Below are 85,286 nucleotides of genomic sequence, written 5' to 3' on the forward strand. Positions count from 1 at the left end.
GCCGGCGGGACGGACTCGTGCCGATGGCCGTCGTCGCCACCGCCGGGAGCACCGACTTCGGGTCCATCGACCCGCTGCCCGAGATCGCCGGGCTGTGCGCCCAGTACGGGGTGTGGATGCACGTGGACGCCGCCTACGGGTGCGGACTGCTCGTCTCCGGCCGGCGCCGCGACCGCCTCACCGGTATCGAACGCGCCGACTCCGTCACCGTCGACTATCACAAGTCCTTCTTCCAGCCGGTGAGTTCGTCCGCCCTGCTGGTACGGGACACCACCGTGCTACGGCACGCCACCTATCACGCCGAGTACCTCAACCCCCGCCGCATGGCCGAGGAGCGCATCCCCAACCAGGTCGACAAGTCCCTCCAGACCACCCGCCGTTTCGACGCGCTCAAACTGTGGATGACGCTGCGGGTCATGGGTGCCGACGGGATCGGTGAACTCTTCGACAGCGTCTGCGACCTCGCCCAGGAGGGATGGCGGCTCCTCGACGGCGATCCGCGGTTCGACGTCGTCGTCGAGCCCTCCCTGTCCACCCTCGTCTTCCGTTACGACCCGGCCGCCGCGGGCGGTCCCGCCGCCACCGATCCCGCCGAGATCGACCGCGCCAACCTGCACGCCCGCAAGGCCCTGTTCGCCTCCGGTGACGCCGTCGTCGCGGGCACCAAGGTCGGCGGCCGTCACTACCTCAAGTTCACCCTCCTCAACCCCGGGACGACGGTGTCCGACATCGCCGCCGTCCTCGATCTGATCGCCGGCCACGCCGAGCACTACCTGGGAGAGTCCCTTGACCGTGCTTCCTGAGTCCGCGAGCGCGGACGCCGCCCACGACGTCGTCGGCATCGGCCTCGGCCCCTTCAACCTCGGCCTCGCCTGCCTCACCGAGCCGATCGCCGGACTCGACTGCGTCTTCCTGGAGTCCAGGCCCGGCTTCGAGTGGCACTCGGGCATGTTCCTCGACGGCGCCCACCTCCAGACACCGTTCATGTCGGACCTCGTCACCATGGCCGACCCGACCTCGCCGTACTCCTTCCTCAACTACCTGAAGGAGAAGGGGCGGCTGTACTCCTTCTACATCCGCGAGAACTTCTACCCGCTGCGCATCGAGTACGACGACTACTGCCGCTGGGCCGCCGGCCGGCTCGGCAGCGTCCGCTTCGACACCACGGTCACCGAGGTGACGTACGACGAGGACACCGAGCTGTATCTCGTGCGCACCGCCCGGGACGACGTCCACCGCGCGCGTCATCTCGTCCTCGGCACCGGGACCGTCCCCCACGTACCCGCCGTCTGCCGGGACCTCGGCAACGATGTCGTGCACACCTCGCGGTACGCGCACCGCAAGGCCGAGCTCCAGGCCGCCGGTTCGATCACGATCGTCGGCAGCGGGCAGAGTGCCGCCGAGGTCTACCGCGAACTGCTCGACGGCATCGGCACCCACGGCTACCAGCTCAACTGGGTCACCCGCTCACCGCGGTTCTATCCGCTGGAGTACACCAAGCTGACCCTGGAGATGACCTCCCCCGACTACATCGACTACTTCCACGCCCTGCCCGAGGACACCCGGCACCGCCTGGAGAAGGCGCAGAAGGGGCTCTTCAAGGGCATCAACGCGGACCTGATCAACGACATCTTCGACCTGCTCTACCAGAAGGGCGTCGAGAGCGGCGGCCGGCCCGTCCCGACCCGGCTGCTCACCAACTCCACGCTCACCGGGGCCCGGCACGAGGACGACGGTTCGTACGTGCTCGGCTTCCACCAGGACGAGCAGGGCAAGGACTTCGAGATCCGCAGCGAGGCCGTCGTCCTCGCGACCGGCTACCACTACGAGCCCCCGGCCTTCCTGGAACCCGTCAGGGACCGGCTGCGCTTCGACGGTCACGGCAGCTTCGACATCGCCCGCAACTACTCCGTCGACGTCACCGGGCGCGGCGTCTTCCTCCAGAACGGCGGCGTCCACACCCACAGCGTCACCAGCCCCGACCTGGGCATGGGCCCGTACCGCAACGCGTACATCATCCGCGAGCTGCTCGGCAGCGAGTACTACCCGGTCGAGAAGACCATCGCCTTCCAGGAGTTCGCCGTATGAGCCACACGCCCTCCACCGGGGTGACCCCGGACGGCTTCGCCTTCCGGCCCCTCCACCCGCTCAGGGACGCCGCGTTGCTGCATCGCTGGGTCACGCATCCCAAGGCGGCCTTCTGGATGATGCGGGACGCGCGGCCCCAGGACGTCGAGCACGCCTATCTGGAGATCACCGAGGACGAACACCATCACGCGCTGCTGGGGCTGCTCGGCGACGATCCCGTGTTCCTCGTGGAGCACTACGACCCCGCCCACCGGGAGCTGGCCGGTCTCTACGATCCCGAGCCCGGTGACATCGGGATGCACTTCCTCGTCGCGCCCACCGACACGCCCGTGCACGGGTTCACCCTCGCCGTCATCACGGCCGTGGTCGCCCACCTCTTCGAGGATCCGGCCGTCCGGCGGATCGTCGTCGAGCCCGACGTGCGCAACACCGCCGTGCACGCCCTCAACGCGGCCGTCGGGTTCGTGCCCGAACGGGAGATCGAGAAACCGGAGAAGAGGGCCCTGCTGAGCTTCTGCACCCGGGAGGCGTTCGAAGCGGCCGTCGCGAAGGCGGTGGCCACCGCATGACCGCGCTCACCGACAGCGTCGCCCACCTCTCCCCCGAACACTGGGAGACCGCCAACCGGCTGCTGATCCGCAAGGCGCTCGCCGAGTTCGCCCACGAGCGCCTCCTCACCCCCGAGCGGCAGCAGGACGGCGGCTACACCGTCCGCAGCGACGACGGCCTCACCCGCTACCGCTTCACCGCCGTCCGCCGCGCGCTGGACCACTGGCAGGTGGACGCCCCGTCCCTCACCCGGACCCGTGAAGGTGCCGAACTCCCGCTCGCGGCGCTCGACTTCTTCATCGAGCTGCGGCAGAGCCTCGGCCTGAGCGACGCGATCCTGCCCGTCTATCTGGAGGAGATCTCCTCCACCCTCTCCAGCACCTGCTACAAACTCACCAAACCGCCGCTCCAGGCGGCCGAGTTGGCCACCCGCGGCTTCCAGGACATCGAGTCCGGGATGACCGAGGGCCACCCCTGCTTCGTCGCCAACAACGGGCGGCTCGGCTTCGGCGTCCGCGAGTACCTGGCGTACGCGCCCGAGACCGGCCGCCCCGTCCGGCTGATCTGGCTGGCCGCGCACCGCTCCCGCGCCGCGTTCACCGCCGGCGCCGGGATCGAGTACGAGAGCTTCGTGCGGGACGAGTTGGGGCAGGCGATGGTCGAGCGGTTCGACGCCGTGCTGCGCGGGCGCGGGCTCGACCCGGCCGACTACCTCCTCATACCCGTCCACCCCTGGCAGTGGTGGAACAAGCTCACCGTCACCTTCGCCGCCGAGGTCGCCCGGCAGCATCTGGTCTGCCTCGGCGAGGGCGACGACGCCTATCTGGCCCAGCAGTCCATCCGTACCTTCTTCAACTCCTCCGATCCCGCGAAGCACTATGTGAAGACGGCCCTGTCCGTCCTCAACATGGGCTTCATGCGCGGACTTTCGGCCGCCTACATGACGGCGACCCCGGCCATCAACGACTGGCTCGCCCAGCTCATCGCGGGCGACCCGGTGCTCAGGTCGACCGGCCTGTCGGTCATCCGGGAGCGTGCCGCCGTCGGCTACCGGTATCTGGAGTACGAGCGGGCCACCGATCCCCACTCCCCGTACCGCAAGATGCTCGCCGCGCTGTGGCGGGAGAGCCCGGTGCCGTCCCTGGCGGACGGCGAGTCCCTCGCCACCATGGCGTCGCTGCTGCACACCGACCACGAGGGCGCGTCGTTCGCGGGGGCGCTGATCGAGCGGTCCGGGCTGCCGCCCGCCGAGTGGCTGCGGCGCTATCTGCGGGCGTACTACACCCCGCTGCTGCACAGCTTCTACGCCTACGACCTGGTGTTCATGCCGCACGGCGAGAACGTGGTCCTGGTCCTCGGCGAGGACGGCGCCGTGCGGCGCGCGATCTACAAGGACATCGCCGAGGAGATCGCGGTGCTGGACCCGGACGCGGCGCTGCCCGACGAGGTCGCCCGCCTCCGGGTCGACGTGCCGGAGGACCGGAAGCTGCTGTCGATCTTCACGGACGTCTTCGACTGCTTCTTCCGCTTCCTCTCCGCCCTCCTCGCCGCCGAAGGGATCCTCGGCGAGGACGACTTCTGGCGGACGGTCGCCGAGGTCACCCGCGCATACCAGGAGTCGGTGCCCGAACTCGCCGACCGGTTCCGGCAGTACGACCTCTTCGCCCCCGAGTTCGCGCTGTCCTGCCTCAACCGGCTCCAGCTGCGCGACAACCGGCAGATGGTGGACCTGGCCGACCCGGCCGGCGCGCTCCAGCTGGCCGGGACGCTCCGCAACCCGCTCGCCGGGTTCTGACGCGGCCTGGCGGGCCCCGAGCACGGCGCGCTGCGGGTGCCGCGGGTGCCGTGGCCCAGGTCAGTCAGTGGTCCACGGCACCTGCGGCGACCGGTAGAACCCGATACCCAGCGCCTCCCAGCGCGGTCCCTGCGCCGCGAGCCGCACCTTGTAGGCGTCCCAGTCGTGCGTGGCCGCCGGGGACCAGCCGAGCTCGGCCGCGCCGGGCAGCCGGGGGAAGGCCAGGTGGTCGATGTCGGCGCCGGTCACCACGGTCTCCGTCCACAGCGGCGCCTCCACGCCCCGGACGGACGACTCCGGCAGCCCCGGGAGATAGGCGCCCGGGTCCCAGTCGTAGGAGCGCCGCACCTCCACGAGCCCCGCCCAGTCGAGGCCGATCGGGGTGCCGGCGGTGTACTTCATGTCGAGGTACACCCGGTCGGCGGGCGACAGGACGATCCCGGTGCCGTGCTGTGCGGCGGCGACGACCTGCGCCTTCTCCTCGGCCGAGGTGGTGTCCAGGCCCCAGTACTGGGCGAGCGCGCCCTTCGCGGGGTGCGCGCCGGTGAGCTGGTGCCAGCCGATGACCGTCTTGCCGTACGCGGCGACGACCGGCTGCACGCGGTCCATGAAGACGGTGTAGTCGGCGTGGCTGGTGGAGTGCGCCTCGTCGCCGCCGATGTGCAGATAGCGGCCCGGGGTGAGCGCGGCCAGTTCGCGGATCACGTCGTCGACGAAGTCGTACGTCACGTCCTTGTCCACGCACAGCGAGCTGAAGCCGACCTCGGTGCCGGTGTAGAGCGGGGGCGCGGTGCCGTCGCAGTTCAGCTCGGGGTACGAGGCGAGGGCCGCGTTCGTGTGGCCCGGCATGTCGACCTCCGGGACGACCTCCAGGTGGCGGGAGGCGGCGTAGCGGACGATCTCGCGGTAGTCGGCCTTGGTGTAGTGGCCGCCGGGGCCGCCGCCGACCTGGGTCGAGCCGCCGTGGGACGCCAGCCGGGGCCAGGAGTCGATCGCGATGCGCCAGCCCTGGTCGTCGCTCAGGTGGAGGTGCAGGACGTTGAGCTTGTAGAGGGCGAGTTCGTCGATGTAGCGCTTGACCTGGGCGACGGTGAAGAAGTGCCGGGACACGTCGAGCATCGCGCCGCGGTAGGCGTAGCGCGGGCGGTCCACGATGGTGCCGCCCGCGACCGGCCAGGGGCCGGGCTGCACGGTGTCCTTCTCGACGGCGGGCGGGAGCAGCTGGCGCAGGGTCTGCACGCCGTGGAAGAGACCGGCCGGTTCCCGGGCGGTGATGACGACCCCGCCGCGCCCGCTGTGCAGACGGTAGCCCTCGGCGCCGTACGGGCCGGGCGCCAGCCGGAGCTGGATGCCGCCGGTGCCGTGCGTGGTCAGCGGGAGGGGGTGGCCGGTGGAGGGGCGCAGCAGGTCCGCCAGGTACGTGCCGACGCTCCGGGCCCTGGACGGGGCGACGATGCGGGTGTCGCGGGTGATGCGGTACGGCGTTCCGCCCGGGGTGACCGAGGCCGGGGCCGGGATCACCCGGCCCAGCGGGGTGACGGTGCGGGCCGGTGCGGACGTCGCCGAGGACGTGTGGGCGGTCGCGGTGGTGAGGGTTCCGGCGGCCGCGACGAGCAGCAGCGCGCCGAGCATCCGGGGCGTACGGGGCGTCGTACCGCGTTGCCGTCCCACAGGAGCTCCCTTCGATACGGCCGGTCGATGCGGCCGAGGCCGTGGCGGACGGGACCGCCGGAAGCCCATTGTGGTCCAGACCTTTCCGGGAGGGAAGCGGCCGGCCCGGCGTGCCGGGCCGGCCGGAGCACCCACCGGCGGCGGGAACGGGCTACTTGGCCCGGCGCGCCACCGTGAAGTGGTCGATCCGGTCCCCGGTCTCCGCGATGCCCTGCACCGTGAGCGTCGCGTAGCGCCCCCTGGGCGCCGGGGTCACGTCCACCCGCAGGAACGAGTAGTTGAGGTACCGCACCCGTGACCAGGCCACGGTCTCGTTCACCTTGCCGTCCTTGGTGTTGACGAAGGACGCGACGGAGTCGACCTCGTTCGGGTGGCCCTCGTAGGAGTCGGGCGCGCTGAACGCGTAGAGGCTGCGGCCCGCCGCGCCCGCCGTGACGTAGACCACGCCCTCGGTCTCGGGGTAGGCGGTCCCGCCGATCGGGAGTTTCCTGGCGACCGTGTCGCCCTTGATGACGTCGGTGCGCTCGTACTGGTGGTTGTGGCCGTTGATGACCAGGTCCACCGTGTACTTCTCGAACAGCGGCACCCACTCCTGGCGCACCCCGCCCTCCGAGGCGTGGGCGGTGGAGGTGCAGTAGGCGCAGTGGTGGAAGAACACGACGATGAAGTCGATGTCCTTGGCGGCCCGGAACTTCTTCAACTGGCCCTCGAACCACGTCGTCTGGGTGCCGCCGGAGATGCCGAGGTTGGCCGGGATCTCGAAGGAGACGTCGTTGGGGTCGAGGGAGATGATCGCGGTGTTGCCGTGGACGAAGGAGTACACGCCCGGCAGGTGCCGCCGGTCGGGTCCGTTGTCGGGGAGGGTGAAGCGGGCCTCCTCGCCGCCGTAGCCGTTGGGCGAGTACCAGGCCTCCATGTCGTGGTTGCCGTAACTGACCATCCACGGGACCTGCTTGGCGACCGACTCGGTCTGGTACAGGAACTGGTCCCAGGTACGGGAGTCGAAGCCGGTGTCGGTGGCCTTCCCCTGTCCGGCCGGGTCGCCGTAGGCGATGTCGCCGGCGTGGAGGTGGAAGGCGGGGTTCTGGCCGAGGATCAGGCTGTCGTTGGCCAGCGCGTGGTAGCTGACGCCCTGGTCGCCGAAGGCCGTGAAGGTGAACGGCTCCTTGCCGGCGGGGGCGGTGGTGAAGGTGCCCAGGGTGCCCAGGAGATGGGCCTGGGCGGGGTCGAAGCCGGCGTGGCCGACGCCGTAGTAGTACGTGCGGCCGGGGCGCAGGCCGGCCAGCTTCGCGTGCAGGTAGTACTGCGTGTGGTCGCCGCTGGCGCCGACCCCGGCGGGGGTGTAGAGGGTGCGGACCTCGGCGGGGATCCTGCGGGAGAGGTCCCAGGGATGGGCGCCGATGCGGACGAACGGCTTCTCGACGGCGACCGGGACCTGCCAGGAGACGGTCATCTCGGTGCGCGCGTCGTTGCCGTAGGCGAGGTGGCGGCCGAACGGGGCGACGAGGGCGCCGTCCACCTTCTCCACCGCGGGGGCGGCCGACGGTGTCGGGACCGCGGCCTGTGCCGTCCCGCCGGTGACGAACGCGCCGCCCGTGACGGCGCCGAGGGTGACGGCGCCGCCGCGGATCATCGTGCGCCGCGAGAATCTGGCGCGCAGGTACTCGTGCTGCTCGGCCATGCTCATCCGCTCGGCCAGCTTCTCGGGTACTCCCATACGTGGAATGTCCATGGGGTGTGAACTTCGTCCCTTCGGGCGACCGGGCGCAAGACACAGGATGGACAGCTCGGAAACAGCGGTCCATGAGAGATTCAACAGCCGCCTGCCCGAAATCGGGCAGGTTTCTTGCGAAACTGCGCCGCGTGTCCCAGGATCTACGGGTGCACGACGAACTGGTCGATCATCTGACGAGGTCCACGCCCCTGGGGCGCGGCGAGGCGCTGCGCGTGATCCAGGACGTGCTGGCCTATTTCGGCGACACGACCGAGGTCTACGTCCGCCGCCGCCACCGCGAACTCCAGGCGCAGGGCCTGGTGAACGCGGAGATCTTCGAGCAGATCGCGGCGGATCTGGGACACCGGGCGGTGGCACCGCCCGACCTCACGCTCCGGCAGCTGCGCCGGATCGTGTACGGCTGAGGCCGCGGGACGCGGCATACGGAACGGACGCGCGACCGGCACCACGAGTGCGGACGCGGCAGGAGACAGGCGCGGCCAGAGACCGGCGCGCCGGACAGCAACGCAGGGACCGGGAACCACCGGGGTCCCCAGGGGTTAGGGATACGGACACATGTGCGGAATCGTCGGATACATCGGGAAGCGTGACGTCGCTCCTCTGCTCCTCGAGGGCCTGCAACGCCTGGAGTACCGGGGCTACGACTCGGCCGGCATCGTCGTCACCTCGCCGCGCACCGGCGCGCTGAAGACGGTCAAGGCCAAGGGCCGGGTACGCGACCTGGAGGCCAAGGTCCCGGCGCGCTTCAAGGGCACCACCGGCATCGCCCACACCCGCTGGGCCACCCACGGCGCCCCGTCCGACGCCAACGCCCACCCGCACCTGGACGGCGCGGGCAAGGTCGCCGTCGTCCACAACGGCATCATCGACAACGCCTCCGACCTGCGCCGCAAACTCGAGGCGGACGGCGTCGAGTTCCTCTCCGAGACCGACACCGAGGTCGTCGTCCACCTCATCGCCCGCTCGGAGGCGGCGAAGCTGGAGGACAAGGTCCGCGAGGCGCTGCGTCTCGTCGAGGGCACCTACGGCATCGCCGTGCTGCACGCCGACTTCCCGGACCGGATCGTCGTGGCCCGCAACGGCTCGCCGGTCGTCCTCGGCATCGGCGAGAAGGAGATGTTCGTCGCCTCGGACATCGCCGCGCTGGTCGCCCACACCCGCCAGATCGTCACCCTGGACGACGGCGAGATGGCCACCCTGAAGGCCGACGACTTCCGCACGTACACCACCGAGGGCACCCGCACGACGGCCGAGCCGACCACCGTGGAGTGGGAGGCCGCCTCGTACGACATGGGCGGCCACGAGCACTACATGCACAAGGAGATCCACGAGCAGGCCGACGCCGTGGACCGCGTGCTGCGCGGCCGGATCGACGACCGCTTCTCCACCGTGCACCTCGGCGGCCTCAACCTGGACCCCCGTGAGGCGCGCCGGATCCGCCGGGTGAAGATCATCGGCTGCGGCACCGCGTACCACGCCGGCCTGATGGGCGCCCATCTGATCGAGGAGCTGGCCCGCATCCCCGCGGACGTCGAGCCGGCCTCCGAGTTCCGTTACCGCAACGCCGTCGTCGACCCCGACACCCTCTACATCGCCGTCTCCCAGTCCGGTGAGACGTACGACGTGCTGGCCGCCGTGCAGGAGCTGAAGCGCAAGGGCGCCCGGGTGCTCGGCGTCGTCAACGTGGTCGGGTCGGCCGTCGCCCGCGAGGCGGACGGCGGCGTCTACGTGCACGCCGGGCCCGAGGTGTGCGTGGTGTCCACCAAGTGCTTCACCAACATGACCATCGCCTTCGCCCTGCTCGGCCTGCACCTCGGCCGCACCCGCGACCTGTCGGTGCGCGACGGCAAGCGGATCATCGCGGGCCTGCGCAAGCTGCCCGCGCAGATCAACGAGATCCTCGCGCAGGAGGACGAGATCGAGAAGCTGGCCGCCGAGTACGCCGAGGCCCGCTCGATGCTGTTCATCGGCCGGGTGCGCGGCTACCCGGTGGCCCTGGAGGCGTCCCTGAAGCTCAAGGAGGTCTCCTACATCCACGCCGAGGCCTACCCCGCCTCCGAGCTGAAGCACGGCCCGCTGGCCCTGATCGAGCCGACCATGCCGACGGTGGCGATCGTGCCGGACGACGACCTGCTGGAGAAGAACCGCGCCGCGCTGGAGGAGATCAAGGCCCGCAGCGGCCCGGTCCTCGCGGTCGCCCACCGGGAGCAGGAGAAGGCCGACCGGACGATCATCGTGCCGAAGAACGAGGACGAGCTGGACCCGATCCTGCTCGGCATCCCGCTCCAGCTGCTCGCCTACCACACGGCGAAGGCGCTCGGCCGTGACATCGACAAGCCGCGCAACCTCGCCAAGTCCGTGACGGTCGAGTAGGAACCCTCGTCCGTACCTGGCCTGACGTCCCGTAGGCCTGACACACGGACACGCGTACGCACGGACACGCGCGGACGTGAACGGCCCCCTGTGAGCCACCCGCACAGGGGGCCGTTCCCTGAGAGACCGGAGCCGCCTGGTCCGGCCCGCCGCTGCCTCGGCCGGTGGCCGTCACACCCCGGGTCCGGCAGCGCGTCACGCATCCGCTCGTACGCCCGCACACTCGTACGCCCGCAGGTTCATACGCTGACCGGTATATGCCCTGGGCAGGGAACCGAACACCTCTACGCGTCGGTAGAGTTGGGCACGCGGCCGCGCCGGGACGGCATCAGGGCCGGCGGCCCCGCGTACCGGGGCGGTCCGTGCCGCACCCGGGGCGCGGGCCGGTCACGGGATGACGATGACGGGCCGCCGGGCCCGCTTGGCGAGCCGTCCGGCGACGGAGCCGAAGATACGGCCCACGATGCCGTGCGTGGACCCGACGACGATCGCGTCGGCCTCGTACTCCCGCCCCACCTCTTCGAGTTCGTGGCAGATGTCGCCGCCGCGCTCCACGAGGATCCAGGGCACCTCGGCGAGATGGTCGGCGCAGGCGAGTTCGAGCCCGAGCACCTCGGTGCGGTGGTCGGGGACGTCGACGAAGACCGGCGGCTCGCAGCCCGCCCACACGGTGGTGGGCAGCCGGTTGGCGACATGGACGATGATCAGGCCGGAGCCCGAGCGGTGGGCCATGCCGACCGCGTAGGCGAGCGCGCGCTCGCTGGACGTGGAGCCGTCGAAACCGACGACCACGCCGTGCAGGAAGGCGGGATCGCAGAACTGGCGTGGCTCTTCCGCCGCCAGGGGGTCGGCCGCCTGGTGATCGGCGACGGGCCGCCTGCGGTCCGCGGGTTCGGAGAATTCGTGTCCGGCCATGGGCTTCTCGGCGTTCAGACCTCGTGGGTGGGACGACAGTGTGCGGCGGAGCTGTGTCCGGGAATCATCTTCCCAACCCCATACCCCCAAGGGTACGGCGCCAAGCCTCCTTCGCCCGGATCCCGCGCGTGGTCCACGGGAGTTCCCCGGAGCATGCACGAGGGACGCCCGTAACGCAATGGTTGCTGCCCGGTACAGGCGATTTGCACAGCGTTCACTTACCCGTACAGGGGACACCCGGTCCCCCGGTTCCGTACGGGGTCCGCGGCCCCGCCGGCCGGACGGTGCGGACACCGACCGTCACCTCCGCCCCCGCCCGGCGGCACGCACAGTGACCGGCGCCGGGTCCGGGCGTTGAACCGCGTGAACCTCCGCCGCAGGGAGTCAGCCATGCCCGGAACACCGCAGCCCTCCCCCGAGCCGCACCCCGAGCCGCACCCCGCCGAGCCCCCGTCCGCGACACCGTCCGAGCCCCCGCCCGGACACCCCGTCCGGCGCCCCGCCGGACACTCCCGCGACCGGCTCACCGACCGTGCCGCCGACCACCCCGCCGCCCGTCCCGCCGTCCGTCCCGCCAAGGACTCCGTGACGGACGTGGTCCGCTGGGCGGCGTTCAGTTGCGTCCTCGTCCCGGTCGCCCTGCTCTGGTACGGCACCTCGCTCGCCGGCACGGCCGGCACCGCCTTCGGCCTGGCCGCCGTGACCGCGGTGTGCCGCCTGCTGCTGCGCCGGTCGGAACGCCGGTCGGAACGCCGCGCGGGGCCCCGGGCGCAGGGCCGGGACGGGGCGCGAGGAGGCGGACGTCACACCGGGGGGAGTACACCGGTCGACTGACCGGTTTTTGCGCACGCGCCCGTTTGTTTTCGGCCAACTTCTGGAAACCGCGCATCCCCCGTCCGAACCACCCCCCAACACCCGTTCCACCTGCACAAAAAGGGTCTGCGGGGCCCCGCGGACCCTACGTGGATTGGCCACTACGACAAGGCGCACTTCCCTGCACGGCCCGGGAGTGCAACGCTTCGTGATCGAATGCTTCACGCCAAGTTGCCATGTCGACATTGAGTGGGGTGGCGAACTGGCCACGAAGGCACCGTGCAACACAGTAGATTCGATCTTGACTGTCTTACGGCGGGGGACTCGTGCAGGACCGAGGGGAAACGTGCAGGAGCGACACAACCGAGGAGCCGCGACCACCGAGGGGGGCTTAGCAGTATGAGCCACGACTCCGCTGCCGCGCCGGAAGCCGCGGCCCGGAAACTGTCCGGGCGACGCCGCAAGGAGATCGTCGCGGTGCTGCTGTTCAGCGGCGGCCCCATTTTCGAGAGTTCCATACCGCTGTCGGTGTTCGGGATCGACCGCCAGGACGCCGGCGTGCCCCGCTACCGACTGCTGGTGTGCGCGGGCGAGGAGGGCCCGCTGCGGACCACGGGGGGCCTGGAACTCACCGCGCCGCACGGCCTGGAGGCGATCTCGCGCGCGGGCACGGTCGTCGTGCCCGCCTGGCGTTCGATCACCTCGCCGCCGCCGGAGGAGGCGCTCGACGCGCTGCGCCGGGCGCACGAGGAGGGGGCCCGCATCGTGGGGCTGTGCACGGGCGCGTTCGTGCTGGCCGCGGCGGGCCTGCTGGACGGCCGTCCCGCGACGACCCACTGGATGTACGCGCCGACGCTGGCCAAGCGCTATCCGTCGGTACACGTGGATCCGAGGGAGCTCTTCGTCGACGACGGGGACGTGCTCACCTCCGCGGGTACGGCGGCGGGCATCGATCTCTGCCTCCACATCGTGCGGACCGACCACGGCAACGAGGCGGCCGGCGCGCTCGCCCGGCGGCTGGTCGTGCCGCCGCGCAGGACGGGAGGCCAGGAGCGCTACCTGGACCGCTCTTTACCTGAGGAGATCGGCGCCGACCCGCTCGCCGAGGTCGTCGCCTGGGCGCTGGAGCACCTGCACGAGCAGTTCGACGTCGAGACGCTGGCGGCCCGCGCGTACATGAGCCGCCGCACCTTCGACCGCCGCTTCCGCTCGCTGACGGGCAGCGCTCCCCTCCAGTGGCTGATCACCCAGCGGGTGTTGCAGGCACAGCGGCTGCTGGAGACGTCGGACTACTCGGTGGACGAGGTGGCGGGCCGCTGCGGCTTCCGTTCGCCGGTGGCCCTGCGCGGCCACTTCCGCCGTCAGCTGGGCTCGTCGCCGGCGGCGTACCGGGCCGCGTACCGGGCCCGCCGCCCCCAGGGCGACCGGCCGGGCGACGGCGACGCGCCCACGGCGCACCCGTCGGCGACGATGAGCTCGGGACCGACGGTGCAGCTGCACCCGGAGGGGCCGGTGCCGCCCCAGAGCCGCCGTACGGCCGCGGCCGCGTCGGTGGGTTCGGGCGCGGGGCTGTCCGGGGCACTGGAGGGCCGCGACCCGTATCTGCCGAGGCAGCGCAGCGGGGCGTGACAGGCACGTAGGAAGCGGGCGGGGCGCCACCCGGGCAGGCCACCGAGCCGGCCCCGGCGCCCCGCCCGCTCTCGCCGTGCCGCGGTTGCCGCCGACGAGCCGAACGGCACGGGAACGGCGCCGGTAATGACAAGGTCACGTCACGACCGGGCCCCGTCGGCCTTTCGGGCCGTAAGGTTAGGCATATGAACGATCGCATGGTGTGGATCGACTGCGAGATGACCGGCCTCTCGCTGTCCGACGACGCGCTCATCGAAGTGGCCGCCCTCGTCACCGACTCCGAACTGAACGTACTGGGCGAGGGTGTGGACATCGTCATCCGCCCGCCGGACGCGGCCCTCGGGACGATGCCGGAGGTGGTGCGCCAGATGCACACCGCGTCCGGACTCCTGGAGGAGCTCCCCGGCGGCACGACGCTGGCCGACGCGCAGGAACGGGTCCTCGCCTACATCCGCGAGCACGTCAAGGAGCCCGGCAAGGCCCCGCTGTGCGGCAACTCGGTCGGCACCGACCGCGGCTTCCTGCTGCGCGACATGCCGGAGCTGGAGAGCTATCTGCACTACCGCATCGTCGACGTCTCCAGCGTCAAGGAGCTGGCCCGCCGCTGGTACCCGCGGGCGTACTTCAACAGCCCGGAGAAGAACGGCAACCACCGCGCGCTGGCCGACATCCGCGAGTCCATCGCGGAGCTGCGCTACTACCGCGAGGCGGTCTTCGTCCCTCAGCCGGGCCCCGACTCCGACACGGCCCGCACGATCGCCGCGAAGCACGTCCTCCCCGCCCGCTGACCCCCCGGGAGCCCCCGCACCCGGCCCCTGGAAAAGCCGGGCGCGAGCACCCCTGAGAACCCTGTACACTTTTTCTCGGCCGGTCGGAGACAGCGTTCAGTCGAACCACCGGCCCATGGTGGGTGTAGCTCAGCTGGTAGAGCACCTGGTTGTGGTCCAGGATGTCGCGGGTTCGAGTCCCGTCACTCACCCTCACCGGAGGGGCCGGTGACCTGAGGAGTCCTCAGGTCACCGGCCCCTCACCTGTACGTCACGACACGGACACATTCCGTCCACGGACGGCATACGGAGCGCATTATTCCCCCCAGCATCTACGTTCCAGGGGGGAACATGCACACCACCCGTATCACCGCCACCACCGTCGCCGCGGTCACCGCCGCACTCGCCGTCACCCTCACCGGATGCAGCGGTATCACCGGCGGCGACAAGGCGGACAGCTCCAAGAGCACCGGCACACCGACCGCCGACACCATGGTCGGCGCCGGCAGCGCCACCAAGGAGTACGCCATCCCGACCGTGCCGACGGGGGCGAGGCGCGCCGAGCTGCTCCGCGCCCTCGCCGCCGCCAATCCGGACATCGTGAAGTACGAGGAAGAGGCCATCAACGCGGCACGCAGCCAGTGCCCGGCGCTCAACGGCGACGGTGCCAAGGCCGACCGGGCCGCCGCGAAGCTCTTCACCTACAAGGACGTCACGACCACCGAGGCCCAGGGGAAGCAGATCGACGCGGCCCTCAAGGACCTGGACTTCTGCGAGGCCTGACCCGGCGGCCCCGGGCCGGTCAGTGCCCGGCGGGCGGGGGGTCGGCGCGGACCAGACCCGTCTGGTAGGCGATCACCACCAGCTGGGCCCTGTCCCGGGCCTGGAGTTTGGCCATCGCCCGGTGGATGTGGCTGCGGATCGTCAGGGGGCTGACGACCAGGTGATCGGCGATCTCGTCGTTGCTCTTGCCGAGGGCCGCCAGGGACATGACCTCGCGTTCGCGGTCGGTGAGGGAGGCCAGCCGCTGCGGGGAGTCCGGGCGGCTCGGTTCCGGGGTGGCCAGGAAGCGGGCGATCAGGGAGCGGGTGGCCGTCGGGGAGAGGAGCGTCTCGCCGTCGGCGACGGTACGGATGCCGGACAGGAGGGCCTCCGCGCTGACGTCCTTGCCCAGGAAGCCGCTCGCCCCCGCGCGCAGGGCCTTCGCGACGTTCTCGTCGTCCTCGAAGGTGGTCAGGATCAGGATGCGGGTCGCGGCCAGGGCGGGGTCGGCGGCGATCAGTGACGTCGCCGTCAGGCCGTCGGTGCCCGGCATGCGGATGTCCATCACGATGACGTCGGGGCGCACGGTGCGGGCGAGGTCCACGGCCTCCTGTCCGTTCGCCGCCTCCCCCACCACCGTCATGTCCGGGTCGGTGTCGATGAGGATGCGGAAGGTGGCGCGCAGGAGGGCCTGGTCGTCGGCCAGGAGGACGCGGATCGGGGTCGTCATGGGGTGGGTGCCTCGGTCAGCCGGTCGGGTGCAGGGGGAGCGTACAGGTGACCCGGAATCCGCCTCCGGGGAGCGGGCCCGCGGTGAGGGTGCCGCCCACCGACTGGGCCCGCTCCCTCATGCCGATCAGGCCGAAGCCCCGGGCCGCCGGTGTCACCGGTGTCACCGGTGCCGATGACGGGGTGTCGTTGGTGATCGTCAAGGTCAGTGCGTGCGGGACATAGGTGAGTCTCACGTCCGCCCGGCCGGTACGCGCGTGCTTGGTGACGTTGGTCAGGGCCTCCTGGACGATCCTGAACGCCGTCAGGTCCGTGCCCGGTGAGAGCGGCCGGGGATCCCCGGCGACGGTGACCGTGACGTCCACGCCCGCGGTGGCGCAGGACGCCGTCAGGTCCGGCAGCCGGTCCAGGCCGGGGGCGGGGGCCCGGTCGTCCTCCGTCTCGGGGCCGGTGTCCTGCCGGAGTACTCCCACCGTCGCCTTCAGCTCGCGCAGCGCCGCCGCCGTCGTCTCGGAGAGCGCCGTCAGCATCTCGTACGACTGCGCCGGGTGCGAGTGGTAGAGGTGTACGGCGGTGCCCGCCTGGGCGTTGGCCAGGGCCAGGTGGTGGGCGACCACGTCGTGCAGCTCGCGGGCGATCCGCATCCGCTCCTGGACGACCCGGCGGCGGGCCTCGTCCTCGCGTGCCTGCTCCTCCTGCCGGACGCGTTCGGCGGCGTAGGCGCGGCGTACGGCGACGTTGCTGCCGAGCAGCGTGGACAGCAGGACCCAGGCCGCGGGGTTGACGATGCCCAGCATGACGGGGTGCTGGTGTCGCTGGGGGTCGAGGAACGACGTGGTCAGCACCAGGGCCGTCGTCACGGCCAGGGCGGCATTGCGTGACGTGGTGCGTTCGGCGCGCAGGCCCAGCGCGTACAGGGCCGTCAGCAGCGGACCCATGATCATCGGGCTGAGCAGGTAGCCGGCCGTCCCCTCGGCCATGGTCAGGACGGCTACGAGCGCCAGCACCCGTAGGGGGTACCGGCGGCGCAGGGGCAGCGCCAGGCAGGCGGTGGCGGACAGGACGAGGACGGGCCACAGGGGCAGCGGCTTCGCGCTGATCAGCGCGGTCAGCCAGGATCCGGTCGCGGTGACCGCGAACAGGAGCAGCAGGCCCGCAGCCTCGGTCGCGCGGGGGTGCCTGGCCGCCCTGGTCTGCCAGCTCGTCCTCATGTCTCGGTCTCTCCGTGGCGGGATACGGACAACATAGTGGCCGGGGCCGGGCACCGGGGCCGGGCACCGGGGCCGGGCACCGGGGCCGGGCACCGGGGCCGGGCACCGGGGCCGGGCACCGGGGCCGGGCACCGGGGAGGGACGCCCTCGGCCGGAGACACCTTCGGCGTCCTGGCGTCCCTCCCCGGTGCCCCGGTGATCCGGTGCCCCGGTGATCCGGTGATCCGGTGATCCGGTGACCGGCGGTACCCCGGCGCCCGGCGGCGCTCAGGTGCGTACCGTCTCCCGTTGTTCCGCGCCCGCGCCCGCCGGCGCCCCGCGCTCGGTGGTCAGGGCCGCGCCCTCGATGTCCACGCGGGGCAGCAGCCGGTCGAGCCACCGCGGCAGCCACCACGCCTTGTCGCCGAGCAGGGCGAGGACCGCCGGGACGATGGCCATCCGGACGAGGAACGCGTCGAACAGCACCGCCACCGCGAGGCCGAAGCCGATCGTCTTGATCATCGATTCGTCGGAGGTGATGAAGCCGGCGAACACCGCGCTCATGATGACCGCCGCCGCGACCACGACCCGGGCGTTGTGCCGGAAGCCGGAGACCACGGCCTGCGCCGGGCGTTCCCCGTGGACGTACGCCTCCCGCATCCGGGCGACCAGGAAGACCTCGTAGTCCATGGCCAGGCCGAAGACGATGCCGACGAGGAAGATCGGCATGAGGCTCATGATCGGGCCGGTCTGCTCCACCCCCAGCAGGCTCGCGCCCCAGCCCCACTGGAAGATCGCGACGACCGCGCCCAGCGCGGCCAGCACCGACAGCAGGTAGCCGAAGGCCGCCTTCAGCGGGACCAGGACCGACCGGAAGACCAGCATCAGCAGGACCAGGGCCAGGCCGACGATCACCGTCAGGTACGGGAACAGGGCGTTCTGGAGCGCGGTGGCGACGTCGATGTTCATCGCGGTGGTGCCGGTCACCTCGAACGTGGCGCCGGTCGTCCTCTCCAGGGCGGCGCGTTCCGCGCGGATGCTCTGGACGAGGTCCTTGGTGTGCTCGTCGTTCGGGCCGGTGCTCGGCACCGCCGAGAGCAGGGCCGTGTCGCCCGCCGGGTCGAAGCGGGCGGCGGAGACGGACACCACGCCGTGCGTCTCCTTGATCCGCCCGGTGATCGCGGTGACGGCCGCCTGCGGGTCGCCGGCCTTGCTCGCGTCCACGACGACGGTCAGCGGCCCGTTGAACCCGGCGCCGAAGCCCTCGGCGAGGGCGTCGTAGGCGCGGCGTTCCGTGGTCGACGTGGACTTGGCCTCGTCGCCCGGCATGCCCAGCTCCAGGCTCGCGGCGGGCAGCGCGAGGGCGCCCAGTCCGGCGACGCACAGCAGGAGGACGGGCAGGGGGTGGCGGACCACGAAACCCGCCCAGCGGGAGCCGCCGTTGGCCTTGGCGGCCTGCTTGCGCAGTGCCTTGGGCCGGTTCCTGCGGACCCCGCGGGCCAGTACGGCGTCGGGCCACAGGCCGAGCAGCGCCGGTACGAGGGTGAGGGCGACCAGCACGCCCACGGCGACCGCCGCCGCCGCGCACAGGCCCATCTTCGTCAGCATCGGCACGCCGACGACCGAGAGGCCGGCCAGCGCGATGATCACCGTGAGTCCGGCGAAGACGACCGCGGAGCCCGCCGTGCCGACGGCCAGGCCGGCCGCCTCGCGCGCCTCCCGGCCCTGCGCGCGCTCCTCGCGGTAGCGGGAGACCACGAACAGGGCGTAGTCGATGCCGACCGCGAGGCCCAGCATGGAGGCCAGCGTGCCGGTCGTCAGCGACAGGTCGAACGTGCTGCCCAGGGCGAGGATCCCGGCCATGGAGAGGCCGACGCCGACGAGGGCGGTGAGCAGCGGCAGACCGGCCGCCGCGAGGGAGCCGAAGGTGATCAGCAGGACGATCGCGGCGACGGCGACGCCGATCCCCTCGGCGGGGCCGCCCGCCTCCGGCTGGCTCGACACGGCGGTGCCGCCCGCCTCGACGGTGACCCCCGCGTCCCGGGCGCCGTCGATGGCGTGGGTGAGGGCGGTCTTGCTCGCGTCGCTCAGGTCGCCGCTCGCCACGGTGTAGGTGACCGTGGCGTACGCCGTGGAGGCGTCCTTGCTGACGGCGCCTGCCTTGAAGGGGCTGACGACGCCGGCGACCTGGGCGCCCTTGCCCGCCTCGGTGACGAAGTCGTCGATGACCGTTCGCGTGTGCGACGCGGTCACCTTCTGTCCGTGGGGGGCGATGAACACGACGCGGGCGGTGGCGCCGTCGGCGTCGGCGCCGGGGAAGCGCTCGCCGATCAGGTCGAAGGCCTTCTGCGCCTCGATGCCCGGCATGAAGGACGTGCCGCTGTCGTCGGCGGCGGGTGCCCTGACGGCGCCGATACCCACGGCGACAAGGGCTGCGGTCCACAGCAGCAGGACGAGCCAGCGGCCGCGGAAGGCGCCCCGGCCGAGTCGGGAGAGGAAGGTGGCCACGGCAGTCGCATCTCCAGAGTCAGGTCCGGATCGGGTCCGGATTCGATGGCTCTACCTTCGTCCGGGGACCCCTGCCAGGTCGTCATGCGTGGGCCGCGTTTGTGCGCTGGTGCGAACCATGCATCGCGCGCGGGATGTCGTACAGGCGTAGGAGACGCGCCTACTGCGCCGGGAGGAGATCCCGCCTCACGACGACGCCCGTGCCACCAGCTGGGTCGGCAGGACCGCGTGGCGGCGTTCCAGGCTGCGGGAGGTGGCCGGGCGGCTGTCGGCGATGTCGGCGAGGAGGAGGTCGAACATCGCGCGGCCCATCTCCTCTATGGGCTGCCGGACGCTGCTGAGGGGCGGGTCCATGTGGTGGGCGATGGCCGAGTCGTCGTAGCCGACGAGGGCGACGTCGTCCGGGATGCGGCGGCCCGCCTCGCGCAGGACCTGGCGGGCGCCGGCCGCCGTCACGTCGGAGCCCGCGAAGACGGCGTCGAGGCCCGGCCGGCGGGCCAGCAGCCGGGTCATGGCGCGGCGGCCGCCCTCCTCGGTGAAGTCACCCGGTTCGACGAGGAGTTCGTCGGCCTCGATCCCGGCGTCCCGGAGGGCGGCGCGGTAGCCGTCGGCGCGCCGCTGGGCACCGTAGACGTCGAGGCGGCCGGTGATGTGGGCGATGGTCCGGTGGCCCTTGGAGAGGAGGTGCTCGACGGCCTGCCTGCCGCCGCCGAAGTTGTCCGAGTCGACGGAGGTCAGCGACTCCGCGGCCGACCGGGGGCCGCTGATCACCGCCGGGATCTCCAGCTGGGCCAGCAGGTCGGGCAGCGGGTCGTCGGCGTGCACGGAGACCAGCAGGACCCCGTCGACGCGGTGCGCGGCGAGGTACTGGGCCAGGCGGCGGCGCTCCCGGTCGCTGCCCGCGAAGATCAGCAGCAGCTGCATCTCCGTGTGGGTGATCGCGGAGCCGACGCCGCGCAGCATGTCCGAGAAGTACGGCTCCGCGAAGAACCTGGTCTCCGGCTCGGGCACCACCATCGCGATCGCGTTGGTGCGGTTGGCGGCGAGCGCGCGGGCGGCCGTGTTCGGGACGTAACCGAGTTCCGCGACCGCCGCCTGGACGGCGGCGCGGGTCGCCTCGCTCACCCGGGGTGAACCGTTGATCACCCGGGAGACCGTGCCCCGGCCGACGCCGGCGCGCGCCGCCACCTCTTCGAGGGTGGGGCGACGGCTGCTCCGGCCCCGTGCTCCGTGGCCTGCCATGGGCTCCGCCTCCCGTCGACCTTGCACTGGTCAGGAATCTAACAGCCTGGTCGCGGGGCCGGACGCAGACGGTCGGCCGCGGGTACGGCCGGCCGGGTGCACGGCATCGCGACGGGCGCCGTTAGCTAACAGCCGGATAACTGAACGCACTTATGAGCGCAGACTCCCTTGACACCCTCGCGGGAACCGACGACTCTTCAACTCATCACCTGTGGGAGCGCTCCCACGGTACCTGACACATACACGTCCCGCACGTTCCCCGCCCGAGCCGCAGCGAGAAACAACGGGCCCAACAGTGCAGTTGGCCGGGGGGTCGGCACGTCAGGCAAATGGAGGAGCAATGCGCACGAGTACCCGGCTGGTGGCCTTCGCGGCCGTCGCCGCGCTGACGACGGGCCTGCTGGCCGGCTGTTCCAGCGACTCGAAAGACAGTTCGTCGAGCTCGAGCGGTGGTGACACCAAGGGGAAGACGACCCTGACGATAGGCACCTTCGGTGTGTTCGGCTACAAGCAGTCGGGTCTGTACGACGAGTACATGAAGCTGCACCCGAACATCAGCATCAAGGAGAACGTCACCACCCGGACCGACGTCTACTGGCCCAAGGTCCTCACCCGCCTCCAGGCCGGTTCCGGCGCCGACGACATCCAGGCCATCGAGGTCGGCAACATCACCGAGGCCGTCCAGACCCAGGCCGACAAGTTCGTCGACCTCGGCAAGGAGGTCGACAAGTCGCAGTGGCTGGACTGGAAGACCGCCCAGGCCACCACCAAGGACGGCAAGACCATCGGTCTCGGCACCGACATCGGCCCGATGGCGGTCTGCTACCGCAAGGACCTGTTCAAGAAGGCCGGCCTGGAGACGGACCGCACCAAGCTCGCCGCGCAGTGGAAGGGCGACTGGTCGAAGTACGTCGACCTCGGCAAGGAGTACATGAAGAAGGCGCCCAAGGGCACCAAGTTCGTGGACTCGGCCTCCTCCGTGTACCAGGCCGCCCTCAACGGCGCCAGTGAGCGGTACTACGACAAGGACGGCAACGTCATCTGGGACAAGTCCTCCGGCGTCAAGTCCGCGTGGAACGTCGCGATGAGCGTGGCCACCAGCACCATGTCGGCCAAGCTCAAGCAGTTCGACAAGCCGTGGGACCAGGGCTTCGCCAACGCCAGCTTCGCCACCGTGGCCTGCCCGGCGTGGATGATCGGCTACATCGAGCAGAAGTCCGGTGACTCGGGCAAGGGCCAGTGGGACGTGGCCCAGGCGCCGACCGCGAGCAACTGGGGCGGCTCCTTCATCGGTGTGCCGTCCGCCGGCAAGCACACCAAGGAGGCGATCGCCCTGGCGAAGTGGCTGACCGCTCCCGAGCAGCAGGCCAAGGTCTTCGCCAAGCAGGCCAGCTTCCCGTCGACCCCGGCTGCCTACGCCAGTCTGAAGCCCGCCGCGGACACCACGGCGTACTTCTCCGACGCGCCGATCACGCAGATCTTCTCCGACGCGGCCAAGACGATCCCCACGCAGTACTTCGGGATCAAGGACCAGCCGATCATGACCGCGCTGACCGACGTCGGCATCCTCCAGGTCGAGCAGAAGGGCAAGTCCCCTTCCGCGGGCTGGAACGCGGCCAAGGCTGAGATCAAGGACGTGCTCGGCCAGTGAGCAGCTCCAAAGAGGCCCTCGCGCATTCCGCGCAGAGCGCCGACGCCGCGCCCGGCTCCGTGCCGGGCGCGGCCCCGGGCGCTCACGGTCGCGGTACGCCGCCACCGGATGCCCCCTCGTGGCGCAGCCGGCTGTACCGCTGGGACATGAAGGCGTCGCCGTACGCGTTCATCTCCCCGTTCTTCCTGATCTTCGGGGCGTTCTCGCTCGTCCCGCTGCTCTACACCGCCTGGTACTCGCTGCACAACGTACAGCTGTCCTCCCTGGACACCCAGACCTGGGCGGGCCTGGACAACTACCAGAAGCTGCTGTCCTCCGAGTTCTTCTGGAACGCGCTGGGCAACACCTTCACCATCGGCGTCATCTCCACGGTGCCGCAGCTGCTCGCGGCCATCGGCCTCGCGCATCTGCTCAACTACAAGCTGCGCGGCTCCACGGTCTGGCGCGTGATCATGCTGACCCCCTACGCCACCTCGGTGGCGGCGGCGACGCTGGTCTTCACGCTGCTGTACTCGTGGGACGGCGGCATGATCAACTGGCTGCTCCACTTCGTGGGCGTCGACCCGATCAACTGGCGTGAGGCGGACTGGGGTTCGCAGTTCGCGGTGTCGTCGATCGTGATCTGGCGGTGGACCGGCTACAACGCGCTGATCTATCTGGCCGCGATGCAGGCCATCCCGGTCGACCTGTACGAGTCGGCGGCGCTGGACGGCGCCAACCGCTGGCAGCAGTTCCGGCATGTGACCGTCCCGCAGCTGCGGCCGACGATCCTGTTCACCGTGGTGGTCTCCACCATCGGCGCGACCCAGCTCTTCGGCGAGCCCCTGCTGTTCGGCGGGGTGAGCGGCACCAAGGGCGGCTCCGAGCACCAGTACCAGACCCTGGGCCTCTACATGTACGACCAGGGCTGGATCATCGGCAACCTCGGCAAGGCGTCAGCGATCGCGTGGACCATGTTCCTGATCCTGCTGCTCATCGCCGGGATCAACATGCTGTTCACCCGACGGCTGAGGAAGACCCAATGACCGCAACCGAACTGACGCTCCCTCAGCCGGAGGCGAAACCCGGCGGCCGGGACACCCGCAGGCAGCGCAGGATCATGGGCGCGGGCAAGCAGATGAACGCGGGCCCGGTCACCTACGTCGTCCTGACGGTCTTCGCGCTGGTGTCGCTGGCCCCGCTGGTGTGGACGGCGATCGCGGCCTCCCGCACCGACCAGCGGCTCGCCCAGACGCCGCCCCCGCTGTGGTTCGGCGCGAACCTGTTCTCCAACCTGGAGAGCGCGTGGAACGAGGCGTCCCTCGGCACCGCGATGGTCAACAGCACCATCGTCGCGGGGTCCATCACCATCGCGACCGTGGTGTTCTCCACGCTCGCCGGCTTCGCGTTCGCCAAGCTGAAGTTCCGGTTCTCCAACGTGCTGCTGCTGCTCACCATCGGCACGATGATGATCCCGCCGCAGCTCGCGGTCGTCCCGCTGTACCTGTGGATGTCCGACCTCGGCTGGTCCAACCAGTTGCAGACGGTCATCCTGCCGACGCTGGTCACCGCCTTCGGCACGTTCTTCATGCGGCAGTACCTGCTCCAGGCGCTGCCGACGGAGCTGATCGAGGCGGCCCGGGTGGACGGCGCGAGCAGTCTGCGCGTCGTGTGGCACGTGGTCTTCCCGGCGGCCCGGCCCGCGATGGCCGTGCTCGGCCTGCTGACCTTCGTGTTCGCCTGGAACGACTTCCTGTGGCCGATCATCGCCCTCAACCAGCAGAACCCGACCGTCCAGGTCGCGCTGAACTCGCTGGGCACCGGTTACGTCCCCGACCAGTCCGTGATCATGGCGGGCGCGCTGCTCGGCACGCTTCCGCTGCTCATCGCCTTCCTGCTGTTCGGCAAGCAGATCGTGGGCGGCATCATGCAGGGCGCGGTCAAGGGCTGACGCCCCGCACCGCCACCGGGCTTCCCCCGGGGGCCGGGTCAGCGCCGCCCCGGCCCCGACAGCCCGCTTCCCCTCGTATCCCCTTCCCCTCCTCTTCGGCCCGCGGGTCCCCTCTCCTCGACCCGGGGGGCCGTACGACCTCCTATGGGAGCGCTTCCATGCCTGAGTCCGCACAGCCGGAGACCCCGGTGACCTTTCCCCCCGGCTTCCTCTGGGGCGCCGCGACCTCCGCGTACCAGATCGAGGGCGCGGTGCGGGAGGACGGCCGTACGCCCTCCATCTGGGACACCTTCAGCCACACCCCCGGCAAGACCGCCGCCGGCGAGAGCGGTGACATCGCTGTCGATCACTACCACCGTTACCGTGACGACGTGGCCCTGATGGCGGACCTGGGCCTGTCGGCGTACCGCTTCTCGGTCTCCTGGTCCCGGGTGCAGCCCACCGGCCGCGGCCCCGCCGTCCAGGTCGGCCTGGACTTCTACCGCCGGCTGGTCGACGAGCTGCTCGACCACGGCATCAAGCCCGCCGTCACCCTGTACCACTGGGACCTCCCGCAGGAGCTGGAGGACGCGGGCGGCTGGCCGGAGCGCGACACGGCGTACCGTTTCGCCGAGTACGCGCAGATCGTCGGCGAGGCGCTCGGCGACCGGGTGGAGAGCTGGATCACGCTCAACGAGCCCTGGTGCAGCGCCTTCCTCGGCTACGGCTCCGGTGTGCACGCCCCCGGCCGTACCGACCCGCTGGCCTCCCTGCGCGCCGCCCACCACCTGAACCTGGCGCACGGCCTCGGCACGACGGCGCTGCGCTCGGCGATGCCGGCCCGCAACACGGTCGCGCTCAGCCTGAACTCGTCGGTGGTGCGGCCCGTCTCGCAGAGCCCCGCCGACCTGGCGGCCGCGCAGAAGATCGACGACCTCGCCAACGGCGTCTTCCACGGCCCGATCCTGCACGGCGCGTACCCGCGGTCGCTGTTCGAGGCGACGTCGTCGATCACGGACTGGTCGTACGTCCTGGACGGCGACCTCAAGCTGATCCACCAGAAGCTGGACGCGCTGGGCCTGAACTACTACACCCCGACACTGGTCGCCTCGACCGGGACCGAGCTGTCCGGCCCGCGCGCCGACGGCCACGGCGCCAGCGACCACTCCCCCTGGCCGGGCGCGGACGACGTCGCCTTCCACCAGACGCCGGGCGAACGGACGGCGATGGGCTGGAGCATCGACCCGACCGGCCTGCACGAGCTGCTCATGCGCTACTCCCGCGAGGCTCCGGGCCTGCCGCTCTACATCACCGAGAACGGCGCGGCCTACGACGACAAGCCCGACCCGGACGGCCGCGTCCACGACCCCGAGCGCGTCGCCTACCTGCACGGCCACCTCGCGGCGGTCCGCCGCGCCATCACCGACGGCGCGGACGTGCGCGGCTACTACCTGTGGTCCCTGATGGACAACTTCGAGTGGGCCTACGGCTACGGCAAGCGCTTCGGCGCGGTGTACGTCGACTACGCCACCCTCGCCCGCACCCCGAAGTCGAGCGCCCACTGGTACAGCGAGGCCGCCCGCACCAACGCCCTGCCGGGCGTGGACTCGGTGAACTGACTCCTCGAACCACCCGGACCGGGGGAAACAGGGGGAGAGGCGCGGCACGCCGGGGGCGTGCCGCGCCTCGCTGTGTCCCGGCGCCTCATCCCTTGCCGGAGCCCAGGGTGAGGCCGTTGACGAAGTGGCGCTGGAGGGCGAAGTAGACGGCGAGGGTGGGGAGGGCGGTGAGGAGGGCTCCCGCGGCGACCAGGTTGGGGTCGGTGAAGTACTGGCCCGAGAGGTTGTTCAGGGCGGAGGTGATCGGCATGTTCGCGCCGGTCGAGATCAGGACCAGGGCCCAGAAGAAGTCGTTGTAGATCCAGATGGAGAGGAGGGTCGCCAGGGCGGCCATGGCGGGCCGGCAGAGGGGGAGGGTGATCTGCCAGTACAGGCGCCAGACGGAGGCGCCGTCGACCAGCGCGGCCTCGGTCAGCTCGTGGGGCAGGGAGCGCATGTAGTTGCTCAGCACGAACGCGCAGAACCCGGACTGGAACGCCACATGGATGAGGACCAGGCCGAGCGCGGAGTCGTAGAGCTTGCCGCTGGCGGTGATGCCGGGCAGGTCGGTGAGCAGGTACATGCGGTACAGCGGGGTGATGATGACCTGCTGCGGGAGCAGGTTGCCGGCGGTGAAGACCAGCAGCAGGGCGAGGTTGAGGCGGAAGTCGAAGCGGGCGACGTAGAACGCCACCATGGAGGAGAGGAACAGGGTCAGGAGCACCGACGGGACCGCTATCAGCAGGGTGTTGCCGAAGTAGTGGATCATGTCGGACTGCTGGAAGGCGTTCCTGAAGTTGGCCAGGCTCAGGGTGTCCGGCCAGGAGACGTAGCCCTTGGCGCTGGTCTCGGCGTAGGGGCGCAGGGCCGAGAAGACCGCCCACAGCAGCGGGGCCAGCCAGGCCAGGGCGGTGGCGGCGAGGAAGACGTGCAGCAGGACGCGGGCCGGGCGCAGCGGGGCGCGGTTGCCACGGCGCGGGCCGGCCGCCAGGGCGGGGGCGGTCATGTGCGGCGTTCCTTCCGGAAGGTGGCCACCAGGTACGGGATGATCACCACGAGCGAGATGACCAGCAGGACCACCGCGATCGCCGAGCCGTAGCCGATGCGGCTGGACTCGCCGATGATGTTGTTCGTCACCAGGATCGACAGCAGTTCGGTGCCCTGGGCGCCCTTGTTGAAGACGAAGACCAGGTCGAAGGCGCGCAGGGCCTCGATGATCGTGACGACGAGCACGACGGTGTTGGTGGGCCGCAGGGTCGGGAAGATGACGCCGCGGAAGGTCTGCCACTCGTTCGCGCCGTCCAGTGCGGCCGCCTCGCGCAGGGACGGGTCCACGCTCTTCAGCCCGGCCAGGTAGAGGATCATCATGTAGCCGGTGTGGCGCCAGGACGCGGCGACCAGGACCGCCCACAGGTTGAGCTTCGGGTCGCCGATCCAGTCGATGTAGTGGCCGGGCCTGTTGGTGCCCAGGAGGCTGTTGATCAGACCGGTGTCGGGGTTGTAGACGAGCTGCCAGACGAACCCGATGCACGCCATGGAGATCACGACGGGCAGGAAGAACGCCGTCTGGTAGACGCGGCTGAAGCGGATCCGCTTGTCGAGCTGGACGGCGAGGAACAGCCCGAACGGCGTCGGGATCAGGATGAGGACGACGAACCAGACGACGTTGTGCTGGACGGCGGGCCAGAACTGCGGGTTGTCCTCGAAGAGCTGCCGGAAGTTGTCCAGGCCGACCCACCTGATCGCGTCGAAGCCGATGCCGTCCCAGGTGGTGAAGGCGAGGGCGACGGAGGCGAGGGCGGTCACCCAGACGAGGATCACGTGCAGGACCGTCGGCACGCCCGCCATCACGGCGAGCGTGATCCGGTCGCGGCGGGTCAGCAGGCGCCGGGCGCCCCGGTGCGCGGGCCGCCCCTCGGGCGCGGGCGCGTGCCCCGGGGGCGGCTCGGCGGCCGTCCCCGGGGACTTCGTGGGAATGTCCGTGGTCATGCGGAGGCGAAGATCGTCTTCTTCTGGCGTTCGATCGAGGACAGCAGTCCGTCGACGCCCTTGGGGTTCTGGACGAACTTCTGCAACGCGGGCTGCATCACCGTGGAGGTGAAGTCGGGGCGGCTGTCGCGGTCCATGAACTGGGTGAGGCTCTTGGCGCCGCTGATCATGGCGTACGCCTTTTTTTGCAGGGCGGTGTACGAGGACGTGTCCGCCTTGCCGGAGGCGGCGACCACGCTGGAGTCGGCCTTCAGATAGATCTGTTCGGCCTGGGGAGTGCCGAGGAACTCCAGGAGTTTCACGGCTCCGGCGTGGTTCTTCGGCGCCTTGCTGAGCATGAAGCCGTCGGTGGGCGCCTCGACGGTGTCCTGGCCGTAGGCGGGGTCGATCTCCGGGAAGGCGAAGAAGTCGATGTCGTCGAGGACGGCCTTGTCGGTGAACTGCTGGGCCACGAAGGAGCCGAGGAGATACAGCCCGGCCTTCCCCGCGGCGAGCGTCTGCGCGGCGTCCTCCCAGGTGCGGCCCATCGCGCCGTCCTGGTGGTACGGCAGGAGTTCGGTCCAGTGGTCGAAGACGGCTCTGACCCTGGCGTCGGTCCAGGACGCCTTGCCGGCCATCAGCTCGACGTGGAAGTCGTAGCCGTTGAGGCGGAAGTCGAGCTGGTCGAAGGTGCCCATGGCGGGCCAGGCGTCCTTGTCGCCGAAGGCGATGGGGACCAGGCCGTCCTTCTTCATCCGCTTGCACAGGGCGATCAGCTGGTCCCAGGTGGCGGGTATCTCGTAGCCGTGCCGCTGGAAGACGCTCTTGCGGTAGAAGAGCGCCCACGGGTACGTGACCAGCGGAACGAAGTAGTACGTGCCGTCCTCGCCCACGCTGAGCTTCTTCATCGCCTCGGGGAAGTTGCCCCCGATCTTCGCCCACACGTCGTCGATGGGCGTGGCCAGCTTCTTGGCCGCGAAGAACTGCATACGGTACCCGGCGAACCAGTTGAACACGTCGTCCGGGGTGCCCTGGAGATAGGAGTTGATCTGCTCCTGGAAGGTGTTGTGGTCCTTGGTGTTGACGTGGACCGTGATGCCGGACTGCTTCCTGAACGCGGCGTACAGCTGCTCGAACGCCTTCTTCGGGACGGCGTCCGACGCGTTGGAGCCGAGGGAGACGGTCTTGGGGTCGGAGGCGCTGCCGCCGCTTCCGCAGGCACTGAGCAGGGGGACCCCGGTCCCGAGGGCGGCGGCGCCGGCCAGCCCCTGTAACAGGGTGCGGCGGCCGGGGCGGCGGGAGGTGAAGCCGGACGGTGCGAGAGACATGGCGACTCCAGGGGACTCGGCTGGCTCGGCTCGCCACATCAGAGCACGCTCCCGGGGGCACGGGAAGAGGCGTACAGCCCGCGGGCTGTACGCCTCTCGATCCGACGCCGGCCGGACGGCCGTCAGACGGCCACCGGTCGGTCACCTCGCCGGTTTTCTGTGGGGGGTGTTGTGGGGGGTCTTGTGGGGGTGCTGTGGGGGGGTGTTCGTGGGGGGATGTGGGGACTATGGGGGTTTGTGGGAGGTTGTGGGGTTTATTCGTGGGGGCTGTCGGGGCCGGGGCCTGCGGGTCCGGGGGGAACCCGCGGGTCTGGGGGAACCCGCGGGTCCGCGGCCCGGCCCCGGGGATCAGTTGAACGCGTTGAAGGCCTTGGAGAAGGCGTTCGCGTCCTGGACGATCGAGCTGCAGGTCGCGTCCGCCGTGGCCTTGGCACCGCCGGCGCACTGCTTGTCACGGGTCGCGGACCACATCGACAGCCAGCCGAGGCCCTTGGACTTGGCGAAGGTCACCAGCTGGCTGGCGTCGTCCACCTTGAAGATCTCCGTGGACTGGTCGTTGACACCGATCATCGGGGTCACCGCGACGGCCTTCCAGGCGGCGCTGTCGGTCAGCCCCAGCACGCTCTTGATCTGCGCCTGGGTGGCGGTGGCGGCCTGCTCGGCGTAGGTGCCCATGTCACCGCTGTAGGAGGCGCCGTAGTCCATCGCCATGACGTTGACGGTGCTGATCTTCACGCCGTTGGACTTGGCGTTGGACAGCAGGGTCACGCCGTCCTGGGTCAGGCCCTCGGGCATCACCGGGAGGGTGAAGGAGACGTCCAGGTTCGTGTGCGACGCCTGGAGCTTGGCGATCGCCTGGGCGCGGCGGGTGTTGGCCGCCGTGTTGGGCAGCGCGGCGCCCTCGATGTCGAAGTCGACCTTGGTGAGCTTGTACTGGTCGACGACCTTGCCGTACGCCGTCGCCAGCGCGTCCGCGGAGGAGCAGGTCAGGCCCAGCTCCTGGCCGGAGGCGCCGCCGAAGGAGACGCGCACGTCACCGCCCTTGGCGCGCAGCGCGCCGATCTGCGCGGCCACGGAGTCGCTCGCCAGGTCGGTGACGCCGCCCCACTTGGGGGTGCAGCCGCCGCCGTCGGTGACGAAGGCGAGGTTGTAGTTCTTCACGCCGGTCGCATTGGTGTTCGCGATCAGGTCGAACGCCGGGTAGAGCGAGGTGTCGACGTACGGGGCGAAGCCGGCCGAGGTGGTGGTGCCGGTGCCGGAGCTCTGGGTGGGGCTGGCGGTGGCCGTGGGGGTGGAGGTGGCCGACTTGGTCGGAGTGGGGGTCGCCGACTGGGTGGGGGTGGCCGTGGGGGTGGCGGTCTCGGTGGGACGGCCGCTGGGCTCCGGGGTGGCGGTGCTGTCGGTGGAGCACTTGACGTTGTCGATCAGGCAACCGGTCGGGTTGCTGCCGCCGTTGACGACGAAGCCGACGGTGACCGACTTGCCCGCGGCGAGACCGTCGGTCTCCCACGTGGCGTGCTTCACGGTGACGTGCTGGCCGCTGACGCTGTACTCGGCGTTCCACAGCGAGCTGATCTTGTTGCCGGAGGGGAGGTCGAACTCCAGCGTCCAGTCCTTCTCGGTGGAGCCGCTGTTGTTCGTGACGACGTACTGCGCCGTGTAACCGGTGCCCCAGTCGCTGGTCTTGGTGTACGCGGCGCCGACGCCGGCGGCGTTCGCCGTACCGGTGAGCAGCAGGGCGCCACCGCCGACGACGGCCGCGGCGACCACGCTGCCGATCACCTTGTTCCTGCCACTGATGCTGCGCCGGTGCGTGCTCATCGGGTGCCTGCCTTCGCCGTTCGCTGGGGTCCGCCGGGGGTGCGGTACGGCAGCACGCTAGCGCCCGGGAAACGGGCAAAACGCCTGTTCCAGACGGGGTTCGAAGGTCTTAGGGTGCGCTTAAGGAAGGGATCGGGATCGATTAAAGGTCGAGACCAATCCGCCCGTCCGGCGCCTGCGCACCGCCCCTCGGTGACCCCGTCCGGCGGTCTTGCGGCCGTCCAGCTGGATCCAGATCCGCACCTCGGTGCCGCCCAGCACGGAGGAGCCGATCCGTACGTCGCCGCCGGTCTGTTCGGCGAGTCTGCGCACGATGTCGAGGCCGAGTCCGGTCGAGCCGGCCTGCCCGCTGCCGCTGCCGCGGGCCATGGCCGCATCCGGGTCGGGTATGCCCTGTCCGGCGTCGGAGACCAGCACGATCACCGCGTCCTCGGCGTTGTGCACGTCGACCGCGAAGGCGGTGCCCTCGGGGGTGTGCCGGAAGACGTTGCCGAGCAGCGCGTCGAGGGAGGCGGCGAGATCGGCGCGGGCCACCGGTACCCGGACCGGCCGGTCGACCCCGGCCACCCGCCACTTGCGGCCCTCGTCCTCGGCGAGCGCCGACCAGAACTCCATGCGCTGGCGCACCACTTCGGCCACGTCGCAGCCGGCGCCCGCGCCCACGGCGGCGGTCTGCGGTTTGGCCTCGCGGGCGGTACGGATGATGGTGTCGACCTCGCCCTCCAGCTTGGCGACCGCGGCGCGGGTCTGCTCGGCGACGGGGGTGTCGCCGAGGGAGGCGGCGTTGAGCCGCAGCACGGTCAGCGGGGTGCGCAGCCGGTGGGAGAGATCGGCGGCCAGTTCCCGCTCGTTGGCGAGCAGTTGGACGACCTGGTCGGCCATCGAGTTGAACGCCTCGGCGGCCAGCCGCAGTTCCTTCGGTCCTTCTTCGGGCACCCGTGCCCCCAGCTTCCCCTCGCCCAGTTCGTGCGCGCCCTCGACGAGCCGCTGGGCGGGCTGCACCATCCGTACGCCGAGCCGGTCGGCGACGGCCACCGAGCCGAGGATCAGCGCGACACCGACACCGGCGAGCACCGCCCAGGCCGTGCCCACACCGTTGCTGACCTCGGCCTCCGGGACGTACACCTCGACGACGGCGGTGCCGCTGCTCAGCGCGACCGGCTGGAGCAGGGTGGAGCCGCCGGGCACCTCGGTGGTGGAGGCGCGGCCGAGACGCCGTACGGTCGCGATGTCCTTGGTGGCCGCGCGCCGCTTGCCGATCTCGACGGCGGCCACGGTTCCGTCGTCGCTCGCGGGGATGTGCACCGACACCCCGGCGTCCGAACCGGCCGATGCGACGACCCGGTCCAGCTGGTCGCGGTCGGTGGTGATGGACAGCGCGGGCGCGACCGCGGCGGCCTGCCGCTCCGCGTTGGAGAAGGCGCGGTCGCGGGCCATCTCCTTGACGACCAGGCCGAGCGGCACCGCGAAGGCGACCACGACCATGGTGGTGACGGCCAGGCAGACCTTGACCAGGGCCCATCTCATCGGGTCGGCTCCAGTCCGCCGGGCGGCTCCAGCTTCACACCGACACCGCGCAGGGTGTGCAGATAGCGCGGCCGGGCGGCGGTCTCGCCCAGTTTGCGGCGCAGCCAGGACAGATGGACGTCGATGGTCTGGTCGTCGCCGTAGGACTGCTGCCACACCTCGGCGAGGAGCTCGCGGCGCGCGACGACGACGCCGGGCCGTCCGGCGAGGAAGGCGAGCAGGTCGAACTCGCGGCGCGTCAGATCGAGCCGGCTGCCGTCCAGTTCGGCCTGGCGGCGCAGCGGGTCGACGGTGAGTCCGCCGACGCGTATCACGCTGGACGGCGGATCGTCCCCGGCGGCGGCGCGGGACCGGCGGAGCACGGCCGCCATGCGCGCGGACAGATGCTCGACGGAGAACGGTTTGGTGAGGTAGTCGTCCGCGCCGGCGTTGAGCAGCCGCACGATCTCCGTCTCGTCGTCGCGGGCGGTGGCGATGATGACGGGCACGTCGGTGATGCCGCGCAGCATCTTCAGCGCCTCGGAGCCGTCGAGATCGGGCAGACCGAGGTCCAGGATGACCACGTCGAAGCGGAAATGGGCGACCTCGCGCAGCGCTTCGAGCGCCGTGCCGACGCTGCGCACGGTGTGGGTGGCATCGGTGAGATGCCTGATGAGCGCCGAGCGTACGAACTGGTCGTCCTCGACGACGAGCACACTTGCCATGCGCCGCACCGTACGCCATACGGCCGACGCACAGCCGCGACCTGTGGACAACTCGGGGCATGTGCCTACGCAGTGGGCGTCGCGACCCGGCGCTGTGGCGGACTTGTGGCGGTCGTCCGCAGGACGTGTGCGAGCGGTGGTGCGGGTGAGGCAATATGGTCCGCGATGCGCAGAGGACTCGTACACGTACTCGCATGGTCGCTCGCCACGGGCGCGGCGGTCACGCTGTCGTGGTGGGGTGTGCACACGGTGATGGCGGGTACGGCCTACGACCCGCCGCGCGCCCTGCCCATCGCGGCGGCCGAGGCGAACTCGCCGGAGCCGCTGGTCTCCGCGACGGCCCGGGCCCGCCCCTCGAAGGCCGCGAAGCAAACCCCCACCGCCTCCCCCACCGTCACCCGCCGGACGGCGAGCGCCTCCTCCACCCCCACCGGCCCGGCGTCGGGCAGTCCCGCTCCGAAGCCTTCGGCGACGGCCTCGGGCCAGGTGCAGAGCTCGGACACCGCCGGCGGCCGGGTGGTCTTCGACCTCGGCACGGCCGACGCGACTCTCGTCTCGGCGTCCCCGAAGAGCGGATGGTCGATGCAGGTGTGGAAGACGGCGACGTGGATCCGGGTGGAGTTCACGTCGGGCACGGACAAGGTGTCGGTGATCTGCGCCTGGCACGACGGCCCACCCCATGTCGAGGTCGGCAACTACTAGTGCCGCGGCAGGCAATGTTTGCCCGTGAAGGAGCGGCGTCCGGTGCGTGCTCTCTGGGGGTCCCCCCTGCTCGAAGAGCTTGGGGGAGTGCCGGGCGTCGCGACGGGGCGAACGTTGCCTGCCGCGGCACCAGTACCGGTCAGCGGAACGCGGAGGGCGGCGGGGCCGGGGAGGCGACCGCCGCCTCGTCGGTGACGGGACGGGCGCCGCCGGTGAAGTCGGTGAGGGACGTGCCGTGTTCGACCCGGGCGGGGTGCGGGTCGGAGGCGGCGCGGCGGGTGAGTTCGGTGAGGGGCAGGGGCAGGTCGGAGGCGACGAGCACGGCGTTGCCGAAGCGCTTGCCGCGCAGGACGGCCGGGTCGGCGATCAGGGCGAGTTCGGTGAAACGGGCGGCGGCGGTGGCGATCTGACCGCGCAGATGGGCCAGCGGCGGCCCGTCGGTGAGGTTGGCCGCGTGGACGCCGCCCGGTTTCAGGGCGCGGCGGACCTCGTCGAGGAACTCGGTGGAGGTGAGGTGGGCGGGGGTGCGGGCCCCGCTGAACACGTCGGAGACGACGAGGTCGGCCCACCCGTCGGGCACCTTGGCGAGCCCGTCGCGCGCGTCGGCCGACCGCACCCGGATCCGGGCACCGGGATCGAGCGGCAGCTCCCGCCGCACCAGCCGTACGAGCGCGGCGTCCCGCTCGACGACCAGCTGGGTGGAGCGGGGCCGGGTGGCGGCGACGTACCGGGCGAGGGTGAGGGCCCCGCCGCCGAGATGCACGACGTGCACGGGCCGGCCGGCCGGTGCGACGAGATCGACGACGTGCCCGAACCACCGCTGGTACTCGAACTCGAGCCGGTCCGGCTCGTCGAGATCGACGTAGGACTGCGGCGCCCCGTCGACGAACAGCGTCCAGCCCCGCGCCCGGTCCCGATCGGGCACCAGCTCGGCAAGCCCCCCGTCGACCTCTTCGACCACGGCCTCGACCCCCACCTGCCGCCGCCGACCACCACCCCTGGACTTTCCCACCCCTCCATCCTCCCAGCCCCCACCCCCCTCCCGCGATCCAGCCCGCCCCCCACCGCCGTCGGCGGGGTCCGGGGGCGCGGCCCCGGGAGGTTGAGGGACGCAGCCCGCGGGGGGTCGGGGGCGCAGCCCCCGGTCGGGGTTCCAGGGGCGGAGCCCCTCGGGGGGTTCCAGGGGCGGAGCCCCTGGGGTCGGGTACGGGTAGGGGCGGCGGGGGCGAGACTCCCAGAGCCGACCCAGCGGACCGTCGGTGGTGGCCGGCCCGGCAAACCGTCAGCGATGACCGTCGGCCGCCTCGATCAGCCGCGCCGCCTCACCCAGCGCACGGCGCAGGTCGGCCGGATCCGTCGCCGGGTCCGCCGTATCGGGCGGCAGCAGCCACCCCGCCCCCCGGGACGGCACGGAGGGGACCGCGACCCGCATCCCCCGGCCGTCGGTCCCCGTACAGGTGCTGCCCGGCAGGTCCCACGCCTCCGCGGTGCCCGCGGGCACCACGAAGCCGAGCGTGTCGCACCCGTCGTCGTGCAGCACCGGCCCCACCGCCTCGGCACTGCCGCGCCGCAGGATGTCGACGGCCTCCAGGCCCTGCCGGGCGGGCACCGTCACGAGGTCGCACTCGGGCGGCGCCGCCGTGCGCAGCTGCGTACAAGGGTCCTTGCTGCTGTCCATTCCGGCCTCCACCGCGGAATACCGTTCCGACGAACGGCGCGGGAGTCGGGCGGCTCCCGGTCCACGCCGTTCAACGCCCGGCGGCGTCAACGGCAACGGCACATGTCAGCCGTAAAGAATGGCACTTCATGGCAGATCCCGGGTGACATATCCGTTTTGTAGCTAAACCTCGCATGACACACCCTGCGTACCGGGTACGTTCTTGCCCGCCGGAGGGGTCGGGGTCACACGGACGAACTCACCCCGCGTCCGGCGTGGTTCGACGGTTCGCACGAGAGGACCTGGCCATGGCGTCGTCAACGGAGACCTCGTCACAGCCCGGCCGTCCGGCCCGGCCCAATCTCGCCTTCCGGCAGGCGCGCGGGCCGCGCTCACCGGCCGAGTTCGCCGCGCTGGTACGACGGGCCGCGCGCGAGATCGGCGAGCAGGTCAGCTGTGACGCGCGCTACATCGGCCGGGTCGAGGCGGGTGAGATCCGCTGCCCCAACTATGCGTACGAACGGGTGTTCCTGCACATGTTCCCTGATCGCACGCTCACCGACCTGGGCTTCGCGCCCCGCTCGTCGGTCCGGGGCCGCCCGGCCCGCCCGCCGGGACGGCCGGCCGCTCCCGGCACGGATGAGACACCGGGGCCGTACGAGCCGTATGACATCCAGAACCCGCACGACGACGTGAAGGACCCACCCACCCCCCACACCCCGTACGTGCCGTACGGCACGTACGAGAGCCACGAGGAGAGCGACGTGCTGCGTCGCGCATTCATGACCGGCGGCGGCGCCACGGTGGCCGCCGCGCTGGCCCCCCTGGGCCTCGGCCCCCTCGGTCTCGTCCAGGACGCCGCCGCGGCGGACCGGGCGCCGCGTCCCGGGACGAGCGAGGCCGCCGCCGTCGAGGAGGCCGTCCGCAGGATCCGGCTGCTCGACGACCGGCACGGCGCCGACGGCCTCTACCGGCGTGCCGCCGCCCCGCTGCGCACCGCGTACGCGCTGCTCGACGCTGGCGCGACCCGCCGCGCCACCGCGGACCGGCTCCACTCGGGCGCCGGTGAACTCGCCGTCTCGGTGGGATGGCTGGCGCACGACTCGGGCCGCTTCGACGACGCGCGCTCGCACTACGCGGAGGCACTGGCGACCGCCCGGATGACCGGGGACGACGCCCTGGAGGCGCACGCTTTCTGCAACACCGCGTCCCTCGCGCGCGACGCCGGCCGTCCCCGCGAGGCGGTACGGGCGGCGCAGGCCGCCCAGCGGATCGCACGCCCGCTGGGCTCGGCGTACCTGATGTCGCTGCTGGCGCTGCGCGAGGCGGCCGGCTGGGCGGGACTCGCCGACCGCACCGCCTGCGAGCAGGCCCTCACGCGCGCGAAGGCACTCTTCGAGCGGGGCCCCTCGGAGGCCGACCCCGAGTGGATGACCTTCTACGGCGACGCCGAACTGGCGGGCCTGGAGGCGCAGTGCTGGTCGACGCTGGGCGAGTGGCCGCGCGCCGCCCGCCACACGCGTCGCGCCGTCGTCCTCCAGCACCCCCACTTCGCCCGCAACACGGCCCTCTACACGGCTCAGCTGGCCGACGACCTCGCGCGCGCGGGCCGTCCCGACGAGGCGGCGGCGGCCGGTCTGCGGGTCCTCGGGCTCATGGAGCAGGTGCAGTCGTCCCGCATCCACACGATGCTCGCGGGCACCGCCCGGGTCCTGCAGCCGCACCGGCGCGCCTCGGGCGTGCCGGAGTTCCTGGAACGCCACACGGAACTGCCCCACCTGGCCTGAACGGCACCCGGTCCGGACGGCGCGCGCACGGAACGGCACCCGCCCCGAACCGGCGGTACCCCTGAACCGGCGTCACGACCGAACCGGCGTCACACCCGAACCGGCGGCACGGCCGTGAGCAACACAACAGAACCGGCCCGAGTGGGCGCCGTCACACCTCGAGGTGACCGAGGTCGTTCCAGCTCTCGATGGCCGGTTCGCCGTAGGCCCAGCCGAGCACCGACAGGGACGTCGGGTTGAGCCGGATACGGGCCGCGAAGTCCAGCGGGAGGCCCAGCCAGCGTGCGCCGATGGAGCGCAGGATGTGCCCGTGGGCGAAGACCAGCACGTCACGGTCGGCGGCGCGGGCCCAGGAGACCACCTCGTCGGCGCGGGCGGTGACCTGGCCGAGGCTCTCGCCGCCGGGGACGCCGTCACGCCAGATGAACCAGCCGGGGCGGATGTCCTGTATGTCGCACGGGGTCATGCCCTCGTAGGCGCCGTAGTCCCATTCCATCAGCGTGTCCCACTCGGTGGCCCGGTCGCCGAACCCGGCGAGCGAGCAGGTCTCCCGCGCGCGGGAGAGCGGGCTGGTGCGCACCTCGACGCCGGGCAGGCCGTCGAACGGCGCCCGGTGCAGCCGCTCACCCAGCAGCTTCGCGCCGCGCCGGCCTTCTTCGAGCAGGGATATGTCGGTCCTGCCGGTGTGCTTGCCGGACACGGACCAGGAGGTCTGTCCGTGCCGAGCCAGCAGGATGCGCGGTGCCATGGGAACGGGCCTTTCGGGGCGGAGCGGGGACGGGCGGGAGGGGAGAAAACGGAAACGGAGCCCTTCCATCATCGCTCACCGGGCAGGGGGCGATCGCGATCGCACCGGCGGGGGCAACCCCGCGCGCGGTCCCGGCGTCTCTCAGTGCCGGAGCACACGGCACAGGTTCGTGCGGAGGCGCCGCGCACACCCGTGCGGGAGCCCCGCGCAGGTCTGTGCCGAAGCCCCGCACCGGCCCGTGGGCCGACCGCATAAGGTGACACGACCGGCCCACGGAGCGGGGCGGAGGAGAAGGGGGAGGAAGACCGGATGCCGCAGACCGAGACACCCGGCGCCGAGACGGGCCGGTGGACCCGGCTGCGCTGGTGGACCGAGCTTCCGCTGATCCTCCTGGTGTACGCCTGCTACTCGGCGGGCCGGCTGCTGGCCAGGGGCGACGTCTCGAGCGCCGTCGACCACGGCACGGCGATCCTGCGCTTCGAGCAGGCCCTGCACCTCAACGCCGAGCACCCGCTCAACCGCCTGTTCACGCACGAGGCGTGGCTCGGTGTGCCGGCGGACTTCTGGTACGCGTCGCTGCACTACCTGGTCACGCCCGCGATCCTGGTCTGGCTGTTCCGGCGCCGGACGGCGGTCTACCGCACGGCCCGCACCTGGCTGATGACGTCCACGTTCATAGGACTGATCGGTTTCACCCTGCTGCCCACCTGCCCGCCCCGGCTGCTGGACGCGGGTCACGGCTTCGTCGACACGATGGCCCAGTACAGCGCGTACGGCTGGTGGGGCGGCCAGGCCAGCGCGCCGCGGGGCCTGGGCGGCATGACGAACCAGTACGCCGCCATGCCGAGCCTGCACGTCGGCTGGGCGCTGTGGTGCGGCGTCATGCTGTGGCGCCACGGCGGTACGCGCCTGACGAAGGCGGCGGGTGTCGCCTACCCGCTGCTGACCGCGATCGTGGTCATGGGCACCGCCAACCACTACTTCCTCGACGCCGTCGCGGGCGTGGCCGTGATGGGTGTCGGACTGCTGCTCGCGCCGCGGGTGAGGGGCGTCGCGGAGGCGGTGCGCGGGCAGGTCGTCACACGCTTCGCACCCGCCCCTTCCGGCACGGGCTCCCCCATTGTCAGTGGCGGATGCCAGACTGCCGCGGGTGAACGTTTTCCACGGCAGCGCGAGTCCAGCACCGGTACCGAGGCCGACGTCGGAGCCGGTGCCGGAGCCGCTGCCCGAGACGCCGGGGAAGAGGCTGCGGCAGCAGCTCACTGAGCTGCGCGGCGGCCCCGCCGTACCGGCCAGGGCGCTGGACGCGCGGGCCCTCGCGGCGCTCGCCGCGAACCCGGGCTGCCGGCGGCGCGCCCTCCTGGACGGCGCCGGGGTGGACAAGGGGAGGCTGGCGGACGCGCTGGGCTCCCCCGCCGCCTTCGGGCAGTCCCAGTTCGCCCTCACCCGGGGCAACGCGTTCGAGGCGAAGGTCAAGGCCGACGGCGGCGCCGAGCTGCTGCGCCTGGCGCACGAGCGGCTCGACCCGTCCGCCGGGCCGCCGACGCGGGCGTACGTGCCCGACCTGACCGCGGCGGGCTTCGAGGGCCGTACGGCGCGTACGGCGATGGCGCTGCGCGAGGCCGCGGAGACGGGCGACTGGACGCTGCTGGACCATCCGATGGTCGCACTGGACGTGGCGGGTTCGCCGGCCTTCCTGGAGCCGGACGCGGTGGTGGTGCACCCGGACGGCAGCTGGACGGTCGTGGAGATCAAGTCGTTCCCGATGCTGGACGGCTCCGCCGACCCGGCGAAGGTGGGCGCCGCCGCCCGCCAGTCGGCGGTGTACGTGCTCGCGCTCGAGCAGGTCGCCGCGCGGCTGGACCCGGCGCCGCGGGTCCGCACGCGCGTCCTGCTGGTGTGCCCCAGGGACTTCTCCAACCTGCCCACCGCCTCCGCGGTCGACGTGCGCAAGCAGCGGGCGGTGACCGCCCGCCAGCTGGGGCGCCTCACGCGCGTGCAGGACATCGCCGACGCCCTGCCCGAGGGCACCTGTTTCTCCCCCGACCTGCCGCCCGCCCAGCTGGACGCCGCCGTCGAGTCGGTCCCGGCCGCGTACGCACCCGACTGCCTGGCCGCCTGCGAGCTGGCCTTCCACTGCCGCACCCGCTCCCGCGCGGCCGGTGCGGTGACCGCCCTGGGGCGCGCGGTGCGCGCCGAGCTGGGCGGGCTGACGACGGTCGAGGACGTGCTGGCCGCCGCGCACGGCACGGCGGGCGATCCCGCCGACCCGGCGGTGGCGGCCCTGCGCCGCGCGGCCGCCCTGCGCGCGGAGGCCCTGGCGTACGCAGGCTCCGGCGGGGCCGACGGTGACGCCTCCGGCAGCGGCTCCGGTGCGGCCGTCCGCCCGGAGGTGGCCGCGTGTCGCTGATCGCCGCCCTGGGCCGTATGGAGGCCGTCCGCAGCGGCCGCGCGCAGCCCGCCGCGACCGTCCGGCACCGGCATCTGTCGGAACGGCCCCTGGTGTTCGTGCCCCTCACCACCGCGGGCGAGGCCGGTGCCCCGCTGGGCGCGCTCGTCGGCACCGACCGGGACGCGCCGCGCCTGCTCGTCGTACCGCAGCCACGCGACCGTGACCTGCGGTTCGCGTTCCTCGCCGAACTCGCCGACATCGTCCTGCCGTACATCGACGACCTCGCCGCGTCGGTGGAGGCGGCCGAGCGCACCGAGGCCGACCCGGAGACCGGCAGACGGGTCAAGGTGGAGGTCGAGCTGTGCGCGGACGCGCCGCAGCTGATCGTGCCGAGCCGCGCGGGCGCCGACTTCGTCCGGCTGCTGGGCCGCTCCATGCGGTTCCGCCGCACCGCCGAACAGGACCCCGAGACCCCGTACCCGGCGCCGCCCCGGGTCCCGCTGCTGGGACGCTGGCTGACCCATTTCGGCGAGCGGGCCCGGGTGCCCGGCTCGTCGCTGCTGCTCGCCCTGACGGACGTGCTGGGCCGGCACTGGACCACCGGGCAGTCCAGCCTGGAGGACCAGCACCTGGGCGCCCTGCTCGCCTGGATCGATCCGCCCGGCGGTGCCGCGGGCAGCGGCGCCGAGGCCGCGCTGCGGGCCGAGCTGGAGCGGGCCTCCGGCGGCCGCGAGGACGGCCAGTTGATCTGCCCGCCCGCGGGCCCGGCCACCGACCCGGCGTTCGACAACAAGCTGCTCGCCCCGGCGCTCGAGCGCTACGACCGCGCCCGCACCGCCCTCGCCGCCGCCGAGGACGGTCTGGCCGCCGACCGCCGCCTCGCCGCGCTCACCGTCGCCGAGCGCGAGATCCGCGACCTGGTCGAGAGCCGTACGCTGCCCACCTGGCGGGCGGTGTGGCACGGCATCGACCTGCTGCGCGCGCTGCCGGAGGGCGCGCACGTGCCCGACCGGTGGACGCGGGACCGGTGGTCGTTCACCGCGCACCGCGACCGCGTGCTCGCGGGCGAACCCCCGCAGCCGCGCCGCGACGACGCGGTCACCGCGGCGAACAAGCTGGCCGCGCGCGAGCGCGAACAGGCCCGCCTGGACGCCCAGGAGGCGCTCGACGACCCGCTGGTGATGGCCGGACGGCGGCTGGCCGGGGAGGCGTTCGCGGGCGAGGTCGTCGACGCCGTCATGGCGTACAGCGAGGGCAGGCGCCCCAGCCCGCGGCCGCTGGTCACCGTCCGCACCGACGACCGGCCGCATCTCGGGGAGCGGATCAAGGTGTACCGCTCGCTGGGCGGCCGGCCGCAGACCGCGGAGTTCGCCGGCCTGGAGGCCGAGGGCGTGGTCGTGCTGCGGATCCTCGACAAGATGGGCCGGGGCAAGGAGCCCGAGGCGGGTTCCGTACCGGAGAAGGGCGACCGGGTCTGCTTCACGCTGTTCGAGCACGACCAGCGCGGCGGCGCGAAGCTGCCCGACCCGGAGAACACCCCGTGGACCCACGGCGGGCCGCCCGGCGAGGCGGCGGCGATGCCGGAGGCGGCCGATCCGCCGACCGAGGAGGACCTGCTGTGACGACACCCGAGCCGCCCGCCGCCACCGGCGCCCCTTCCCCGGGCCCCGCGGCCGATCTTGATCCCGGTGCTGCGGCGGGGCGGGCGACGGCGGCGATCCTCCACGACACCCTGCACGGCACGGCCCGCGGCGTCGTCGTCGACTCGCCTCCCGGCGCCGGGAAGTCCACCCTCGTGGTGCGCACCGCGCTCGAACTGGCCGCGGCGGGCCGCCCGCTCATGGTGGTCGCGCAGACCAACGCGCAGGTCGACGACCTCGTCCTCCGTCTCGCCGAGAAGGAACCCGGCCTGCCCGTCGGCCGGCTGCACAGCAGCGACGCCGATCCGTACGACAAGGCGCTGGACGACCTGCCGCAGGTCCGCAAGTCGCCCAAGGCGGCCGACCTGGCCGGGATCCCGGTCGTCGTGTCCACGGCCGCGAAGTGGGCGCACGTCAGGGTGGACGAGCCGTGGCGGCACGCGATCGTCGACGAGGCGTACCAGATGCGCTCCGACGCGCTGCTCGCCGTGGCCGGGCTGTTCGAGCGGGCCCTGTTCGTCGGCGACCCGGGCCAGCTGGACCCGTTCTCCATCGTGGGCGGCGAGCAGTGGGCGGGGCTGTCGTACGACCCGTCGGCGTCCGCCGTGTCGACGCTGCTGGCGCACAACCCGCGGCTGCCGCAGCACCGGCTGCCGGTGTCCTGGCGGCTCCCGGCGTCCGCCGCGCCGCTCGTCTCCGACGCGTTCTACCCGTACACGCGGTTCCGCAGCGGCACCGGCCCCGGTGACCGCCGGCTGCGTTTCTCGGGCGCGTCGGACGGGTCGGGCCCGGACCGGGTGATCGACGAGGCCGCGGAATCCGGGTGGGGCCTGCTGGAGCTGCCCGCCCGGCACACCCCGCGCACCGATCCGGAGGCGGTGCGGGCGGTGGCGACGGTGGTACGGCGGCTGCTGGACCGCGGGGGCGTGACGACATCGGAGCGCTCGGCGGAGCCCGCCCCGCTGACCGCGGACCGTATCGCCGTGGGGACGGCGCACCGGGACCAGGCGGCGGCGGTCCGTGCCGCCCTGGCCGGGCTGGGCGCGTCCGGGGTCACCGTCGACACGGCCAACCGTCTGCAGGGCCGGGAGTACGACGTGACGGTCGTCCTGCACCCGCTGTCCGGGCGGCCCGACGCGACGGCGTTCCACCTGGAGACGGGACGCCTGTGCGTCCTGGCCTCCCGGCACCGGCACGCGTGCGTGGTGGTGTGCCGGGCGGGGGTGGCCGATCTCCTGGACGACCATCCGTCGACGGAGCCGGTGCAGCTGGGGGTGACGGCGAAGTTCCCGGACGGCTGGGAGGCGAACCACGCCGTACTGGCCCGCCTGACCGAACACCGCGTACCCCACAAACCCTGACCACCCCCTGAAGGGGCGCGGGGAACTGCGCGACCGGCCCCCACCGCCCCCGGCGAACCCCACAACCCGAGCCCCGATGGCAATCCCCCGTGGAAGACCGAATCGCCTACTTGCGCATCGCGGGACAATAGATGGTGCCCGTCCCCCCAGGCGGAGCCCCACGCATGGACGAACCGTACGAGGAGGACACGACATGGCGGAGCCCACGCCGCGTCGCAACGCACCGCGGCTACGCCCCGCGCCCCTGCTCTTCGAGCCGACGGCCGCGGCCGACGACCCCGAGCACTTCTTCGACCTCGAGTCGATCGACGACCCGCGGGCGCTGCTGAGCCGCGCCACCGAGCTGACGCAGGCCTTCCGCGCCGCCACCGACCGTGCCGTGGAGTTCCAGGCCATGGCGGCCGCCCAGCTCGCCGATCCGCGCCGCTTCGACCGGCTGACCCCGGCGGACATCGCCGAGCGGGCCGAGTGGACCGAGGACTACGCGAAGAAGATGGTCGAGTACGGGCGGGACCTCCTGCGCGGTGTGTCCGAGGGGGCGGAGACCGCCGATCCGGTGTGAGCCGCCGTGCCGGGCCGCCCCGGCGATATCGATTTTTCCTCCCCCGGACCTGGGTGCTAATGTCTACAACGTCAGCACGCGCCGCTAGCTCAGTTGGTTAGAGCAGCTGACTCTTAATCAGCGGGTCCGGGGTTCGAGTCCCTGGCGGCGCACGATGACGATGGCGAGGCATGTTCGCGGAAAGCGCGAACCGGTCTCGCCATCTCTGTTTTTGCGCGGCTTTGCCGCGCGTTGTGGGGGGCTTCGCCCACCCACACCCCCCTTGAGGTCGGGATCGTGGGCGTGTCTTGGGGGGTGGGCGCATCTCGCTCCGGTGAGTGTGTCCTGAACGTCACGGCGTGATCGTCACGGTGTGGCCGTCACGGCGTGATCGTCACCGGCCACTCCCCCGCCGCCGTGCGTGCCCCGACCGTCACCCGCACCCCGTCGTCCGGCACCGTGAACGTCTGGCCCGGGGACACCGGGGCGTCGGCCAGCGGCGGGTAGACCGAGGTCTCCCAGCAGGCCTCCGTGCGCGGGTGCGCGTCGATCACCTCGATAGGGCCATCGCCGGACGCCGTACCGCCGTGCACCCGGTACACCAGGACCCCTTCCCGGCAGTTCGCGAGGTCGTTGCCCTCCGCCGCCCGTCCCTCGAAGGCGAGCGCGCTGTCCGTGCCGGTGCGGACCACCGCGAGCTTCACCTCGGGGACGGCGGGGGCCGGGGCGGGGTTCCGGCCGTCAGGGAGGCCGGTGAGGCCCGTGAGGCCGGTCCGGGGAGGCGGGCTGGGGGACGACAGCGGCTCGATGGCCAGGCGGGTCGGGCGGGTGCCGCGTACGCAGGCCACCTGGCGCGGCTCCAGCCAGCCCAGCTTCCACTTGTGCCAGGCGAACAGGTCCGGGGACAGGCCGAACTGGCTGCCCATCAGGTCCCAGTCGCCGACGTAGGTGTCCCAGTCCCCCTTGCCGTCCGCCGGCCGGTGGTAGAGGTCGGGCAGATCGAAGACGTGGCCCGTCTCGTGGGCGAGGACCAGACGGTCGGGCGGGTGCTGCTCGAAGACCGTCACGACACGCCGGATGTCCGTGCCGTCCGCTTGCAGCGGGGTGTCCAGGTTGACGACCTTGGTCGCGTCGGAGTCCACGCCGGGCGCATCCGGGTCGGCCACGAAGTACACGATGTCGTAGCGGGAGAAGTCGACCACCGGGTCGGACACCCTGAGCGCGTCCCGCAGGTAGGCGGCGCGCTCACCGGCGTCCCAGTCACGCCGTATGGCGTACGACACGGACGGCCGCGGCATCCGGATCCAGTGGGCCAGCGGGTGCGGGCGGACGGTGGTCCTGCCGTAGGAGGCACTCTCGAAGAAGCTGCTGGTGGCCGGGAAGTGATCGGCGGTCAGCTGGGACGGGGTGGTGCTCGGCTCGGAGTCCGGGAAGGACAGGAAGACCAGCACGGCGTCCAGTGGCCGGTCCGGGCGCCGGTACGCGGTGTTCCAGGTGTCCAGGCCCTCCGAGTGGTGCGCGTCGGTACGGTGCAGGGCGCACGGGGAGACGCCGAGGGGCCCGGCGGCGGAGGGGCCGTTGATCAGGGAGGTCGCGATCAGCGCCGACATGGTGGTGCCCACGGCGGCGAGCCCCTTGAGGGGAAGCTGACGCGGCACAGGGACCTCCGGTTGCGGTTCGCGGAACGTCGCGGAAACTTCGCGGAACACCGCACCCAGCCTGTGGGAGGTATATGAGCTATGCCCTGTTTGTCTGCACCGGAAGGGTGAGCACGGTGCGAGAGGGTGACGCGGCACGGCCAGGACGGGCGCGACACCCCGAAACACTCACGGAACGTCACAACCGATCCGGCAGCCGAAGAACCCGTCCAATGGCGGGCAGAAACGATCTGGCAGGGGTACCGGTCCGTCCCCGTCCTCGCCGAGTCGCTGAAAGAGCCCAGGATCAGCCTCTATGATCGGCACACTTTCCTGCACGGACCGAGAACGACTGCACTGCGGGAGCGAGCGGTGAGCGGAACGTCCGAAGGGCCGGCGCCCGCGGCAGACCCCGTCCGGCCGACCATCACAGACAGTGACACCACGGCGTCCCCGGGTGCCGGTGCCGCCCTGGCCTCCGGCACGGCCACGGGCCCCTCCGCCGAGCCCTGTCCCCCGCCTCCCGCCGGACCCTCCACCGGGCTTTCAGCCGGACCCGCCGTCGGGCTCTCCGCCGGGCTTTCCGCCGGACCTTCCGTCGGGCTTTCAGCCGGACCCTCTACCGAGTCCTCCGCCGGGCCCTCGACCGAGCCCTCCGCTCTGCTCACCTCCGGACCCGCCACCCCGCCCACCTCCGGGTCGTCCGCCCAGCCCGTCTCCGGACCCGCCACCGGACCCGCCACCGGACCCGCCTCCGGACCCGCCTCCGGATCCCACGACCCGTTCCGCACGGCGTTCGCCGCCGCGCCCCTCGCGATGGCCGTCCTGGACCGCGACGGCGTGGTCACCGGCGCGAACAGGACGTTCGGCGCCCTCCTCAACACCGCGCCGAACACCCTGACCGGGTTGTCCGCCGCCGACCTGGTCGACCTGTCCTCCGACACCCGCACCTGGCACGCCTACCGCGAGGTGCTCGGCGGCGGCGAGACCCGGCTGCGCTGCACCCGCCGCATCAAGCAGCCCGACGGCGGCTCCCTGTGGGCGCAGATCACCGTGGAGCCGCTGCCCGGCAGCACCCGGGCCGTCCTGCTGTCCGTGGCCGACATCAGCGCCCGCCGCGAACTCCAGGCCCGGCTGCGGCACTTGCAGATGCACGACGCGGTCACCCGGCTGCCCAACCGCACCCTGTTCTTCGAGCGCCTGACGGCCGCGCTGGAGCCGGAGTCGTACGAACTGGGCGGCACCGGCCGGGTCGGGCTGTGCTACCTGGACCTCGACGGGTTCAAGGCGGTCAACGACACCCTCGGCCACCACGTCGGCGACCAGCTGCTCGCGGCCGTGGCCGAACGGCTGACGCGCTGCGCCGGGGAGGCCGGGTTCGCGAGGTCGGGCGCCCCGCTGGTGGCGCGGCTCGGCGGGGACGAGTTCGCCCTGCTCGTCGAGGACTCGACCGGCACCGACCAGCTCGCCGACCTCGCCGAGTCCGTCCTCACCGCCCTCCAGGCACCCTTCGACCTGTCGGGCCGCCGGCTGTTCCTGTCGGCGTCGATCGGCGTCGTCGAGCGGCACGCCGACGGGACCACGGCGACCGCCCTGATGCAGGCGGCCGACACCACGCTCTACTGGGCCAAGGAGGACGGCAAGTCCCGCTGGACCCTCTTCGACCCCGAGCGCAACGCCACCCGCATGACCCGCCAGGCCCTCGCCGCCACCCTCCGACCGGCCATCGAGCGCGGCGAGTTCGTGCTCGAGTACCAGCCGCTGGTCGGCATGGCGGACGACCGGCTGCACGGCGTCGAGGCGCTGATCCGCTGGAACCACCCGCAGTTCGGCATGCTGACGCCGAATCGGTTCATCGCGCTCGCCGAGGAGGACGGCGCGATCGTCCCGCTCGGCCGCTGGATCCTGGCCGCCGCCTGCCGCCAGGCCCGCCGCTGGCAGCTCGAACGCCCCGGCGAGCAACCGATCTTCGTCAGCGTGAATGTGGCGGTCCGTCAGGTGTGGGACAGCGATCTGGTCGCGGACGTCGCCGCGATCCTCGCCGAGACCGGGCTCGCGCCGGGGCTGCTCCAGCTGGAGCTCACCGAGTCGGACGTGATGGGCTCGGCGGGCCGCCCGTTGCAGACCCTCCACGCCCTGTCGGAGATGGGGGTGCGCATCGCCATCGACGACTTCGGCACCGGCTACTCGAACCTGGCCTACCTCAGCCGCCTGCCGGTCGACGCGCTGAAGCTGGACGGGTCCTTCGTGCGCGGCTTCCAGTACGACGACGACGGCGACGGCGGCTCCCCCGCCGCCTCCGGCGAGGAGGCTCCGGGGAACGGCCGGGACACCGGCGGGGCCGCGTCGGGCGCCGTACGGCCGCCGAACCCGGCCGACGAGGTCATCGTCGAGGCGATGGTCCAGCTCGCCCACCGGCTGGGTCTGACGGTCACCGCGGAGTGCGTGGAGACCTCGTCCCAGGCCACCCGGCTGCGCCGGATCGGCTGCGACACCGGCCAGGGCTGGCTGTACTCCCGGCCGGTGTCACCGGACCGCATCTCCGAGCTGCTGGCGCACGGCTCCACGCCCCTGGAGCCGTCCGCCACCGACCGGGGCCGGGCCGCTGCACCCGGTCCGGCGGGCCGACCAGGTACCGCAGGCACGGCGGGCCGGACGACCGCAGCAGGCACCGCGGCCACGCCGGGCCGGACGGGCTCGGCGGACGCAGGTGACCTCGCCGGTGCGGCCGCCGACCGGGATCCGGCCGGTGCTGTCGCCGACCGGGCTCAGGCGGTCGGCAAGCCGTAGGCGTCCGCGACGAGTTCGTAGGACCGCAGCCGCAGCGCGCCCCGGTGGGCGTGCGAGGTGAGCATCAACTCGTCGGCGCCGGTGCGCTTCTGGAGTTCGTCGAGCCCGGCGCGCACCTCGTCGGCGGTGCCGTGCACGATGTTCGCCGTCCAGGACGAGACGAACTCCCGCTCCATCTCGCTCAGTTCGTACGCCTCCGCCTCCTCGGGCGCCGGGAAGAGTCCCGGGCGGCCGGTGCGCAGCCGGACCATGTTGATGCCGGTGGCCAGGACCTGGCGGCGGGCCTCCTTCTCCTCGTCGGCGGCGAACGCGGCGACGCCGATCAGGGCGTACGGCTCGTCGAGGACCGCCGAAGGGCGGAAGGAGTCCCGGTAGAGGTCCAGGGCGGGCACGGTGTTCTGCGCGGAGAAGTGGTGGGCGAAGGCGAACGGCAGGCCGAGCATCGCGGCGAGCCGCGCGCTGAAGCCGGAGGAGCCGAGCAGCCAGATCGGCGGCCGGTGCGGGGACTGGACGCCGCCGGGCGTGGTGCCCTGGATCGGTCCCGGGATGGCGTGGATGCGCCGGTAGGGGTGGCCGTCGGGGAAGTCGTCGTCCAGGAAGCGGGTCAGCTCGGCCAGGTGCTGGGGGAAGTCGTCGGCGGCCTCGTTGAGGCGGTCGGCGCGGCGCAGGGCGGCGGCGGTGGCGCCGTCGGTGCCGGGGGCGCGGCCGAGGCCCAGGTCGACGCGGCCGGGGGCCATCGCCTCCAGTGTGCCGAACTGCTCGGCGATGACCAGGGGCGCGTGGTTGGGCAGCATCACGCCGCCCGAGCCGAGCCGGATGCGGTCGGTGTGGGCGGCGAGGTGGGCGAGGATCACGGCGGGCGAGGAGGAGGCGACGCCGGGCATGGAGTGGTGCTCGGCGACCCAGTACCGGTGGAAGCCGCGCGCCTCGGCGAGCCGGGACAGCTCGACGCTGGTGCGCAGCGCGTCGGTGGCGGTGCTCCCGGCGCCCACGGTGACCAGGTCCAGTACGGAGAGGGGAACGGGGGCGGTGCCGTGCGTCACGCCCCGGATCTCGTCGTCTGCCGTGTCTGCCGTCACCGTGGGTGCCTCCTGTCGTGGGCCGCGCGGGCCGTCCTGTCGCGGACCGCGGGGCCGTCGATCGGTCATCCGCCCGGGCCGTCGCCCGGGTCTTCCGTCGGACCGTCGCTCGGACCTTCTCCCGGACCGCCGCTCGGACCTTCGCTTCAGCGGGTCCTCAACAGGAGGGAGTCTCCGGTTATTCCCGGCCCTGTTCCCGGGAGGGCGGCACCTGCACGATCGGCTCCCTGGTGAACAGCGCCCCGAGCAGCGGTGCGTTGATCCTCCGGTCGGTCAGGCGGAGCGCCTCCCACACGGTGACCTGGCTCGCCGTGAGCACCGGCTTGCCGAGCGCCCGTTCCAGTGCCGGGAGGTGGGAGACGGTGGCCAGGCCCGTGTCCGGCAGCAGCACCGCCTGGGCGTCGGGCCGGTCGGCGGCGCGGGCCAGGGCGAGCAGCCCGGCCTCCCCCTCGGCCGCCGGGCCGGCCGGGGAGGCGGTGTGCACGACGGTCGCCTCGGCGCCCCCCGCGCGCAGGAAGTCCGCGAAGCGGGCGGCGGCGGGCTCCGGACGGGCGGTCGCCACGGCGACCCGGCGGGCGCCCAGCTCCCGCACGGCGTGCACGAAGGCGAGGGAGGTCGAGGAGGCGGGCATGCCGGTGGTCCGGGCCAGGGCCGCCGTCTGCGCGTGGGCGCCCTCCCAGCCGTGGCCGGAGCTCTCGCCCGCACTCGCCCAGACGACGGCCTCGGCGCCCGCGAGCCGCAGCTGCTCCCCCGCCGCCGCCAGCCGCTCGGGCGGCCCCAGTCGGCGTACGGCGTCGTCCGCACCCGCGCCGCCCTCCCCGGGGCCTGCACCGGAACCAGCACCGGGGCCTGCGCCGGGGCCCCCGGCCCCCGTGTCGGCGACATGGACGACGTCGAGCCGGATGTCGCTGCCGAGAAGCTGCTCGATGCGCGGGTAGTCGTCCTCACCGGCCCGCGCGGCGCCTCCCGGGCGGTCGGTGAAGAGGAATCCGAGTGCGGTCATGACGGTCCTTCCTACCTTCCTGCTGGCCTGCCCGGAGCCCTGGACGGCTCCGGGCAGCTCCGGCCCTCCCGGCTGCTGCTGTCCCACCGCCGCCCCGGAAAACACCTTCGGGCACCCGGGTACCCGGCGCATCCGCTCGAAGCCCCGGCGCGACGCGGCGCGGCGCCGTGCGGCGCACGGAAGTTTTCCAGCGCTGTTCTGTAATTGCAGGAACCGGCCGTGGCAACATCCGAGGTAGCCCCGCCCTTGGCTGCCGCTGGCATATGCCGCTGTGTCTGCGCCGCAGATGAGAGAGGTGCGTTCTCTCCAACAACCGCCCCTGACGCGGCACTTGCCGGTTATCGTGGAGAAGTGGAGAAGTCCACCGTCCGGAAGACGTCCGCCGTCCGGACGCCCGGATGCGGACCGACCGGATGCGGACCGTCCGGAAACGGTCCCAGAAGGCGAGCGCAGGGGGAACCGTGGCGCTGAAGCACGAGCCGACCGCGCCGTACCACTCGGCTCAGGACGCCCTGCGCGTCCTGGAGGCCGTGGCGCGGCACTCCGCGGGCCTGACCGACACCATGATCGCCCGCCGGACCGGCCTCGGCTCGCAGCGCCTGACCGCCCTGCTGCGGATGCTGCGCCGGGAGGGCTACGTCGAGCAGGTCGCCGACGGCGCGTACGTGGCCGGTGCCGCGCTCAGCCGGCTGGGCGCCGCCCGGGGCCGTGACCAGGCACTGCGCGACCAGCTCCAGCACACCCTGGACCGGCTGCGCGACTCGGTCGGCGCGGCCGTCTACATCAGCCGGTACGAGGACGGCGAGGTCAAGGTCACCCACTGCGCCGACAGCCCGGCCACGCCCGCGGTGAACGAGTGGGTGGACTTCCGCTGCTCGGCGCACGCCACCGCCGTCGGCAAGAGCCTGCTCGGCCAGCTCGACCACGACGCCCGCCGCGACCACCTCGCCCGCCACAAGCTGCCCCGGCTGACCTCGCGCACCATCACGAGCGACCGGCTGCTGCTCGCCCGTCTCGAGTCCCAGCCGCCGACGGCACCGGTGCTGGACCTCCAGGAGTACGCGGTGGGCACGGTGTGCGCGGCGGTGCCGATCACGGCGGGTTCCTCGGTGGGCTGCCTGGCACTGTCCCTGCCCGTCGCGCACGTCCACCGGCTGCGCCGGGCCGCGGAGACCCTGAACCGCGGCGCGGCCCCGCTGCTGCTGTCGCTGGCGATCTGACCCACCGGTCGGCCCCCGCCCCGGCCCCTCCCCGCTGGTCACGAGCACCCCTCCGGACCAGGTAGTATTTTCTTCGTCGCCGACCGCGGGAAGCGGACGGCGGGAGTCATGCGCCGCTAGCTCAGTTGGTTAGAGCAGCTGACTCTTAATCAGCGGGTCCGGGGTTCGAGTCCCTGGCGGCGCACAGGTGAGGGGCCTCTCGTGGGAGCGAGGGGCCCCTTCACGTCGTCCCGGCGCCGCAGTGCCGGCGCCTCGTTCCCGGCGCCTCGTTCTCACGGCGTGGACTCGGCGCGCCCCGCGCAGAACGCCACGGTGAGGTCCCGTACCAGCGACTTGCGCTCGTAGTCGTCCAGCTCGACCAGACCGCGCACGGTCAGCCGGGTCACCGTGTCCTCCACCGAGTCGACGACCGCGTCCAGGGTGCTCGCCCGCTGCCGCGCGTCCAGCGCCGCGATCCGGCGGCGGCTCATGGCACCGGCGACCTCGGGGGCGTACTCGGCCCGGACCGGCCGTACGGAGAACACCTCGAGCCCGACCGGCGCCGCGTCCGCCGCCACCAGCCGGGTCAGCGCGTCGCCCGCCGCCTCCGCCGCGCCCCGTTCCGCGCCCGGCGGCTCCACGGGCACCCGGGCCAGGGCCGCCTCCACGCAGTGCCGCAGATACGTCTCGTGGTCCTCGACGCCGAGCACCGCCCGCGCGGTGTCCCGCACCCGCCACACGACGAGCACCACCGCCCGCAGCGCCACCCCGTTGCCGTCGGCCCCCGGCATCGGCTCGCTGCGCCAGTGCCGCAGCCGTACGTCCACCCGGCGGCGCAGCAGCAGCGGGTTGACCCACAGCAGGCCGGTGCGCCGTACCGTGCCCCGGTAGCCGCCGAAGAGGCCGAGCACCCAGGCCCGCCCGGTCCGCCCCCGGGTCAGCCCGCCGAAGCCGAACAGGACGAGCGCCGCGGCCACGGCGTACGCCGCCCACCGTGCGAGGCCGGGCCCCGTCCCCGCCCACCAGGTCGTGGCGGCGCACCCGGCGATCCCGGCCGCCCCGGCGAGCACCCCGGCGGCGCCGGGCAGCACCCGCGCCGGGCGCTCGGCGAGCCCCGGCTCGACCTGCGGCGCGGGCCGCGGCGGGAGCGGGGCGGGACGCCGCAGCCTGGGCTGCTCACCGGTGCCCTGCCGGCGTCCGACCACGGTGGGCCGCAGCGGGAGCGGCGCCGGGGCGGGATCGTCGCGGAACAGCAGGTGGACGGGGATCTCGGTGGTCGGCTCGGTGTGGATCAGCCGGGTCGCGACCGGCGTGGCGGCGGGTGCGGGTGCGGGTGCCGGGGCGGGGACGGCAGCCGTCGGGTCCGTGCTCCGGGTGCCCGGGTCGCCGGGTCCGTCCGGCCCGGGCGCGGGCGGGGTGGTCGTCCTCATGCATGCCTCCGGCCGCCGCGCATCCCGGAGACACCAGTGACGCCGGAGACACCAGAGGCACCGGAGGCACCGGTGACGATGTCCTTGCCCTTGCCCGTGACCAGCAGGTCCCAGGTGTGCGGCCCCGGCAGCCCGTCGGCGGCGGTGCCGGTCCAGCCCTGGGCCTGCTGGAAGGCGCGGGTCGCGCGCAGGTCGGCGTCGCCCCACCGGGGGCCGGGACCGTTCGCGTAGAAGGAGGCGCCGCCGCGGGCGATGAGCATGCGGCCCAGCCGGGTGACGTAGTCGTTGTCCGCGCCCGGCCCGAAGGCGGCGGCACCCGGGTAGGCGGTGGCCTCGCCGCCCGTCCCCTGGTCCGTGCCGGACGCCTGGGAGCCCGCCGTACCGGCCTTGACGCCCTTGTAGCGGTACGGGACGTAGTCGTCGGCGTGACTGGTGTACGGGTAGGGGGTCTCCTTGGTGCGGGCGTGCGGCGGGGTCTGTTCGTAGGCGAGGTAGTAGGTGCGGGTGGAGTCGGTCCAGCCGTCGAACAGGACGACGTGCGAGCCCTTCTCCGGGTCGGCGACGTTGTGGAAGAGCAGCATGTCGCCGGGCTGGAGCTCGTCCTTGGTGATGAGGTCGCCGTACGCCCCGAGGCTGCCCGTCCACTCGTTGCCCGGCAGGTTCCAGGCCATGGAGACGAAGCCGGAGCAGTCCTGGCGGTACCCGTCCGTCCAGTAGTCGGTCATGCTGTACGGCACCTGCGCGGTGATCCAGGTCTCGGCCCGCTTCATGATGTCGTCGCGGGTCGTCTCGGGCACCGTGGCGGTGGCCGCCGGCAGCGCGGGTACGCCGCCCGCACCGTGCAGCGGGGTCCGGCCGCTCTGCGGGGTGGCGGGCTCGTCGGGGCTCACGGGGGTGTCCGGGCCCACCGGGGTGCCGGGGGCGGGCGGGACGTAGGGGGCGGCGAGGGCGGGTGCCGCGGGGCCCGCGCCGAGGGCGGCGGTGGCCGCGGCCACGGCGGCGGGGATCAGGATCCGGTGGACCGCGGGAGGCGCGACCACCGTACGGAAGCCGGCCGTACGGAAGCCGGTGGAGGCCGGGGTCGTGGGGGTCAGGGTCGCTCTCCAGTGGACGCAGCCGGGGCAGTCGCAGTCGCTCGCGGGATCGAATTCCTCGAAGGCCGGAGTGTCCATGCGCTGCCCCTCACACTTGCCGGTGGAGATACCGATACCGAATTGTCCACAATGGTGCACATCGGATAGTTTCCAACCTGTCCACCGCAAAAGCATGCTGACGGTCCGAACGATGTAGCCCGGTCGGCGGTCCGTACGACCCGCCGGCCGGCGGTCGGGAGCACACCCGTACGTCCTGTAGAGTTTTCGCGTCAGCAGGCGCCGCTAGCTCAGTTGGTTAGAGCAGCTGACTCTTAATCAGCGGGTCCGGGGTTCGAGTCCCTGGCGGCGCACGACGACGAGGGCGAGGCAGGTCCGTGGAAACGCGGATCGCCTCGGCTTCGCCATGCCCGGGTCGTGTGTGGCCGGATACCCTCTGGCCATGGCGGCGCGAGACCTGCAGGAGCGGATCAAGAAGCTCATCATCGACCGCAGGCTGCCCTCCGGCGCCCCGCTGCCGACCGAGCCGGAGCTGATGGAGTTCCTCGGCGCCGGCCGCAACTCCGTACGCGAGGCGCTCAAGGCACTCCAGGCGATGGGCATCGTCGAGATCCGGCACGGCTTCGGCACCTACGTCGGCCCGTTGTCCTTCGCCCCGCTGATCAAGGGGCTGACCTTCCGTACCGTCGCCGGACACCACCGGGGCGAGGACTCCCTGCTACAGCTGCTGGAGCTGCGCGAGGCGCTGGAGACCGGTCTGGTGTCCCGGCTCGCCGGACGGCTGCCGGAGGCGGACCTCGCCGAACTCGACGCGCTGGTCGACCGCATGGAGAAGGAGACCGCGCGGGGCACCGGCCTCGCCACGACCGACCGGGCGTTTCACGCCACCCTCTACCGGGGCCTGGACAACACGCTGCTGAGCGAGATCCTGGAGGCGTTCTGGGACGCCTTCCACCAGGTCCGGCGCGATCTCGCGGCGGTGTCGCACGACCCCCGGATCACCTGCCGGCAGCACCGGGAGATCGTCGAGGCGGTCCGCTCCGGGGACGCGCTGCGGGCGGAGTCGGCCATAAGGGAGCACTTCGACGACATCCGGGCGCGGGTCGGGAGCACACCGGCGCCGGACCACCGGCCCGTCGGACAGGCAGGTAGGCAGGTAGGCGGGTAGCCGGACAGCCCGATAGTCGGACAGTCGGATCGGGGACTGGTGGCCGGTGATCGGCGACCGGCGATCGGGTCAGGCGGGCGTGCCCGTGAGGTAGGCGGACACGACCACGTTCGCCGTGTAGTCACGGCTCGCGCGGTCGAAGGTGCCGCCGCAGGTGATCAGCTTCAGCTCGGCACGGCCGGGCCGCCGGGCGCCGTAGGCCCGGCGGGCGTCGAAGCGGTCGCGGGCGAGCACGCGTACGTCGTCGACGGTGAACTCGGCGGCCCTGCCGTCGGCCAGGAACACCCGGACCGTCTCACCGGGGCGCATCCTGCGGAGCCCGGCGAACACGGCGGCCCGGGTCGTGGTGTCGACGTGCCCCACCATCAGCGCGGCCCCGACGGCTCCGGGCCTCGTCCCGGCGGCGTACCAGCCGACGACGCCGGCCAGGGCGTACGGCGGCGGGTCGAGGGCACCCCGGGCGTCCAGGCCACGGGCGACGACAGGGGCCTGGACGCCGAGGGCGGGGATGTCGATGCGCTGGGGGACGGCTCCCCTCAGGGGCCTGACGGAGGGCGGGAGCCGGACGTCCGGGGGTGCGGTGGGCCGTCCGGCGGCGACGACGGCACCGGTCGCGGTGCCGCGGGCCTCGTGCGACGGCACGCCGGTGACCGCGTCGGCCCAGAGCCACAGCCCGGCGAGCAGCACGGTCCAGGTCAGGGCGGTCAGGAGACGGCCGGCGGCCGTGCCGGGGGCGGGGGCGGGCGGTTCGAGGTGGTGGTCGTCGCGCACGCGGTCAGTCCGCCTGACGGCGGCGTCGGGAGCAGCGCAGCGCGACGGCCACGGCGGCGGCACCGGCCAGCGCGAACCCGGTCAGGGACCGAGCGGTGCCGGATCCGGAGGCAGGGGAGCCGTCCGCCTCGTCCACCGCGGCCACACCGTCCACGGCGACGAGGTCGGCGGTGCCACCGCCTCCGGCGCGGACGGGGGAGGCGGGGGCGGCGGACGCGGAGGGGGATGCCGCCGCAGAGGGCGTCGTAGAGGGTGACGTGGAGGGTGACGTGGAGACCGCCGACGCCGGGAAGACGGCAGGGGCCGCCACCGTCAGCGCGCCCTTGAACCGCATGGCCTCGGCCCCGCACATGACCTGTACGTCGTACGTCCCCGGCCGGGCGGAGGACCGCACCCGGCTCTCCCCGGCCAGCGTGCCGTCCGCCCCCGCCAGCAGGGTGTCGGCGACGAACGCGTCGGAGGCGGCGGTGGCCGTGTGCTCGCCGCAGCCGGTGATCAGGAGCGCGATGTCGGTTCCGGCGGCGGGCGAGGCCGGGGTGACGGAGAGGCCGCCCCCGGGCGGGCCCGCGGTCGCGGCAGCCCCCTCGGTGCCGGTCAGGGTCACGGCGGCGGTGGTCAGCGCCAGCAATCCGGCGCTACGGATGGTGAGCGAGTGTGTACCCATCGTGAACCTCCATACGGAGCGAGCATCCCCCCTCGCCCCGGCGTCCGCATCCGGAGGGGCGGGAGGTTGCTCCGTACGGGTCGGGACGTTCGGCGCACCATGCTTCGGCCCAGGTCAGGCGACGCCCGATAGGCTTGGGGCAGCCCGCAGCGCACCCCGCGAGAACCGCGTGAACCGCAAGCACCGCAAGCAGCACGTCCGGCAGGAGAGAACCCGCATGGCAGAGCGCAAGCCGATCGAGTCCTGGCTCACCGACATGGACGGGGTGCTCATTCACGAGGGTGTGCCGATCCCCGGTGCCGATGAGTTCCTCAAGCGGCTGAAGGCCTCCGGGAAGCCGTTCCTGGTCCTGACGAACAACTCGATCTACACCCAGCGCGATCTGCACGCCCGCTTGTCGCGGATGGGCCTCGACGTGCCGGTCGACAACATCTGGACGTCGGCGCTGGCGACGGCGCAGTTCCTCGCGGACCAGCGGCCCGGCGGCACGGCGTACGTCATAGGCGAGGCGGGCCTGACCACGGCCCTGCACGAGGTCGGTTACATCCTGACCGACACGGAGCCCGACTTCGTGATCCTGGGTGAGACCCGCACGTACTCCTTCGAGGCGATGACGAAGGCGGTACGGCTGATCAACAACGGCGCCCGTTTCATCGCCACGAACCCCGACGAGACGGGCCCCTCCACCGAGGGCGCCCTGCCCGCCACGGGTGCCGTCGCGGCGCTGATCACGGCCGCGACGGGCAAGAAGCCGTACTTCATAGGCAAGCCCAACCCCCTGATGATGAGGGCCGGGCTCAACGCGATCGGGGCCCACTCGGAGTCCAGCGCCATGATCGGCGACCGGATGGACACCGACGTCCTGGCGGGCCTGGAGGCCGGGATGCGCACCTACCTGGTGATGACCGGCGTCACGCAGCCGGACGAGGTGGACCGCTACCCGTACCGTCCGTCGAGGATCGTGAACTCGATCGCGGACCTGATCGAACGCATCTGACCGGCCCTGCGTGACCGGCCCGGCGTGACCGGGCCGATCCGGTCGCCGGGCCGATCCGACCACCGGGCCGATCCGGCCACCGGGCCGATCCGGTCGCCGGGCCGGTCAGCGGCGCCGCCGGAGCAGCAGGAGCACGCTGCCCATCGTGACCAGCATCGCGGCGAGCGCCAGGGCGGCGCGCTGGGCGGAGCCGAGACCGGTACGGGCGAGTTGCTGAGCGGCCTCGGCGACGGCGGACGGGAAGGCGGTGGCGGTGGGGTTGCCGGACACGGGCGACACCACCGACACGGCCGGAGCCGCCGAGGCCACCGAAGCCGCTGGAGCCGCCGAGGTCACCGACGCCGCCGGGACCGCTGAGGCCGCCGACGTCGCCGAGGCGGCCGTAGGGTCCGGGGCCGACGGACGGGCGGACCCGGGATCGGGATCGGGACGGGCCTCGGGATCGGGCTCGGGTACGGCGGGGGCCGATCCGGTGCCGACGCCGAACCGGTAGTCGTCGGACTGGCCGATCCAGTCGCCGTCGTCCCCGCGGCGCCGCACGACGGCGGCCTTGAGGGTGACGTCCGCGTCGGCGGTGAAGGCGAGGGTGACCTCGACGGTGACGGTACGGCCGGGACCGACCGTGAACCCGGGGAAACCGTCGTCGAACGCCCCGACGAGCTCGGCCTCGTCGGTCGCCTCGAAGCGGACGGGGTGGGCGCGGGGGCCGTCGTGGAACACCATGTGCACCTGGTCGGCCCGCAGGGTGCGTCCGGTGTCGGTGAGGACGACGACGGGGTGGACGGCGGTGCAGGGGCGGCCGGTGGTGTTGGTGAGGTCGAGGTACCAGGTGCCGGGTTCGCCGTGGGCCCCGTAGGTGGCGGGGCCGTCGTGGATACGGGTGGTCAGGGGAAAGGTCCGGCTGCCGTCGGCGCAGTCGGGCACGGTGCCGGAGGCGGCGGGAGCCACGACGGCCGGAGCGGCGGTCGCGGTCGTGGGGAGAAGGGCGGCGGCTGCTGCCAGGCAGGCGGACAGGGGCGTAGACAGTCGCATGAACATATGAATGTCGGCAGAACCCGCCCGAACGAAGCCGCCCCACCGTCCGACCCCTGATCCGACCCCTCAGGTCCGCTCGTTCAGCGGATGCCCGAAGCAACCACAAGCCGCCCTCCCGACCCGTGCCCGCACACTCGGCCCGCGGCCGCGCCCGTGGCCCCAGCCCTTCGTCCCCGTCACCCGGCCGCCGCCCTCCCGAACAGCGGGGCGAGCAGCAGCTGAGCCGCCCCCTCGGCGACCACCCGTTCCCCACCGCCCGCGAGCCGTACGGGTACGGCCCCTTCCGGTGCCCCCTCGCGCCGCGCCCGGGCGGCGAGGACGGCCGCCACTCCCCTCACGAACGGTTCCGGAGAGGCGGCGACGGTACGCCCACCGAGCAGTACGAGGTCGATGTCGAGCAGCCCGACGAGGTTCCCGGCACCGGCGCCGAGCACCCGCGCCGCCTCCCGGAGGTCGCCGCGCGCGACGGCGGCCAGGCACAGCGCCTCGACGCAGCCGCGGTCGCCGCACCCGCAGGGCGGCCCGTCGAGCTGGATGACCTGGTGCCCGAACTCTCCGGCCCCGGTACGCGCCCCCCGGTGCACGGTGCCTCCGATGACGAGTCCGGCCCCGAGCCCCGTACCGAGGTGGAGGTAGGCGAACGATCCGCCCTCACCCCCCGGGGAATCGCCCTCGCCCCCCAGGGCGAGCCCGAGGGCGGCGGCGTTGGTGTCCTTGTCGACGACGACGGGTACGCCGAGCCGTCGGGCGAGCGCGTCGCGCAGCGGAAACCCGTCCCACTCCGGGAACCCGGTCACCCGGTGCAGCACCCCCCGCACATGATCGAGCGGTCCGGGCAACGCGACCCCGACCCCGAGCACCCCCACCCCTGGCACCCCGGCCCCAGACACCCCGGCCCCGTCCACGGCGAACCCGCCGCCCCGCACCGACACACCCGCCGACGCGTCCCTCGACACACCCACCGACACGCCCACCGATACGCCCCCCGACCCGCCCACCAGCGCCTCCACCAGAGCCGCGACGGCCGAGAGGACGGCCTCCGCCCCGGCGCCGAGATCGATCCCGGCCCGCCGCTCCGCGACGACGGCGCCCCGCAGATCGACGAGGACGGCCCGTAGCTCGTCCCGGTCGAGATGCACCCCGACCGCGTACCCGGCCTCGGGCACGAGCCGCAGCACGGTACGCGGCTTGCCCCCGGTGGAGGCACGGCGCCCGGCCTCCTCGGCGAGCCCCTCCTCCCGCAGCCGGGCGGTGATCTTGCTGACGGCCTGCGGGGTGAGCCGGGACCGCTCGGCGAGCTCGAGCCGGCTGATGCCCCCGGCACCGGCGGTGCGCAGCAGATCGAGGACGAGGGCGGTGTTGTGACTGCGGAGGCCGAGCAGATTGACCCCGCGGCCCGCGCCACCCCGGCCCGCGCCACCGCTGCCCGCCGACCCCAGGTCCCCGCCACCGAGGGAACGCACCCTCACCACCACCTACCCCCTCGCAGCCACCGGCATCGAGACCCATTCTCCCCCGCGCTTGCACTTTGGCAACAGCGTTGCCAAAGTGTTTCCCATGACAACGCCTGACTCCGCCCCCGTTTCCCCCGCCTCCCCCGTCCCGCCGCTCCGGGTGGGCCTGATCGGCTACGGCCTGGCGGGGTCGGTCTTCCACGCCCCGCTGATCGCCGCCACCGAGGCCCTGACCCTGGACACGGTGGTCACCTCGAACCCGGACCGCCAGAAGCAGGCCCGGGCCGAGCACGGGGACGTGCGCGTGGTGCCGTCACCGGACGAACTCTTCGCCAGGTCCGCGGACCTGGACCTGATCGTCGTCGCGTCCCCGAACCGCACGCACGTCCCCCTCGCCACGAGGGCTCTGGAGGCGGGCCTGCCGGTGGTGGTCGACAAGCCGGTCGCGGGCACGGCGGCGGAGGCACGCGCCCTGGCGGCCCTGGCCGCGGAGCGCGGGGTCTTCCTCTCCGTCTTCCAGAACCGCCGCTGGGACAACGACTTCCTGACGCTCCGCGACCTGGTGGCGGAGGGCGGACTGGGCGACGTGTGGCGGTTCGAGTCACGGTTCGAGCGCTGGCGCCCGCAACTGAAGGGCGGCTGGCGCGAGTCGGGCGACCCGGCGGAGATCGGAGGTCTCCTCTACGACCTCGGCAGCCATCTGGTGGACCAGGCGCTGGTCCTGTTCGGCCCGGTGCGGCAGGTCTACGCGGAGTCGGTGATCCGTCGCCCGCAGGCCGAGACGGACGACGACACCTTCATCGCCCTGACCCACGAGAACGGCACGCGCAGCCACCTCTACATGTCCTCGACGACGGCCCAACTGGGCCCGCGCTTCCGGGTGCTGGGCTCGAAGGCGGGCTACGTCAAGTACGGCGTCGACCCCCAGGAGGCGGCCCTGCGCGAGGACGGCCGCCCGGGCCCCGGCTGGGGCGAGGAGCCGGAGGCCCTGTGGGGCAGGCTGGGCGCCGGCGAGTCGCCCCTGTCGGGCGGCGGCACGCCGGTGCCGACGGTCCCGGGCACGTACCAGACGTACTACGGGGCGGTGGCGAGCGCCCTGACCCAGGGCACCCCGAACCCGGTCACGGCCCTGGACGCGGCGCAGGCCCTGGACGTCCTGGAGGCGGCACGCCGCTCGGCGGCGGAAGGCGTGACGGTACGCCTGTAGCTCCCGCCGCCCCACCCCCTCGACCCGGAACGGACCACCACCCCATGAGCCCGAACCAGCCCCAGCACTCCCCGCACACGCAGCACACCCAGCACACCCAGCACCCCATGACCCCGCGGATCACCCCGGAACTGACGCCCACGGTGGAGGAGTTGGAGGCCGAGGAACGCCGCCTGGTCTTCCGCCACTTCACCCACGACGACGCCTGGACCCTCGGCTCCCGTCTCGTCGAGCTGGCGAGGGAACGCCAGGCGCCGGTGGCGATCGACATCCACCGGGCGGGCCAGCAACTGTTCCACGCCGCGCTCCCCGGCTCGACCCCGGACAACGACGCGTGGATCACCCGCAAGCGCAGGGTGGTGGAACGCTACGGCTGCTCGTCCTACCTGGTGGGCACCCGCTACCGCGCCAGGGGCACGACGTTCGAGGACTCCTCCCGCCTGGACCCGGACGAGTACGCGGCCCACGGCGGCGCGTTCCCGATCCACGTGGAGGGAGCGGGAGTCATCGGCACGGTGACGGTCTCGGGCCTCCCCCAACTGGACGACCACCACCTGGTGGTGGAGGCTCTGGAGGAGTTCCTGGACGTCTGAGGGGCTGCTCCTCTCAACAGCTAGGCTTCGCCTGCGAGGACGCTGTCCGACACATCCGCAGGGTGAGTAGTCGTCTTGATGTCGCTGCGAGGTCCAACCCTGGCTATTCAGCGGAATTGAGTAAGCTGACGCCCCGATAGCAGAAAGGTGCCGCTGACCTGCAAGGATGCGAGTGTCTAGGTCGTATCCGCCACAAAGGTCAGGGCACCAATCCAGTGAGTGAGCGTACAGGGTGGGACCGCGGTCTGTCTGTGACAGCCGACGGGAAGGGGCTGGTCGGGCATGCGGGAGCGGTGCTGTTGCGCAAGCTCGCCGACCAGGTCGGGCTGACCGGAGCACTGGCCCAGGTGTTCCCCCCAGGTACGTGCCCTTCGTGGCGGGACCGGGCCGGGGCCCTGGTCCACCTGACTGTCGCGATCGTGCTCGGTGCTCGGAACCTGCTGGAGGCCGAGCAGCTTCAGCTCCACCACCGGCGGGTGTTCGGGCCCGCGGTGTCGGACTCCACGCTGCACCGGCTGCTGTCCGCCCTCGACGAACCGATGCGGGCGAGGATCTCGAAGGCGCGTCGGACGGCGCGTCGTCATGTGTGGACACTGCTGCACCTGCGGCCCGGCGGGTTCCCGTATCCGACCGTCGCGGGCCGGTACCTGAAGGGCTGGCTGGTGATCGACATGGACGCCACGATCATCACCGCGGCCTCGAAGAAACAGGGCGCGACCGGCACGTTCAAGGGCTCGTTCGGCCATCAGTGCGCCATGAGGCGCTCTGACGTATCCCCGGCTGAGCCGGGAGGGACTTGGAAGGAGGTTCCTGGGCCTGATGACTTACCCGATCCGGAAACGGTGACGGGACAAGAGCATGTCAGGAAACTGGCGGCCGTGCCCCGTCTTCACACCGGCAAGGACAAACCAGGGCAACCGGCCGAACACCTCAGCGGCTCACCCCGCTGAAGAATCGAGGTCAGCAAGTGGCGAGATCCAGGCGGAATTCCCGCATTAGTTCCATAATCGAATCCAAGAAGGCATGATCAAGGTATTCTTGAGACGTCTGGAAGTTCCGCCAAATAATCCTCGCCGGGGGCCCCTCGCCGAAACTCGAAGAAATACAGTCCGCGAGAGCGTCAAGATTCGATCCAAAGTACCCGCCCGGGCCATTAACCGCCTCGCCCAGTGCGCAATAGAACCCCGACTTCGTGGAAATTTGCCCACCATCCAAGTGGACAACGTCCTCCACTCCATAGCGAGCAGCCCTACGATTCGAAGCGAACCAGGAATTCTGAACAACGTGCAGCCATGCGCTCTGATAGTTTGCCGGCCACCGAACCCATTCACCCTTCTCCAGGGCGACCCCTGATGCCCAACGCGGCCAAATTCTCTCAGCTTCGGGATACTCGCAACGATTACCAAAGAACCGGAAAGAAACTCTTGGAATATTTCCGCCTGGCTCCCCTACGCCAGGGTCTCCGAGCATAGCCCGACCAATGAAGTACTCGCCAATCTTCTCCCATTGACGATTCATGACCGCCATCACTGCATCTTCAACCCTCCGCCTACCCTGTTCGACCTCATGGGCCCTCAGGAAGGCCACTTCCGGCGACTCTGCTTCCGGGTCGACGAAAAACCCCTCCACTCCTTCAGCGGCAACAAGCACCTTCCCGGACTCTTCATCCGATACCACGTACAGCGGAAAGTCCACCTTGCCCACTACGGGCAGTTCGCCAGCCACACCTAATCCCCAAACCGGAACTGGTGCAGCGACAATCAAGTCGCTGCGCCAGTTAACCAATAGAGCTACTAATTCCACCCCGAGTCAGGGAAATGGGGTGCACTGAAGCGTTGAATCTTCGTGTAATGCGTGGACGTCCAGCCGTATACCTTGACGCCGTTCGGCAGCTCCTTTTCCAGGATTCTGTCAGTTTCAGGCCTGCCCGGCACGCGGTACTCCTTAGAACCTGCCCACCACGGGTGTTCACGTCCCCCGTACGTATCGTGCGAAGGAATCCGCCCTGCCCTCACGTCGTCGTAGGCCGAAGCGATCTTATTGTTCATCCCCCTGGGCAGGGGATCCGACAACCTCCCAGCGGGACAGCCGTTGCTGTTGTGAACGAGTACCGGCGTCTCGCCCGCGAGCACATAGTACGTATGGAGGCCATCGACAGTGAGGTTGCGCGTCTCCTGCCGCTCGCGATACGAGCGCACCGCGTCGACCGTCACCTGACGACCGGTGTTCGTGCGAAGCGTCATGCCTGGTCGGAGATCACCTGCATTGATCCACGAATTTTCGGTGGGAGACCAGAACGGGTGATGGTCAGTCGCAGTGATTCGATCGACACCATCCTGGTCTTTCACCGTGATTTCGGTGAATTCTTTGTCTTCTTTGGTGACGATTACGGCAAGAACTGTCCGCGCGGCTGTTTTCCCGGTTTTAGGGTCGGTGGCAACTACCCTGTCCCCGACCTCAACGCCCTCGATGGCCTTCGTTGAGCCATCGGCCATTGCGACCCGAGTTTCAGTGGTGAAGCTATTCCTGCACGCATAAGCGCTGTACACCTCATCAAACGCATCCCCCAGCACCCTCTCGGCCAACTTGAATTTTGCCGCCATGATCAGGTTTACACCGACGTCAATGCATGCTTCAGCGACCCCCTTGTGACAGTCTTCGTACCCCGCGACGGAGCTCATCAACTTGTTGCTTCTCGTGTCAGATCTCGCTGACCTGACGTCACATCTAGGGCGAAAAATATCAACTTATCGCCCAGTTATCAGTGCTATTTGCCTATCTGGACAAGTGACGCAGCGGCTGCTCATGGCTGTCGAGGCACTGCTACTGGGGCATGGCGACATCAGTCTCAGGTCAACGGAGCACCGATCTGCTGCTGAAGCTCGGACGAGACGACGCACCGTCACCGACCGCACGAGCCGTGAGACATCGGCAGGCCAGCAGTGTTCCTGCCCTGCGCGCTGAGGTCACCCTCGGAAACTCCGGCGCCAGCGGATCTCCCCGTCGTGCCGTTCGTCGGTCGGGACCAGTCCGGCGGCGGTGGCGACGGCGGCGGACGCCCGATGGCCGGGGTGGATGTGGGCGACGACGGTACGCATGCCCTGCGCCCGGAGCCACTCGACGAGCCCCCGGGCCGCTTCGGCGGCGATGCCCCTGCCCTGCCACGGAGTCCCCACCACCCAGGCGACCTCGGCGACGGGCCCGTCCCCGGACGGCCCGGCCGTCGCCTGGACGGTGCCCGTCAGGCAGGACTCGTCGCGGAGCCGGATCACCCAGTTGAGCCAGGACACCTCCGGGTCGGGTGAGCCCGCGGTCATACGGACGTAGCGCGACCGCAGTTCCCGCGGGCTGTCCGGGGCACCGCCGATGAAGGTGTGCAGGGCCGGATCGGACAGCACCCCGGCCATCTCCTCGGCGTGCCCGACCCGCAGCGGCAGCAGGTCCAGCCGCCCGGTGACGATGACCTCGCCCCGGAGGGGACTCATACCGCCGCCCTCACCGGGCACGCCGTCCGGCCCGGGCACGCCTGTTCACGCCTGCTCACGCCTGCGCGAGCTCCTGCCGCTGCCGCCCCAGCCCGCCGATCTCCAGCTCGACCACGTCACCGGCCCGCAGGTAGGGCTTGGGGTCGGGCTGCCCGAGGGCGACTCCCGCCGGGGTACCGGTGTTGATGACGTCGCCGGGGTAGAGCGTCATGAACTGGCTGACGTACCGCACCACTTCCGCCACCGGGAAGATCTGCTCGGCCGTCGTCCCGTCCTGCTTCAGCTCACCGTTGACCCAGAGCCTGAGGGAGAGATCCTGCGGGTCGGCGACCTCGTCGGCGGTGACCAGCCAGGGCCCGAGCGGATTGAACGTCTCGCAGTTCTTCCCCTTGTCCCAGGTCCCGCCCCGCTCGATCTGGAACTCCCGCTCGGACACGTCGTGCGCCACCGCGTACCCGGCGACATGCGCCAGCGCCTCCTCGTGCGACCCGAGGTAGCGCGCGGTACGTCCGATGACCACGGCGAGTTCGACCTCCCAGTCGGTCTTGACGGACCCGCGCGGCACGAGCACGGTGTCGTCCGGACCGACGACGGTGTCCGGCGCCTTGAAGAAGATCACGGGCTCGGCGGGCGGCTGCGCCCCGGTCTCCCGGGCGTGGTCGTGGTAGTTGAGCCCGATGCAGACGATCTTGCCGATCCGTGCCACCGGCGCCCCGATCCGCAGCCCGTCGGCGTCGAGCACCGGCAGCTCCCCGCCCTCGGCGGCGTCCCGGACCCGCCCGAGCGCGGCGCCGTCGGCGAGCAGCGCCCCGTCGATGTCGTCCACGACACCGGACAGGTCCCGCAGCACCCCGCTCTCGTCCAGCAACGCGGGCCGCTCCGCCCCGGCCGTACCGACTCGCAGCAGTTTCATCTCTCGCCAACTCCCTAGCAGCGCGGACGCCCCACCCGGCACACCGGCGACGGCCGTCCCGGCCGCCCCTCAGTCATCGGAGGACCAACCGATCCTCCAAGGTCGCCGTCCACTCCGCAAGACCCGGTTCACGTGGCGGAACCCCGTACGGCACCGGGAGTCCCGCGGGCGCCCGCTCCGCCTACGCCGGCTCGATCACCAGCGGTTCCAGCAGCCGCTTCGGCTTCAGCAGGGCCCGGCTGACGGGGTCGGCGGGGTCCGGGTCGAGGCCGGCGCCCGGGATCATCAGCACGTCCGCCGCCGGTACGACGCCCCCGCAGACCGGGCACTCGGCGTACGCGGCGAGTTCCGTGCCGCACGTCGCGTGGCGGAAGTGGCGCAACTGGCTCTCCGAGAAGTGCCGGCGGCCCCAGAGCCCGAGGGACAGCAGGACCGGCCACAGTTCGGTACCGCGCTCGGTGATGACGTACTCGTCGCGCGGCGGCGACTCCTGGTACCGCCGTTTCTCCAGCACCCCCTCCGCCGTCAGGGTCTGGAGGCGGGCGGCGAGGACGGCGCGCGGGATGCCGAGGTGGCCGAGGAAGTCGTTGTAGCGCCGTACGCCGTAGAGGGCGTCGCGGACGACGAGCAGCGTCCACCGCTCGCCGACGATCTCCAGCGCCCGCGCGATCGCGCATTCCTGTGTGACGTAGTCCTTGCCCAGTGCCATGACGCCCACTGTAGCCACTTTCCGCCATTAGGTTCAATGAACGAACCTCACCGTGCTACGGTGCGGGACATGAGTGAGTTCAATGACCGAACCATAAGTGTGGACACGGCACCCTCGGCCCCCACGACCGCCCCACCGGCCCAACCGCCCCCTCCGCACCCCCGCGCCACCCTGACCCTGACCAGCGCCGCGACCGCCATCACCCTGATGACCTACACCGCCCCGATGGTCACCCTCCCCCGCACCGCCGCCGCCCTCCACACCCCCCTCTCCGCGCAGGCCTGGCTCCTCAACGGCACCCCGCTCGGCCTCGCCGCGCTGCTCCTGGTGGCCGGCAGCCTCGCCGACGACTACGGGCGCCGCCGGATCTTCCTCACCGGCACCCTCGCCCTCGGTCTGACCACCGTGCTCGGCGCGTTCGCCGGCTCCACCTGGCAGTTCACCCTGGCCCGTGTCGCGCAGGGCGCGGCGAGCGCGGCGATCCTCGCGAGCAGCCTGGGCCTGCTGGTGCACGCCTTCCCCACGCCCCGCGGACGGCTGCACGCCACCGGTGTGTGGGGCGCGTTCGTCAGCGGCGGCATCGCGATGGGCCCGCTGATCGGCGGCGCCATGCCCGACTGGCGGGCGGCCTACGGCGTCCTGGGCGCGGCCGCGCTGGTCGTCGCCGCCCTCGGCACCCGCGCCCTCACCGAGTCGCGCGCACCGCGACCCGGCCGTCCCGACCTCGCCGGGGCGATCGCCTTCGGCCTGGCGCTGGTCGCCCTGGTCGCCGCCCTCACCCTGGGCCGGGACGGCTGGCTGCGCGCCCCGGTCGGCGGGCTGTTCGCCGCGACGCTGGTGCTGCTGGCGGTGTTCGCCGCCGTGGAACGCCGCACCGCCACCCCGATGATCGACCTCGCCCTCTTCCGCAGCCCCCGCTTCCTGGCCTCGTCCGTGGGCGGCCTGTTCACGGGCCTCGCCGTGATCGGCCTGTTCAGCTTCCTGCCCGCGCTGCTCCAGCAGGTCCTCGGCATGTCCGCGATGAACACGGCGTGGCTGTTCCTGCTGTGGTCCGGTCTGTCGTTCGCGGTGGCGTTGCAGGCGAAGCGGTTCGCGCACCGGGTGCCGCCCCGTCGGCAGTTGGTCATCGGCTTCGCGCTGCACGCGATCGCCGTCCTGACCATGCTGGGCGCGCTCGACGCCGGGTCGTGGACCCGGCTGCTCCCCGGCCTGGTCATCGGCGGCGTCGGCAGCGGCCTGCTGAACGCCGCGCTGCCGCTGCTGGCGGTGGAGTCCGTGCCCGCGCAGCGTGCGGCGATGGGCTCGGGCGCGCAGCAGACGTTCCGCTACATCGGCTCGTGCGCGGGCGTCGCCCTGACCATCGCCCTCGCGACGTCGGCGGTCTCGCCGGGCGGCGGCGCGTCCGGTCTCGTGCACGGCGCGGACCTCGCGATGACCGTGTCGGCGGTCCTGGCGGCGGTGGCCGCGCTCGGTGTGGCCGCGTTCGGCAGGACCGCGGTCAGCGCGGGTGTGTCGAGGTGAGGGTCCCCCACACCACCAGGCGGTAGCGGGAGGTGTACTCGGGGGTGCAGGTGGTGAGGGTGAGGTAGTGGCCGGGCCGCGTGTAGCCGTACGACGGTCTCACCACCGAGCGCGGTACGGGGCGCAGCACGCCGAAGTCGCGGGCGGAGGTCCGCGGGAGGATCTCACCGACGGTGTACGTGTAGACCGCGGACGCCGTCTCGATCCGCACGACGTCCCTCACGCGGAGCCGGTTGAGGTACCGGAAGGGCTCGCCGTGGGTGTTGCGGTGCCCGGCGAGGGCGAAGTTACCGGCCTGGCCAGGCTGTTGGGTGCCGCGGTAGTGACCGACGTAGCCCTTGTTGAGGACGTCCCGCTTGCCGGTGCCCTCGGCGACGGGGGCGCGCAGCCCCAGCCGGGGGATGACGACGACGGCGTACGCCTGCGACACCCGGGGCGAGGCCCCCGAAGCCCTCCGCCCACCGGCCCCGGCACCCTGCCGCCCCCCTTCCGCTCCGCCTGATCCGCCCTCCGACGCCGCTCCCGCCGTGGCGGATCCACGCCCCGCGCCGCTCCCGGAGCCCGCCCCGGACGCCCCGTTCCCCCACTCCCGCTCCAGCGCCCGCACCTTCCGCTCGGCCCCGGCACGCGCTTCCCGGTTGGTCCACCACAGCTGATGCACGACGAGCAGCAGCACCAACACACCCGCCGTGACGAGCAGTTCACCGCCGCCCCACACCACCCGCCGCCGCAGCGCGGCCCGCCGCCGGTCCCTGTGCTGCACGACGCGCACCCGCATACGGCACCTCCCAGCCCCGGAAGCCGGCCACCCGCCACCGCCGCCGCACGATAGGCGCCACCCCCGCAACTCACCACCCCCACAAGCGGATTGCCGAAGCCGCCCATAACCTGCCCCTTCTCCTAACCATTGGAGGAATGGCGCAGAAAGCGCTGTCATCCCTCTCGACAACCCCACCCGCCACACCCGATGCTTCCTGACAGCACGCGGACGGGGGAACGAAGGACGGACACCTCGGCGGGACCGACACCGCCACCACAGCCGTCACTTGAGCCGCACGGAGAGGCAGAACAGCCATGATCCGACGCAGAACCCTGCTCACCGCCGCGGGCGGCACGTTGCTCGGGAGCGCGCTGACGCCCCTGGCGACGGGCACCGCGTACGCGGACGCGACGATCGCCGTCACCCCGTCCACGACGTACGGCACCTGGGAGGGCTGGGGCACCTCCCTGGCCTGGTGGGCGAACGTCTTCGGCACCCGTACCGACTTCGCCGACATCTTCTTCACCACCAACTCGGTGGCGTACGGCGGCAGGACGCTCCCGGGCCTCGGCCTGAACATCGCCCGCTACAACCTGGGCGCGTGCAGCTGGAACAGCGTGAACGGCGAGAGCATGGTGGCGTCGGCCAACATCCCGGCGTTCAAGCAGATCGAGGGCTACTGGCAGGACTGGAACAACGAGGATCCGACGTCGTCGGCGTGGAAGTGGACGGCGGACGCGACGCAGCGCGCGATGCTGGTGAAGGCCACGGCGCGCGGCGCGACGACGGAACTGTTCGCCAACTCCCCGATGTGGTGGATGTGTTCCAACCACAACCCGTCGGGCGCCGCGGACGGCGGCAACAACCTCCAGTCCTGGAACTACCGCCAGCACGCCTCCCACCTGGCGGCCGTGGCGCTGTACGCGAAGCAGAACTGGGGCGTGAACTTCGCGACGGTGGAGGCGTTCAACGAGCCCAGCTCCAGCTGGTGGACGGCGACGGGCACGCAGGAGGGCTGCCACATCGACGCGACCGTCCAGGCGGCCGTACTCCCCTACCTCCGCAGCGAGTTGGACACGCGCGGCCTGACGGGGACGAAGATCGCGGCGTCGGACGAGACGAGCTACGACCTGGCCCGCACCACGTGGAGCGCGTTCTCCTCCACCACCAAGTCCTACGTCAACCGGGTCAACGTGCACGGCTACCAGGGCTCGGGAGGCCGCCGCGACCTCCTCTACACGGACGTGGTGACGACGTCCGGCAAGGCACTGTGGAACTCGGAGACGGGCGACAGCGACGCGACCGGCCTCACCCTCGCGAGCAACCTGCTCTACGACTTCCGCTGGCTGCACCCCACGGCGTGGACGTACTGGCAGGTGATGGACCCGTCGTCGGGCTGGGCGATGATCGCGTACGACGCGGGCACGCTCCAGCCGGGCGCCGTACAGACGAAGTACTACGTGATGGCGCAGTTCAGCCGCCACATCCGCCCCGGCATGACGATCCTCGACACCGGCGTGAGCTACGCGGCCGCGGCCCTGGACAAGTCGGCCAGACGCCTGGTCATCGTGGCCGCCAACACGTCCACCTCCGCCCAGACCCTGACCTTCGACCTCTCGAGGTTCACCACGGTGACCGGTGGCACGGGCGGCCTGGTCCCCCGCTGGAACACGGTCACGTCGGGCGGCGGCGACCTCTACACGGCCCACTCGGACACGTACCTGAGCGGCAAGACGCTGAGCGTGCCGTTCGCGGCGGGCGCGGTGCAGACGTTGCAGGTGGACGGGGTCACGGCGTAGCGGGCGGGCCGGGGCACGGCGTCCGGCCGCACCGAACGCCCGGAAGGCGCCGGACGCACACCGGACGGACACCGGACAAACGCCGCCGGCCTGTCCCGACCAGGCCCGACCCGGCCTGGCCCGCGGGGATGACTCCCGTCTGTCAGCGCGCCACGTTACGGTGTCCCCCATGCGCCCCGACACGCCTGCCGAGAACGTCGACCACACCGCCGAAGCGGCACGCCTCGAGCGGTCCGCCGGCCTGTATCCCGAGGACGCCGAGGCCCTGCTCGTCCAGGCCGCGGCCCACCTGGAGCTGTCCGGCGACCGCCCGGCCGCGACCGCGCTCTACGACCGCCTGCTGTCCTTTGCCGCGGGGCTGGAGAACCCGGCGCTGGTGCGGGCGCTGAAGGCGTCGAACCTGTGGGAGTACGGCCACGAGGCCGAGGCGAGGGCGATCATCGACGGAGTCCGCGCCTCGGCCCCGCGCGACCCGGCGGCCTGGGTGATCGTGGCCGAGTCCCTGGAGTCGCACGACGAGTTGGAGGCGGCGCAGGAGACGCTCACGACGGCGGTGAACCTCCTCCTGACGGACGTGGCGGAACCCCCGTACGCGACCCGCCCGCTCCTCTTCGGCCGCCACCGGGTACGCCGCATGCTGGGCGCGCCGCACGACGAGTGGGACGGGCTGGCGGACACCCTGCACTCGTCCCAGGTGTCCCTGGACGAGCTGCACGACCCGAAGCGCGTATGGTCCCTGGGCTCGGACGACCCGGCCGAGCTGGAGGCGGAACTGGGCCGCCTGCGCGCGGAACTGGACACCTACCGCGAGGCCCTCTCCCACCCGTTCCCGGTGGCGGTCCTGCACTGGCCGGCCCCCGAACTCACCGAACTCCTCACGGCGTACCCGCCCCTGTCCGAGGAGTACCCCTCCCACGACACCCACCTGTCGACCATAGAGTCCTCCCTGCGCGAACTCGCCGCCTCCGGCACCGCCAACCTGGGCATCGTGACCGGCACGGTCCCCTCCTACGAGGCCTTCGCAGCCTCGGAGAGCACCTCCCCGACAGACGGCTCCCTGCTGCCCCAGTACGCGACCACCCTGGCAGCCCGCGGCCGAGCGGTGGCGTGGCCACCGGAACGGGGGGCGGGGTGCTGGTGCGGGTCGGAGAAGGCGTACGGCAGCTGCCACGGGGTGTGACTAGGGCATGGCCGTACCCACGCCTCATCGGCTCTCCTACCCGGGCTTTATACGGCTACGGCCACAGCCGAGTGACGTAGTTCTGACCGCTGCTGCAGGTTGCGGCACGTCGATGGTCAGCGGCTGCTGGCAGAGCACTGGAGCGGCAGATCACAGCAATCGAGAGCACTACGTTGGAGGAAATCGCGCACGCCACGCCCACCCCCTGCTACGTCGTAGTAGTCGCTGTTGGCCACACTGCCACAGCCAGTGCCGAGCAGTGCTGCGGCATGGTCCTGCCGCAACAGCCGACGAAGAGAGACAGGCTTGCGCGCAGCGGGGCGTCAGCAGGGGACGCAGGGAACCACACCTCGATGCAGACCTTGGCTGCATATCAGGTGACGGTACCCGACCGTTCGGCATCGCGGCCAGAGGCCTGTACCTGGCAGAATGCGAATGTTCGTCATGGGTTCCTATCTCCTGTCTCGAAGAACCGATCTGGTGATAAGAAGTCGATCTGTCAGTGGCTGTTTCCACAGTCTGCGACCGGTCGACGATGCATGACGTGACGCACTGTCGATGAACATGGGCAAGGAGCCAGGTAGGTGCAGGTCTGGCAGTGGCGCGCTGCACTTACGACAGCCGAGGGGGGCAGTCGTGACGATGAAGCGTGCAGATTGGGTACCCGATGAGGGGTTGGTCCGCGAGGTCGACAACCTCTTTGGGCAGGCGGTCAATGCGTATCACGCAAACCCAAACCTGGTTACAGAGCACGCCAACCACGAGGAGTCCATCCGGGTCGGTGGCTACTCGAACCGCACGCTCCTGGAACTGGTACAAAACGCAGCCGACGCGATGTCCGGGGCTGTCGAACACCAGGACGGAGCTGGCCGGGTCGAGATCGTCCTTGACATCGACCACCAGACTCTGTATTGCGCCAACGCGGGCCGCCCCTTCTCCCGAAACGGCCTCACCACGCTCGCTCACGCGCACCTCAGCGGCAAGCGAGGCGACGAGATTGGGCGGTTCGGGCTCGGGTTCAAGTCGGTGCTTGCGATCACCGATGCCCCGCAGGTCTTCAGCAGATCGGTCTCCTTCGAGTTCAACTCCCCCAAGACGAGGGAAAGGATCGCGTCGATCGCCCCGGCGGCCAAGAGACTCCCGATCCTGAGGACCCTGACGCGGGTCGATGCCGAGGTCGAGTTCGACAAGGACCCCATCCTGGCCGAGCTGGCGAAGTGGGCAGTGACGGTCGTCAAGCTGCCGCGAGCAGCAAAGCTGGAGAGGCTCAAGAGGGAGATCGAAGAATTCCGCTCCGAGTTCCTCCTCTTCGTCAACGCGGTGCGCGAGGTCCGGCTCCGGGTGATCGGAAAAGACGTGGACTTCGTAACGAGCCATGTGTCGCGCGACCTCGGCGACGGCAGGTTCCGGATCGAGCGTCCCGATGGCGACCACGACGTGTGGTACATCGAGAACGGGATGCATGCCCCCACCCCCGAGGCACGGGCCGAGGTCGGTGAAGCTGTGTCGCGTAGCCAGATGAAGGTCACAGTCGCCGTGCCTGAGCGCCTTGCCCGGTTGAGGCTCGGCGGGTTCTGGTCGTACTTTCCGCTCCAGGACAGAACGTCGGCGTCCGCACTCTTCAACGCTCCCTGGAGCGTGAACGACGACCGCACCACTCTGCTCGAGAACACCTACAACCGAGAGATCCTCGTAACCCTCTCCAACATGTTCGTCGGCATGCTGCAGAAAGTCCCATCCGTTGACGACCCGGCCGTTCATTTGGAGTACATGCCAGCACGTGGCCGCGAGGCGCACTCGTTCGGCGACGAGATCCTCTGCGCCCATATCCCGCAGATCGCTTCGAAGAAGGCGCTGATCCCCGACGCGACGGGCACCATGCGGACGCCGCACGAGCTTCGTCCTCTCGACTTCGCGGTCAGCGGTGTGTCCGAGCACAACCATGAAGAGTGGATCAAATCACCCAACACCGGCGATGACGTACCGCACTGGCGCTGCTACGCCAACGGCCAGCGGGCGACTCGTCTGCGGCAGCTCTTCGTCCACAGCGTGTCCTCCACTTTCGCGGACCCACGGCCCAAGGACGAAGCGAGAGCGCTGGAGGCGATCCCCAATCGGGGGATCTTGACGTGGCTGCGCGAGTGGGCGGAGGGTGCCAGCATGGCCTCTGCCGCGAAGGCGTTCGACTTCGTCGTGCTGAATCCCAGAATCAACGGCATCAAGTCTGCAAAGGTCATACCGACGACCAGCGGAATGCGGGCCATCTCAGACCATAATGAGGTCTTCCTCAAGCGCGTGGTCGACGTGGACATCGAGGGGGCACACTTCGTTCACCCCGACTTCCTGGCGATCCCCGGCATCGAGAAGAAGCTCCGCGAGCAGGGGTTCCGGGAATTGGACCCGCTCGCGATCATGCAAGCCACGATGGCCAAGCTGTCTGCGACGTCAGGGGGCGAGGAGCTTACGAGATTCTGGGACGCCGCGCTTGACGTCCCCATTGCGCAGGCTCAGAAGGTCGTGTCCCGCGATACGGCCAGCCGAATCAAGGTGCCGACACGAGACGGTGGCTGGTCGACTCCCCGACAAGTGCTTGACATCGACGGACTCGGTGACTGCATTCCCGGTCGAATGTTGGACCGCCAGAGATGCGTTCCCGCAGTCGCACATGAAGCAGGAGTCGTACACGGTCCGGAGTCCGCGTACTCAGTCGAGGACGAGGTCTACTTCGAGGACTACAGGCAATATGTGACGGATCTACTCAACAGAAGCCTCGGCCCCGGAGAGCGCCCGGTCGAACGGCTCGAGTTCGACAGGAATGAAGGACCCGGCCCCTTCTCAGTCCTCTTCATGCTGAAGGAGGCGCAAGCTCATGACCCAGTCCGCGAGAAGTGGACGCTTGAGCTACTCCGATTGGACCAGGGAGAGTACTGGACCTGTGAGGATATCGACACGGGGCAGACCCACCGTGTCCCTTCTCCTGCTCGGTGGTCGGCGGAGCAAGCCGGGTTGCTGAACTCGACCCGCGGCTACCGTGCTCCGGGACGGGTCGTGTCTGCGTCACTCGTCGAGTTCGAGGGCTTCCTGCCTCTCTTCCGCGGACCACGTCCTGTCGCAGACGCCTTGGCGCTACCGAAGGAACTGGACAAGGTCCCCGCGAACGTGCTGAGCGAAGCACTCACGGGTGCAGACTTGATTCCCTCGCAGGTCAAGGACAGCGTGTTGACGGCGTTCATCCTCGCTGCCGCCAGGAACGCGTTTCCAGGTGGGCATCCGGCGCAGATCCCGGCTCGGGTGGGACGTGGCATCGAGGCTCGGCGACCTGACTCGGTGTACTTGGCAACCACCGACGAAGAACTCAAGATCCTCCGGTCCAAGCAGAAGCCCTACCTGCGAGCAGATCGCGGCGAGGTTGAGCCGCTGGTCGAAGAGGTCGGATGCCGTCGGTTCGAGGACAGTTTCTCCTTCTCCATGTTGATCGAGGGCCAGCAGGACGGAGAGCGGGTCATCGACCTGTACACCGGACTCCGTTCGACGTTTGTCGCGGACAAGGTCATGAACGCGATCGTGGCGAGGGCCGTCCACATCGCGAAGCGTGTGACCACCGACGACGGCGTCGACGACGAGTCACTCGTCTCGCATTTGGACGGGCTTACACTTGTGGTTCGTGCGGACCTCGACGAGCGACGTGTTCTTGAGATACTCAACGAAGCTTTCCGACTGGGACTGTCAAATGCCGAGCTGAGTGATGTCCTTCAGGTCGGTGTTGATGAGCGTTTGGAGGAACAGCGCCAGGCTGCACGTTCGGCGCCCAGTGACGCAGAGCGTCTCGAAGTGTTCTTCGGTGAGGACACGCTGAAGGATAAGCTCCCCAAGGGGCTCTGGAAGGCGCTCGCAGAGCAGGGCCTGTTGGACGGCTCGACATCAGTCGCAGAACTCTTTTTGACCGTCCACGGCAGCGATGCGATCGAGCTCCTCAAAGATGAGTTCCAGCACGAGGGGTACCCGGACGTCCCGACAAAGTGGGCAGGTGGAGCACCTACGATTGCTTGGCTGCGAAAGATGGGGTTCGGGGCCAAGTACGCTGGGCAGCGGAATCAACGACAGGACGACGAGTTGGTCGTGCCGGGTGCTGTGAAGCTCAACCCTCTGCATAACTTCCAGAAGCAAATCAGTCGACAGCTGCAGGATGTCCTGACGCTTCAGGAAGCAGACGGTCGAGCACTCAAAGGCATGGTCGAGCTCCCGACGGGGGCCGGGAAGACCCGTGTCGCCACCGAGACCATGCTGCGGCTCTTCATCGAGGGCCGCATGAGTGGAACGGTGCTCTGGATCACTCAGTCGGCTGAACTCTGTGAACAGGCTGTGCAGACGTTCAGCACCGTCTGGCGGGGGCTCGGTGACGAACGTCCCTTGACGATCGGCCGGCTTTGGGAGAACAACACCGTGCATGAGCCCGACACAGAGTGCAGCGTGGTTGTGGCCACCGACGCCAAGCTCGACGACAGCGTGATCAACGCGCCTGCGTACGATTGGCTCAGTGGCGCCTCCGCCGTCTTCATCGACGAGGCACACCGTGCTGGCGGGTCGACGCGCTACACACGGATCCTACGGTGGCTCGGTGTCGACGGCCGAAACTGGGAGCGGCCACTGGTGGGTCTCTCGGCTACGCCCTTCAAGGGAAAGGCCAACGACGACGAGCAGAATCGGGACCTGGCAGCGCGTTTCGGCAAACGCATCATCAGAGCCTTCGAAGGCAGCAGCGCCTATGAGGAACTGGCCCGGATCGGCGTCCTAGCTCGAGTCAAGCACGAGGTCCTGCCGGGCATCGACGTCGAACTGCAGCCGGGTGAACTCGCACAGGTTCAGTCCAAGCGCAAGCTGGAGCCCCAGGTACTCGACCGCATCGGCAGCGACCAAGCACGGATGAAGGTCCTTGTGAACCACATCCTGAGCCAGGATCCCGAGTGGCCCATCCTCGTGTTCACGCCGAACATCCTTTCCGCCCAGGTCCTCGCCGCGACGCTTCGTTGTCGACAGGTCGAAGCCGAAGCGGTCAGCGGTCAGACCGGACGACAGCAGCGCCGCGACGTCATTGAGAGGTTCAAGGCGGGCGAGATCCATGTTCTGGCCAACTGCGACCTACTGATCCAGGGCTTCGACGCGCCTGGGGTCCGGGCCTTGTACATCGCGAGGCCGACGTTCAGCCCCAGCGCTTACATCCAGATGGCGGGGCGCGGGCTGCGGGGCCCGGAGAACGGTGGCAGTGGGGAGTGTCTCATCGTGGACGTCGCCGACAATTTCGGCGCAGTCAACGACTTCCTCGGATACCGCGCGTACGAGGAGTTTTGGCTGGAGCAGGGAGCATGATCCTTATCCCGGACCTGGTCGACGTCGAGGCGACGACCACAAGCAACGCCGAACGTCGGGTCGCGCGGTTGCTACGGTCCGTCGACGGCCCAAGCGATGCGGTCGCCTTCCATTCGGTCAAGCTGCGGAGTCACGCGGTCAAACAGCAGGGGGAGGCAGACTTCGTCGTACTTTGGGACGGCGTCGTGATCGTCATAGAGGTCAAGGGCGGGGGCGTCAGGAAGTACGACGGTATCTGGTACTCCATCGACCGCCACGGTGACTGGAAGAAGTTGCGGGAGTCCCCGATGGACCAGGCCCAGTCGGCGATGTATGCGTTGAGGGACATCCTGCACGAGGAGGGTGTCGGCTGGTTTGCCACCGAAGCCGTCGTCGTCACGCCCGACATCGACGCTCCTCCCCCCGCCGTCGAGTGGAGGGGCAGTCACTGGTGGGCCAAGGACCAGATGAGCATCGCCACGATGACGAAAGCCCTGAAAAGGGTTGCTGGCGAGGCCAGAACCGCCCCCTTCGGGGTGAAGATTGCAAGGCCGGAGAATCTGCGGGCCCGCCTGTTCGGTGAGTTCACACGCATGCCCGTCATCGATGCGCAGCGCGGTGCCGTAATCGAGGAGCAAAACCGAGCGACCGAGGGTCAGGCCCGGGTTCTGGCCGCACTCTCACGTAATCCGAGGATGCTCGTCTTCGGCGGAGCGGGTACCGGGAAATCCCTGGTACTGGCGGAAGGCGCGAAGCAGGAGGCAAGCGAGGGTAAGTCGGTACTCATCACCTTTCACTCGCCTGCTTTGGCCCAATTCTTCAGCCCGCGGATCGTGGGAAGAGGCATCGATCTCCTTCCGTTCTCGGAGTTGTCCGATGACAAGCACTACGACGTCGTCTTCGTCGACGAGGCACAGGACCTCATGAACGCGGAGGGCATGGACACGCTGGACGCCGTGATCCGCGGAGGTCGCGCAGACGGTCGATGGAGGATGTTCCTCGACCCCAATAACCAGGCGCGCGTGGACGGCGAGTTCGACCCGGACGTGTGTGAGTTGGTACAGCAAGAGGCGCTTCAGTACGACCTCGACCGGAATGTTCGCAACACCCGGGCGATCGTCCACGTTGTGCAGGAGTACCTTGGCGCCGACATCGGTGATCCGGGCATCGTTCACGGCGACCGAGTGCAGTGGCGGTGGTCCGAGGACAGGGCCGACGTCGCAGCGGCCGAAGCCGTAGGGCGTGACCTCGTCGCGAACGGGGCCCGTCGCGACGACATTTGGATCATCAGCATCTCAGCGGATGCCGATCCACGAAGGAGTAAAACCGGGTTCCTCGTAACCAACCCGCGGTTCGCCAAGGGGCTGGAAGCGGAGCACGTCATCGTCTGCGAACTACCGCAGGTATACGACGATCGAGGACTCGCCGCGTTCTACGTGGCTGTCACCAGGGCCCGTGTGACGCTCCATGTGGTCGCCTCCAAGGAAGACAAGAAGCGGCTCCAAGACCTTCTTCGAAAGCAGGTTGGCAAGTGAATCTCACGGCAGCCCAGGAGAAGGCGCTCAAACACCTCCGCACGTCTTACGCCGGCCCTGAGGAGGGAGACGAGGAGGTCACAACGAACTTCCCGCACCGACAGTACGCCGTCAGCATGCTCTTCCCGGCCCAGGCTAAAACTCATGAGACTGCCAGTGGCGAAAACGCAGATGAAGAGGTCTCCGCCGACGTCCCCGACAGTGATGTCGAGGAGGACGGCGCCGGGGTCCCCCTGGCCGAAGACTGGCGGCCATCGTCGGTCGCCATCTCCTTCGTGACCGACGGGGACTCCGTATACGTCGACTTTTCGTGCGGCACGTACGCCTCCACCGGCGGGGACGGACCGCCGAGGTGGCGTCGTACCCCCTTCTCCACCGACAATCTCGTTCTTCGTCAGGGAGAAGGGCCCGTCGTTCTGACCGTGGGCGCCGTCTCCGTCGAAGTCGGGGCTCGTTGGCGCAACGTCAAGAGCGACTCCTTGGTCACGGTGTACGTCCGGGTCCTCACCGAATCCACCGGGGCTGACAAACTGGACATCGCTCGGATATTGTTCCAGGTCCGATTGGCCGTCATTCCTTCCGCAGGCGACCGGTTCCTGGAATACGACACGACACGCTCTTTCGACACCGACCTCGAAGCCGCGGAACTGCGTCTGCGATACCGCAACCGGAAGGTCTACGCGGTCGGTCACGGCATGGCTGCTGACTGGAATTTCTCGGGGGGCCGCTGCACCAAGGTCTTCCTTGATCCGGTACCGGCCTTCGTCGTACCTGCCGTCGAAACCACGGGGTTCGACCCGGGGACGGCCGAGGCCAAGTCCATGGAACTGAAGCACCTCCAGCAGATCGACACGGATCCTGATGTGGTTCTCCGGTCACTGGACGCCTTCGTCGATGCTTTCGCTGGCTGGGCTTCCAAACAGATGGAACGAGCCGAAGTATTCGGCAGCGATAAGGATGTGGCGATCCGGATCGCGGAGCGTTCTCAGATCGCAGTCGACAGGATGCGGGAGGGCGTGGATCTTCTTCGGACCCCAGAACAGCAGGTCCTCAGAACGGCCTTTTCACTCGGAATGACCGCCATGCGTCTCCAGATGCAGCAGACATCGACCAACCGAGGAATTTCAGAAGATCCGGTGCCGGAGCCACAGTGGCGCCCGTTCCAACTCGGTTTTTTGCTGGTCTCGTTGGCATCCACTGTTAATCCGACACATAAGGACAGAGATCTCGTCGACCTCATCTGGTTTCCGACCGGTGGCGGCAAGACCGAGGCATACCTCGGCCTCGCCGCGATTGAGATCTTCCGCCGGCGGCTTGCTCATGGGGTGACCGGTGGGGGAACCGCCGTTATCACCCGCTACACCTTGCGGCTCCTGACCTCTCAGCAGTTCCAGCGCGCTGCAGTGCTGATTTGCGCGATGGAGAAACTACGGGGCACGGACAAACGTGCGAAGGGGATGGCGCCGTTCACGATCGGTCTCTGGGTGGGAAATGAAGTAACTCCCGGAACACGAAAAGAGGCGCGGGATGCACTCGACCGTCTTCAGAAGGCCGCACGCCCGGAGGAAGCGAACCAGTTCCAAGTCGAGAGCTGTCCGTGGTGCCTGACACCGTTGGTGCCGAAGGTCAAGGGCAAGCCGCAGGACTACGGCATGCGGCTGGTGGGAAACGATGTGGTGCTTCATTGCGTCGACGAGTCATGCGCGTTCAACGACGAACTTCCGCTCGTAGTCGTAGACGATGTCATCTACGAGGAACCTCCTACGATCCTGCTCGCCACGGTCGACAAGTTCGCACGTATTCAGTTCCAGCCCACGGCCAGCAAACTGCTTGGTATCGGAACCACGTTCAAGCAGCCGGCCATGGTCATCCAGGATGAGCTGCACCTGCTTTCGGGGCCGCTCGGGACCACCGTCGCCGTCTTCGACGCAGTCATTCAGATCTTGCTGAGCCGGTCCGGCGCCACTCCCAAGATCATTGCGTCGACGGCAACGATCCGTGCTTCGGAGGAGCAGGTACAGGGACTGTACGGGCGAGACGTCGCCCTCTACCCACCATCAGGACTCGATGACGACCGCACCTTCTTCTCCCGGCCGGTGGAGAGTGGAGAAGGACGACTCTACGTCGGTCTGATGCCGCAGTCGGTCTCGCAGCCTTCGGCCGTCATCTCGGCGGTCGCTCCGATGGTGGAGATCCCGGAGACACTCGCGGTCCACGCTCCACCCGCCGCATCGCGAGATGCGTACTGGACACTGGTCATGTATCACAACAGTCTTCGTGAGCTCGGACGGACCGGACCTCTGGTGGTCGATGACGTCAACGGTCGTCTGGAGCCCCGCGCCGAGCGGCTTGGTCTCCCGCTGCGTCAAGTCGCGGCGGAGAAGGTCCTGGAACTGACGAGCCGCCGTAGTGCCGAGGAGCTGCCGAACGATCTACGCGCGCTCCGAATCAGTGCCGACGAGTCGCCGGACGCCGTCGACGTGGTCCTCTCGTCGAACATGCTCTCCGTCGGCATTGACATCCCCAGGCTCGCCCTGATGCTCATGGTGGGTCAGCCGAAGACCACGGCCGAGTACATCCAGGCCACCAGCCGTGTCGGACGTGGAGACACGAAGGGCGTCGTCGTCACGCTCTTCAGGTCCAGCAGGGCCCGTGACCGGTCGCACTTCGAGACTTTCCGCAGCTACCACGAAGCGCTCTACCGCAGCGTGGAACCCACGAGCGTGACGCCATGGTCCTTGGCTTCACGTGACCGATCCCTGGCTGGCGCACTCGTTGCGTTGCTAAGGCAATCGTTCGTCCCGCTCGCCGAGAACGACACGGCAGGCAGGTTCGACCTCGGGGACGACAGGCTCAGGGACGGAGTCGAACGCCTTGTCGAGCAGTTCCTCGTGTATGTGACACGTGCCGACCCCCTGGAAGCGGAGGAGACGAGTGACGCTGTGTTGAGCCTGCTGAGGGAATGGGACCATCGAGCAGCACAGGCACGCGAGTCGGGTGACCACCTCTACTACCAGCGGTCTAAGAAGGATCGGGCGGCTTTGCTGAAGAAGTTCGGTCAGTCCGGCGAAGGGTGGCTCGTCGGAGACTCGATGAGGTCCGTGGAGCCCAACGTCGCAGTGGAGGTCCAGGAGCCGCAGGAGGAGGTGCACCGTGGAGAAGATCAGGCATGACCTGCGCCTCTCCGAGACGATCTCACCGTTCGGTGTGGGAGCGATCGTTGACGTCCGAGGTGAATCCCTCATAGCGCCCGACACGTCCTGGTGGGACAAGAAAATCGCGCCGGAGATCAGCTGTGAGCGTCTGATGGCCCGCCTCGGGGCCGGGATCCTGAGGCAACCGCCGACGCACGCAAGCCGTGCTGGCAGGGACACCCCCGCACTACCGTACTGGCGCTTCCCCGCATGGCGGTTCTGCGAGCGCTGCGACAAGATCTCGAAGCTGACCGGGAAGAAGAAGGGCAAGTGGAGCAACACCTGCGAGTGCGGTGGCCTGCTGGTGCCGATGCGATACATCGCCGTCTGCGAAATGGGCAGCCACGCCCAGGACATCAACTGGTTCCAGTGGGTGCATCGCGGGCGTGAGGCGAGTCTGAACGAAGCAGTCCGCTTCTGTCGTGATTACAAGTCGCTCAGGTTCAAGAAGCTCGCCAGCCGTGGTGAGGGCCTCGCGTCACTGATGGTGACATGCCATGGGTGCGGGAACTCGCGCACCTTCGCGGAGCTAGTGACCAAGGGGACGCTGCAGCGGGACGGGATCCGTTGCGTAGGACGGCAGCCCTGGGAACCGGAAGGCTCAGTTAAGAAGCCTTGCCCGCACCAACTGGTCGCCGTACAGCGCGGTGCTACGGGCAACTACATGGCCGAGAGGATCTCGGCTCTCGACATACCCGAAGAACGTCCGCAGTCTGTGGAAACAGCGGACAAGATCCGGGGTCACCTGTACTTCGAGAAGGTTGTGACGGACAACGGTGGACCGCAAGCCGAGATGGTGGCGGGATGGATTGCGAATGAGCTCGGGGTGACGCCGGAGACCGTCCTCGCCGTAGCGGCAGGAGAGGAAACCACCGCCGACGAGATGCTGCTCGACCTCAAGGACGGTGAGTGGGCAGCGTTCCTGAAGAAGCTCGATGGCGGACGCGATCGTACGGGAAGCAACTTCGTCGTCGATGGACGAAGTCTCGAGGGCATCAAGGGACCGGAGAGTCTGCTCGGCAAGATCAGCGGTATCGGCCAGGTGCGTCGGGTCCGTGAGGTCCGTGCGCTCTGCGGATTCCGGCGCCATGATGCAGAGGCGGCTTTCATCAAAGCCGATCTAGGTCCGGACCAGTGGCGTCGCCCCACATACCCGGCGATCGAGCTGTTCGGCGAAGGAATCTTCCTGCAGTTCCACGAACAGAGACTTGCCGCATGGGAGGCGCAGCCGGAGGTACAAGCGCGCGCTGGCATCCTCAAGAAGCGTAGGGGCCAGTCTTCGTGGGCCAGCCGCCTTGACGTTCCCGAGCCCAGGTACGTCGCTCTGCACACCTTGGCGCATCTACTCATCCGCAGATTGGCATTCGCAAGCGGTTATGCCTCCGCCGCACTGCAGGAGCGGATCTACGCGAACTCGGACCGTACAGACAGGACCGCAGGGATCCTGATCTACACCGCCGCAGGGGACGCGCAGGGGACCCTCGGGGGGCTTGTCAGGCTCGGGTCACCTGACAAGTTGATCCCACTACTGGTATCAGCTCTGGACGACGCCGATTTCTGTTCCAACGATCCGGTCTGCATCGAGAGTGATAATCAGGGAGCCTCGCATCTGAACCTCTCAGCTTGTCATGGTTGCTCCCTGGTGAGCGAGACCTCTTGCGAAACCGGAAACCGCCTGCTGGATCGGCAGCTGGTCCTCGGCGGAAGCGATGTGAAGGGGTTCCTGGACGACGTTCTCACGGAGGTTCGGCGCCCCGGCTGACGACTCTCGAATTGATCGTTCTGCGGCCCGAAAGGGTTCGTTGGCCGCAGAACGGCCGCCTTCGGCGGTCAGCGCGAAGTGGTCACCCGCCCACGTCCTACCGCCCACCACGGGCAGGTGCGCCTCGGTGGCGCGCGATCCTGACAGAATGATTCGAGAAGTAGCCCAGGTCATCATATATGAAGAAGGCTCCGTGGAACTCCCGATGGGAATCCTCGTGGAGGCCGGACCCGCCCCCGGCGACCGACTTCCCGCCTACAGCAACGGAGGCGGTCGGATCGTGCTGCGAGGGGAGGCCGACGCCATGCACGACCTACTCAACGGACGTCCGCTCTGAGTGCACGGGCCGCCCGGCCTGCCTGCGACTCCTCCAGTCCGAGTCTCACGAGGGCCACGGCGTGCTCAACCGGTGTGTGCTCCCAGACGCGGACCACGAACCAACCGCGCTCTACCAGGAGTTCGTCCGTCTCCTTGTCACGACTCTTATTGCCCTCGATCTTGGCAACCCAGAAGTCTCGATTCGTCGCCGGGATCGACCCGTGGGTAGCGCACCCGTGCCAGTAACAACCGTCCACGAACACCGCCACCTTGTACTTGGTGAAGAGCACGTCCGCGGTTCGGCGGAGCGTCGGTACCGGTCTGGCGGACACCCTGAAGCGCAGCCCCTCGCGATGTAGCGAGGAGCGAAGTCTGCGCTCGGGCCCGGTATCGCGTCCCCGATTGGAGCGCATCGAAGCCCGAGTGCCTTGCGACGAGGCCCAGGAGTCCCCTAGTGTCCTGAGTCGGAAGTTTGCGGGCGGTTGTAGGGTGGGGTGATGCCGGGTCCGAAGCCGTTGCTGCTCGAGTTGTCCGATCACGAACGCA

The 85,286-nt window shown here is 70.6% G+C and carries 67 protein-coding genes, 4 tRNA genes and 1 pseudogene (1 of these 72 running past the window's edge); 40 read left to right on the forward strand and 32 right to left on the reverse strand.

Features of this window, described 5'->3' with window-relative positions; genetic code table 11:
* The 4 genes in view from desA to ABZ862_RS11790 are tightly spaced (each overlapping or abutting the next) and all read left to right on the forward strand, a layout consistent with a single transcriptional unit that may run on beyond the window.
* A protein-coding gene (desA, locus tag ABZ862_RS11775) for a lysine decarboxylase DesA (RefSeq protein ID WP_360955959.1) crosses the window boundary here: on the forward strand, positions 1-803 show its 3' portion. 655 nt of this gene lie to the left of the window's left edge; only the last 803 of its 1,458 coding nucleotides appear in the window; its start codon lies off the left edge, out of view; the stop codon is at positions 801-803.
* The gene (locus ABZ862_RS11780) at positions 787-2,088 is read left to right on the forward strand and encodes a lysine N(6)-hydroxylase/L-ornithine N(5)-oxygenase family protein (RefSeq protein WP_360955961.1); all 1,302 of its coding nucleotides are present in this window, start codon (positions 787-789) and stop codon (positions 2,086-2,088) included. The genes desA and ABZ862_RS11780 overlap by 17 nt, the downstream gene beginning before the upstream one ends.
* Positions 2,085-2,657 carry a GNAT family N-acetyltransferase gene (locus tag ABZ862_RS11785; RefSeq protein ID WP_360955963.1) on the forward strand — a complete coding sequence of 191 codons (573 nt, stop codon included), beginning with the start codon at positions 2,085-2,087 and terminating at the stop codon, positions 2,655-2,657. Before ABZ862_RS11780 ends, ABZ862_RS11785 begins: the two co-directional genes overlap by 4 nt.
* Entirely contained in the window at positions 2,654-4,432 is a 1,779-nt protein-coding gene (locus tag ABZ862_RS11790) for an IucA/IucC family siderophore biosynthesis protein (RefSeq protein WP_360955965.1), read from the forward strand. The genes ABZ862_RS11785 and ABZ862_RS11790 overlap by 4 nt, the downstream gene beginning before the upstream one ends.
* A 60-nt stretch (positions 4,433-4,492) precedes the next feature.
* Here ABZ862_RS11790 and ABZ862_RS11795 read toward each other — a convergent pair whose 3' ends face one another.
* Together ABZ862_RS11795 and ABZ862_RS11800 are read right to left on the reverse strand one after the other, a co-directional pair.
* Positions 4,493-6,064 carry a beta-N-acetylhexosaminidase gene (locus ABZ862_RS11795; RefSeq protein ID WP_360956103.1) on the reverse strand — a complete coding sequence of 524 codons (1,572 nt, stop codon included), beginning with the start codon at positions 6,062-6,064 and terminating at the stop codon, positions 4,493-4,495.
* Between the two features lie 190 nt (positions 6,065-6,254).
* Entirely contained in the window at positions 6,255-7,820 is a 1,566-nt protein-coding gene (locus ABZ862_RS11800; protein ID WP_360955967.1) for a metallophosphoesterase family protein, read from the reverse strand.
* Positions 7,821-7,984: 164 nt separating this feature from the next.
* Between ABZ862_RS11800 and ABZ862_RS11805 the strand changes: the two genes are divergently transcribed.
* Both ABZ862_RS11805 and glmS read left to right on the forward strand, forming a co-directional pair.
* Positions 7,985-8,242 (forward strand): hypothetical protein, encoded by a 258-nt coding sequence (locus ABZ862_RS11805; protein ID WP_360956105.1) that lies wholly within the window; start codon positions 7,985-7,987, stop codon positions 8,240-8,242.
* Positions 8,243-8,393: 151 nt separating this feature from the next.
* On the forward strand, positions 8,394-10,211 hold the full coding sequence (gene glmS, locus ABZ862_RS11810) for a glutamine--fructose-6-phosphate transaminase (isomerizing) (protein WP_360955969.1): 1,818 nt from the start codon (positions 8,394-8,396) through the stop codon (positions 10,209-10,211).
* Positions 10,212-10,598: 387 nt separating this feature from the next.
* Here glmS and ABZ862_RS11815 read toward each other — a convergent pair whose 3' ends face one another.
* Positions 10,599-11,126 (reverse strand): universal stress protein, encoded by a 528-nt coding sequence (locus ABZ862_RS11815; RefSeq protein WP_360955971.1) that lies wholly within the window; start codon positions 11,124-11,126, stop codon positions 10,599-10,601.
* 585 nt (positions 11,127-11,711) lie between these two features.
* Here ABZ862_RS11815 and ABZ862_RS11820 point away from each other — a divergent pair.
* The 5 genes from ABZ862_RS11820 (at position 11,712) to ABZ862_RS11840 (ending at position 15,118) form a co-directional block, all read left to right on the forward strand.
* Complete coding sequence (locus ABZ862_RS11820; protein WP_360956107.1) at positions 11,712-11,960, forward strand: hypothetical protein; 249 nt, start codon at positions 11,712-11,714, stop codon at positions 11,958-11,960.
* Between the two features lie 378 nt (positions 11,961-12,338).
* Entirely contained in the window at positions 12,339-13,568 is a 1,230-nt protein-coding gene (locus ABZ862_RS11825; protein ID WP_360955973.1) for a helix-turn-helix domain-containing protein, read from the forward strand.
* Positions 13,569-13,753: 185 nt separating this feature from the next.
* On the forward strand, positions 13,754-14,356 hold the full coding sequence (gene orn / locus ABZ862_RS11830; protein WP_360955975.1) for an oligoribonuclease: 603 nt from the start codon (positions 13,754-13,756) through the stop codon (positions 14,354-14,356).
* Positions 14,357-14,474: 118 nt separating this feature from the next.
* A tRNA-His gene (locus ABZ862_RS11835) sits at positions 14,475-14,547 on the forward strand.
* Between the two features lie 139 nt (positions 14,548-14,686).
* A complete protein-coding gene (locus ABZ862_RS11840; RefSeq protein WP_360955977.1) occupies positions 14,687-15,118 on the forward strand; it encodes a hypothetical protein in 432 nt (143 codons plus the stop codon).
* A 19-nt stretch (positions 15,119-15,137) separates the two neighbouring features.
* Here ABZ862_RS11840 and ABZ862_RS11845 read toward each other — a convergent pair whose 3' ends face one another.
* From ABZ862_RS11845 to ABZ862_RS11860, 4 genes are all read right to left on the reverse strand, one after another.
* Entirely contained in the window at positions 15,138-15,827 is a 690-nt protein-coding gene (locus ABZ862_RS11845; protein ID WP_360955979.1) for a response regulator transcription factor, read from the reverse strand.
* A 16-nt stretch (positions 15,828-15,843) separates the two neighbouring features.
* Positions 15,844-17,037, reverse strand: a complete 1,194-nt coding sequence (locus tag ABZ862_RS11850) for a sensor histidine kinase (protein WP_360955980.1) — start codon at positions 17,035-17,037, stop codon at positions 15,844-15,846.
* A 267-nt stretch (positions 17,038-17,304) separates the two neighbouring features.
* Positions 17,305-19,524 carry an MMPL family transporter gene (locus ABZ862_RS11855; RefSeq protein WP_360955982.1) on the reverse strand — a complete coding sequence of 740 codons (2,220 nt, stop codon included), beginning with the start codon at positions 19,522-19,524 and terminating at the stop codon, positions 17,305-17,307.
* A gap of 186 nt (positions 19,525-19,710) precedes the next feature.
* Positions 19,711-20,766 (reverse strand): LacI family DNA-binding transcriptional regulator, encoded by a 1,056-nt coding sequence (locus ABZ862_RS11860; RefSeq protein ID WP_360955984.1) that lies wholly within the window; start codon positions 20,764-20,766, stop codon positions 19,711-19,713.
* 340 nt (positions 20,767-21,106) lie between these two features.
* Here ABZ862_RS11860 and ABZ862_RS11865 point away from each other — a divergent pair, with 340 nt between their 5' ends.
* From ABZ862_RS11865 to ABZ862_RS11880, 4 genes are all read left to right on the forward strand, one after another.
* A complete protein-coding gene (locus ABZ862_RS11865) occupies positions 21,107-22,417 on the forward strand; it encodes an ABC transporter substrate-binding protein (protein WP_360955986.1) in 1,311 nt (436 codons plus the stop codon).
* On the forward strand, positions 22,414-23,442 hold the full coding sequence (locus ABZ862_RS11870; protein WP_360955988.1) for a sugar ABC transporter permease: 1,029 nt from the start codon (positions 22,414-22,416) through the stop codon (positions 23,440-23,442). Before ABZ862_RS11865 ends, ABZ862_RS11870 begins: the two co-directional genes overlap by 4 nt.
* Complete coding sequence (locus ABZ862_RS11875) at positions 23,439-24,347, forward strand: carbohydrate ABC transporter permease (protein ID WP_360955990.1); 909 nt, start codon at positions 23,439-23,441, stop codon at positions 24,345-24,347. Before ABZ862_RS11870 ends, ABZ862_RS11875 begins: the two co-directional genes overlap by 4 nt.
* Before the next feature lie 158 nt (positions 24,348-24,505).
* Entirely contained in the window at positions 24,506-25,945 is a 1,440-nt protein-coding gene (locus ABZ862_RS11880) for a GH1 family beta-glucosidase (protein WP_360955992.1), read from the forward strand.
* Between the two features lie 85 nt (positions 25,946-26,030).
* On the opposite strand, the gene ABZ862_RS11885 is transcribed toward ABZ862_RS11880, so the two are convergent.
* From ABZ862_RS11885 to ABZ862_RS11910, 6 genes are all read right to left on the reverse strand, one after another.
* Positions 26,031-26,930, reverse strand: a complete 900-nt coding sequence (locus ABZ862_RS11885; RefSeq protein WP_360955994.1) for a carbohydrate ABC transporter permease — start codon at positions 26,928-26,930, stop codon at positions 26,031-26,033.
* Positions 26,927-27,913, reverse strand: coding sequence for a sugar ABC transporter permease (locus tag ABZ862_RS11890; RefSeq protein ID WP_360955996.1), 987 nt, complete (start codon positions 27,911-27,913; stop codon positions 26,927-26,929). Before ABZ862_RS11890 ends, ABZ862_RS11885 begins: the two co-directional genes overlap by 4 nt.
* The gene (locus ABZ862_RS11895) at positions 27,910-29,220 is read right to left on the reverse strand and encodes an extracellular solute-binding protein (RefSeq protein ID WP_360955998.1); all 1,311 of its coding nucleotides are present in this window, start codon (positions 29,218-29,220) and stop codon (positions 27,910-27,912) included. Before ABZ862_RS11895 ends, ABZ862_RS11890 begins: the two co-directional genes overlap by 4 nt.
* Before the next feature lie 348 nt (positions 29,221-29,568).
* Complete coding sequence (locus tag ABZ862_RS11900) at positions 29,569-31,041, reverse strand: cellulose binding domain-containing protein (RefSeq protein WP_360956000.1); 1,473 nt, start codon at positions 31,039-31,041, stop codon at positions 29,569-29,571.
* Between the two features lie 120 nt (positions 31,042-31,161).
* A complete protein-coding gene (locus ABZ862_RS11905) occupies positions 31,162-32,568 on the reverse strand; it encodes a HAMP domain-containing sensor histidine kinase (RefSeq protein ID WP_360956002.1) in 1,407 nt (468 codons plus the stop codon).
* Entirely contained in the window at positions 32,565-33,272 is a 708-nt protein-coding gene (locus ABZ862_RS11910) for a response regulator transcription factor (RefSeq protein ID WP_360956004.1), read from the reverse strand. The genes ABZ862_RS11905 and ABZ862_RS11910 overlap by 4 nt, the downstream gene beginning before the upstream one ends.
* Before the next feature lie 165 nt (positions 33,273-33,437).
* Here ABZ862_RS11910 and ABZ862_RS11915 point away from each other — a divergent pair, with 165 nt between their 5' ends.
* Positions 33,438-33,974, forward strand: a complete 537-nt coding sequence (locus ABZ862_RS11915) for a hypothetical protein (RefSeq protein ID WP_360956006.1) — start codon at positions 33,438-33,440, stop codon at positions 33,972-33,974.
* A 139-nt stretch (positions 33,975-34,113) separates the two neighbouring features.
* Here ABZ862_RS11915 and ABZ862_RS11920 read toward each other — a convergent pair whose 3' ends face one another.
* Both ABZ862_RS11920 and ABZ862_RS11925 read right to left on the reverse strand, forming a co-directional pair.
* Complete coding sequence (locus ABZ862_RS11920; protein WP_360956008.1) at positions 34,114-34,986, reverse strand: fused MFS/spermidine synthase; 873 nt, start codon at positions 34,984-34,986, stop codon at positions 34,114-34,116.
* A gap of 270 nt (positions 34,987-35,256) precedes the next feature.
* Positions 35,257-35,652, reverse strand: a complete 396-nt coding sequence (locus ABZ862_RS11925; RefSeq protein ID WP_360956010.1) for a hypothetical protein — start codon at positions 35,650-35,652, stop codon at positions 35,257-35,259.
* 287 nt (positions 35,653-35,939) lie between these two features.
* On the opposite strand from ABZ862_RS11925, the gene ABZ862_RS11930 reads away from it, so the two are divergent.
* Positions 35,940-37,418 (forward strand): tetratricopeptide repeat protein, encoded by a 1,479-nt coding sequence (locus ABZ862_RS11930; RefSeq protein WP_360956012.1) that lies wholly within the window; start codon positions 35,940-35,942, stop codon positions 37,416-37,418.
* A 151-nt stretch (positions 37,419-37,569) separates the two neighbouring features.
* On the opposite strand, the gene ABZ862_RS11935 is transcribed toward ABZ862_RS11930, so the two are convergent.
* Entirely contained in the window at positions 37,570-38,166 is a 597-nt protein-coding gene (locus ABZ862_RS11935) for a histidine phosphatase family protein (protein WP_360956013.1), read from the reverse strand.
* Positions 38,167-38,475: 309 nt separating this feature from the next.
* Between ABZ862_RS11935 and ABZ862_RS11940 the strand changes: the two genes are divergently transcribed.
* The 6 genes from ABZ862_RS11940 (at position 38,476) to ABZ862_RS11965 (ending at position 44,273) form a co-directional block, all read left to right on the forward strand.
* Positions 38,476-39,432 (forward strand): phosphatase PAP2 family protein, encoded by a 957-nt coding sequence (locus ABZ862_RS11940; protein WP_360956015.1) that lies wholly within the window; start codon positions 38,476-38,478, stop codon positions 39,430-39,432.
* On the forward strand, positions 39,377-40,576 hold the full coding sequence (locus ABZ862_RS11945) for a hypothetical protein (protein ID WP_360956017.1): 1,200 nt from the start codon (positions 39,377-39,379) through the stop codon (positions 40,574-40,576). Before ABZ862_RS11940 ends, ABZ862_RS11945 begins: the two co-directional genes overlap by 56 nt.
* Positions 40,567-42,180 carry a hypothetical protein gene (locus ABZ862_RS11950; protein WP_360956019.1) on the forward strand — a complete coding sequence of 538 codons (1,614 nt, stop codon included), beginning with the start codon at positions 40,567-40,569 and terminating at the stop codon, positions 42,178-42,180. Before ABZ862_RS11945 ends, ABZ862_RS11950 begins: the two co-directional genes overlap by 10 nt.
* A 95-nt stretch (positions 42,181-42,275) precedes the next feature.
* The gene (locus ABZ862_RS11955) at positions 42,276-43,559 is read left to right on the forward strand and encodes an AAA domain-containing protein (RefSeq protein ID WP_360956109.1); all 1,284 of its coding nucleotides are present in this window, start codon (positions 42,276-42,278) and stop codon (positions 43,557-43,559) included.
* 193 nt (positions 43,560-43,752) lie between these two features.
* Positions 43,753-44,121, forward strand: a complete 369-nt coding sequence (locus tag ABZ862_RS11960) for a hypothetical protein (protein ID WP_360956021.1) — start codon at positions 43,753-43,755, stop codon at positions 44,119-44,121.
* A 78-nt stretch (positions 44,122-44,199) separates the two neighbouring features.
* Positions 44,200-44,273, forward strand: a tRNA-Lys gene (locus ABZ862_RS11965).
* 207 nt (positions 44,274-44,480) lie between these two features.
* Here the strand turns inward: ABZ862_RS11965 and ABZ862_RS11970 are convergent.
* Positions 44,481-45,710, reverse strand: a complete 1,230-nt coding sequence (locus ABZ862_RS11970; protein ID WP_360956111.1) for a M6 family metalloprotease domain-containing protein — start codon at positions 45,708-45,710, stop codon at positions 44,481-44,483.
* Between the two features lie 687 nt (positions 45,711-46,397).
* Here ABZ862_RS11970 and ABZ862_RS11975 point away from each other — a divergent pair.
* Positions 46,398-48,290, forward strand: a pseudogene (locus ABZ862_RS11975) (EAL domain-containing protein); the annotation flags it as partial.
* Positions 48,291-48,505: 215 nt separating this feature from the next.
* On the opposite strand, the gene ABZ862_RS11980 reads toward ABZ862_RS11975, so the two are convergent.
* Both ABZ862_RS11980 and ABZ862_RS11985 read right to left on the reverse strand, forming a co-directional pair.
* Complete coding sequence (locus ABZ862_RS11980) at positions 48,506-49,606, reverse strand: LLM class flavin-dependent oxidoreductase (RefSeq protein ID WP_360956023.1); 1,101 nt, start codon at positions 49,604-49,606, stop codon at positions 48,506-48,508.
* Positions 49,607-49,784: 178 nt separating this feature from the next.
* Complete coding sequence (locus tag ABZ862_RS11985; RefSeq protein WP_360956025.1) at positions 49,785-50,609, reverse strand: decarboxylase; 825 nt, start codon at positions 50,607-50,609, stop codon at positions 49,785-49,787.
* Between the two features lie 461 nt (positions 50,610-51,070).
* Between ABZ862_RS11985 and ABZ862_RS11990 the strand changes: the two genes are divergently transcribed.
* Together ABZ862_RS11990 and ABZ862_RS11995 are read left to right on the forward strand one after the other, a co-directional pair.
* Entirely contained in the window at positions 51,071-51,829 is a 759-nt protein-coding gene (locus ABZ862_RS11990; RefSeq protein ID WP_360956027.1) for an IclR family transcriptional regulator C-terminal domain-containing protein, read from the forward strand.
* A gap of 110 nt (positions 51,830-51,939) precedes the next feature.
* Positions 51,940-52,013 (forward strand) — tRNA-Lys (locus tag ABZ862_RS11995).
* Between the two features lie 88 nt (positions 52,014-52,101).
* Here ABZ862_RS11995 and ABZ862_RS12000 read toward each other — a convergent pair.
* Both ABZ862_RS12000 and ABZ862_RS12005 read right to left on the reverse strand, forming a co-directional pair.
* Positions 52,102-53,238, reverse strand: a complete 1,137-nt coding sequence (locus ABZ862_RS12000) for an SPFH domain-containing protein (protein ID WP_360956029.1) — start codon at positions 53,236-53,238, stop codon at positions 52,102-52,104.
* Positions 53,235-54,410, reverse strand: coding sequence for a peptidoglycan-binding protein (locus tag ABZ862_RS12005; RefSeq protein WP_360956031.1), 1,176 nt, complete (start codon positions 54,408-54,410; stop codon positions 53,235-53,237). The genes ABZ862_RS12000 and ABZ862_RS12005 overlap by 4 nt, the downstream gene beginning before the upstream one ends.
* Positions 54,411-54,608: 198 nt before the next feature.
* On the opposite strand from ABZ862_RS12005, the gene ABZ862_RS12010 reads away from it, so the two are divergent.
* Positions 54,609-54,682 (forward strand) — tRNA-Lys (locus ABZ862_RS12010).
* 89 nt (positions 54,683-54,771) lie between these two features.
* Entirely contained in the window at positions 54,772-55,497 is a 726-nt protein-coding gene (locus ABZ862_RS12015; protein ID WP_360956033.1) for a FadR/GntR family transcriptional regulator, read from the forward strand.
* A 69-nt stretch (positions 55,498-55,566) separates the two neighbouring features.
* On the opposite strand, the gene ABZ862_RS12020 is transcribed toward ABZ862_RS12015, so the two are convergent.
* Together ABZ862_RS12020 and ABZ862_RS12025 are read right to left on the reverse strand one after the other, a co-directional pair.
* On the reverse strand, positions 55,567-56,268 hold the full coding sequence (locus tag ABZ862_RS12020; protein ID WP_360956035.1) for a class F sortase: 702 nt from the start codon (positions 56,266-56,268) through the stop codon (positions 55,567-55,569).
* Positions 56,269-56,272: 4 nt separating this feature from the next.
* Positions 56,273-56,932 carry a hypothetical protein gene (locus tag ABZ862_RS12025; protein ID WP_360956037.1) on the reverse strand — a complete coding sequence of 220 codons (660 nt, stop codon included), beginning with the start codon at positions 56,930-56,932 and terminating at the stop codon, positions 56,273-56,275.
* A 217-nt stretch (positions 56,933-57,149) separates the two neighbouring features.
* Between ABZ862_RS12025 and ABZ862_RS12030 the strand changes: the two genes are divergently transcribed.
* Positions 57,150-57,929: an HAD-IIA family hydrolase gene (locus ABZ862_RS12030; RefSeq protein ID WP_360956039.1), complete on the forward strand. Its 780-nt coding sequence runs from the start codon at positions 57,150-57,152 to the stop codon at positions 57,927-57,929.
* Between the two features lie 105 nt (positions 57,930-58,034).
* Here the strand turns inward: ABZ862_RS12030 and ABZ862_RS12035 are convergent, their stop codons facing one another.
* Together ABZ862_RS12035 and ABZ862_RS12040 are read right to left on the reverse strand one after the other, a co-directional pair.
* Positions 58,035-58,961, reverse strand: a complete 927-nt coding sequence (locus tag ABZ862_RS12035; RefSeq protein WP_360956041.1) for a hypothetical protein — start codon at positions 58,959-58,961, stop codon at positions 58,035-58,037.
* A gap of 179 nt (positions 58,962-59,140) precedes the next feature.
* On the reverse strand, positions 59,141-60,403 hold the full coding sequence (locus ABZ862_RS12040; RefSeq protein ID WP_360956113.1) for an ROK family transcriptional regulator: 1,263 nt from the start codon (positions 60,401-60,403) through the stop codon (positions 59,141-59,143).
* Between the two features lie 118 nt (positions 60,404-60,521).
* On the opposite strand from ABZ862_RS12040, the gene ABZ862_RS12045 reads away from it, so the two are divergent.
* From ABZ862_RS12045 to ABZ862_RS12055, 3 genes are all read left to right on the forward strand, one after another.
* On the forward strand, positions 60,522-61,625 hold the full coding sequence (locus ABZ862_RS12045) for a Gfo/Idh/MocA family oxidoreductase (protein ID WP_360956043.1): 1,104 nt from the start codon (positions 60,522-60,524) through the stop codon (positions 61,623-61,625).
* 107 nt (positions 61,626-61,732) lie between these two features.
* The gene (locus ABZ862_RS12050) at positions 61,733-62,218 is read left to right on the forward strand and encodes a heme-degrading domain-containing protein (protein ID WP_360956115.1); all 486 of its coding nucleotides are present in this window, start codon (positions 61,733-61,735) and stop codon (positions 62,216-62,218) included.
* Positions 62,219-62,469: 251 nt separating this feature from the next.
* On the forward strand, positions 62,470-63,168 hold the full coding sequence (locus ABZ862_RS12055; protein WP_360956045.1) for a hypothetical protein: 699 nt from the start codon (positions 62,470-62,472) through the stop codon (positions 63,166-63,168).
* A gap of 10 nt (positions 63,169-63,178) precedes the next feature.
* On the opposite strand, the gene ABZ862_RS12060 is transcribed toward ABZ862_RS12055, so the two are convergent.
* From ABZ862_RS12060 to ABZ862_RS12080, 5 genes are all read right to left on the reverse strand, one after another.
* The gene (locus ABZ862_RS12060) at positions 63,179-63,943 is read right to left on the reverse strand and encodes a barstar family protein (protein ID WP_360956047.1); all 765 of its coding nucleotides are present in this window, start codon (positions 63,941-63,943) and stop codon (positions 63,179-63,181) included.
* 68 nt (positions 63,944-64,011) lie between these two features.
* Positions 64,012-64,899 (reverse strand): polymorphic toxin-type HINT domain-containing protein, encoded by an 888-nt coding sequence (locus ABZ862_RS12065; protein ID WP_360956049.1) that lies wholly within the window; start codon positions 64,897-64,899, stop codon positions 64,012-64,014.
* 285 nt (positions 64,900-65,184) lie between these two features.
* Positions 65,185-65,703: a GNAT family N-acetyltransferase gene (locus ABZ862_RS12070; RefSeq protein WP_360956051.1), complete on the reverse strand. Its 519-nt coding sequence runs from the start codon at positions 65,701-65,703 to the stop codon at positions 65,185-65,187.
* Between the two features lie 55 nt (positions 65,704-65,758).
* Positions 65,759-66,616: a fumarylacetoacetate hydrolase family protein gene (locus ABZ862_RS12075; protein WP_360956053.1), complete on the reverse strand. Its 858-nt coding sequence runs from the start codon at positions 66,614-66,616 to the stop codon at positions 65,759-65,761.
* Between the two features lie 181 nt (positions 66,617-66,797).
* Positions 66,798-67,325, reverse strand: a complete 528-nt coding sequence (locus tag ABZ862_RS12080; protein ID WP_360956055.1) for a helix-turn-helix domain-containing protein — start codon at positions 67,323-67,325, stop codon at positions 66,798-66,800.
* A 69-nt stretch (positions 67,326-67,394) separates the two neighbouring features.
* On the opposite strand from ABZ862_RS12080, the gene ABZ862_RS12085 reads away from it, so the two are divergent.
* Positions 67,395-68,846: an MFS transporter gene (locus ABZ862_RS12085; protein WP_360956057.1), complete on the forward strand. Its 1,452-nt coding sequence runs from the start codon at positions 67,395-67,397 to the stop codon at positions 68,844-68,846.
* Here ABZ862_RS12085 and ABZ862_RS12090 read toward each other — a convergent pair.
* Entirely contained in the window at positions 68,824-69,624 is an 801-nt protein-coding gene (locus tag ABZ862_RS12090) for a class E sortase (protein ID WP_360956059.1), read from the reverse strand. The two genes, ABZ862_RS12085 and ABZ862_RS12090, sit on opposite strands and share 23 nt — an antisense overlap.
* A gap of 296 nt (positions 69,625-69,920) precedes the next feature.
* Between ABZ862_RS12090 and ABZ862_RS12095 the strand changes: the two genes are divergently transcribed.
* The 7 genes from ABZ862_RS12095 (at position 69,921) to ABZ862_RS12125 (ending at position 84,759) form a co-directional block, all read left to right on the forward strand.
* Complete coding sequence (locus tag ABZ862_RS12095) at positions 69,921-71,405, forward strand: beta-1,6-galactanase (protein WP_360956061.1); 1,485 nt, start codon at positions 69,921-69,923, stop codon at positions 71,403-71,405.
* A 169-nt stretch (positions 71,406-71,574) separates the two neighbouring features.
* Positions 71,575-72,585, forward strand: coding sequence for a hypothetical protein (locus ABZ862_RS12100; RefSeq protein ID WP_360956063.1), 1,011 nt, complete (start codon positions 71,575-71,577; stop codon positions 72,583-72,585).
* A 642-nt stretch (positions 72,586-73,227) separates the two neighbouring features.
* On the forward strand, positions 73,228-77,952 hold the full coding sequence (locus ABZ862_RS12105; RefSeq protein WP_360956117.1) for a DEAD/DEAH box helicase family protein: 4,725 nt from the start codon (positions 73,228-73,230) through the stop codon (positions 77,950-77,952).
* Complete coding sequence (locus ABZ862_RS12110) at positions 77,949-79,466, forward strand: NERD domain-containing protein/DEAD/DEAH box helicase (protein ID WP_360956065.1); 1,518 nt, start codon at positions 77,949-77,951, stop codon at positions 79,464-79,466. The genes ABZ862_RS12105 and ABZ862_RS12110 overlap by 4 nt, the downstream gene beginning before the upstream one ends.
* The gene (locus ABZ862_RS12115) at positions 79,463-82,639 is read left to right on the forward strand and encodes a helicase-related protein (protein WP_360956067.1); all 3,177 of its coding nucleotides are present in this window, start codon (positions 79,463-79,465) and stop codon (positions 82,637-82,639) included. Before ABZ862_RS12110 ends, ABZ862_RS12115 begins: the two co-directional genes overlap by 4 nt.
* On the forward strand, positions 82,620-84,422 hold the full coding sequence (locus ABZ862_RS12120) for a DUF1998 domain-containing protein (protein ID WP_360956069.1): 1,803 nt from the start codon (positions 82,620-82,622) through the stop codon (positions 84,420-84,422). Before ABZ862_RS12115 ends, ABZ862_RS12120 begins: the two co-directional genes overlap by 20 nt.
* Positions 84,423-84,570: 148 nt before the next feature.
* A complete protein-coding gene (locus ABZ862_RS12125) occupies positions 84,571-84,759 on the forward strand; it encodes a hypothetical protein (RefSeq protein WP_360956071.1) in 189 nt (62 codons plus the stop codon).
* Here ABZ862_RS12125 and ABZ862_RS12130 read toward each other — a convergent pair.
* Positions 84,740-85,279 carry a very short patch repair endonuclease gene (locus tag ABZ862_RS12130; RefSeq protein ID WP_360956118.1) on the reverse strand — a complete coding sequence of 180 codons (540 nt, stop codon included), beginning with the start codon at positions 85,277-85,279 and terminating at the stop codon, positions 84,740-84,742. The two genes, ABZ862_RS12125 and ABZ862_RS12130, sit on opposite strands and share 20 nt — an antisense overlap.
* Positions 85,280-85,286 lie beyond the last annotated feature (7 nt).

The sequence above is a fragment of the Streptomyces sp. NPDC047000 genome, assembly GCF_040644295.1.
In the GTDB taxonomy this organism is placed as follows: Bacteria; Actinomycetota; Actinomycetes; order Streptomycetales; family Streptomycetaceae; genus Streptomyces.

Excerpts from the sequence above, each read along its gene's own strand:
- ABZ862_RS11785 (WP_360955963.1), top strand. The coding sequence starts at position 2,085 with ATGAGCCACACGCCCTCCACCGGGGTGACCCCGGACGGCTTCGCCTTC.
- ABZ862_RS11790 (WP_360955965.1), top strand. The coding sequence starts at position 2,654 with ATGACCGCGCTCACCGACAGCGTCGCCCACCTCTCCCCCGAACACTGG.
- ABZ862_RS11795 (WP_360956103.1), bottom strand. The coding sequence starts at position 6,064 with ATGCTCGGCGCGCTGCTGCTCGTCGCGGCCGCCGGAACCCTCACCACC.
- ABZ862_RS11800 (WP_360955967.1), bottom strand. The coding sequence starts at position 7,820 with ATGGGAGTACCCGAGAAGCTGGCCGAGCGGATGAGCATGGCCGAGCAG.
- glmS (WP_360955969.1), top strand. The coding sequence starts at position 8,394 with ATGTGCGGAATCGTCGGATACATCGGGAAGCGTGACGTCGCTCCTCTG.
- ABZ862_RS11815 (WP_360955971.1), bottom strand. The coding sequence starts at position 11,126 with ATGGCCGGACACGAATTCTCCGAACCCGCGGACCGCAGGCGGCCCGTC.
- ABZ862_RS11825 (WP_360955973.1), top strand. The coding sequence starts at position 12,339 with ATGAGCCACGACTCCGCTGCCGCGCCGGAAGCCGCGGCCCGGAAACTG.
- orn (WP_360955975.1), top strand. The coding sequence starts at position 13,754 with ATGAACGATCGCATGGTGTGGATCGACTGCGAGATGACCGGCCTCTCG.
- ABZ862_RS11840 (WP_360955977.1), top strand. The coding sequence starts at position 14,687 with ATGCACACCACCCGTATCACCGCCACCACCGTCGCCGCGGTCACCGCC.
- ABZ862_RS11845 (WP_360955979.1), bottom strand. The coding sequence starts at position 15,827 with ATGACGACCCCGATCCGCGTCCTCCTGGCCGACGACCAGGCCCTCCTG.
- ABZ862_RS11850 (WP_360955980.1), bottom strand. The coding sequence starts at position 17,037 with ATGAGGACGAGCTGGCAGACCAGGGCGGCCAGGCACCCCCGCGCGACC.
- ABZ862_RS11860 (WP_360955984.1), bottom strand. The coding sequence starts at position 20,766 with ATGGCAGGCCACGGAGCACGGGGCCGGAGCAGCCGTCGCCCCACCCTC.
- ABZ862_RS11865 (WP_360955986.1), top strand. The coding sequence starts at position 21,107 with ATGCGCACGAGTACCCGGCTGGTGGCCTTCGCGGCCGTCGCCGCGCTG.
- ABZ862_RS11875 (WP_360955990.1), top strand. The coding sequence starts at position 23,439 with ATGACCGCAACCGAACTGACGCTCCCTCAGCCGGAGGCGAAACCCGGC.
- ABZ862_RS11880 (WP_360955992.1), top strand. The coding sequence starts at position 24,506 with ATGCCTGAGTCCGCACAGCCGGAGACCCCGGTGACCTTTCCCCCCGGC.
- ABZ862_RS11885 (WP_360955994.1), bottom strand. The coding sequence starts at position 26,930 with ATGACCGCCCCCGCCCTGGCGGCCGGCCCGCGCCGTGGCAACCGCGCC.
- ABZ862_RS11890 (WP_360955996.1), bottom strand. The coding sequence starts at position 27,913 with ATGACCACGGACATTCCCACGAAGTCCCCGGGGACGGCCGCCGAGCCG.
- ABZ862_RS11895 (WP_360955998.1), bottom strand. The coding sequence starts at position 29,220 with ATGTCTCTCGCACCGTCCGGCTTCACCTCCCGCCGCCCCGGCCGCCGC.
- ABZ862_RS11900 (WP_360956000.1), bottom strand. The coding sequence starts at position 31,041 with ATGAGCACGCACCGGCGCAGCATCAGTGGCAGGAACAAGGTGATCGGC.
- ABZ862_RS11905 (WP_360956002.1), bottom strand. The coding sequence starts at position 32,568 with ATGAGATGGGCCCTGGTCAAGGTCTGCCTGGCCGTCACCACCATGGTC.
- ABZ862_RS11910 (WP_360956004.1), bottom strand. The coding sequence starts at position 33,272 with ATGGCAAGTGTGCTCGTCGTCGAGGACGACCAGTTCGTACGCTCGGCG.
- ABZ862_RS11915 (WP_360956006.1), top strand. The coding sequence starts at position 33,438 with ATGCGCAGAGGACTCGTACACGTACTCGCATGGTCGCTCGCCACGGGC.
- ABZ862_RS11925 (WP_360956010.1), bottom strand. The coding sequence starts at position 35,652 with ATGGACAGCAGCAAGGACCCTTGTACGCAGCTGCGCACGGCGGCGCCG.
- ABZ862_RS11930 (WP_360956012.1), top strand. The coding sequence starts at position 35,940 with ATGGCGTCGTCAACGGAGACCTCGTCACAGCCCGGCCGTCCGGCCCGG.
- ABZ862_RS11935 (WP_360956013.1), bottom strand. The coding sequence starts at position 38,166 with ATGGCACCGCGCATCCTGCTGGCTCGGCACGGACAGACCTCCTGGTCC.
- ABZ862_RS11940 (WP_360956015.1), top strand. The coding sequence starts at position 38,476 with ATGCCGCAGACCGAGACACCCGGCGCCGAGACGGGCCGGTGGACCCGG.
- ABZ862_RS11960 (WP_360956021.1), top strand. The coding sequence starts at position 43,753 with ATGGCGGAGCCCACGCCGCGTCGCAACGCACCGCGGCTACGCCCCGCG.
- ABZ862_RS11970 (WP_360956111.1), bottom strand. The coding sequence starts at position 45,710 with ATGTCGGCGCTGATCGCGACCTCCCTGATCAACGGCCCCTCCGCCGCC.
- ABZ862_RS11985 (WP_360956025.1), bottom strand. The coding sequence starts at position 50,609 with ATGACCGCACTCGGATTCCTCTTCACCGACCGCCCGGGAGGCGCCGCG.
- ABZ862_RS12000 (WP_360956029.1), bottom strand. The coding sequence starts at position 53,238 with ATGAGGACGACCACCCCGCCCGCGCCCGGGCCGGACGGACCCGGCGAC.
- ABZ862_RS12005 (WP_360956031.1), bottom strand. The coding sequence starts at position 54,410 with ATGGACACTCCGGCCTTCGAGGAATTCGATCCCGCGAGCGACTGCGAC.
- ABZ862_RS12015 (WP_360956033.1), top strand. The coding sequence starts at position 54,772 with ATGGCGGCGCGAGACCTGCAGGAGCGGATCAAGAAGCTCATCATCGAC.
- ABZ862_RS12025 (WP_360956037.1), bottom strand. The coding sequence starts at position 56,932 with ATGGGTACACACTCGCTCACCATCCGTAGCGCCGGATTGCTGGCGCTG.
- ABZ862_RS12030 (WP_360956039.1), top strand. The coding sequence starts at position 57,150 with ATGGCAGAGCGCAAGCCGATCGAGTCCTGGCTCACCGACATGGACGGG.
- ABZ862_RS12035 (WP_360956041.1), bottom strand. The coding sequence starts at position 58,961 with ATGCGACTGTCTACGCCCCTGTCCGCCTGCCTGGCAGCAGCCGCCGCC.
- ABZ862_RS12045 (WP_360956043.1), top strand. The coding sequence starts at position 60,522 with ATGACAACGCCTGACTCCGCCCCCGTTTCCCCCGCCTCCCCCGTCCCG.
- ABZ862_RS12050 (WP_360956115.1), top strand. The coding sequence starts at position 61,733 with ATGACCCCGCGGATCACCCCGGAACTGACGCCCACGGTGGAGGAGTTG.
- ABZ862_RS12065 (WP_360956049.1), bottom strand. The coding sequence starts at position 64,899 with ATGAGCTCCGTCGCGGGGTACGAAGACTGTCACAAGGGGGTCGCTGAA.
- ABZ862_RS12070 (WP_360956051.1), bottom strand. The coding sequence starts at position 65,703 with ATGAGTCCCCTCCGGGGCGAGGTCATCGTCACCGGGCGGCTGGACCTG.
- ABZ862_RS12075 (WP_360956053.1), bottom strand. The coding sequence starts at position 66,616 with ATGAAACTGCTGCGAGTCGGTACGGCCGGGGCGGAGCGGCCCGCGTTG.
- ABZ862_RS12080 (WP_360956055.1), bottom strand. The coding sequence starts at position 67,325 with ATGGCACTGGGCAAGGACTACGTCACACAGGAATGCGCGATCGCGCGG.
- ABZ862_RS12085 (WP_360956057.1), top strand. The coding sequence starts at position 67,395 with ATGAGTGAGTTCAATGACCGAACCATAAGTGTGGACACGGCACCCTCG.
- ABZ862_RS12090 (WP_360956059.1), bottom strand. The coding sequence starts at position 69,624 with ATGCGGGTGCGCGTCGTGCAGCACAGGGACCGGCGGCGGGCCGCGCTG.
- ABZ862_RS12095 (WP_360956061.1), top strand. The coding sequence starts at position 69,921 with ATGATCCGACGCAGAACCCTGCTCACCGCCGCGGGCGGCACGTTGCTC.
- ABZ862_RS12100 (WP_360956063.1), top strand. The coding sequence starts at position 71,575 with ATGCGCCCCGACACGCCTGCCGAGAACGTCGACCACACCGCCGAAGCG.
- ABZ862_RS12105 (WP_360956117.1), top strand. The coding sequence starts at position 73,228 with ATGAAGCGTGCAGATTGGGTACCCGATGAGGGGTTGGTCCGCGAGGTC.
- ABZ862_RS12110 (WP_360956065.1), top strand. The coding sequence starts at position 77,949 with ATGATCCTTATCCCGGACCTGGTCGACGTCGAGGCGACGACCACAAGC.
- ABZ862_RS12125 (WP_360956071.1), top strand. The coding sequence starts at position 84,571 with ATGATTCGAGAAGTAGCCCAGGTCATCATATATGAAGAAGGCTCCGTG.